93 protein-coding genes and 2 pseudogenes (2 of these 95 running past the window's edge) are annotated in these 115343 nt (G+C 54.8%); 42 read left to right on the top strand and 53 right to left on the bottom strand.

Going from position 1 to position 115343, the window contains the following annotated elements; all coding sequences use genetic code 11:
* Window positions 1-517: the end of a hypothetical protein gene (locus KTE_RS45000; protein ID WP_201393794.1), read on the top strand. It extends 623 nt beyond the left edge of the window; 517 of the gene's 1140 nt are visible here — the last part of the coding sequence; its start codon lies off the left edge, out of view; it ends in the stop codon at window positions 515-517.
* 168 nt (window positions 518-685) lie between these two features.
* Here KTE_RS45000 and KTE_RS44990 read toward each other — a convergent pair whose 3' ends face one another.
* Together KTE_RS44990 and KTE_RS44985 are read right to left on the bottom strand one after the other, a co-directional pair.
* Window positions 686-2542 carry a glycosyl hydrolase family 18 protein gene (locus tag KTE_RS44990; RefSeq protein WP_236601011.1) on the bottom strand — a complete coding sequence of 619 codons (1857 nt, stop codon included), beginning with the start codon at window positions 2540-2542 and terminating at the stop codon, window positions 686-688.
* A 381-nt stretch (window positions 2543-2923) separates the two neighbouring features.
* Window positions 2924-3499 (bottom strand): hypothetical protein, encoded by a 576-nt coding sequence (locus tag KTE_RS44985; RefSeq protein WP_201393793.1) that lies wholly within the window; start codon window positions 3497-3499, stop codon window positions 2924-2926.
* A gap of 605 nt (window positions 3500-4104) precedes the next feature.
* Here KTE_RS44985 and KTE_RS44980 point away from each other — a divergent pair.
* Window positions 4105-5844: an ABC transporter ATP-binding protein gene (locus KTE_RS44980; RefSeq protein ID WP_201393792.1), complete on the top strand. Its 1740-nt coding sequence runs from the start codon at window positions 4105-4107 to the stop codon at window positions 5842-5844.
* On the top strand, window positions 5841-7616 hold the full coding sequence (locus KTE_RS44975) for an ABC transporter ATP-binding protein (protein WP_201393789.1): 1776 nt from the start codon (window positions 5841-5843) through the stop codon (window positions 7614-7616). Before KTE_RS44980 ends, KTE_RS44975 begins: the two co-directional genes overlap by 4 nt.
* 139 nt (window positions 7617-7755) lie before the next feature.
* Here KTE_RS44975 and KTE_RS44970 read toward each other — a convergent pair whose 3' ends face one another.
* Entirely contained in the window at window positions 7756-7941 is a 186-nt protein-coding gene (locus KTE_RS44970; protein ID WP_007920161.1) for a hypothetical protein, read from the bottom strand.
* A 686-nt stretch (window positions 7942-8627) separates the two neighbouring features.
* Between KTE_RS44970 and KTE_RS44965 the strand changes: the two genes are divergently transcribed.
* The 3 genes from KTE_RS44965 to KTE_RS44955 all read left to right on the top strand — a co-directional run bounded on the left by KTE_RS44965 (window position 8628) and on the right by KTE_RS44955 (window position 12079).
* Window positions 8628-9944, top strand: coding sequence for an MFS transporter (locus KTE_RS44965; protein ID WP_201393787.1), 1317 nt, complete (start codon window positions 8628-8630; stop codon window positions 9942-9944).
* Between the two features lie 410 nt (window positions 9945-10354).
* Window positions 10355-11329 carry a PAS domain-containing protein gene (locus tag KTE_RS44960; protein WP_201393786.1) on the top strand — a complete coding sequence of 325 codons (975 nt, stop codon included), beginning with the start codon at window positions 10355-10357 and terminating at the stop codon, window positions 11327-11329.
* Window positions 11330-11500: 171 nt separating this feature from the next.
* Entirely contained in the window at window positions 11501-12079 is a 579-nt protein-coding gene (locus tag KTE_RS44955; RefSeq protein ID WP_201393784.1) for an RraA family protein, read from the top strand.
* Between the two features lie 81 nt (window positions 12080-12160).
* On the opposite strand, the gene KTE_RS44950 is transcribed toward KTE_RS44955, so the two are convergent.
* The 3 genes from KTE_RS44950 to KTE_RS44940 all read right to left on the bottom strand — a co-directional run bounded on the left by KTE_RS44950 (window position 12161) and on the right by KTE_RS44940 (window position 16086).
* Complete coding sequence (locus tag KTE_RS44950; RefSeq protein WP_201393782.1) at window positions 12161-14617, bottom strand: xanthine dehydrogenase family protein molybdopterin-binding subunit; 2457 nt, start codon at window positions 14615-14617, stop codon at window positions 12161-12163.
* A gap of 200 nt (window positions 14618-14817) precedes the next feature.
* The gene (locus KTE_RS44945; protein WP_255553075.1) at window positions 14818-15297 is read right to left on the bottom strand and encodes an ATP-binding protein; all 480 of its coding nucleotides are present in this window, start codon (window positions 15295-15297) and stop codon (window positions 14818-14820) included.
* 150 nt (window positions 15298-15447) lie between these two features.
* Window positions 15448-16086, bottom strand: coding sequence for a uridine kinase (locus tag KTE_RS44940; RefSeq protein WP_201393778.1), 639 nt, complete (start codon window positions 16084-16086; stop codon window positions 15448-15450).
* Window positions 16087-16318: 232 nt separating this feature from the next.
* On the opposite strand from KTE_RS44940, the gene KTE_RS44935 reads away from it, so the two are divergent.
* The 4 genes from KTE_RS44935 to KTE_RS44920 all read left to right on the top strand — a co-directional run bounded on the left by KTE_RS44935 (window position 16319) and on the right by KTE_RS44920 (window position 20566).
* Window positions 16319-16783 (top strand): MarR family winged helix-turn-helix transcriptional regulator, encoded by a 465-nt coding sequence (locus KTE_RS44935; RefSeq protein ID WP_201393776.1) that lies wholly within the window; start codon window positions 16319-16321, stop codon window positions 16781-16783.
* 353 nt (window positions 16784-17136) lie between these two features.
* The gene (locus KTE_RS44930) at window positions 17137-17892 is read left to right on the top strand and encodes a 3-oxoacyl-ACP reductase family protein (RefSeq protein WP_236601010.1); all 756 of its coding nucleotides are present in this window, start codon (window positions 17137-17139) and stop codon (window positions 17890-17892) included.
* 427 nt (window positions 17893-18319) lie between these two features.
* On the top strand, window positions 18320-19636 hold the full coding sequence (locus KTE_RS44925) for an NAD(P)/FAD-dependent oxidoreductase (protein WP_201393772.1): 1317 nt from the start codon (window positions 18320-18322) through the stop codon (window positions 19634-19636).
* Between the two features lie 48 nt (window positions 19637-19684).
* A complete protein-coding gene (locus KTE_RS44920) occupies window positions 19685-20566 on the top strand; it encodes an RNA polymerase sigma-70 factor (protein ID WP_201393770.1) in 882 nt (293 codons plus the stop codon).
* Between the two features lie 238 nt (window positions 20567-20804).
* On the opposite strand, the gene KTE_RS44915 is transcribed toward KTE_RS44920, so the two are convergent.
* The 4 genes from KTE_RS44915 to KTE_RS44900 form a co-directional block, all read right to left on the bottom strand.
* Entirely contained in the window at window positions 20805-21527 is a 723-nt protein-coding gene (locus tag KTE_RS44915) for a hypothetical protein (protein ID WP_201393768.1), read from the bottom strand.
* 169 nt (window positions 21528-21696) lie between these two features.
* Window positions 21697-22626, bottom strand: coding sequence for an SDR family NAD(P)-dependent oxidoreductase (locus KTE_RS44910; protein ID WP_201393766.1), 930 nt, complete (start codon window positions 22624-22626; stop codon window positions 21697-21699).
* A gap of 188 nt (window positions 22627-22814) precedes the next feature.
* Window positions 22815-23816, bottom strand: a complete 1002-nt coding sequence (locus tag KTE_RS44905; protein ID WP_201393764.1) for a nitrilase-related carbon-nitrogen hydrolase — start codon at window positions 23814-23816, stop codon at window positions 22815-22817.
* Between the two features lie 163 nt (window positions 23817-23979).
* Window positions 23980-24450, bottom strand: coding sequence for a MarR family winged helix-turn-helix transcriptional regulator (locus tag KTE_RS44900; protein WP_201393762.1), 471 nt, complete (start codon window positions 24448-24450; stop codon window positions 23980-23982).
* A gap of 368 nt (window positions 24451-24818) precedes the next feature.
* Here KTE_RS44900 and KTE_RS44895 point away from each other — a divergent pair, with 368 nt between their 5' ends.
* Window positions 24819-25436, top strand: coding sequence for a LysE family translocator (locus tag KTE_RS44895; protein ID WP_201393760.1), 618 nt, complete (start codon window positions 24819-24821; stop codon window positions 25434-25436).
* A 61-nt stretch (window positions 25437-25497) separates the two neighbouring features.
* On the opposite strand, the gene KTE_RS44890 is transcribed toward KTE_RS44895, so the two are convergent.
* Together KTE_RS44890 and KTE_RS44885 are read right to left on the bottom strand one after the other, a co-directional pair.
* Complete coding sequence (locus tag KTE_RS44890; RefSeq protein WP_201393758.1) at window positions 25498-26208, bottom strand: hypothetical protein; 711 nt, start codon at window positions 26206-26208, stop codon at window positions 25498-25500.
* A 146-nt stretch (window positions 26209-26354) separates the two neighbouring features.
* The gene (locus KTE_RS44885; RefSeq protein WP_201393756.1) at window positions 26355-26504 is read right to left on the bottom strand and encodes a hypothetical protein; all 150 of its coding nucleotides are present in this window, start codon (window positions 26502-26504) and stop codon (window positions 26355-26357) included.
* A 195-nt stretch (window positions 26505-26699) separates the two neighbouring features.
* On the opposite strand from KTE_RS44885, the gene KTE_RS44880 reads away from it, so the two are divergent.
* The 3 genes from KTE_RS44880 to KTE_RS44870 all read left to right on the top strand — a co-directional run bounded on the left by KTE_RS44880 (window position 26700) and on the right by KTE_RS44870 (window position 31740).
* Entirely contained in the window at window positions 26700-29873 is a 3174-nt protein-coding gene (locus tag KTE_RS44880) for a LuxR C-terminal-related transcriptional regulator (RefSeq protein WP_201393754.1), read from the top strand.
* 114 nt (window positions 29874-29987) lie between these two features.
* Window positions 29988-30314 (top strand): hypothetical protein, encoded by a 327-nt coding sequence (locus KTE_RS49355; RefSeq protein ID WP_307812079.1) that lies wholly within the window; start codon window positions 29988-29990, stop codon window positions 30312-30314.
* Window positions 30315-30366: 52 nt separating this feature from the next.
* Window positions 30367-31740, top strand: coding sequence for a serine hydrolase (locus KTE_RS44870; protein ID WP_201393752.1), 1374 nt, complete (start codon window positions 30367-30369; stop codon window positions 31738-31740).
* Here the strand turns inward: KTE_RS44870 and KTE_RS50360 are convergent.
* Window positions 31724-31894, bottom strand: coding sequence for a Tn3 family transposase (locus tag KTE_RS50360; protein WP_201393750.1), 171 nt, complete (start codon window positions 31892-31894; stop codon window positions 31724-31726). The two genes, KTE_RS44870 and KTE_RS50360, sit on opposite strands and share 17 nt — an antisense overlap.
* Before the next feature lie 2 nt (window positions 31895-31896).
* Here KTE_RS50360 and KTE_RS44860 point away from each other — a divergent pair, with 2 nt between their 5' ends.
* The gene (locus KTE_RS44860; RefSeq protein WP_201393748.1) at window positions 31897-32196 is read left to right on the top strand and encodes a hypothetical protein; all 300 of its coding nucleotides are present in this window, start codon (window positions 31897-31899) and stop codon (window positions 32194-32196) included.
* A gap of 77 nt (window positions 32197-32273) precedes the next feature.
* Here the strand turns inward: KTE_RS44860 and KTE_RS44855 are convergent, their stop codons facing one another.
* Window positions 32274-33263: a pentapeptide repeat-containing protein gene (locus KTE_RS44855; RefSeq protein WP_201393746.1), complete on the bottom strand. Its 990-nt coding sequence runs from the start codon at window positions 33261-33263 to the stop codon at window positions 32274-32276.
* A gap of 112 nt (window positions 33264-33375) precedes the next feature.
* On the opposite strand from KTE_RS44855, the gene KTE_RS48615 reads away from it, so the two are divergent.
* Window positions 33376-33885 (top strand): ATP-binding protein, encoded by a 510-nt coding sequence (locus KTE_RS48615; RefSeq protein ID WP_236601009.1) that lies wholly within the window; start codon window positions 33376-33378, stop codon window positions 33883-33885.
* 174 nt (window positions 33886-34059) lie between these two features.
* Window positions 34060-34224, top strand: coding sequence for a hypothetical protein (locus KTE_RS48610; RefSeq protein ID WP_236601008.1), 165 nt, complete (start codon window positions 34060-34062; stop codon window positions 34222-34224).
* A 105-nt stretch (window positions 34225-34329) separates the two neighbouring features.
* On the opposite strand, the gene KTE_RS44845 is transcribed toward KTE_RS48610, so the two are convergent.
* Window positions 34330-34920 (bottom strand): TetR/AcrR family transcriptional regulator, encoded by a 591-nt coding sequence (locus KTE_RS44845; RefSeq protein WP_201393744.1) that lies wholly within the window; start codon window positions 34918-34920, stop codon window positions 34330-34332.
* Window positions 34921-35118: 198 nt separating this feature from the next.
* On the opposite strand from KTE_RS44845, the gene KTE_RS44840 reads away from it, so the two are divergent.
* The 4 genes and pseudogenes from KTE_RS44840 to KTE_RS44825 all read left to right on the top strand — a co-directional run bounded on the left by KTE_RS44840 (window position 35119) and on the right by KTE_RS44825 (window position 39251).
* Window positions 35119-36093 (top strand): zinc-binding dehydrogenase, encoded by a 975-nt coding sequence (locus KTE_RS44840; protein ID WP_201393742.1) that lies wholly within the window; start codon window positions 35119-35121, stop codon window positions 36091-36093.
* A gap of 345 nt (window positions 36094-36438) precedes the next feature.
* A pseudogene (locus tag KTE_RS48605) lies at window positions 36439-36672 on the top strand (IS5/IS1182 family transposase); the annotation flags it as partial.
* Window positions 36673-37246: 574 nt separating this feature from the next.
* Entirely contained in the window at window positions 37247-38266 is a 1020-nt protein-coding gene (gene gnd, locus KTE_RS44830) for a phosphogluconate dehydrogenase (NAD(+)-dependent, decarboxylating) (protein ID WP_201393738.1), read from the top strand.
* A 220-nt stretch (window positions 38267-38486) separates the two neighbouring features.
* The gene (locus tag KTE_RS44825) at window positions 38487-39251 is read left to right on the top strand and encodes an HAD-IIA family hydrolase (RefSeq protein WP_201393737.1); all 765 of its coding nucleotides are present in this window, start codon (window positions 38487-38489) and stop codon (window positions 39249-39251) included.
* Between the two features lie 208 nt (window positions 39252-39459).
* Here the strand turns inward: KTE_RS44825 and KTE_RS44820 are convergent, their stop codons facing one another.
* Complete coding sequence (locus KTE_RS44820; protein ID WP_201393736.1) at window positions 39460-40734, bottom strand: Bcr/CflA family multidrug efflux MFS transporter; 1275 nt, start codon at window positions 40732-40734, stop codon at window positions 39460-39462.
* 361 nt (window positions 40735-41095) lie between these two features.
* Between KTE_RS44820 and KTE_RS44815 the strand changes: the two genes are divergently transcribed.
* A complete protein-coding gene (locus tag KTE_RS44815; RefSeq protein ID WP_201393735.1) occupies window positions 41096-43078 on the top strand; it encodes an aldo/keto reductase in 1983 nt (660 codons plus the stop codon).
* A gap of 584 nt (window positions 43079-43662) precedes the next feature.
* Here the strand turns inward: KTE_RS44815 and KTE_RS44810 are convergent.
* Window positions 43663-44682 carry a pentapeptide repeat-containing protein gene (locus KTE_RS44810; RefSeq protein WP_201393734.1) on the bottom strand — a complete coding sequence of 340 codons (1020 nt, stop codon included), beginning with the start codon at window positions 44680-44682 and terminating at the stop codon, window positions 43663-43665.
* Window positions 44683-44795: 113 nt separating this feature from the next.
* On the opposite strand from KTE_RS44810, the gene KTE_RS44805 reads away from it, so the two are divergent.
* On the top strand, window positions 44796-46151 hold the full coding sequence (locus tag KTE_RS44805) for a transposase (protein WP_201393733.1): 1356 nt from the start codon (window positions 44796-44798) through the stop codon (window positions 46149-46151).
* Between the two features lie 307 nt (window positions 46152-46458).
* Here the strand turns inward: KTE_RS44805 and KTE_RS44800 are convergent, their stop codons facing one another.
* The 9 genes and pseudogenes from KTE_RS44800 to KTE_RS44760 all read right to left on the bottom strand — a co-directional run bounded on the left by KTE_RS44800 (window position 46459) and on the right by KTE_RS44760 (window position 55522).
* Window positions 46459-47634 (bottom strand): cytochrome P450, encoded by a 1176-nt coding sequence (locus KTE_RS44800; protein ID WP_201393732.1) that lies wholly within the window; start codon window positions 47632-47634, stop codon window positions 46459-46461.
* A 53-nt stretch (window positions 47635-47687) separates the two neighbouring features.
* Window positions 47688-49058 (bottom strand): MFS transporter, encoded by a 1371-nt coding sequence (locus KTE_RS44795; protein WP_201393730.1) that lies wholly within the window; start codon window positions 49056-49058, stop codon window positions 47688-47690.
* Between the two features lie 168 nt (window positions 49059-49226).
* A pseudogene (locus tag KTE_RS50355) lies at window positions 49227-50095 on the bottom strand (pentapeptide repeat-containing protein).
* Between the two features lie 28 nt (window positions 50096-50123).
* A complete protein-coding gene (locus KTE_RS44785; RefSeq protein WP_201393728.1) occupies window positions 50124-50453 on the bottom strand; it encodes a PadR family transcriptional regulator in 330 nt (109 codons plus the stop codon).
* A gap of 378 nt (window positions 50454-50831) precedes the next feature.
* Window positions 50832-51047, bottom strand: a complete 216-nt coding sequence (locus KTE_RS44780) for a hypothetical protein (protein WP_201391282.1) — start codon at window positions 51045-51047, stop codon at window positions 50832-50834.
* 113 nt (window positions 51048-51160) lie between these two features.
* The gene (locus tag KTE_RS44775) at window positions 51161-51673 is read right to left on the bottom strand and encodes a response regulator transcription factor (RefSeq protein ID WP_236601006.1); all 513 of its coding nucleotides are present in this window, start codon (window positions 51671-51673) and stop codon (window positions 51161-51163) included.
* 131 nt (window positions 51674-51804) lie between these two features.
* Window positions 51805-52563, bottom strand: coding sequence for a hypothetical protein (locus KTE_RS44770; protein WP_201393725.1), 759 nt, complete (start codon window positions 52561-52563; stop codon window positions 51805-51807).
* 165 nt (window positions 52564-52728) lie between these two features.
* Entirely contained in the window at window positions 52729-54054 is a 1326-nt protein-coding gene (locus tag KTE_RS44765; protein ID WP_201393723.1) for an alpha-L-fucosidase, read from the bottom strand.
* Between the two features lie 166 nt (window positions 54055-54220).
* A complete protein-coding gene (locus tag KTE_RS44760; RefSeq protein ID WP_201393721.1) occupies window positions 54221-55522 on the bottom strand; it encodes an L-fuconate dehydratase in 1302 nt (433 codons plus the stop codon).
* 405 nt (window positions 55523-55927) lie between these two features.
* Here KTE_RS44760 and KTE_RS44755 point away from each other — a divergent pair, with 405 nt between their 5' ends.
* The 4 genes from KTE_RS44755 to KTE_RS44740 all read left to right on the top strand — a co-directional run bounded on the left by KTE_RS44755 (window position 55928) and on the right by KTE_RS44740 (window position 59311).
* On the top strand, window positions 55928-56674 hold the full coding sequence (locus KTE_RS44755; RefSeq protein WP_201393719.1) for a FadR/GntR family transcriptional regulator: 747 nt from the start codon (window positions 55928-55930) through the stop codon (window positions 56672-56674).
* A gap of 12 nt (window positions 56675-56686) precedes the next feature.
* Entirely contained in the window at window positions 56687-57463 is a 777-nt protein-coding gene (locus KTE_RS44750) for an SDR family NAD(P)-dependent oxidoreductase (RefSeq protein ID WP_201393717.1), read from the top strand.
* Between the two features lie 65 nt (window positions 57464-57528).
* Window positions 57529-58461, top strand: coding sequence for an aldo/keto reductase (locus KTE_RS44745; RefSeq protein WP_201393715.1), 933 nt, complete (start codon window positions 57529-57531; stop codon window positions 58459-58461).
* Window positions 58454-59311, top strand: a complete 858-nt coding sequence (locus tag KTE_RS44740) for an amidohydrolase (RefSeq protein ID WP_201393714.1) — start codon at window positions 58454-58456, stop codon at window positions 59309-59311. Before KTE_RS44745 ends, KTE_RS44740 begins: the two co-directional genes overlap by 8 nt.
* 62 nt (window positions 59312-59373) lie before the next feature.
* Here the strand turns inward: KTE_RS44740 and KTE_RS44735 are convergent, their stop codons facing one another.
* Window positions 59374-59775 carry a VOC family protein gene (locus tag KTE_RS44735; RefSeq protein WP_201393713.1) on the bottom strand — a complete coding sequence of 134 codons (402 nt, stop codon included), beginning with the start codon at window positions 59773-59775 and terminating at the stop codon, window positions 59374-59376.
* 751 nt (window positions 59776-60526) lie between these two features.
* Between KTE_RS44735 and KTE_RS44730 the strand changes: the two genes are divergently transcribed.
* From KTE_RS44730 to KTE_RS44720, 3 genes are all read left to right on the top strand, one after another.
* Window positions 60527-61012, top strand: a complete 486-nt coding sequence (locus tag KTE_RS44730) for an allene oxide cyclase family protein (protein ID WP_201393712.1) — start codon at window positions 60527-60529, stop codon at window positions 61010-61012.
* 32 nt (window positions 61013-61044) lie between these two features.
* Window positions 61045-62703 (top strand): FAD-dependent oxidoreductase, encoded by a 1659-nt coding sequence (locus KTE_RS44725; protein WP_201393711.1) that lies wholly within the window; start codon window positions 61045-61047, stop codon window positions 62701-62703.
* 225 nt (window positions 62704-62928) lie between these two features.
* Complete coding sequence (locus KTE_RS44720) at window positions 62929-63360, top strand: zinc ribbon domain-containing protein (protein WP_201393710.1); 432 nt, start codon at window positions 62929-62931, stop codon at window positions 63358-63360.
* A 37-nt stretch (window positions 63361-63397) separates the two neighbouring features.
* Here KTE_RS44720 and KTE_RS44715 read toward each other — a convergent pair whose 3' ends face one another.
* From KTE_RS44715 to KTE_RS44685, 7 genes are all read right to left on the bottom strand, one after another.
* Window positions 63398-64984 (bottom strand): APC family permease, encoded by a 1587-nt coding sequence (locus KTE_RS44715; RefSeq protein ID WP_201393709.1) that lies wholly within the window; start codon window positions 64982-64984, stop codon window positions 63398-63400.
* Between the two features lie 131 nt (window positions 64985-65115).
* Window positions 65116-66612: a gamma-aminobutyraldehyde dehydrogenase gene (locus KTE_RS44710; RefSeq protein ID WP_201393708.1), complete on the bottom strand. Its 1497-nt coding sequence runs from the start codon at window positions 66610-66612 to the stop codon at window positions 65116-65118.
* 152 nt (window positions 66613-66764) lie between these two features.
* A complete protein-coding gene (locus KTE_RS44705; protein WP_201393707.1) occupies window positions 66765-68273 on the bottom strand; it encodes an amino acid permease in 1509 nt (502 codons plus the stop codon).
* A 183-nt stretch (window positions 68274-68456) separates the two neighbouring features.
* A complete protein-coding gene (gene gabT, locus KTE_RS44700; RefSeq protein ID WP_201393706.1) occupies window positions 68457-69755 on the bottom strand; it encodes a 4-aminobutyrate--2-oxoglutarate transaminase in 1299 nt (432 codons plus the stop codon).
* A gap of 102 nt (window positions 69756-69857) precedes the next feature.
* A complete protein-coding gene (locus tag KTE_RS44695) occupies window positions 69858-71465 on the bottom strand; it encodes a PucR family transcriptional regulator (RefSeq protein WP_201393705.1) in 1608 nt (535 codons plus the stop codon).
* 200 nt (window positions 71466-71665) lie between these two features.
* On the bottom strand, window positions 71666-73615 hold the full coding sequence (locus KTE_RS44690) for a primary-amine oxidase (protein ID WP_201393704.1): 1950 nt from the start codon (window positions 73613-73615) through the stop codon (window positions 71666-71668).
* 165 nt (window positions 73616-73780) lie between these two features.
* Window positions 73781-75004, bottom strand: coding sequence for a macrolide family glycosyltransferase (locus KTE_RS44685; protein ID WP_201393703.1), 1224 nt, complete (start codon window positions 75002-75004; stop codon window positions 73781-73783).
* Between the two features lie 246 nt (window positions 75005-75250).
* Here KTE_RS44685 and KTE_RS44680 point away from each other — a divergent pair, with 246 nt between their 5' ends.
* Window positions 75251-76612 carry a DEAD/DEAH box helicase gene (locus KTE_RS44680; protein WP_201393702.1) on the top strand — a complete coding sequence of 454 codons (1362 nt, stop codon included), beginning with the start codon at window positions 75251-75253 and terminating at the stop codon, window positions 76610-76612.
* 2 nt (window positions 76613-76614) lie between these two features.
* A complete protein-coding gene (locus KTE_RS44675) occupies window positions 76615-77886 on the top strand; it encodes a DUF790 family protein (RefSeq protein WP_201393701.1) in 1272 nt (423 codons plus the stop codon).
* 5 nt (window positions 77887-77891) lie between these two features.
* Here the strand turns inward: KTE_RS44675 and KTE_RS44670 are convergent, their stop codons facing one another.
* Window positions 77892-78869, bottom strand: coding sequence for an NADPH:quinone oxidoreductase family protein (locus tag KTE_RS44670; RefSeq protein ID WP_201393700.1), 978 nt, complete (start codon window positions 78867-78869; stop codon window positions 77892-77894).
* Between the two features lie 141 nt (window positions 78870-79010).
* Between KTE_RS44670 and KTE_RS44665 the strand changes: the two genes are divergently transcribed.
* Window positions 79011-79808, top strand: coding sequence for an NAD(P)-dependent oxidoreductase (locus KTE_RS44665; protein WP_201393699.1), 798 nt, complete (start codon window positions 79011-79013; stop codon window positions 79806-79808).
* Window positions 79809-79901: 93 nt separating this feature from the next.
* Here KTE_RS44665 and KTE_RS44660 read toward each other — a convergent pair whose 3' ends face one another.
* The 4 genes from KTE_RS44660 to KTE_RS44645 form a co-directional block, all read right to left on the bottom strand.
* Window positions 79902-81305, bottom strand: coding sequence for a GH1 family beta-glucosidase (locus KTE_RS44660; RefSeq protein WP_201393698.1), 1404 nt, complete (start codon window positions 81303-81305; stop codon window positions 79902-79904).
* 61 nt (window positions 81306-81366) lie between these two features.
* Window positions 81367-82377 (bottom strand): ABC transporter permease, encoded by a 1011-nt coding sequence (locus KTE_RS44655; protein ID WP_201375808.1) that lies wholly within the window; start codon window positions 82375-82377, stop codon window positions 81367-81369.
* 3 nt (window positions 82378-82380) lie between these two features.
* The gene (locus KTE_RS44650) at window positions 82381-83376 is read right to left on the bottom strand and encodes an ABC transporter permease (protein ID WP_201393696.1); all 996 of its coding nucleotides are present in this window, start codon (window positions 83374-83376) and stop codon (window positions 82381-82383) included.
* Window positions 83377-83527: 151 nt separating this feature from the next.
* Window positions 83528-85249 (bottom strand): ABC transporter substrate-binding protein, encoded by a 1722-nt coding sequence (locus tag KTE_RS44645; protein WP_201393694.1) that lies wholly within the window; start codon window positions 85247-85249, stop codon window positions 83528-83530.
* A 353-nt stretch (window positions 85250-85602) separates the two neighbouring features.
* Between KTE_RS44645 and KTE_RS44640 the strand changes: the two genes are divergently transcribed.
* Both KTE_RS44640 and KTE_RS49290 read left to right on the top strand, forming a co-directional pair.
* Window positions 85603-88815, top strand: coding sequence for a tetratricopeptide repeat protein (locus tag KTE_RS44640; RefSeq protein WP_201393692.1), 3213 nt, complete (start codon window positions 85603-85605; stop codon window positions 88813-88815).
* A gap of 341 nt (window positions 88816-89156) precedes the next feature.
* Window positions 89157-90947: a LuxR family transcriptional regulator gene (locus KTE_RS49290; protein ID WP_305068568.1), complete on the top strand. Its 1791-nt coding sequence runs from the start codon at window positions 89157-89159 to the stop codon at window positions 90945-90947.
* Here KTE_RS49290 and KTE_RS44630 read toward each other — a convergent pair.
* Window positions 90916-91746 (bottom strand): GNAT family N-acetyltransferase, encoded by an 831-nt coding sequence (locus KTE_RS44630; RefSeq protein ID WP_201393690.1) that lies wholly within the window; start codon window positions 91744-91746, stop codon window positions 90916-90918. The two genes, KTE_RS49290 and KTE_RS44630, sit on opposite strands and share 32 nt — an antisense overlap.
* A gap of 207 nt (window positions 91747-91953) precedes the next feature.
* Between KTE_RS44630 and KTE_RS44625 the strand changes: the two genes are divergently transcribed.
* Both KTE_RS44625 and KTE_RS44620 read left to right on the top strand, forming a co-directional pair.
* Window positions 91954-92886: a ZIP family metal transporter gene (locus KTE_RS44625; RefSeq protein ID WP_201393688.1), complete on the top strand. Its 933-nt coding sequence runs from the start codon at window positions 91954-91956 to the stop codon at window positions 92884-92886.
* A 272-nt stretch (window positions 92887-93158) separates the two neighbouring features.
* On the top strand, window positions 93159-94826 hold the full coding sequence (locus KTE_RS44620) for an ATP-binding protein (protein WP_201393679.1): 1668 nt from the start codon (window positions 93159-93161) through the stop codon (window positions 94824-94826).
* Between the two features lie 63 nt (window positions 94827-94889).
* Here the strand turns inward: KTE_RS44620 and KTE_RS44615 are convergent, their stop codons facing one another.
* The 7 genes from KTE_RS44615 to KTE_RS44585 all read right to left on the bottom strand — a co-directional run bounded on the left by KTE_RS44615 (window position 94890) and on the right by KTE_RS44585 (window position 103318).
* Window positions 94890-95720 carry a hypothetical protein gene (locus KTE_RS44615; protein ID WP_201393678.1) on the bottom strand — a complete coding sequence of 277 codons (831 nt, stop codon included), beginning with the start codon at window positions 95718-95720 and terminating at the stop codon, window positions 94890-94892.
* Window positions 95721-95878: 158 nt separating this feature from the next.
* Window positions 95879-97114 (bottom strand): hypothetical protein, encoded by a 1236-nt coding sequence (locus KTE_RS44610; RefSeq protein ID WP_201393676.1) that lies wholly within the window; start codon window positions 97112-97114, stop codon window positions 95879-95881.
* 206 nt (window positions 97115-97320) lie between these two features.
* A complete protein-coding gene (locus KTE_RS44605; protein ID WP_201393674.1) occupies window positions 97321-98556 on the bottom strand; it encodes an RNA-guided endonuclease TnpB family protein in 1236 nt (411 codons plus the stop codon).
* A gap of 265 nt (window positions 98557-98821) precedes the next feature.
* The gene (locus KTE_RS44600) at window positions 98822-99274 is read right to left on the bottom strand and encodes a DUF4383 domain-containing protein (RefSeq protein ID WP_201393672.1); all 453 of its coding nucleotides are present in this window, start codon (window positions 99272-99274) and stop codon (window positions 98822-98824) included.
* A 249-nt stretch (window positions 99275-99523) separates the two neighbouring features.
* Complete coding sequence (locus KTE_RS44595) at window positions 99524-101623, bottom strand: chloride channel protein (protein WP_201393670.1); 2100 nt, start codon at window positions 101621-101623, stop codon at window positions 99524-99526.
* A gap of 117 nt (window positions 101624-101740) precedes the next feature.
* Complete coding sequence (locus KTE_RS44590) at window positions 101741-102343, bottom strand: TetR/AcrR family transcriptional regulator (protein WP_201393668.1); 603 nt, start codon at window positions 102341-102343, stop codon at window positions 101741-101743.
* A 120-nt stretch (window positions 102344-102463) separates the two neighbouring features.
* The gene (locus tag KTE_RS44585; protein WP_201393666.1) at window positions 102464-103318 is read right to left on the bottom strand and encodes an AraC family transcriptional regulator; all 855 of its coding nucleotides are present in this window, start codon (window positions 103316-103318) and stop codon (window positions 102464-102466) included.
* Between the two features lie 76 nt (window positions 103319-103394).
* On the opposite strand from KTE_RS44585, the gene KTE_RS44580 reads away from it, so the two are divergent.
* Both KTE_RS44580 and ribD read left to right on the top strand, forming a co-directional pair.
* Window positions 103395-105173, top strand: coding sequence for a glycoside hydrolase family 2 protein (locus KTE_RS44580; RefSeq protein ID WP_201393664.1), 1779 nt, complete (start codon window positions 103395-103397; stop codon window positions 105171-105173).
* 125 nt (window positions 105174-105298) lie between these two features.
* Complete coding sequence (gene ribD, locus KTE_RS44575) at window positions 105299-106426, top strand: bifunctional diaminohydroxyphosphoribosylaminopyrimidine deaminase/5-amino-6-(5-phosphoribosylamino)uracil reductase RibD (protein ID WP_201393662.1); 1128 nt, start codon at window positions 105299-105301, stop codon at window positions 106424-106426.
* 61 nt (window positions 106427-106487) lie between these two features.
* On the opposite strand, the gene KTE_RS44570 is transcribed toward ribD, so the two are convergent.
* Window positions 106488-107672: a hypothetical protein gene (locus tag KTE_RS44570; RefSeq protein WP_201393660.1), complete on the bottom strand. Its 1185-nt coding sequence runs from the start codon at window positions 107670-107672 to the stop codon at window positions 106488-106490.
* 296 nt (window positions 107673-107968) lie between these two features.
* Entirely contained in the window at window positions 107969-108526 is a 558-nt protein-coding gene (locus KTE_RS44565; protein WP_201393658.1) for a DUF402 domain-containing protein, read from the bottom strand.
* A gap of 125 nt (window positions 108527-108651) precedes the next feature.
* Between KTE_RS44565 and KTE_RS44560 the strand changes: the two genes are divergently transcribed.
* The 3 genes from KTE_RS44560 (at window position 108652) to KTE_RS44550 (ending at window position 110010) form a co-directional block, all read left to right on the top strand.
* The gene (locus KTE_RS44560; protein ID WP_201393656.1) at window positions 108652-108804 is read left to right on the top strand and encodes a hypothetical protein; all 153 of its coding nucleotides are present in this window, start codon (window positions 108652-108654) and stop codon (window positions 108802-108804) included.
* Between the two features lie 47 nt (window positions 108805-108851).
* The gene (locus KTE_RS44555) at window positions 108852-109418 is read left to right on the top strand and encodes a tetratricopeptide repeat protein (protein ID WP_201393654.1); all 567 of its coding nucleotides are present in this window, start codon (window positions 108852-108854) and stop codon (window positions 109416-109418) included.
* 85 nt (window positions 109419-109503) lie between these two features.
* Entirely contained in the window at window positions 109504-110010 is a 507-nt protein-coding gene (locus KTE_RS44550; RefSeq protein WP_201393652.1) for an NUDIX domain-containing protein, read from the top strand.
* Between the two features lie 67 nt (window positions 110011-110077).
* Here KTE_RS44550 and KTE_RS44545 read toward each other — a convergent pair whose 3' ends face one another.
* The 4 genes from KTE_RS44545 to KTE_RS44530 form a co-directional block, all read right to left on the bottom strand.
* Window positions 110078-111025: an aldo/keto reductase family protein gene (locus tag KTE_RS44545; RefSeq protein ID WP_201393650.1), complete on the bottom strand. Its 948-nt coding sequence runs from the start codon at window positions 111023-111025 to the stop codon at window positions 110078-110080.
* Between the two features lie 309 nt (window positions 111026-111334).
* Window positions 111335-112504: a zinc-dependent alcohol dehydrogenase gene (locus tag KTE_RS44540; RefSeq protein WP_201393647.1), complete on the bottom strand. Its 1170-nt coding sequence runs from the start codon at window positions 112502-112504 to the stop codon at window positions 111335-111337.
* A gap of 13 nt (window positions 112505-112517) precedes the next feature.
* Window positions 112518-113219: a YgaP-like transmembrane domain gene (locus KTE_RS44535; RefSeq protein WP_201393645.1), complete on the bottom strand. Its 702-nt coding sequence runs from the start codon at window positions 113217-113219 to the stop codon at window positions 112518-112520.
* Between the two features lie 250 nt (window positions 113220-113469).
* Window positions 113470-115343, bottom strand: the 3' portion of a protein-coding gene (locus KTE_RS44530) for a membrane dipeptidase (RefSeq protein WP_236601062.1). It continues 871 nt past the right edge of the window; 1874 of the gene's 2745 nt are visible here — the last part of the coding sequence; its start codon lies off the right edge, out of view; it ends in the stop codon at window positions 113470-113472.

Raw genomic sequence — 115343 nt, 5'->3', positions numbered from 1 at the left:
GTCCTTCCTACCCTACCTGGCACAATATCCCTTTGTACATATGGCAATTGACCCAGAATGGATGTTTCCTCGCCACGATGGTATTCCGGGCACAAATCTAAGCAATGTGCGGTCCAGCGACCTGAATCCAATTATCGACGCCGTCGCCGCGCTTCCCCTGAAGTATCACATCCCGCGAAAGATCCTCATCATCCACCAGTATCGCGGGGATGGCGAGAGCGCGAGTAATCCCTACGACGCCGGAGAGGCGGAGATCGCCGATAAGCGCAACCTGCACTCCAGCCCTCTAGTTGACATGGTGATTCATGTCGATAGCGTCGGTGGCTTTCCCGGAGACAAAGAGGAGAAGAGGCAACAGTATAACGAGTGGGTCGGCAACGACATGCAGCACTACCATAACTTCCGCTATGGCGGCTTTAAAATCTTCTATAAAATTGAGGCCAAGACAGGCATCATGCCCCCCAAAGATATCCTGTCACTCAACCCACCACCCATGGTCATCACCTATGGAAACTAACTTTGGCGTGACTTCTCGCGCCTGAGGCGCTCGCCAGTAAATGGGTGTGGTGCGTGTGGACGGCTGCAGCCGTCCACACGCACCACACCCATTTTCCGAAGTAACTTACGCAGGGATTAACGCATATATGTAGGGTCCATGCTTGCACGAACCCTACATATATGTAATCTATTGCAATGAGAAATCGTCGGCGTAGACGTTGCCCTGGGCGTACCATCCATGGATATAGATGGTGGCGCTCGTCTGGGAGGCACCAGTCGTAAAGGTCACGCTCAGTTGGGTGTAACTGCTACTACTGGTCCAATTCGAGCTTCCACCCTGAACACCTATGTAGGCATAGGAGCCATTCACATAGGCCGACAGAGTGTACGTATGATTGGGTTGGACCGTGATCGTCTGGTCGCACTCGCCCGTCGTCGAACTGGTTGGCGTCACCTGCAAGGCATGAGTACCACCATGCACAGGCGAGGAGACCACCTTGTCGTTACTATCGCAACTCCAGCCAGAGAGGGTGCCACTCTCGAAACCGGGATTGGTTACCAGATTACCTGGCATTGGCGTTGGCGTTGGCGTTGGCGTGTTCGTCGGTGTTGGAGTAGGTGTATTAGTTGGCGTTGGCGTTGGCGTGTTGGTTGGGCTTGGAGTTGGCGTCTTCGTCGGTGTATTGGTCGGCGTGGGCGTGCTACCGCCGCCAGAGTTCCCCAGGCCACTATAGACGGCATTCACAAAACTCCCCGAGGCATCATCGCCATCCAGCGACCAGGAGAAGGCACCGCCCAGACCCTTGCTATTGATATAATTCGTCTTGGTCGCGACGGTAGTGAGGTCGTCATAGCTCCAGAAGGTTGTGCCATTGTACACCCAGTTAACCTGGGTCACCGGGTTGCGGTAGCTGGTATACCCCGTCAGGTTCTTGAGCACTTTGTAGTCCTCGATACCCGCCTCATAGGTACCTGGAGCCGCCTGCATCGACGAACTGCTCTGGTAGAGGCCGTTGTTGACATTGGGAACATTCGTCCAGCCACGCCCATAGATAGGCATGCCCACCACAAGCTTGCTGGCCGGAACACCTGCCGCGAGATAGTCTGTTACGGCATGATCAATGCTGTACGAGTTGGCGGGCGGAGCCGATGGATCGGCGGAATCAGCATAGAGAGGCGCATTGAAATCGGTTGGACCAGTCGCGTTCCATGCTCCATGCATATCATAGGTCATGAGGTCAACCCAATCCAGATACTGACCAATCTGGTTGAGCTGAATATTCTGATACTTGTCCTGGCCAGCAGGGGCGGCAACTGTCAGCAGGTAATGCTTTCCTGCCTGAGCGCCAGCCTGGTCCAGTTGGGTGCGAAACTCCTTGAGCAGATTGGTATAGTTCTGCGTATCCTGGGGACCATAGGGATTCCCATTCCCTGGATTATTAGGATATTCCCAGTCAATGTCGATACCGTCAAAGATACCCGCCATCGTTCCCGGGCCAGCCTGGTTGCCCAGGATATACTGATCAATGCACGAGTGTACAAACGCAGAGACGTTTTGTGGCGAGGCGGCGGCAGAGAAATTAGTGGACCAGGTCCAGCCACCGATAGAGATAAAGATCTTGATGTTGGGATAGAGTGCCTTGAGCTCCTTGAGCTGATTAAAGTTGCCCGCCAGGGGCTGGTTCCAGGTATCGGCGACCCCATTCACCGCCTGGTCAGCGGTAAAGGTCTTCTGATAATCGGCATAGGTATCGCCTGAATAACATTGATAGCTACTGTTGATGTTCGCAAAGGCATACATCAAGGCATTCAACTTTGAGGCCGTACCACTCGTCACGATATTTTTGACGTTGTAGTTACGCTGGTAGATGCCCCATTGGGTAAAATAGGCGGCATTGATCTTGTTGTTCGAGGCCAGAGTGGCGGCCTGAGCCTTCGTAGGGGAGAACTGGGCCTGGGCAGCGTGTGTGACGACAAAGGACATAACCAGGGTAAACACGATACAGGCCACTGCGAGGAATCGGGTTGGTGCACGACGCTTCATTGGGTTTCCCTCCCGCATAAAAACGCTTTGCCAATATAAAAAGCACTAGCAAAAACTCACCAGGGCACATTCGTACGCGCGGCGCCTGCTTGTAAACCTTACGTCCGATGGTCTAGAAGACCGTATATTATGCTGCATACATCCCTGAAGCATAACGTATAGTGGACGGATTCTTACGGGATATGCGCGTACACCCAAATGAGAAAACCTAATAGTAACTGTATCTGCTTTTCGTTTCATTGTCAAGTCATCTAGACCACTAGACGGCCTTGCTAATTCTCCTCTCATCTTCCATAAGACAAAGCCTTATAAGACTACTCATAGAGAAGAGCACCAGGCTGGAAGGGCGTTGATCTTCCAGCCTGGCGCATCTACTGCGACTTAAGTTAAGGGGATAGTGATATCTCCATCTTTGCCGCAAGCCTTTATCACCATGGCCTGAGATGTACGGTTAATACTGCCACAGCTATAGTTGCCGGTCGTCTTGAGTGGTTGAGGCATTATTGAATGCTGCACCACCTCCGTCACATGGCAAGATCCAGATTGTGTGCCTGGACCCAGAGTAACAGTATGCCTGGTAAGCGTATCTATTCCGGTAAAATTCACTATCAGGATTGCGGCTTGGCACTGTTGATAGGCATGCCAGAAACATTCTTCCGCATCACGGGATTTTGCATCTCCTGAAATCGGCAATGCCGATATCTTGATCGCACCACAATTCAAGATGGCGGTTGTGCCAGGCGTGGTCGGGGTTGCGAGTGCGGTTGGAGTCTTCGAGGCGCTAGTAACAGAGGCAGAGGGCGCTACCGTTTGCGTGACGGCACTGGTGCTAGAAGGGTTACCACTGGTAGATCCTCCGCTGGCACTCCCGCAGCCGCTCATAGCCAGGATAAAGAGCCCAAGCAATGAGGCGATAATGCTAACACGCACTCCCTGCCTAAATGATGGTTTTCTCATTCTCATCTCATGACTCTCCTATTTCCCCACAAGCAAGCACTCTGCATATGGGTGCTTGCGATGCTTTGTCACATGTCGATACGCCATTGTTCCATTCAAGGTGACGGATTGTGCGCGCCAAAAGTTCCCTTTCGTGCCCGCGGTGCTCAAGGGGAAGGGAAGGCCCTATTTGCCGCATCTACAGGCCTTGACTTTGGGGTCTTTCTTGAGGTAAACTTAAAAAGCTTAAATATATTGATAGTTTACTGTAACCGCAGAGGGAGCGTGTTCATGGCTTCTAGGGTATGGCTGCCAGACCTGACAACAACTCGTAATACCGGCAGTTTTAACTTGCCCAAGGCCTCACTCTGCCCTTTTTATGCTGCCTCTACACTTGACGGAAGTACTTCTCCAGGCGCATAGACGCTCTACACAGACCGTGGGCGCAGGATGGTCAACGCCCGCGATTCCTTTCCACTCACATCTTCTCTGTATGCTCCGCGGGATGCTGTCCCATCCTCTAGCTTTGCTGCTGTTTTTTTATGTCCTGTCTTGCGCTCGTTTGTTCTAGTGTTTTACCACTGGACGCTCGCCGGGTACATACATCCACAATAGAAGGGACCATCATGCATTTCAAAGACTATCGCCATCTGCTGGCAACCTACCTTGCTCCACAAGGGCGCCTGGTGGTGTTACTGGCGCTCTTGCTTTGCGGCGATATCGCGCTCCAGCTCGTCAATCCGCAGCTTCTACGTATTTTTATCGACACGATTACTGCGACCACCATTCAGACACCTGTGCTTGGGATCGCCTTGCTCTTTATCGTAGTCGCGCTCCTACAACAGGCAGTGAAGATTGTCGCGACCTACTATAGCGAGCGCGTAGGCTGGACAGCGACCAACGCACTACGCGTTGACCTGGCTCTCCACCTGGTAACACTGGACATGGGTTTCCATAAAAAGCATACGCCGGGTGAACTGATCGAGCGCGTGGATGGCGATGTGACAGCCCTGGCAAATTTCTTCTCTCAGTTTGTCATCAAGGTGCTGGGTAACCTGCTGCTGCTCGTTGGCGTTCTTATCGTAATGCTCTTTCAGGATTGGCGCGCAGGGCTTGCGCTCGCCCTTTTCACTATCGTAGCGCTACTGTTGATTAATAGCGTGCGCAATGTCGCGGTGACGCGTTGGAAGACGTTTCGCCAGGCCAGCGCCGAACTATATGGCTTTCTTGAAGAGCGACTGCATGGAACAGAGGATATTCGCTCCAGCGGCGCGCAGGGTTACGTTTTGCGCCGCCTCTACAGCTATACACGCCAGCGCTTCCGTACCGCGCGTTCAGCCAGGGTTATGTCGGTCGCTGTCTGGACCATGCCTATTCTCACCTCTCTGCTGGGAACCATGGTCGCCTTCCTGGTCATCACCTGGTTCTACCAGCGTGGTGAGATGACGCTGGGTATGGCCTTTCTGATTTTCTACTACACTCAGCTCATCTTTCAACCTATTCAGGCCATAACCGATCAGCTCGATGACTTCCAGAAGGCCAGCGCTGGCTTTGTGCGCATCCGCGAGTTACTTCAAGTGCAGAGCGAGCTTGAGGATGGCCCCGGCGTGGCTTTTCCCAAAGGTGCGCTCGACATCGAGTTTGAGCATGTCTCCTTCGGCTACGGCGAGGAAGACATAGTCGTGCGCGACCTGGACTTCCATATCGAGGCCGGAGAGGTGCTGGGGCTGCTGGGGCGAACGGGCAGCGGCAAAACGACTATTACCCGCCTCCTTTTCCGCCTCTATGACCCGGTCAAGGGAACAATCCGCCTGGGCGGCCAGGAGCTGCGCGCCGCCAGGAGAGCCGACCTGCGCGATATGATCGGCATGGTCACGCAGGATGTACAGCTCTTTCATGCCAGCGTCCGCGACAACCTGACCTTCTTCGACCAGAGTATCGATGACCAGCGCATCCTCCAGGCTCTAGAGACACTCGGACTCCGCGACTGGTATGATGAGCTGGAGGACGGCCTGGACACGATTCTGGCGACAAACGGAGGTGGCCTATCCGCCGGTGAGGCTCAGCTCCTGGCCTTTGCGCGTGTCTTCCTCAAAGATCCCGCCGTCATTATCCTGGACGAAGCCTCCTCGCGCCTCGATCCAGCTACTGAGCGGCTTCTGGAGCGCGCCATTGATACCCTGCTCCAGGGGCGAACGGCGATTATTATCGCGCATCGCCTGAGTACGGTTCAGCGGGCCGATAGCATCATGGTGCTCGACGATGGAGGTATCCGCGAGTATGGCTCCCGTCTTCAGCTCGCCTCCGATTCGGACTCCTACTTCTCACATCTGCTACACGCCGCCCATGAGGAGGTTCTGCAATGAAAGCCTGGCGCTTTTTCTGGCACCTGATTCGCTTCCAGCCCTGGTATTACCTGCTCAACTGTCTTTCTATCGTGCTGGTCTTTATCTTCGAGATGATTCCGGGTCTGATCTCACAGCGCTTCTTTGATAGCTTAACAGTCCATAGCTTAAATGAGCAGCTCCTCTGGTCCATAGCCGCGCTCTTCCTGGTCTCAGGCCTGGGGCGTCTGACCTTTCTCGCAGGCTGTCAATTGACAAACTCGCCCTTCATGTATACCAGCGCGGCCCTGCTCCAGAAAAACATTTTTGCCTGGGTCCTGCAATTGCCAGGTGCTCGGGCGCTGCCCGCATCCTCGGGCGAGGCTATCAGCCGCCTGCGCGATGACGTGGATGAAATTAGTTCCTTCTTGATGGGCTTTAACGACCTGATTGCCCTGATTCTCTTTGTGGGCATAGCCTTTGTTATCATGCTCAAGATCAGCGCCTTTATTACCCTGTTCGTTTACCTACCCTTGATCATCATCGTGGCCTGCGTGAACATCGCAGGTCAGCAGATCAAGAAGCGACGTGGAGATAACCGTAAGGCCACCGGCGATGTAACGGGCTTCCTAGGCGAGCTCTTTGGCGCGGTACAGGCGGTACAGATCGCAAATGCCGAGCAGAAGAGCATTACACACTTTCAGCGCCTCAACCAGGTCCGCCTGACGATGACGGTACGCGACAAGCTGCTTGACCAGGTGCTTCAATCGACCTTCTCCAATACTGTAAGCATAGGTACAGGCGTGATCCTGTTGCTGGCTGGGCAGGTGATGCATAATGGGTCTTTTACCGTGGGCGACTTCGCGCTTTTTGTCTACTACCTGGGCTGGATTACAGAGTTTACCGCGCACTTTGGCCGCATGCTGACAGCATACAAGCAGGCAGATGTTTCTGTCGAACGTCTGCTTACATTGATGCAAGGGGCACCTGCATCCAAACTGGTTGAAGTGAGTCCGTTATATATGCGCGGACCACTTCCAGCCTTGCCCGCGCCGCCTCCCATTGGGAAGGACAAACTCCAGGAATTGAAAGTTGAAGGACTTGGCTACCGCTATCCCGATGCTGAGCATGGTATTCGTGACATCAACTTCTCGCTAACACGGGGATCGTTCACGGTCATTACTGGCGAGATTGGCTCGGGCAAGACGACCCTCTTGCAGGTATTGCTGGGGCTATTGCCGAAAGAGGCAGGCGATATCTATTGGAACACAACACGCGTGGAGCGGCCAGGGTCCTTCTTCGTGCCTCCGCACAGCGCCTATACCTCGCAGGTGCCGCACATGTTTAGCGATAGCCTGCGTGAAAACATCCTGCTTGGTATGGAGGATAGTGAGGCGAACCTGAAGCAAGCGCTTGAGCTGGCAGTACTGGAGCCTGATATTGCGGAGATGGCCGAGGGCCTGGATACGGTGATCGGTCCCAGGGGCGTACGCCTCTCGGGGGGCCAGATCCAGCGCTCCGCCGCGGCACGTATGTTTGTGCGTCCCGCCGAACTCCTGGTGGTGGACGATCTCTCCAGCGCGCTGGACATTGAGACCGAGGCCCTCCTCTGGGAGCGCATCTTCGCACAGCGAGATAAGACGGTCCTGGCAGTCTCTCACCGGCGCTCCGTCCTGCGCCGCGCCGACCATATTCTCGTCCTCAAGGATGGTCAACTCGAGGCCGAGGGCACACTCGAGCACCTCCTGGCGACCAGCACGGAGATGCAGCGCCTCTGGCAGGGCGAGTACAGCCCTCTGGAAACCACCTTCTAGAGTTGGAGGAAAATAGAGAGGAGTAAGGGTGTCAGTAAAGGGCGCGAGCGCTCTTTACTGACACCCTTACTCCTCTCTAACAAAAGAAACGTCGATCATGTGTCATAGCCACATGATCGACGTTTCTTTTGTATCGCTCTTAGCGATGCGAGAGTTGCTCGGGAGCGACAACGACCTGCTTGACGCTACCCTCAACCTTGACGCGGATGACCACGCCATCTGCCTCCTGGCGAATAACCACGGCGGGGGCGGGAACATTTTTCTGGCCCTGACGATAGTGCCACATAACCAGGTCGTGCTCACAGAACTTCTCAAGCGTAGGCATATACAATTTCTCCTTTATTTTCACAAGTTTTGTACTTGTTGACTATCTCTGTTGCTTTGCTCTCTGATCTTATTCCGAAACCCAACCCCCATTCAGGGGCACGCGCTCAGGGTGTTCGGAGAAGAAGTATGCAGACATGTGCCTCTATCTGAAGGATGAGATGAAAGGGACAATAAGGCTGCACCATGTCTCATATATAAGAACACTAAACTGACTGCTTCAATGCCTGAAGGGGGTAGCATTTCCTATGTGGTCTTCGCGAAATAATGCTTGCGATCCTCACTAATTTAGAATATCGACCACAAATTATATCTCTAAAGTCACCCTTCTTTGGAGTGACTTGCCCCTTCGTCAAGATCCTGTAAACAGGCGTATTATACTCCTCCCCCAGCACGTTACAAGAGAGAAAGTACCTTTGTACCAGGTGACTTCAACCGTCTCCCTAAGCAGCCTCCCATTCGTGTTCCGTTACACAACCTTGAGAAAGTAGGAGGCTAGAATTATGAACACCAAAAACACATTCCATTAACTTTGACTTAATTCATTAAGATAGTTCTAACACATTTTGAGAAAAAAGTGATATAGTGTAATTCACCGTTCCTCCCCAATTTATATAGATTTACACATGGCGGCACACGCATATACTATTTGTTAAGGATGAGCTTATAGTAAAGGAGTACTCTACCTTGAGCAGCGTCGCTACCTTCTTAAACAGGAATCAGCGTAACACCTTTATCGCGAGCTTTCTCGGTTGGACCCTTGACGCCTTTGATTTCTTCCTCGTCTCATTGACTGCTACCGAGATTGCCAAAGAGTTTCACCTTGGGGTTACCGCTATCCTGCTGACCGTGACCCTAACTCTGGCGATGCGCCCGCTGGGCGCCCTCATCTTTGGTTTACTGGCTGAACGTTTTGGACGTCGCACTCCACTTATGATCGATATCCTGCTCTATTCAGCCCTGGAGCTCCTCACGGCCTTCTCTCCCAACTATATTACGTTCCTTGTCTTGCGCATTCTCTTTGGCATCGGTATGGGCGGTGAATGGGGTCTCGGCTCCTCGCTGGCTATGGAGTCGCTCCCAACACGCTCACGCGGCCTCTACTCTGGTATTCTCCAGCAAGGCTATGCCTTTGGCTATCTGCTGGCAGCCCTTGCCTATGGGATACTCTTTCCCATTATTGGCTGGCGCGGCCTCTTTATTGTGGGCGCGTTGCCCGCCCTCCTGGTAGTCTATATTCGTCTGAGCGTCACCGAATCCGAGGTCTGGACACAACGCCAGGAGTCGCTACGCTCGCGTGGCATCGGGATGTGGCAAAGCATCTGGAAGGCCATTAAGAGCCATGGGCTCGTCTTCTTGTATGTCATTTTCCTGATGACAGCCTTTAATAGTCTCTCTCATGGCACTCAGGATAACTTGCCAACTTTCTTGAAGGCTCAACTACATTTCAGTCCTGGACAGGCCTCCACCATTACGATTATCTCGAATATTGGGGCGATTATTGGAGGCACGCTGTTTGGGGCCTTCTCTCAATCCTGGGGTCGCAGGCGTGCCATTATCATCGCCAGCATCCTGGGCATCATTATGATCCCGCTCTGGACAGGCCTGATTCAGATACCGCTAGTGGGAACAGCCGTTTCACTGTCAATTGGCGCCTTCTTGCTACAGTTTATGGTCCAGGGTGCCTGGGGTGTTATCCCTGCTCACCTGAATGAGCTCTCGCCCACGGATGTACGTGGCACCTTCCCGGGCTTTGCCTACCAGCTCGGCAATCTCTTCGCCTCCTGGATCGTCTTCATCGAGGGCGTTACGGCCAATGCGTTGGGAACGGAGAAGCTCCCCAACTATCAACTGGCGCTGGCTTACTTCTCATTAGGCGCCTTCCTGGCGGTCATCATCTTTACTGCCGTAGGTCGCGAGGCCCGCGAGGCAGATTTCTTGCGTCACGACGACGAGACGGAGCGCGTCGATCTCGCGGAAACAGGGGAAACCTCTCCCGCCTGACATCCGGTACATAATTCATTCCGAATACAAACGGGCAGGTGGCCGATAGTGACCACCTGCCTGCTTTCACTTTCTGCATTGTATTGCAATGTATCACAGAGGTGTAACAAGGGTTAAAACCATACTCTTCTTATTATCTATATCGCTTTTATACGTTTTTACACTATTGACACCTTTCCACACATCTATGTTATAGTAGTATATGTAAGCTCATGTATTCAAATGTGTTGGTAGACAATTTAAAATGTAGCTAGATGAAATGGTGTGTGAATATGCTTCAGAATAACCAGAGTACCTTTTTCCCCCAAAAGCCTGAGTTTATGTTACCACCAATAGATTCCTTCACGCCGAAAAGTCTCTATAACAACTTTGGCAGAGCAGATTCGGGTGTAGCGAGAGACATGCCTGCTTTGTCAAACTCTTCTGCCGCCACCACAGATACCGCCTTGCCACTCTCGCCTTCTCTCTTGCAGATCATCGAAACGCTGACCGATCTGCTGGCGGTCTTCAATGAGGAGGGCTTTCTCCTCTGGGCCAATATGGCTTTTCATGATCTCTTTTTGATTGAACATCATCCGCGTTTCCTCGCCCTCTCGCACGAAGAACGTTTCGCACTTCTGCAAGTTCGCTCTGTGGAGGGGCAGCACCTGCTAATAGAGCAGACGCCACTGGCACGTATCTTCGCGGGCGAGTCCCTGACAGGGGAGAACACGCTCGACATCTTCATCCATTCGCTGGATGGTCAGGACCACCTCCTTAACGTGAGTGGCACTCCCATTTACGACGAACAGAGGTGTATTCGCTGGGCCGTCCTCGTCTATCGCGATGTGACTCGGCAGCGCGCGCTTGAGCGCCAGACCTATGATCGCCTCAATATGTTTCTGGAGCTTGCGCATGTCATTGCGCTAGAAGCAACCAAGAGGCCTGATACCAGTCAGCTTAGACAACAACGTGAGAGTTTGAAGCAAATCACCGCTCTACAATGTCAACTCTTCCACACCACACTTGCAAGCATTCTTCTTCTAGATGCCAACGTGACGGTCATGGATCTACTCTGTCTGGGGTTGGATGAGCCAGAGGAGCAACGCCTGGCGCATCAGTTCACGGGGAAATCGCTGAAAGACACACCTCTGCTGGCACGTCTCCAGCAAGAGGAAACGTCTCTCTTCCAGACATCACAGCTTCCCGCTCCGCTGCAAGACCTGGCTCCAGGTATGAAACAAACCCTTCTCTTACCGCTCCTGATGGGATCGCGCCTCTTTGGCATTATTGCGCTCCACAGCCGCACGCTCGAAGACTTTCAGGTACAGGAAGATGTAGAGGTCGCCCTGGCGGTCAGCCATGTGATGACCTTGATTGTCGAACGGATGCAGCGAGGCAACTAATTCTCACGCCTGCGGCACTCGCTATGTTATATGATGTAGTCTACCCAGGCGGACGTCTTGGGGCACTCGCAAGTATACTAACGGGTAGGTGGTGTGGTAGGTGCGAGGCGATATGCAGAAGATGCATATCGCATTATTTATGCTACTAGTAGGGAAAGGCAAAGAAAGCATATGAGAGAGTATCCAGAGTGGCTCTCGGCCACACTAGCATCTGACGCAAGCGAAGGAAAGGGCGTCCTTCCCAACTATATTCTTCCGCTGTTACCAGGTTCACGGGTCGTTGGCCCGGCCTATGTCGCGCTGATGAACCAGGATGATAACCTGGCCATTCGCAAAGTGCTGGAGGCGCCACCTGAGCCGGGAACGGTGCTGGTCGTCGCGGGTGGCCATACCTCGCGGACAGCGACTGTGGGCGACCTGCTCGCCCTCGAAATGCAGAACGCAGGACTCGCAGGCCTGATTACGGATGGGCTGGTCCGTGATTCCAGGGAGATTAAAGCGCTTGAAGTATTTCGCGTATGGTGCCGTGGGGTGACCCCTACCGCCTCACGTAAGGACGGTCCAGCGGTCGTGGGCGGCCGCATCACCTTTGAAGAGACTATCGTCCGTGATGGCGACCTGGTCATCGCGGACGACGATGGAGTCGTCATCTGGCCCCATGAGCAGATCGAAACACTGCTTACCCGCGCTGAAGCCAGGCTCCAGCAGGATAACGAACGCCTCGCCAGGCTACGAGCACAACAGCGCTAAGGGTGTCTTACCATGATCATACATGTGGTGTGGTGGGTTGAGTTGCTGCAGGCAACTCAACCCACCACACCACATGTATTTTTACCCGAATTCGGGAGCTTCGTTGGAGGCCTTGACCTCTGCCTGGAAGACTGAGGGGAGTACAGGATCTGTTTCCTGTAAGGCCCCCTGATACGCGGACTGGATCAGGCTCCAGACCCGCTCAGGTTTGATGGGCATATCGATGTTCTGAATACCTAGCGGCTCCAGGGCATCCAGAACGGCGTTGACGACCGCCGGGGGCGCGCCAATGGTGCCGCCTTCTCCAACACCCTTCACACCCAGGGGATTGCGGGGCGAAGGCGTCTCGACAAAGGCGGCTTGTATCTCGGGGATGCCCCGCGCGAAGGGCATGGCGTAGTCCATGAAGGTACTGGTGAGGAACTGTCCCTCCTGGTCATAGAGCGTCTCCTCATAGAGGGCTTGACCGATTCCCTGGGCAACACCGCCATGAACCTGAGCCTCGGCCAGGAATTCGTTGAGCACACGCCCACAGTCGTCGACCGCGACATATGCCTCCAGCTTTACCTCGCCCGTCTCAGTATCGATCTCGACAACCGCCAGGTGCGCGCCAGAGGAGAATGTCGACTCAGGCGAGACAAAGTCACGCCAGGCAGCCAGGCCCTCGATAGGAACGCCATTTACGGGATTAGGGGTCTCATGCTCGATCAGTTCAGGCTGCGCCTCAACCATCCTTGCCAGTTCACCCAGACTCAACACGCGCGCCGGGACGCCTTGTACCATCACCTGTCCATCTTCCAGCACCAGGTCCTGTGGAGAAACCTCCAGCGTCCGCGCCGCCACCTGCAAGGCCTTCTCACGCACAGCCTGGGCAGCGAGCAGCACCGCCGAGCCAGAGGTCTGAGTGGTGCGACTACCAAAGGTGCCGATGCCAAAGGCGGGCAGAGAGGCGTCGTTCATCTGAACTTCAACGTGCGACATAGGCACATTCAGCTCTTTCGCCACGATCTGGGCAAAGGCCGTGAAGTGTCCCTGGCCATTGGAAGCCACGCCGCTCTGCACCAGGATAGTGCCATCAGGCCGAATGCGTACCGTGGCAGCCTCCTGGGGAATACCAGGCCTGATCGGCCCCATGCTCCCGCCAGAGTTTTCGATGAAGGTTGCCAGCCCGATGCCTAATAGGTGCTTGCTCTCACCCTGGGAACGCTGCTCGCGCTGCTTCGTACGCCAACCAGTATAGTCAGCGAGGGTCAGCAAGCGCTCCAGGCCAGCCTGGTAGTTGCCGCTCTCATAGCTCATGCCCATGACTGTCCGATGAGGAAAGTCGTTCGCGGCGATAAAGTTCCGCTGGCGCACCTCGGCGGGATCGAGCTTTAAGATATGTGCGATGCGATCCAGTGTGCGTTCCAGGATATATGCCGCCTCTGGTCGGCCCGCGCCTCGGTAGGGCGCGGTCGCAACCTTATTGGTGTAGACGCCAACCATCTGCACATCAATAGCCTGTACTCTATAGGGGCCACTCAGCAGATAGGCCGTGCCATGCGGAACCATAGCGGTAATCGCGGCGAGAAAAGCCCCCAGGTCTGCTACCGTACGCACACGTAATCCAAGCAAGCAACCATCGCCTTGGAAGGCCGCTTCGATATAATTGATCTGCCCTCGCCCCTGCGTCTGCGCCTGCAAATTCTCGCTGCGGCTCTCGATCCATTTCACTGGCCGTCCATACCTGACGGCGAGCGCGGCAGCAACCAGCTCCTCGCCCACAAAACCCGCCTTGGAGCCAAAGCCCCCACCCACCTCGGCATTATACACATGAATCTTCTCGCGAGCGATGTGCAGGAAATGCGCTAGAGTATCTCTGGCGCGGTAGATGGACTGTGAAGATAACCAGGCCGTTAGCTCGCCCGTTGCGGGATCAAAGTCAAATAGGCATCCACGTGGCTCAAGCGAGTTAGGGGCGATACGCTGGTTCACAACGCGAAAGCGCGTGGTATGCTCAGCCTGGGCAAAGGCGGCCTCGATATCACCCCCGCTGGCGTGCGTCTGCACGGCGATGTTTGAGCCAAATTCTTCATAGAGCAGGGGAGCACCAGGCGCGAGCGCCTCCTCGGGATCGCTTACGACTGGCAGGGGTTCATAGCTGATATCGACCAGGTCGCGCGCATCGGCTGCAAGGGCTGGACTCTCTGCGAGCACGACCGCCACGGGATCACCCACATAGCGCACTCGTTGCAGAGCCATGGGGCGCCGCTGCGGCTTCTTCAGGCCCGGCATGGGCACGGGTTCGAGGATGGGCATATCGCGCACCAACTCCTCACCTGTAAATGCTCCCACGACTCCCGGTAGCGCTCGCGCCGCCTCCACATCTATCTGCCCAAGCTTGGCGTGGGCATAGATGCTGCGCACAACCGCCATATGCAAGGGCGCCGGTCGCCCCTCCGGTAGGCGTATATCATCGACGTAATGGGCGCGCCCGGTAATAAGCGCGACATCTTCTCTACGTCGTCCATCTGCTGCAAGAACTTCCTGTTTTCCCATAAGAAAGACAACCTTCTATTTGGCTCACTAACAGGTACAATCGTTCATCCAACATACTGGATGATTTTTCACTCTCCCATTATGTACGATGCGCATTCCAACGGCAACCAGGTAACCACAGTGCTCTGCAGAGCCTGTAAAGAATATTCCCCAAAACGCATTAATCCGCTAAGCACACCCAACTTCCAAGGTTGGTTCTGCTACCCTGGCAGCTTGATTTTTTCCTCCTCCTGGAAAGCTTTGAGGATTTCATCGATCCTACGACATCGCTCTTGAAATGTCCCATTGAGGAGTTCATATGGAAGAGATGCCTCCTCAAAGAAATGGATAAAAGCGTCGTGGAATTGCTGTCTTGTATCGAGATCTTCCTGCCGAATACCATCCATCACATAGTCCACACCGACTGGATCGAGTAAAAGCAGTTTGGAGTAGGTAGAGGCCCACGTTTGTACTCTCTCAAAGAGCTTGTTTGCGCCCAGTTTATCACCGCAGGCTCTTACATAGACGACTGCGTCAAGCACAGATCTGTCACAAAAGAGAAGATGTGCTCCAGTTGCATACGCCTCCTGCTCGTTTCTAAGGGCCAGAAGCTGAATTTTTCCTTGTGTCTCAACGGAGAATCGATCAGAGGTCGCACAATTTGCGAAAAACATTCTTGCCGCTTCCGCAACGAATGCCACCCCTGGATCATTTTAAATGTCTCTCTGTACCGTTCTAGTAACGTTGTTTTGCCCACACAACTTGTGCCAATAAAGGCGATTTTCATCTGGCGCTTTCTTCCCGGCATCTCTTACTGCAGCCTCCATTAGCGACGAAAACAAGAAGAGGCTTTACAGAAAAAAGCACTCTCGCGTCTCCTCATTTGCCTCCACCACAAAATTGGCCTCCCACATCTGTGAGAGTCCCCAGCGCTGTTCGCCCAGCGAGACAAAATGGTAGCGCTTCTCAAACTCCTCGGGTAGTTTCCCACGCTCAACGACATCACGCACACGGGAACGCGCACGCCGGACCTCTGTTTCTGCCTGAATATACAGCGTCACAAACGAATCCGTCAGCTCACGAAATAAGGACTCAAAACGGATCGCGTACAACCCCTCGACAATCAGAGGCTGCTCCAGGCCCAGGCTCATCTCCTGCTCACCCGCCTTGCGGTTCTCCACGAAACTGTAGTGAGGAATCTTTGCATGACCTGTGCGCAGCAGCTCGCATATATCCTGCTGCATACGCTCTACGTTATAAGCCTCTGGACTCTCCCACTGCGGCACCAGCCCATACTTCTCATCGTACTCTCTCACCACCTGCTCCTCATCCACGTAATAGTGATCCATCGAGAGCAGGGCCGCGCCCAGATAGCGCGCCAGGGCCAGGGAGAAGGTAGTCTTGCCCGAGGCAGCAGGACCAGCAACCAGATACAAACGTTTCGTAGGTAGTTCCGTCACACGCGACAGCAGGGTTGGCATAGACAACATATACAACTCCTTTGCTTACATAGAGGCATAGGCATAATCTTTTATTTAGACAAACTCATAGCCAGGGATCGAGATAGCACCCGGAAAATTTCTGCTCCAAACAAATATAACATTTTAGGGCATACATTCGCACTTGTCTATATGATTAAGTGGTATAGGCGCGAAGGACTAAAGGACTAAGGTAAGATGCAGGAACTTGACACGGTAAAAATAGGGGTATATACTCCTATCCATGGAAAAGGAAAGATATGAACTCGATACAACGGCCTTGAAGGCGTTCGCAGAAGCGTGTGCTTGTTCACAGGTGCGCAAGGCCGCACGGGTGATTACACAATTCTATGATCGCTGCTTGCAACCGACTGGATTACGCATGACTCAACATACCGTGTTGGTGGTGATTGCACTCTCAGAACAAGAAACGGTGATGCGCCTGGCTGAGAAGTTAGCCATGGATCGAAGTGCGCTTGCCCGTGCGTTGAAGCCGCTTGAAAGCCAGGGCCTGGTGACCGTTGAAGCGGGGAGTGATCGACGGACACGAGTGGTACGCCTGACTGAGCAGGGGCGCCAGGCGCTGAGAGAGGCTCATCCCTATTGGCTACAGGCGCAAAAGCAGGTGATGGCCCACTTCGGCGAGCAGCAGACGCAAGCCCTACTTGCTGAACTGAAAAAAGTTGAAGCGTTGGAGCTATTGCTCTAGTTTTTGCCGAAAAGGGGTATATGCACCCTTTAAAAAGGCGAAGATGCCTGCGCTTGCTGATTGGTGTGCTCGTCTTGGTTCCAGAGACAGGAACCCACGATGATGTACGCTGGTGACAGCATACAGATCTATGATCCTGTTCTCAACGGTTCGAAATTTTAGGAGAAAGCGAGCCTATTGTATCGATTTTTCTTTTTTTTCTGATAGGGGCATATGTCCCTTTTTGTGAAGCACTGAGGTCATTTCAGTCCTCTTCCAAGTCTTCAGGACGTGTTCTGACATCTGGAGGGGTGGAAATACATTCTCTCGATGAGAGGCCGAAAAATACAAAGAGCAAAATGGAGCAGAGAACCATGACACAGACATTGAGTGGGAAGGTGGCATTGGTCACCGGCGGATCACGTGGCATTGGAGCGGCAACAGCGCGTGCCCTTGCTGAGCAGGGAGCCGATGTTGCCATTAGCTATACCAGCGCGTCCTCGGCCACGAAGGCGGAGACTCTTCTTCGTCAACTCAAGGAGCTGGGAGTGAGTGCTATCGCTTTTCGCGCGGATCAGGCCGATCCCGTTCAGGTCACTGGCTTGATCGATCAAGTTGTTGCGTATTTTGGACACCTTGATATCCTGGTCAATAACGCCGGGATCCTGGCCTTTGGGGAGATAACCGATCCACAGAGGGATGAGGCTACCTTTGAACGGCTGATGGCGGTCAACCTTGCCAGCGTGGCAACGGGAGTGCGTGCTGCGGCGCGCGTGATGGGTAAGGGAGGACGGATCATCTCGGTGAGTTCCTGGTTTGCCTCTCGGACGGGAATACCGGGCATTGCGGATTATAGCGCAACGAAGGCAGCCATCGCCGGGTACACCCGAGGGTGGGCACGAGACCTTGGACCCAAGGGGATCACCGTCAATGTGGTCCAACCGGGAGCCATAGACACGGATATGAACCCGGCAGGTGGCCCGTTCTCCCCCGGAATTGTCTCAACCATCGCCCTTGGTCGTTATGGTCGGCCTGAGGAGATTGCGGCGGCAATCGTCTTTCTGGCCGGTCCGTCAGCTTCCTACATTACTGGCACATCCCTGACTGTCGATGGGGGGTTGCTGGCGTAGGTAAGACGGCAACGTTGCTAGTACGATACCCAGTCATCACGTCGTCAGCTCTAGAATTGACGACGTGATGGCCCCCGATACGGGTTGGCAATCACCAGACCTCATGAAGAACATCCTGGCTTTCCTATGGAGAACACTAGTGCAAAGTAGGCAGCGTACTCCGTTGAAGGGGATCAAAGGCAATCTGCAGTTAGCGCAGCGTCGCTTAGAGCGGTTGAAGCGCAATCTGGAGCAACAGCCCTAGTGCATCAATGAGCACCTTAACAACATCTCACAGTGGCAACAACAAAATGCATGAAGCTAGCTTCGAGGCAAAAACCGTCAGTGTTGAGATTCTAGCCTGTATTTTGTCACAAATGCCAACTCGGCTTTGTCTAGTGTGCGACAAATCGCTATATTGAATAGTTGCAAAAGGAGCACACAATATATGGAGTCGAATGTTGAAACGCAGGCAAAACAGGCTGATGTCATTATCGTTGGTGGCGGGCTTGCCGGATTGGCCGCGGCGTGCTACCTGGCACGGGCTGGCGTTGACGTGATGGTGTTTGAGAAGTCAGCGAGACTGGGCGGACGGGCGGGCACCCAGATGCATGACGGATATTCGTTTAACCTGGGCATCCATGCTCTGTACTCGGGTGGAGCGGCCTCGGAGGTGCTAGGAGAACTGGGCATTCCCCATAGCGGCCATAGACCAGGGGAGGTGCACGTGCTGCGCGCGGGCAAGCTGCACATAGCTCCGCTTGATACGCTAACGCTGCTGCGAACCGATGCTTTGAGCTTTGTTGACAAACTGGAACTTATGGGCATCTTTGTCAGGATAGCTGGCCAGAAGCCGGAGGAGTGGCGGACAATAAGCGTGCAGGAATGGCTGGAGCGCAATACGAGGCGCCCACGAGTGCGCGAGTTCATGGCAGCAAACGCCTGCACTGGCGTCTATAGCTCGGCACTTGATCTGGTGGGCGCGGATGTGCTGATCAAAAGGACGCAACTCCTGCTCAAGAATCCGATATTCTACATTGACGGCGGCTGGCAAACGCTGGTGGATAAACTGCGCACGGCGGCGGAGCAGGCAGGAGCGCGCATTGTCAGTGGATGTCGCGTCGAGGCTGTAGAGCGGGTAGAGGACCGGGTAGTGGGTGTGCGCTTGCACAGTGATGAGGTCGTGCGTGCCTCGGCAGTTATCGTCGCGACCAGCCCCCGCGACGCGGTAAAGCTGGTGGACGGCGGGAATTATCAGCCATTACGCGAGATTGTCGAGCCCCTTGTTCCAGCACGAGTGGCCTGCCTGGACGTTGCTTTGAGTCGCCTGCCAGATCCGCGCTACACAGTTGTGCAGGACCTGGAGCGTCCACGCTTTATGTCGGCACAATCCGTCTACGCGCGGATCGCGCCCCAGGGAGGAGCGCTGATCCATACGTTCAAGCAGCTCGACCCTCTGCACTTAGGCGACCCGCGCGAAGATGAGCGGGACCTGGAGAACCTGCTGGATACCGTGCAGCCGGGATGGCGTGATGTGCTGGTCAAGCGTGTGTACCTGCCGCACATCGAGGCGATCGGCATGCTTCCCACAGCCCAGAACGGCGGCTATGCCGGGCGACCAGGTTCACGCGTACCGGGCCTGAACAATCTCTACCTGATTGGCGATTGGATCGGTGAGGGCTTCCTGGCTGATCCCAGCTTCGGTAGTGCCCGCCAGGTTGCGCAATTGTTGCTACGCGAGGCAGCAGCGCCAGTTGTTAACTGAAGTGATAGGAGGTAAAATAGGGTAAAAGCTTAGAGGTCAGATAGAGCCGTGAACACATCTGAAACCACCACACAAATATTCGAGCAGTACCGGGTACTGCTCTTTTCCATTGCGTATCGTATGTTAGGCAGCGCTACGGATGCTGAAGATATTGTTCAGGAGGCGTTTTTGCGCTGGATGCAGGAGGCCAGAGAAGAGGTACAATCTTCCAGAGCTTACCTCTCGACTATTGTGGTACGGCTCTGCATCAACCAACTGCGCTCAGCCAGAGCGCAGCGCGAAGTATATGTTGGCCCGTGGCTACCGGAGCCAATCGCCACGGATCTCCGGCCAGAGCTGGTTGATACAACCGTTCTGGCCGAATCGCTCTCGTTCGCTTTTCTGATCATGTTGGAGAAGCTTGGGCCGCTGGAACGAGCGGCGTTCTTGCTGCACGAAGTCTTCGAATATCCATATAGCGAAATTGCCGTTGTTATAGGGAAAAGCGAAGCCAACTGCCGCCAGATCTTTCACCGCGCCCAGCAGCACCTGGGAGAGCGCAGCCCGCGTTTCAACGTTTCCCATGAGCAGCAGGAACGTATTACCGATCAGTTCATGCGTGCCAGCAACGGCGGCGACATGCAGGGATTGCTAAACCTTCTGACCGAAGACATTGTCTTCACCGGCGATAGCGGCGGCAAAGTTCGCCTTGGACACAGAGTTCGCGGGCGCGACAAGGTGGCACACGGCTCTATTGCCGGTCTACGCCCGCTGCTATCAATCATGCAGTCGCGCAGAGAAGAGGTCAATGGCCAGCCCGCCATCGTTGGCTATGTAGATGGCCGTCCCTACGGCGTCCTGCTGCTCGACATTGAAGGCGAGCGCATTCGGAATATCTACGCCGTGGCCAACCCTGATAAATTACGCTGGTTACAAAACAAAACACGGTAATCGCCCATCGCGCTGTCGCTACACATCTTCCTTTGATGCTGCAGGCTGGGGCTCAGTCCGGGAGCCCCAGCAAAACTTTCAGCTTTGAGTGATAGGATTGCATTGTCAGATTGACATGCTCTCTGTCGGCCTGCTCCCTAAGACACTTCATCCCCTTATTGTGCAAATCCGTTCTGTTGTTCCCCAGAGGCCTGTATTCTTTCGTTAAAAATACACCAAAGGGCCTATTGAAAATGCATCAGGTCGTGAGTCGGAAATTACTCAGATCGATCGAGACCATCAGCAGATCGCGAATCGGTTTCAGACCTGGCCCACGCACATATGCACGGCGCTTGGTCGGAAAGCGGAGCCCCTCGGCCTCCACAATATCGTAGACATATTGCGCCGCCGGAAAGCCACCTGCCACATCGACGTGGTAGTCGTGCCGACGCAGGAGAAAATCGTCGCCGAAGTAGAAGTCTTGTTCTTTGCTATGGCTGGCGATCGCGTCTGGAAACCGCGCACGCAACCCGCGCCAGAGCTCCCCACCTTCTTGCCAGGGCGAGATTTCAGCGACCTCGAAGCCGGGCATGGCCAGAAGGAATGGCGTCGTGAGGTAGGTCCACATTGCATAGCCATTGAAGTAGGCACGCTGAAGCGGATCCCATGGAGTGTTCATCACGTGGTCGACGAAAGAGGCCCTTGGATCGAGGCGCTCGCTGACAACGGCACCCGTGGTGGTTTCGATCGCGATCCGATCGGGCGTGAAAGCGGTGTGCCAGTCCGGCTGGCCAAACGGGCTGACGGACGCAGTTTCCTCATGAAGCGTGACCGTCTCCTCACGGGGATTGGGATCCTGCTCAAGACCCTTCATCGGCCACAAGCCCCCACCGGTGACGATGGTAGCCGTCACCCCCTTGAATGTGTTCCAGCGATCAAGGCCGCCATGTGCGGCAATGGCACGTGCGAGAAGGTCGTGCATGTGTTCCTCCTGGAATCGAATTTTAAAAACTCTTTGAAGCGGTTTCGTGCATGGGCGCTAAACTGAAAGCGCGAATATGGCCGATTTCCAACTGTCCGGTCTTTGACTGGAGTCGAGAAGGAGACGATACAGCATTCGCGTCCTCCGGTCCTACACGCTCATTGAACCCTCAAGCCGTGGTTTCATGCCGCGTGAATTCAGCGGTATGGAGCTTCACGAAGTCGTGCACGCTTGTCGGCATCTCGCCGGTAAGCTTGAAAAAGTCGTCAGTCATGCGGTCATAACGCCCCTGCGCGTGTAGGTCGGCCATCACCCCGAGATGGTTGACGACATGCAGAGGCACCCCTGCCTCTCGAAGCTTATCGGTCCATAGAGGGAGCGGCACGTCGCGATAGCGAATCGTCCGGCCGAGTGCCTCGGAAAAGACGCGCGCGTAGTGGTCGAGATCGGACGACTCAAATCCGGTCAAGTTGTACACCTGACCGATGTGCGGGACCGGGTCATCAAGGATGACGGATACGGCGCGCGCCACATCGACAGCCGAGATAGGCGAGGTCTTGCCACTACCCATCGGCAGCGCCAACTCGTCGGCTTCTCGTACGCTCGCAGCGGCGAAAAGCAGGAAGAAGCTTTCGAGGAAGACCGTCGGTCGAACCGTGACAACCGGCAGTCCCGACCATGAAAGTGCCTGCTCCGCCAGCCAGTGCAGCTTTTGCTGCCGGCTGTCTGTAGTCTCGGTGATGCTCATCTGCGAGACCGTCATCTGCGACATGTTCACAAAAGCCTCGACGCCGTGGTGGCGCGCCACCGCAGCAGTGTTGACTGTGGCTTCCAGATACGCCGCAGAGACAGACATGCCGAAATAGATGCGCGCGCACCCTTCGATCGCGCGGTGCATCGAGGCGAGATCCGTCAGGTCGCCCTGCACAACCTCGGCACCGAGCTGGCGCAACGCTTCAGCACGCTCATCCTCCCGCCGGACCAAGGCGCGTACCTTATGCCCCTTGGCGAGCAGCAATGCAGTGAGGTTGCGGCCGATGGCACCGAGATTGCCGGCCGCTCCAGTCACAAGGATCGGGCTGTCATGTGTGAATTTCATCGTCATACTCCTTATTTGTAGTTAGGTTCAGATGGGTTGGGAGGCGTTCGGAGTTCGGTGTGTTCTAGGGTCTGATCGTCACCGGACAGGATACCTCTTGATGGAACCTCGGCGTCTGCCGTGTGTCTGATGTATCCCCGACCATGCTGGATCCGGGGCGGCAGGTGTTTGTGGGGCAAACGGCGGGATTACAGGACCTCGACGATCCTCTCTTTGTTGATAGCCGCGTGTAAGTCCTCAGCCTTCGGGTACGCGGTGCGCTCATGGACGGGCAACGCGGGCGTCCGATCGATCAGCAGACTGAGCAGTTCGGGGCGGCTGTAGTGACCACGCGCGTCCATAAGTCTCTTGCGGTAGTCGATGAGAGCGAAGTCAAGATCGGCAATCACTTCGCCTTCACCAGCTGTGAGAGGCTCGCCGATGATCTGGCCTTCCGGGTTCACAATGGCGGTGAAGCAGCCGCCGGAAATCGGCTCGATAGCACACCCCGTATCCTTCATGAGTCGTGCCTGCTGATCGGCATCGAGCCACGCCGTCGCGTTGACGACAAAGCAAGCGGATTCGAGGGCGTGTTGGCGGATGCTCACTTCCATCTTCTCCGCGAACCGCTGGCCAGCGAACGATCCGGGATACATCGCCGAGTGGATCTGCTCGCCATCGGCAATGAGCGCGTAACGCGCGAGCGGCTGGAAGTGCTCCCAGCAGGCGAGCTGCCCGATGCGCCCAACGGCGCTCTCGACAGCGCGCAGGCCCGAGCCGTCACCCTGGCCCCAGATCATACGCTCCTGATAGGTTGGCGTGATCTTGCGGCGGCGCTGGATCAGCGTCCCATCCGCGTCGAAGAGCAGTTGTGTATTGTAGATCGAGCCACCATCGCGCTCATTGACGCCGATCGAGACGACCATGTTCGCCTCCTTCGCGGCCTCGCCAATCGCATGGGTCTCGGCAGACGGGACCGTGACCGACTCTTCGAGCAGACGCTGATGCTCCTTCCCCAACAGCATGTCGTACGCTGACTGCACGAAGGAGAAATAGGGGTAGTAGGGAATGACGGTCTCGGGGAAGGTCGCGAACTGGACACCCTGTTTGCCCAGCTCACGGATCTTCTTCACGACCTTCTCGACGGTACCCTTCCGGCTGTACAGCACGGGGCTGATCTGAACAGCGGCGGCTTTCACGATGGTGCTCACTATATGTTCCTTTCAAATTGGCGTTACAATATTCGTTATGTTGCATATTGTATATGCAACATAATGGGACACTTACTCCACGAGGTTGATGTGATGGAACTGGCTACACTGTATATTACATATACATTACTCTTTATGTTGCATATACAACTTTATGAGACGCTTACTCCACGAGTTCGTCAAGCGAGATGCTGTCGGCCACGCCGACGATGGCAGTCATGCTTTCCTCGCCGAGCAACTGTTTGGCTCTTACCTGTGCTGCTCGCCACGCAGATGCTGCCGAAACCAGTAATTCTCTGCCGGCCTGCGAGAGGACCAGTGGACGGCTTCGACCGCCTTGGTCAGAAACCATTTCCTCGACCCACCCCTCTGTCAGGAGAAGCGCGAGATTGCGTGTCAGGGTCGAGCACTCCTGGTAGTTGGCACGTCCGATCTCAGCGCGACTTGCTCCTCCAAGCTTCGCAATGAGCACGAGCAATGAGAACTGCGGAGTACTGACGCCGTAAGGCCGAAGTGCCTGATCATACATATTGGTGATGATGCGCGATATGCGGCGCGTGCGTGTGAGCAGGCAATTACGAGTGATCTCGCCAACCACGCCGGCATCGGCTGTCTCAGTCTCTGTACTCATCATAGTCTCTACTTGGTGTATATACAACATTCATCCTGGTCTCCAGTATAGTGTATATACAACATACTGTCAAGGCCTGGCAAGGGCTAAAACGGTAGCAGACTTTTCCCGCCGACTATGCTATACTCAAGCATAATATGGTAAAAGGATCGGCCATTAAAGACATGTCTGTGATGCCACTTCTTAGCACAAACACATATATTCAACAGCAGCAGAGCCAGCGCCTATACAGGTCTGGTTCTCTGGGCATGTCTTCTCCCACAGTTCCATAGAGCACATAGCCGCTAACGGCTAAAACCAACGCCAGACCTGAGATATGAGGTCTGGCGTTTTTTTGTTTCCTTTTTCAACCTCTTGTAAGGAGTATTCAGATGGATATCGCGACCTTCTTCCGCACGCTCTTTATTGGTATCTCTATCGCCGCAGCAGTCGGCCCTATGAGCCTGCTCTGCATTCAGCGCACGTTAACGCGTGGCTATCGCTATGGCCTGGTATCCGGCCTGGGCATCGCCAGCGCCGATGGGCTTTACGCCAGCATCTCCGCCTTTGGCCTGACCACGCTCTCCGACCTGCTCATCAGCCAGAACTGGTGGATTCACCTACTGGGAGGGATCTTCTTAATCTACCTGGGCAGCCGCACGGCGCTCACGCAGCCAGCGCGCAAGGCCGCGCACAGCGCCTCAGCCGTCAACCTGCCCAGAGCCTATGTGACGACGCTCCTACTCACCCTGACCAATCCCTTGACCATACTCTCTTTCGCCCTCATCTTTGCAGGCATCGGCCTGGGTGCGACGAGTAGTCCGCTCTCCGCGCTCGCCATCACGCTGACAATCTTTCTCGGCTCTCTGCTCTGGTGGCTCATCCTCGTCAGCGGCGTCAGCCTGCTACGCGAGCGCTTAACCGCAACCTGGCTTTTATGGATCAACCGCCTCTCCGGCTGTGGCATCGCCCTCTTCGGCCTGCTCATTCTGCTCAACATCAAGTTTTAGCTATCTCTCATAAGATGTCTCCCTTCAGGCAACATCTCAAGGGGGACATCTCGTCAAAGTTTTAGTCATCCAAACCATAGAGCTGACGATATTTCTCATAATCGTCTGTGATGCGCCTGACAATCTCATATGGCTCGTCAAATAGCGGGCGTGGATACCATTCCTCACGTATCCCCTTTTTCAAGTAAATAGTAAACTTAAAATTGCCCATACCCTTACTCGCTGGCAAATGATGGTCTCTATCAGAGTCGTACCTGTTGGTGGTGTCCCAGAGTAATTCTGACGCTAAAAAGGTCACTGTCATCCGCTCAATCTCTGCGTAGTTAAAGACAACAATCTTGCGAATTACATCGTCATTCCAGGGATTATAGTCGATAAAACCCTCAGGCGTGAGAACCAGGACGTCATTGGCGTGCAGTTGCTCTTGCTTTCTCGCCCATCGATTAACACTCAAGGCCATCCATACCACCAACACCTCAACCGCGACAGTCAGCAATAGAAAAGGGAAACACGTGCAGAGGTCCCATGGGCTTTTGATCAAATTGAGATTGTAGAGAAGTAAAGCACCAAACGTCCAATAGAAAAAATTACCCAGCACTATCAGAAGCAGATCAACAGTAGCATAGGTACTCTCTGGTTGCTTCCGCGGGCGTACTACCATCCATGTCTTCTCTACCTGGCCCGCTTGTACAGCATCAAGAACAGCACGCACATCTACGATAGATGCGCCATTCTTACGCGCAGATATGCCTCCCTGTTGCTGCTCCGACATAACATATATGCTTCCTTTACTGTCAACCATAAAAATAGTTCTGCTTATTAATTACATACGTTTCTCCGGCCAAAAATCAAGCAAGCAGGCCCATCTAGTGCAACACCAAACGGGCCTGCTTGCTTAAGCTTGGGGATGTTGATGGGCTAGGGGACGACGGTTATAAGTTGGATCGAGGCGCTGTGGTTACCCATCTTGTCGACGAGGTCAACGCCGTACTGACCGTGCCAGAGTTCCTTGGCGTCTTTGAGGTCATAGGCGATGACCAGGCGATTGGCACCCTGGGTATAGAGCATCTTATCGGCACTGTTTCATTTCTGTTCTGATCCAAAAGATCTCTTCGCACACAAATCATGACAGCGGATGCGAAGAGATGAATGGATGGGCCTGTGATGCGGCTCCTCCGATGGGAGAACACAGTTTGTCTGCTGTGCTAGTTTCTGCTACACTTGTTGGGAAGTTGGGAAGAACCGAGCAAAGGAGCAGAGCGTATGCCAAAACCACCCGGTCATGTCCTCATTTGGTCTCCTGAGAGCAGCATCTATGAACTCCACGCCCCTGACCTCCCACCTGTGCAGTTCGTGTCAGGAGTCGAGGAGCCGTGGTTCTTCTGGTTAACGACGCACACCTCTTTCTCTTTCCAGGGCCAATACGGTCGTCTCAGCGTCTACAAAGAATCGCGCAAACGCGGAGCAGGCTACTGGTATGCCTACCAAACGAGCTCCGTTCAGACCAGGAAGCGCTACCTCAGACGGAGTGAGACCGTGACTTTCGCGCGTTTAGAGGAGGCAGCACAGAACCTTCAGACGTTCAATCAGGAGCCTTCACCTGAATCTCCGCATGCGTCTGCCTCTCTTGCCTCCTTGCAGGCAGCCCAAGCCACTAACGAGATCTTTCCCAGCATTGGGCAAACGGGCCTCGAGTCCGGGGCAACGATGGTGATGACCAGGCTCTCCCCTCCCCGTCTGCCTGCCACCCTCGTCGTCCGGGAGCGTCTCCTCTCGGCCCTGGATACCACTCTGTCCCGCCCGCTGACCTTGCTCTCTGCATCCGCTGGCTGGGGCAAGACCACCCTGCTCTCCGCGTGGGCGTACAGGCATCCCCAGGCCGTCGCCTGGCTGTCTCTGGAGGCGTTGGACAACGACCCAACGCGCTTTTGGGTCTCGCTGATCGCGGCCCTGCGCAGATGTTGGCCAGAGATTGGAGAGCGTGCGTCCGCCCTGCTGCAAGCAACTGGATCTCTTTCTCCTGGCTTGACGATCCTCCTCAATGAGTTGGCCGACAGGAGCGCGGAGACCTCGCTTGTTCTGCTGATCCTGGATGACTATCATGTGATCGACGAGCCGACCATTCACGCCTCCCTGACCTTCTGGATAGAGCATCTGCCATCCCATGTGCATCTGGTGCTGGCCAGTCGCGTTGACCCGGATCTTCCCCTCTCTCGCTTTCGTGCGCGCGGGCAAATGCTCGAGATCCGCGACACTGATCTGCGCTTTACACGGGAAGAAGCGCAGCACTTTCTCACTCAGAGCATGGGCCTTCCCCTCTCAGAGCGCGATATCGAACTGTTGGAAACCCGCACCGAAGGCTGGATTGCCAGCCTGCAGCTGGCAGCTCTCTTCCTCCGGAAACAGACTGATCCTTCTGCTGGTGTGCAAATGCTCAGAGGGAGCCAGCGCTTCTTCCTCGATTACCTGCGTGAAGAGATTCTCGCCAGCCTGTCGAAAGATGTGCAAGTTTTCTTGCTCCAGACGAGCGGGCTCAACCTCTTAAGCGCCTCGCTCTGCAACGCCATCACGGGCAGAGATGATAGTGAGCGCCTGCTCGAACAGGTGGAGCGGGCCAATCTCTTTCTCCAACCCGTGGATGAGAGTGGGCAATGGTATCGCTATCACGCCCTCTGGGCGCAGGCAATGCAGCACGAAGCTCGGCGTCGCCTGGGTCTAGCCACCATGCGTTCATTGAGTAGCAAAGCGAGTCGATGGTATGAGCAACAGAGGCTGTTGCCAGAGGCAATTGAAGCGGCTCTGACGTGCGAAGAATTTTCCCGTGCGGCAATGCTGATCGAACGCTTTGCGGCCCCGAACAGTTTTCGCAATGAGTATCATCTGCTGTGCTCCTGGCTAAAACAGCTGCCGGAGGAGATCATACAAGCTCAACCGGAACTCTGTTCCTGGTATGTGCTCGCCTTGATGTTTACCACAGATCGGCATTCATCTGACTCCTGGGCACGTTCTGAGCAGCTTATCCAGTGGGCAGAGCAGGGCTTTGAGGCAAAGCAACAATGGGACAAACTGGGAGAAGCATTGCAGCTGCACGCCGAGCTTGCCTTCTATCAAGAAGATCTTACGCGTACACTTGCCTTCGCTCGTCAGGCCCAACCATTGCTTTCCGAGCACAGTTTTCTCTATCCCGACACCATTTTAGCCAATGGATTAGAGGCCTTCCTTGCAGGCGATATGGATGTGGCTGGGCGATCCTTTCTGGAAGCCCACAGGAAGGCAAAACAGATTGATTCTCTTGTTGCCATGTTCTGTGCATCCCTTCTGTTGGGAGAAGTATGCCTACAAAAAGGCGAACTGAACAGAGCTTCCCGTTACTACCAGCAAGCTCTGGCCCTCTTCGATGAAGACCAGGAGATCTTCCGCCAGCAGTTTCTGTCAACAGGAGGCAAAGACCCTTTCTTCACCTCATGGGCTTATCATAGCCTTGCTCAGCTTTCCTATGAGCGCAATGATCTCGCAAGCGCGCAGCGCTCTCTGTCTCAAGCGCTGGCACTCCGAGAAAAGCTGGAGGCAGGGGTCCACGTTCTGGCATCGGGCGCACTCATCCAGGCTCGCCTGCTGCATACATCTGGAGAAACAGCTCAGGCCCAGGATGTGCTCTCGAAATGGGAGATGCATACTCGCTTCCCCTGGTCTGTGAGAGCGATACGCGCTTGCCGGGCACGACTGCACCTGATCGATGGAGATCTCTCCATGGTCGAACTATGGATGCAGGAAAAGCAACAGGCTGGTCAGTCCCAAGCACCCGAACAGGAGGAAGAGCTCCCACTCATGCTCCAGCAGGAAGAAGCACTGCTCCTGGCGCGTTTGTGCATTGCCCAAAAGAGGGGGGAAACCGCTTTGAAAGCGTTGGTTTTCTGGAAAGAGAAGGCCCAGGCTCAGGGCCGCAAGCGGAGCGTTCTGGAAATTCAGATTCTCGTCTCCCTGGCCCACTTTGTCCCTCAAGAAGCCACCCAGGCCAGATCCTCTCTGCGAGAGGCGTTAAAACTGGCGCAACCGGAAAACTATCAACGCCTCTTCCTGGATGAAGGTCGGGCAATGGAAACCCTGCTGAAAACGCTGCTGCCAGAGCTCCGCGAGGCGTCCCTGATTTCCTTTGTGCGAACCCTCTTGCGTGCGTTTGCTCAGGAATCCCCTCCTCTGCATGCAAAAGATACCCCATCTGCAGGGAAGAAGCCGTTGCACATGGAACCGCTGAGTTCGCAGGAGCAACGAGTTTTGTGTCTGCTGGTCGCCGGGCGATCCAATCCGGAGATTGCCCGTGAACTGGTGATCTCGCTTAATACCGTGAAAACTCATGTCCAAAGCCTCTATGGCAAGTTGAACGTTCACAACCGTGTCGAAGCCAGTGAGGCGGCACGGCACTTGTCCTTGCTCTAGCTTCCCCTTCTCTCTCCTCTCACCCGCTCACAACCACCCCATTGGGTGATCTCTCCTCACTCGATGGCGCTATATACTTCAACCATCTTGAACGAAGGGAGGAAAGCGCCATAGATGCGATACCGCATTTCCATCAAAGGACATCTGGACCCGTCCTGGCAAGAATGGTTTGAGGATCTTCAGATTCTCCCAGAAGCATCGAACAAAACGGTGCTCTGCGGATCGCTGCTCGATCAAGCGGCGCTCTATCGAGTACTGCTCAAGATCAACAGTCTGGGTTTGATCTTGCTCTCCCTGGAAACATACGAGACTCCGGAAGCGCAAGAGCGTCGCAGACAGGATACGAACCATCCCGCTGCTCCTTCATCGAAACAAGGAGAACCAATTGAACCATCTCAATGCCGCAGCCAGGCAGATGACAGGCCAGAATTGGTAAGGTGATGGAAAGCTTGTTTATTGTCAATTTTAAGTGTGCCAGGAAAAGGAAAGAGAAATGTCGCATATCACATTAACCGATTTTGTCGAGACAACATTCAAGAAGTTCAACATACCAGGCGTTGCCGTTGGGGTGTGGTTGGACGGTAAGGAGATCTATGCCTGCCACGGAGTGACGAGCGTCGATAACCCACTCCCCATCGATCAGAACACCCTGTTTGCTCTGGGTTCGATCACGAAATCCTTTACGGCAACCACGCTCATGTGTCTGGTCGCAGAGGGGAAGGTCGAGCTGAACGCGCCAGTACGCCGCTATATCCCAGAGCTTCAGCTGAAGGATACACAGGCAGCGGACAAAGTCACGGTGCTGAACCTGCTCAACCACACCTCCGGGCTAGACTGGAGAGTCAACGCCGACACCGGTGAAGGGGACGACGCTCTGGAACGCTATGTGGCGAAGATGGCTGAAGTTGATCTGATCGCTCCTCTTGGTAGCCGAGTCTCTTACAGTCAGGCGGGATACAACCTGCTCGGACGCCTCATCGAGAAAATCACGGGCCAGACGTTCGAGCAGGCCGTTGCTTCGCTCGTCTTTGAGCCACTGGGGCTGTCGCACAGTTTCTTCGCGCGCGATGACATCATGACTCGGCGGTTCGCGGTCGGACACGACCGTAGCCAGGACGGAACTCTGTCCATTGCGCGTCCGTGGCGGCATTCGCGCGGCGACAACCCTGGTGGGGGCATCGCATCCTCGACGGCAGACCTGCTGCGCTGGGGCCGGTTCCATCTTGGTGACGGCCACGCAGAAAGCGGCATCCGGGTGCTCCCCACACATGTGCTGCATCAGATGAAGGATTCCACGGCTGAATTGCGAGCGAGTACCCTTGGCGACGCCATTGGTCTCTGCTGGTTCCTGCGCGACGTGGACGGCGTGCGCACCGTCGGACACGGCGGGTCAGCAAACGGCCAGTTCTCCGAACTGCTTCTCGTCCCTGAGCGCAAATTCGCGGTCATATCGCTGACCAACGCTGGCCCGGATGGCATCCCCTTCAATCAGGAAGTCGTCCGCTGGGCGCTTGAGAACTACCTGGGGATCATCGACCGCGACCCGGAGCCAATCTCGTTTGATGCGGCGCGAGCCCAAGAGATTGTCGGTAACTACGAGAACGAGATGATGACGTTTACCATTGACACGGTTGGGGCTGGACTCAGGCTCGAGGTGTTGATAAAACCGGAGATCCGTGCGGCTGCTAACCAGGAACTGCCCCAGGACTACGCGCCGTTCGCTTTCGGTCTGCTGGCAGGCTCCAAAGATGAGTACATCATCACCGACGGCGCTCTCAAGGGGCAACGCGGCTTTTTCACCCGCGACACGAGTGGCGTGGTCGTGGGAGTAGACCTCGCTGGCCGCTTATTCAGTCGTGTCCAATAGTCTGAGTCTGTGAGGAACAAATCCGTTTCTCTTGCTCCTTTGGCGTGTTATCACCAATACGACCCTCACCCCCGAAAAAGAGCCACTTGCTAAATGCATTGAATTGTTCCACCTTGTTAGTGGTAGAGTGAATGACCTCACGCAGTTTCTGCACAGTTGGGTCTACTCGATGAAGATGGGATCACACGTACGGCTGCACGCTTTGGCCTGGGCACCGCTACTAGCCACGTGCATAGCCTCGATGAGCTGATTGCACTGGCACAACAGGGAGAACCAAGCATTGTGAGCTTTCCCCCTCCGGCATTTGGTGGAGAGCATATCGTCGTCCTGGCCGGGGGAGATGCGCAGACTGTCCGCCTCGTCGACTCCTCGCGCCTGAACATCCAGGTTATGGACCGGGCCATATTTCTGAAGGATTGGCAAGGGTTCAGCGCCATCATTCAGAGAAGCACTTAAAGAACACCTGAACCCCTATTAGTAGGGCTACAAGGTGGTATAACCAACCCTTATAGTAGCTGCTATAAGGGTTGATTCTAATGAGCCTTCGCTTTCCCGAACTGTTCCTCCGTGACATTTAATGCTTGGGAAACAATGGTTTCGCTGGGGTTAGCTTCGCTGAGGTCAACTCCGCTGAGGTTGGCTTCGCTGAGTCGGAGGGCTCTGCTAAGGTCGGCTCTGCTAAGGTCGGCTCTGCTAAGGTCGGCTTCGCTGAGATTGGCGAAGCTGAAGTTGGCGAAGCTGAAGTTGGCGAAGCTGAAGTTGGCGAAGCTGAAGTTGGCTTCGATGAGGCTGGCTCTGTTGAGGTTGGCTTCGTTGAGGTTGGCTTCGCTGAGGTTGGCTTCGCTGAGGTCGGCTCTGCTGAGGTCGGCACCGCTGAGGTCCGCCCTGCTGAGGTCAGCTTGGCTAAGGTTGGCTTGGCTGAGACCGGCTTGGCTGAGGTTAGCACCGCTGAGATCGGCTTGGCTGAGGTTAGCTCCGCTGAGGTCTATCTCATAGGCACAACCCCCTTTAAGATCTATGCCTCTCATATCTGCTCCACTGAAAGAAACGACACTTTCTCCTTGCTGAGCTGTCACTAGCTTTGCTTCTCGTAAGAAGGAGAGTACATGGTTAACGCGAGGCGTATCAAGCTGACCTAAGACGGTGATTGTTCGTATTCGTGCCACGTTACGAACCTCAGAATCTGGCTGGGACATTCGTAAGTTTTCTTTTAAGAGCAAATCTGACATATGATCAAGATAGGTTTGAAGCAAATCCGCTCTCTGTTTGTCCTTGGCAATTTTGTGATCATTTTGATACCGTTTTTCAGTTTTTTCTTGTTCAGTTTTACTTGCAGTGCGATTGAGCAAGAAACCACCAATAGCAAGTACGAGAGGTACAATGAGGAGTTGCATCCATTCCCAAAGAGACTTAGGTGTTTGATATTGTGAAAGTGCGACGAAACCTACACATATCATGGCTCCTATGATTGTGACAATTCTCTTTTTTTGCATTGCCCACCAAAATGCGTTTTTTTGTATCACAGTGCTTTTCCTCTTCTCTAGCATATATACCTATTGTAACCGACGACAGAACAAGAACAGTTAATCAGCCCTCTAGCCAGTGTTAAGAGGGCTTTTCTTATGAGGTGAAACAATGGGCATCTCTATCTTGGATGAATACATTGCTGGCCAGCGTCAACCAACACGGGTTGTAGTCTCTGTGAGTGGCGGGAAGGACAGCATAGCTATGCTGCTTCAGGTGCTAGAAACGGTTCCTCATGAACTGGTGATTGCTCACCATCAAATTGTGTTGGAAGACTGGCCTGGAACAGTGGAGTATTGTGAAATGGTTTGCCGACGGTTAGGTGTTCCTCTCTACTGCACACAGGCAAGCTACAGCGGCTATGAGTGTGGGGAGTGTCATCATCGCTACCTCGTTTCAGGTGCTACACTCTCTATCCCCTGGTGTCGGGCGTGTGGCTCTCGTCAAGCAAAGTACTTGCGCCAAGTTGAAAGTGTGCTTGACCTGGTGGAATGGCGGCAAGCATGGCCCTCATTGTCAGTTCGTTTCTGTACATCCTACTTCAAGCGTGACAACTTCAACTCGTGGGCCAGAGCTCATGCTCAACTGCTGAGTGATCATCCAGTGATCTGTGTGGCGTGAGCGTTCTGGTCTGAAGCAGGGATGGATGCATGAATGGCGGCCCGTGCTTTCCTGACGACGGATCGAGGTCTTTCAGAAGATGCGAGCCTACCAGGTTGAGCCTCATTATTGCTATGAGCTTCAAGGTATGACCCAGCAGGATATGTAAGAAACGGATATTGAGGGGGCCCTCGGATGTCGTGCGTGATGTGCTTTCTCAAGAGTCCCGAGCAGCTGCGTACTGGCTACTATACCCAAGAGGATCGAGCTGTGATGGAAGGGACGTTAGCAATTGAAGCCAAGACAGGGCACACCATTCAACATGGACGTGCCCTGGCTGAGATGTTGGCAGAAAGATGAGGGACACGGAGTAAGTGGGCCGTGCCCTTCAAGATACGCTCTTAGAGCGTTGGTCAAGTAATGCGAGAGAAGGAAGCCTGATTCGATGCTCTTGTGAGCAAGCGGTTATTGCCAGGTGCTCGCTTCCTTGAAGAGTGCAGAGGCAAGCAGAGCGCTGCGCGTAGCAATCTCTTGAGGGGTGTAGGGTCTTCCCTGCTCAAGCCACCAGGTGATGGCTTCGACAAACATGGTGGACACCAGGTCTGGCACAAACTCATCTGAGAAGGTGTAGACGGGGTGATCAGAAGTATTCGGCCTGCTGGGAACGCGCCCATGCTCTTTGACCATGTCAGAAAGACGCGCGCGCATCTTCCTCACAAACCAGAGGCTTCCCTTCCTACCGAGCAACGCGCGATAGAAGCGTTCGTAATGTGCGATATGCTCGAAGAACTTCACCCAGACCTGAGGAGGACGTTCCGGCCCCATCTCTCCCACCGCGTTCAGCAAGGCGCTCATCGCTTCCTCAAAGATCTGCTCCGCCAGGTCGTATTTATCCTGATAATAGCGGTAGAATGCAGACCGACTGACCATGGCACGCTCAGCCAACTCTTCCACGGTCAGCGCGTCAAAACCGCGTTCTTCGATCAACTCCAGCAAGGCATCTCGCAGCAGCTTGCGCGTGCGTCTCGCACGCAAGTCGGTGGAGTTCTGAGACATTTTCCGCTCCCTGTCCTATCTAAGACATATCTGCCAGATTGCTTCTTGTTTCCAGCTTGCGGCCAGACTACACTTGAGAAAGAGGACACTCCGTCCTTTCTTGATCATTGTGTCACAAATTGAGGTACTCGTCAAAAATCAGGACACTTTGTCCCAACAAGTGAACATATAAGAGTACTAAACAAAGGAGATACGCGCATGCGTGTTGTACAAGTTCATCAGTTTGGCTCGCCAGAAGTCTTGAGGCTCGAAGAGACAGAAGAGCCTCAAGCAGGACACGGCCAGGTCGTTATTGAAGTCCAGGTGGCTGGAGTCTGCTTTGGAGACACTCTCATCCGCTCTGGAAAGTATCCCTTGCCGCTGCCGTGGGTGCCCGGACTGGAGGTTGCTGGTCGGGTGCGAGAGGTCGGACCAGACGGAGACCGGACGCTCGTAGGAAAGCTCGTTGTGGCACGCACCAAAAACAATCGTGGGGGCTATGCCGAGCTGTCAGTCGTCGATGCAACTGATGTCTTCCCCATTCCGACAGGGCTGGACATACAGCAGGCAGTCGGTGTGTTTCTGTCGGGGCAGACGGCTGTTGGCCTGATTAAGGCGATCAACATCACCCCAGGTGAAGTGGTATTGATCACTGCGGCGGCGGGCAGCCTGGGTTCGCAGTTAATCCAACAGGCCAGAGCCGCTGGCGCGGGAACCGTGATTGGCGCGGCGTACGGCAAGAAGAAGCTCGACATGATCACGCAGCTTGGAGCTGACGTCGCTATCGATTACAGCAAAGACGACTGGGTGGAGCAGGTACGCAAAGCTACGAACGGCAAAGGGGCCGATCTTGTGCTCGACGGGGTTGGAGGAACCATTGGACACCAGGCATTCGAGGCCACGACCAGAGGGAGCGGGAGGCTCGGGGTCTATGGGTTCTCTTCTGGAGCCTGGGCCAAGATCGAGACCCGAGAACTGGCTGCACGGAGCATCACCATCATCGCGCCTCTTGCTATCGCGTTTGCCAAGCCTGCGCAAGAGACGCACATCAACGCTGAGACCGCGCTAGCTGAGGCAGCCACCGGGAAACTAAGAGCCGTCATTGGCCCGACCTACCCGCTTTCGCGTGCCGCCGACGCTCACACAGCCATTGAAGCCCGCCAGACCACTGGCAAAGTTCTACTCATCCCTTGATGAGTGTGTCACCAGACCCGCGCGGAGTTGCGGGTCTGGTGACAGATTTCGCACGTGAGTCGTTCCAGCCCGTCTGTTGGGTATGCGAAAACACCACCATTTTCTTTGCCTGACATCTGGCACGTCTTTCCCGCTGCTCCGAGAGAAACTCCCGATCCTCACGAAAACGATTATTTTTCGGCAGACATTCGAGGAGGCAAGCGCAGAATGCCGGGCGAACAGAGAACCATCAGATGGGTAGCGCGAACGTTGCTGTCAGACTCTCAAAAACACGTCTTTCTATTCTTGAGCTTCAATGGCTCAAGCTCTGTTTGTCAGACATTCAGAAGAGTAAAGGAGCATCACATGCGCCCTCTCCCCTGGCATCCTCCAGTTGAACCATCGTGCGCGGAGCAAACCATCATCGAACGGATCAAACGAGCGAAATTATTTGTTTTTCTCCGCTATCACCGCCACGAGGTATTTGATGACGCCTTTCAGGAAGAACTCGCGACACTCTATGCACTTGGTTCCCGAGGTCAACCGCCCATTGCTCCGGCACAACTAGCCCTGGCGACGATTTTACAAGCCTATATGGGATCAGCTTGGGCAGCGAGAAGAGGCATTGAGTCTGGTCTTGAGCATGTTGCAAGCGGTGGAAAGCTGGGTGCAAACGTTGCAGCAAGAAGAGGCGTAACTGGCAGAACCGTCCCTCTCCCTGCACCCTAATGAAACACATGTACTCACCCTCAATTCACATGGTCTCAGACCAGAAATGCAGGAGCAGACAAGCAACGAGATCGATAGAATTTGGGGAGAATAACCGCCAAAAATAGCTCATTTTGGGGCTAACTGCTGTCAACACTGTCGTCAAATAGTTTTGTAGTGTTGACAGCTCCTCTTGAGAAGTGCGTTTATTATGGTGAGGTCTTAGAGGACATCCTTATGCTATTTGAGATCTCGCCTATAATAATCGCATGGGACTAGAAAACATAACAGATTCTGTTACTCAGGTTATAAGGGTAGTCTGAGCTTGACTTTAGCATGCACATTTTTCCCAGCATGAAACAGGAAAAATGGCTATTGCGTGTAGAGCAAAGAGTTATAAAGAGATATAATGTCTTTGCAACCTGCATACAAACACATAAATCCGTGCAGTTGAAAGGAGATCTCGATGGAGATCGGAATGATTGGAATTGGGCGCATGGGAGCCAATATGGCTAAGCGCCTCTTGAGGGCTGGACACAAGTGTGTCGGCTATGCCAGACGCCAGGAAACAGTCCAGGCTCGTATTCAGGATGGTTCAATCAGCGATGGTGCAACTTCGCTACAAGACCTGGTGGGCAAGCTTCAGCCAAGGCGCGTCATATGGATTATGGTACCCGCGGCCTCAGTCGACGCTACACTGGAGACACTCGTCCCCTTGCTAGATAAAGGTGATATCATCGTCGATGGCGGCAACTCCTACTATCGCGATGATATTCGCAGAGCCGAAATGCTTGAGAAGCATGGTATCCATTATGTGGATAGCGGTACCAGCGGCGGTGTCTGGGGCCTCGAGCGTGGCTACTGCCAGATGATTGGCGGCGAGGATGAAACGGTTGCCTACCTTGATCCCATATTTAAGGCTCTGGCACCTGGCAAAGAGTCCGCGCCACCTACACCGGAACGCGGTCAGAAGGGTGGCACCGCTGAGGAGGGCTATCTCCACTGTGGTCCCCATGGCGCCGGTCACTTTGTCAAGATGGTCCATAACGGTATCGAATATGGCATCATGGCCGCATACGCCGAGGGTTTCGGTATTCTGGAGAAGGCTAACATCGGCAAGAATACACACGAGATCGATGCCGAGACCGCTCCTATAGACCCTCGCTTCTACCAGTACAACATCGACGTTCCGGAAGTCGCCGAGCTCTGGCGACGTGGTAGCGTGGTTGGCTCCTGGCTGCTGGACCTGACAGCCCACGCTCTACTCAAAGATCCCAACCTCTCACAGTTCGGGGGACGCGTCTCCGACTCAGGCGAGGGTCGCTGGACGGTGCAGGCCGCTATCGACGAGGGCATGCCCGCGCACGTTCTCAGCGCCGCGCTCTTCGAGCGCTTCAGCTCCCGCGGTGAGGGCGACTATAGCAACAAGATCCTCTCCGCCATGCGCTTCGAGTTTGGTGGTCACCACGAGAAGGAATCTAAATAAAGATTGTTTTGTAGAAAAGGGGTGTGGGGCGGCCGGATGGCCGCCCCACACCCCTTTTCTACAAAACAATCTTTATTTTATCGCGACAAAAAGCTGATGCACATTCTCTACATAGATATGGTAGCATGTAAGAAAGAGAACAGAAGCGGAGCCAGGCATACACGGTCCTTATCTTAATCTCATGCATTAATCCCTGGCTCGCGCGAAAGGCAGAAAGCACATGGAAGGCGTCAAGAATTATCTATCAGATATGGATGGGGTGCTCGTGCGTGGCTCCACGATTGTTCCCGGCGCAGCGGAGTTTGTGAAGCGCCTGCGTGACCAGGAAATTCCCTTTCTGATTCTAACCAATAACTCACAATATACCCCTCGCGACCTCCAGGTACGCCTGGCTTATATCGGCCTGGATGTACCTAAAGAATCTATCTTCACATCCGCGCTTGCCACGGCGCAGTTCTTGCACTCTCAGCGCCCCAGCGGACGCGCCTATGTCATCGGCGAGTCCGGCTTGACGACGGCCCTGCACGATATCGACTATATCATCACCGACCAGGACCCCGAGTATGTCGTGCTTGGCGAGACCACGACCTATAGCTTCCAACGCATCACCCAGGCCATCCGCTTCATCATGAAGGGCGCACGCTTTATCGCGACCAATCCCGATCCCATGGGACCAGGCGAGGGCGGGACCGTCCCCGCTACCGGTGCCGTGGCGGCCCTCATCAGCGCCGCTACCGGCATCAAGCCCTACTACATCGGTAAACCCAACCCACTGATGATGCGCACCGCTCTGCGCAAGCTCAACGCCCATTCCGAGGAGACCGTCATGATTGGCGACCGCATGGATACAGATATGATCTCAGGCATTGAGAGTGGTCTGCGTACCATTTTAGTCCTCACCGGCGTCACCTCCCGCGAGCAGGTCGAGCGCTTCCCCTACCGCCCCACCTGGATCCGCGACTCCGTCGCGGACATCGAAATTTAATAATGGAAGGGTTTGTGGCACTTCAAGTGCCACAAACCCTTCCATTATTACGGGCGAGATCTATGATTGAGGAACAACTAACTCATTTGCGGCCTGGAGGTAGGCGCGAATGAGAAAGAATACACCGCCCAGAAGGACGATGTATTCGTGTGCTATCCCTGGTATACTAAAAGACCCGGCCCGCTACTAGTATACGCGACTACTTGGCTCAGGTGAGGTGCTGGCGGGTGCGGCAGAGCAGGAGAAAGACGCTGAGCGAGGCCACACCACAGAAGGCAATAACCAGGGACATGGGCAAAGCCGTCTTGCCGCCGCCCAGGCCGACCAGCGGCGCGACCAGCGCCCCAATCGCGTATTGCAACATCCCCAGCAAGGCCGACGCGCTACCCGCGATACGTGGATGATCGGCCAGGCCCAGCGCAGCCGAGTTGGGCATAACCAGGCCCTGGCTGGCTACGATGATAAAGAACGCTGGGAGAATGCCAACCAGTCCTACACCACTCACGGCCACGAGCAACAGAGCGAGGCCGCCAAAGGCCACCGAACTCAAGCCGCATGTAAGCAACCCTCGCGCCGAGACGCGACCTACGAGCCTGCCATTGACCTGCCCGGCTACGACGATGCCCAGGGCATTGATACCAAAGAGCACCCCAAAGAGTTGGGGCGAGACTCCATAGATATCCTGCAAGACAAAGGATGAGCCAGAGATATAGGCAAACATAGCGGCGAAGGAGAGGCCACCCGCCAGGGCATAACCGATAAAGAGGCGATCAAAGCACAAAACGCGGAAGGCGGAGAGTGTTGCCGCAAGCCCACCCGTCTGGCGTCGCTCCACGGAATGCGTCTCCTTGAGACCAAAGGCGGAGAGCAAGAAGAGGATCACGCCAATAATCGCCAGGGTCACAAACACGCCCCGCCAGGAGGTAAAGCGCAACAACTGACTACCAATGATCGGGGCAAGAATGGGCGCCAGGCCATTCACCAACATGAGCAGCGAGAAGAAACGCGCCGCCGCCACCCCTGAATACAGGTCACGCACCACAGCACGTGAGATAACAATACCAGCCGCGCCCGCAAGACCCTGCACAAAGCGCAGCACTGCCAGCGTAAATACCGAGGGGGCGACAACGCACAGGAGAGAGGCGACCGCGTACAGCGCAACACCAATAAGGAGCGGGCGTCGACGTCCAGCTGCGTCACTAATAGGGCCAGCGATAAGCTGACCAGACGCCAGTCCCAGCAGGCAGGTACTCAGGGTAATCTGTACCTGGGAGGTACTGGCACTAAAGTCATGTGCCAGGGCAGGTAGCGAGGGCAAATACATATCCATCGAGAGCGGTCCAAACGCGCTCAAGGCCCCTAAAATAATGACGACCAGCGCCCCACTGGGCACATATGGTAGCTCTTTATCCTCCTGCAGTGCTTTAGATATCTCCTGCTTTCCACCCTCCTCTCCACGCGCAGAGGAAAACTGTGTATCCATATCGGACATCCTACCTCCAACCTGGGGATTATCAATAATAAATGCATATATTTGAGAGGGCGGCTCGACGCTGCTAAAGCACGCGTCTACATATCATGTCCCATATGTAGACGCGTGCTTTAGCAGCGTCGGCTAACCCATTGAAGCTGATAAATAAAGTCTATCATCCCCTTTCCCCACTCGCAAGCTCGCCTCAGGAGGGAATAGATGAGCGTATGCTAGCGCCACACGCTCATCTATTCCCTCCTGAGCACTGTAGGCGCGAAAGGTCAACTCAAGAAAGGCGTATCCAGCCCTGGCAGAAAGCAGCCTGAGATTGTAGACTATAGTATAGACAGGAATAAATAAGGAGGAACCTATTTTGAGTAGCAAACTAGCCTGGGGTATTTTGGGTACTGGCAGGATCGCTGGTGTCTTCGCCAAAGGTCTGGCCAATTCAGAGACGGGAACACTGGTCGCCGTTGGCAGTCGTAGTCAGGAAGCAGCCGATGCCTTTGGCGCGCAATGGAGCGTAGGGCGCTGCTACAGCGGCTACGAGGAGCTGCTGGCCGACGAGCAGGTTCAGGCGGTCTACATCGCCACGCCGCATCCTCAGCATGCGCAATGGGCCATCCGCGCCGCGGAGGCCGGAAAGCATATTTTATGTGAGAAGCCCATCGCACTCAACCATGCCGAGGCGATGGCTATCGTGGAGGCGGCCCAGCGCCACCAGGTCTTCCTGATGGAGGCCTTTATGTATCGCTGCCACCCACAAACACAGAAGCTGCGCGAACTGTTACAGGAGGGAACGATCGGCGATATTCGCGTGATACAGGCCACCTTTAGCTTTAATGCGGGCTTTAATCCCGAGAGCCGACTCTACAACAATGCGCTGGGAGGCGGCGGCATCCTCGACGTTGGCTGCTACTGCGTCTCGATGGCACGCATGGTCGCGGGCATCGCCAACGGCAAAGACTTCGTCGAACCCACACAGGTGAGCGCCGTGGGCCAGGTTGGATCCACAGGCATTGATGAATATACCGTGGCCTCACTCAGCTTCCCAGGTGGCGTGCTGGCACAGCTCTTCACTGGCATCCAGGTAAATGGAGACAACAACGTACGCATCTTTGGCAGCAAGGGATCAATCACCATCCAGTCGCCATGGCTTCCCGAGCGCGGCCAGGCATATCTGCTCGTAGAGAAAAATGGGCAGAGCGAGAGAATCGACGTTGAGAGCGAGGTAGACTTGTATGGCAACGAAGCCGATACCGTTGCCGCCTACCTGGAGCAGTTGCAAGCGCCTGCCATGAGCTGGGAGGACACACTTGGTAATATGCAGACGCTTGACCGCTGGCGCAAGGCCATCGGTGTCGTCTATGAGGCGGAGAAACCTGAGGGTAAGACCCTGACGGTAAGCCAGCGTCCCCTGCGTGTCCGCTCGGATGCTAGCATGAAGTATGGGAGTCTGCCCGGCGTGGAGAAACCCGTCTCCCGCCTGGTCATGGGTGTGGACAACCAGACCGAGTGGCCGCATGCCTCAGTTATGCTGGACGACTACTTCGAGCGCGGCGGCAACTGCTTCGATACCGCCTTCATCTATGGCGGCGGCGCCTGCGAGAAGCTACTGGGGCAGTGGATCGCCAATCGCGGCATTCGCGAGCAGGTGGTCATCCTCGGCAAGGGCGCACACACGCCATACTGCACGCCTGAATGGATCGTCAAGCAGCTTGATATCAGCCTGGAACGCCTGCACACAGACTACATCGACATTTATATGATGCATCGCGACAATCCCGAGATTCCTGTAGGCGATTTTATCACTGTCCTCAACGAGCAGAAGAAGGCTGGGCGTATACGTGCCTTTGGCGCATCCAACTGGTCGATTGAGCGCCTGCAAGAGGCCAACCAGTGGGCCGCGGAACATGGACTGACCGGCTTTTCCGCTCTCAGCAATAACTTTAGCCTGGCGCGCATGATCGATCCCGTGTGGGCAGGCTGCATCTCGGCCTCAGATGCAAGTTCTCGTGCCTGGCTCACGGAGCACAATATGACCTTGATGCCCTGGTCCAGCCAGGCTCGCGGCTTCTTCACCGGGCGCGCAAAACCGGAGGATCACTCCGATCCTGAGCTCGTGCGCTGCTGGTATAGCGAGGATAACTTCCAACGCCTGGAGCGCGTCAACCAGATGGCCCGTGAGCGCGGCATTCAGCCAATCACCCTGGCCCTGGCCTACGTGCTGAACCAGCCCTTCCCAACCTTCCCCCTGATCGGGCCACGTGCCCTCTCGGAGACACGCACCTCGTTCGAGGCCGTGAACATCACCCTCACACCTGAGGAGGTTCGCTGGCTCAACCTTGAGGCGTAATAGAGTCTAGAGCATGAAGCGGACATTGTGGCAATCAGCCACAATGTCCGCTTCATGCTCTAGATGGTAGTAAAAGCAAAGAGTTGACAGATTTTTGGGTGAAGAGTGAACAACCGGCGCGAAGAGTGAACAATCATACAGATGTCCCTGGAAAAACCGCCTCTCATCTGGTATCCTGCTTTTGAAGACTGTAAATTGCGTCCTTTAGATCACTTTTGTCGGAAGGATACGGATGGTTATACTGGCTGTCGCTTGAGTAAAAAGAAGCAACAAGTAGAGCGTCATTCTGCGACCACAGCGCTCGAAGATCAGCGCCTTTTGTACCGAGCTGACCACCTTGACGCAAGAACAAGTCGAGGCTGAGGGGAATAGCAGAGTAGCAAAAACCTTGGTTTGTTGCGACTCGTGTCCCTTCAATGGTGAGAGCAGCCAATCTCAAGAAGAAGGACCGAGCCGTTGAGGCTCGGTCCGATTGGTGGGGGTCGATGGAGTTTTCACAGAGTCAGGACGTGGCTACTCCATTTGGTCTAGGTGTCACCCTGGTCGTTGGGCTCACGATTGGGGTGACATCTTTTTTGTGTTTTCTAGCCCTCTCTCTTCATGTTCTTGCCAGTACTGATCGCCTGCAATTGCTCATCAGTCACTCTGGCGTTCCGCAGATCAGCATCGTCGAGCAGTGCGTAGGTGAGAGTCGCACCAGTGAGATCGGCACCCTGTAAATTTGCTCCGATGAAAGTCACCTCAGTGAGGGTAGCGTCAGTGAGATCGGCGCCCTGCAAATTTGCTCCGCTGAGCGTCGCTTTCGTGAGATCAGCGCTCCGCAAGTTGGCGCCACTGAGATCAGCGTCTATGAGACTGGCTCCTCGTAACTTCGCATGAGTGAGAATGGCATGTGTCAGGTTTGCGTTATGAGGAGTTTTCTCCTGGTCTGCAAGCAGGGCAGATCCGCTGAGATCAGCTTCAGTGAGATTGGCACCCTGCAAATCTATACCTCTCATGTCAGACGCTCTCATGCTCGCCTGGCGTAAATTAGCCCCGGAGAGGTTAGCACGATACAACGCCACACCACTGAGATTGGCATCGCTGAGATTGGCACCGCTGAGATTCACAGAACTCAGATCCGTATCGTTCAGTTGCACGCTCGGCAGTTCCATCTTATGCAGATCCGCTCCTACAAGGGCTCTGCTCCCTCTCAGCGCATCGCCTATAAATGTAACAGGAAGGCCATTGTGGCTGAAAAAATGTAATATACTTAGCTGCTGCTCGGCATCTAAAGATTTCAAGACCTGACCCAATCGTTGCTGGGCAATCTGCGATACCTCCGGCTTCTCGGTGAGAAGCGTGAGGAAGTAGGTCTGGAAGACCATCTCCTGCATCATCGCCATCCATTGCTTCCCGCTCTGATCCTGCGTGTACATTTGCCAGGCTGCGAGACACAGACTGAGCAACATTGCGAAGACCAGCGCGGTGACAATTTGACCTGAAGTATTTCCTCCGCTGAGAAGATTGATGAGGAAGGCAATGATCGCAGCAAACAAACCAGAGAAAATAGCCAGTGCCGAGGGATGAGACACGACCTGACCCACATGAAAAAGACGTTTCATAATCAGAATTAGCCTCCGAGGTTTTCTCTCAGGTAGACTTTATCCAAACGCTAGACAAAAAACGAAAGGCAGGGTAAGCTTCTCTCAAAATTCTTACCAAGGAAAAAAGAGAGATGCAAACGCTGCCTACAAGGATTATACACGTGTTGCGCCACTTTGAAACCGTTTTTAGCGAACGGATGTGGGAATGGGCCAAGGTATTGCTGATTGGGGCCATCCTGGCTCCAGGTGAGCGAACCGTCACAGCCATCTTGCGTGTGATGGGATGTGCTGATGAGAAGCACTTTCAGAACTACCATCGTGTGCTCAGTCGTGCGACCTGGTCGTCGCGGGAGCTGAGCCGCCGCCTGCTGGTGGTGTTGGTGCATCTGTTTGTTGCCGCAACTGGGCCAGTGATCCTGGGGATCGACGAAACCATTGAGCGCCGACGCGGTCGCAAGATTGCGGCACGAGGCGTCTATCGTGATCCAGTTCGTTCGAGCAAAGAATTCTTTGTGAAAACGAATGGACTGCGTTGGATCTCCATGATGCTCTTGACCCCCATCCCGTGGGCGCAACGGATTTGGGCCTTGCCCTTTTTGAGCGTGCTGGCTCCCTCCGAGCGCTACCATGAAGGACGCCAGATGCGCCACAAAACCATCACGGATTGGGCGTGGCAAATGATCGTGCAGGTGAGGCGTTGGTTGCCTGGAAGAAAGCTGGTTGTCGTGGCCGATGGGACCTATGCGGTGCTGGCGTTTTTGCGCAACATCTGCCGCCTGCCTAACACCTGCCTCGTGACGCGTTTGCGCCTCGATGCCTGTTTGTACGAACCTGCTCCAGAGCGCAAAGCAGGCAAAAAAGGCCGTCGTGCCGTCAAAGGGGAACGACAACCCAAGCTGGCAGAGCGCTTGCATGACCCAAAAAACGTTTGGCAGAAATGCACGCTCCCCTGGTATGGGGGGATGACACGTGAGATGGAGATCGCCACAGGGACGGCTCTGTGGTATCAGTCTCCCATTCCTCCTGTCGCCATTCGCTGGGTGCTCATTCGCGACCCCAAAGGGCAATACGAACCCATGGCTTTGCTGTGCACGGATCAGCAGGTGGATCCGGCTCAGATTGTCTCCTGGTTTGTCTTGCGCTGGACAGTCGAGGTCACCTTTCACGAGGTTCGTACGCATTTGGGCGTGGAGACACAACGCCAGTGGTCGGATCTGGCCATCTTGCGCACGACGCCTGCGTTGTTGGGCTTGTTCTCGCTTGTCACCGTCTTTGCACAGCAATTGCTGGAGGAGCAAGTCTTTCCCGTTCGGCAGGCAGCTTGGTACAGGAAATCGTTGCCAACCTTTTCGGACACGCTGGCTTTGGTTCGTCAGCATCTGTGGCCCTCCGCCTATTTTTCGGTGTCGCCTTCAAACTCCGACACTGTACAAATTCCACGAGCCCTTTTCGACCGTTTCGTGGAGACGCTTGCTTTTGTTGCTTAATCCGTGCCATTTGTTTGAAACATTTGGATAAAGTCTAGCTCAGTATATCCTCTCTCAGCTCAGAAAAAAGCACTCTGCCTCGGGATGAGACTTGCTTGGCGACTCGTCCGGGAGACAAGGAGCTCGGGCTGCCTCTTCAGGGTTGGCATTGAATTGCCAACCATCGAGCGCCACACACCGTCGACAGAACACAACAACGGCAGTCAAACACATTGGCTGACCCCGCCGATGGCTGTGGAGAAGCGTTTAGGAAGGCTCCTCTCATCGCTCATCGGAGAGGAGTCTGCTCGCCGGGACTCACGTGCTCTTACTTCTCCCAGATCAAGGGCAGCTTCTTCACGCCAAAAGTGGACATGCTCGTGATCGGAGACAGTGGCACATCGGGCACCTGCCAGGAGCCGGGCAGGCGGTCGAGCATCGTGTTGAGCGCAATCTTGGCCTCCAAACGCGCCAGGGGAGCGCCCAGACAGAAATGTATGCCACGCCCGAAGCCCAGGTGTCGATTGGGCTCACGCTCGATCAGGAACTGATCGGCATTGGGAAACTGAGCCTCATCACGATTGGCTGAGGGGATCCAGGCAAAGAGTAATTGACCTGCTTCGATGCGCTGATCGCCAATGGTCGTCTCGGTCGCGGCCCAGCGCGGTTGCAGTTTGATCGGCGAGTAGTAGCGCAGGGCCTCTTCAAGCGCACCCGGCACCAGGTCGCGATTGGCGCGCAGACGTTCGACACTTCCGGGATGCTCATCGAGGCAGAGGATAGTATTGCCAATCAGATTGGTCGTGGTCTCGTTGCCCGCGACCAGCAGCAGCACGCAGAACCCAATCAATTCCTCGTTGCTTAGGTACTCCCCATCTACTTCCGCCATGAGCAACGCGCTCACCAGGTCATCCTGGGGATGCGCTCGTCGCTCCTCAAAGATCTGGCCGAAGTAATCGACCATGCTGGCAGCAGCCTGCTTGCCTGCCTGCTGATCCTCTTCGGTTGCTTCACTGTCTCCCGAATTGAAGGCATCAGACCACTGCTTAAACTCCTCACGCCGCTCCGCAGGAACCCCCAACATCTCCGCGATGACCGTGATTGGCAGAGGATAGGCCAGATCCCTGATGACATCCATCTTACCTGCTGCCTGCACCTGGTCGAGCAGTTCGTTGGTAATTTCCTGGATGCGCGCCTCCATGTGAGCCACCATGCGGGGCGTGAACGCCTGGGAGACGAGACGGCGCAACTGGTGATGGCGCGGCGGGTCCAGGCGGACAATGCTCGAACTGATCGGACTCACATCGCGGTACTCGGCTGGCACAAAGCGGTTCTGCTCGGAAGAAAAGGTCGCGTGCTCACTGAGCAAGCGAGCTACATCGTCGTAGCGGAAGATGTGCCATATGCCTGAGTTCGGGTCGTGGTAAATAGGCTGGGTCTCACGCATCTGGCGATACCAGTCATACGAGGCAGTGAATTCTGCTCTCTTGGAATTTGTCTGCATATTCTTCTTCTTTCTCTTTTTCGTATCTTGTACTCAAACAGATTTGCTCAGCGTTAGAGCTCTCGCATCACTTTTTGCGTCATCCCAAACAGCATCACCACAGCCAGCACAAGCCCAGAGAATGGGAAGAGGATGGCTGGACCGAAATGGTTGGCGAGGACACCAGCCAGGGCCGTCGAGACAGGATAGAGCCCAGATGAACTGAACATCAACAAGCCCATGACACGCCCCATCAGATGGCCCGGAATGTTCATTTGAACCGCGGTGAAGAACAGGACGGCGAAGCCACTGCTGGCGATGCCGCCAATGAGCATACAGGCCACGGCTCCGAGCACCCCTCCAACCGGAAGCAGCGCAAACATGGTGGCTATGATCATTCCCCCCAGGAGGATAATCAGCCCTTTGTGTTTGTATTTGCCCACCATGCCAGTGAGGATGGACCCGATGAGCGCGCCCGCGCCCCAACCCGCCAGGATGAAACCAAACCCGCTCGCGCTCCCATGCATGGGACCCTGAACCAGCGCGGGCAGCGCCACCTCGATCAACCCACCTGTCACCAGGCTGCTCACGATGAACATGAGCAGGGCGATCTGAATCAAGCGTGAGGTGCTGAGATACCCCCAGAAACTGATCTGTGCCCCCGCTGCCTGCGCGCTGGCTTGTGGATGGTCCTGACTGGCTTCGGTCTGGCTTCCATCATGTGTGGCGTGTTTTGTCCCCCGCATCAGCGCGAGCGAGCCCGCCGAGACGAGAAAGGTGACCGCGTCGATAGTTAGAGCCACTGCCGACGTAAGCCCGGAGACGATCACGCCAGCAACCGAGGAACCGATCAAGTTCGCGCCCTGCATCGAGGCCATCATCAGTCCATTGCCAGCTTGCAGATCGTCTTTGTCCAGGATATCTGGCACCATGGACATGGAAGCGGGTGTGAATGCGCCTCCCAGGGCTCCCAGCGGCACCGCGATGGCGCAGAGTTGCCAGAGGAGAGGATGACCACCAAAGGCCAGCACCGCCAGGACTCCCATCAACAGCAGGCGCAGCGTATCAGCAAGCAACATGAACCGGCGTGGGCGCAGGCGATCCGAGAGCCAGCCGCCCGCCAGCATGCACACCGCGCGGGGAATGCCGTACGCGGACAGCACAATGCCTAGCTCCTGCACGCTGCCGCCCGTGGTCAGGATCAGCCACGGCAGCGCCACCATGTAGAGCGCGTCGCCGAAGGTCGAGATGGTCTGACCGCCGAAGAGCAACATAAAATTGGGCACTTTGAAGAGCCGCATCATCCCTCCAGCAGCCGGTTTGGCTGTGTCTGGCTGCGTTGCGCTTTCCATCGAACCATTGTGTGTGCTCGTTTCGCCTGTCTGCTTCACTATTTCCGGCGTTCTAGCCGGTGCGAATTCCTCTGGATTCAAAGTAGTTGGCATGATAATTCCTTATTCTTGCTTCTCTGCTCGTTCTTCCTGGAAAAACTCAGATACATCGCTTATAGTTCGCTTTCCACGGTGAAATGTACGCCTTGTAAGACATCGAGCTTCTTGTATGATTTGTGGAGATCGTTTCCCTGGATGGAAATGTTGTGCATCGTCTTCTTCTCATGAGAGAACAGTGACCTTGGAGAGATCAACCTCCAGGCCTTTGAGGGCGGCATAGGTGAGCTTATCCATCATCGCGCCGTCAAAGGAAATGGTTTTGAGGGCCCGGTAATATTTCTTCGACCACAGAGACGCCGAGCGGAACGACACCTTTTTGAGGGTCGCGCCCCGAAACGACGTGTCCTTGAGTCCCGCCTCGTCAAACCTGACACCCTGAAAGGTCTGCCCATCAAAGCGCAGTCCGCTCAGATCCGAAGAGGTGAAGTCCACACCGAGAAAGGTACAGCGTTCAAAGGTCGTTTTTCTCAGGTCGGTCTTCGCGAAGTTGATATCCGTGAGCGTGACGCCGATGAATTGTGCTCCGACCAGCCACGATGTGCTGAAGTTGGTGCGCACAAGGATGGCGTCACGGAAGTTCGCCTCCGCCAGATCAAGGGTGGAGAAGTCGCAATCGGTCAGATTGGCGCCCGCAAAATTGGCTTCACGGACGTCACTCCCCGGAACGAGCTCCCAGTGAGGTCGGCGCCCGTAAAGTCAGAGCCGCGTAACGCGCTACTTTTAAAATTGCCTTGATGCGCGGTCACGCCCGCGAAGTCGCTCTGAGGCAGATGGCTCGCACTCAAGTTGATGGACACCTGCCGCTGCAGCGAGCGGGAGAGGTTGGCGACCTCCCGGACGGTGTGCTCAATGTCGCCGATACTCTCAATGGTCAAGTCAAAGGCGGTGTCATCATCCTTGCCCTCGGCTTTGAGCTCACGGAAGCGCTCCTGTAAATCGGAGAGCAGATCAGCCTTCAATTCGGTCGCGCTTTTGACCCCATCGTAGGGAGCAAACACGCTGTTGACATAGTTGGCCAATTTCTCACTCATAACAATACCTTTCCTTTACAAGAAGTTCTTACAAGAAGTTCTCAAGCACGCTCTTGGCGTACTCCCAGTTGCGTTTGTTGCGATCGTAGGTTGCTTTCCCTTTTTCCGTAATTCGGAAGTATTTCCTCCTTCCGCCCTGAGATTCATCGCCCCAATACCATTCGATATCACCGTCCATCTCAAGCCGCCGGACGCTGGAGTACATCGTGGCTTCCTTTAATTCATAGTCCCCACCCGAGCGCTCAGCAATCAGCTTGACAATCTCGTAGCCGTAGCGGTCAGCTTCCGATACGAGCCGTACAATCATCGTATCGGTATGTCCGCGCAGCAGGTCGGAAGTCAGTTTGTTTTCACTCATATCATCACCTCGTAGTTGGATTATACAGCATAGTACTATGTTTGTCAATATACTATTTCAATGATGATACTTTGTTGAATAAACCAGATCTCCGTTCTTTGTTGACCTCCCTGGATGCGGATGGCAGAGGGCAAGGGCAAAGACCTATTGGGAAAACGAGCGCCACTTTGCGGCTTCCAGTTCTGGCAAGACCTCCGCAACTTTTGCCTCGTAGACAACGAGGAAGCCTGGTTCCCATGACGCTGGGACTCTCCTCTGGCTCATCATCGCTGATCGTGGAGCATGACTCATCCTAGAGAGAAACACCAGCCCATTTTTGAGCAGAAAGAGTGATAGATGCTTGTCTTGCCCGCTACGCTGCCCCTGGATACACTAGCGCTACCCCTGGACCGAAGGTAGCTCATCTGTATCCAGGGAAACCAGGACTAAGCCGAGACTGCGAATTTTGAGCAGAACCCGATAGAGTGCCGCTTGATCGACCAGGGATCCACACAGCACCGTTCTGCCAGATACTTCGGGGAGAATCTCCAGATTCTCGAACCATTCTTGCCAGGATGGGTCCAGGTGTCCTTTGATCCAGATGCGGCATCGCATATTTAGCGCCTTCCTCCCTTCGTTCAGGATATTTGGAGTATAGAACGCCACTGGGTGAGTTGCCTTCACCCAGGAAGGTGATTACAAGTGGGTGAGTGGAAAAGAGGAACACATCAGAGGAATGCCAGACGTCGCGCTACCTCACTGGCTTCAATACGATTGTGAACGTTGAGTTTTCGGTAGAGACCCTGGATATGGGTTTCCACGGTATTGACTGAGATCACCAGTTCACGCGCAATCTCCGGGTTCGAACGCCCCACGATCAGCAGACGCAGGACCCCTTGCTCCTGCTCGCTGAGTAGCTCCAGGAGCAGGGCTTCTTCCTGCTGGAACAGGAGTAGAGATGCTTCCTTCTGCTCGGGAGTTGGGGAGCTGAATGCCTGATCCTGTTCCTGCGCCCATTGCTCGACCGCTGACAGATCCCCAGCGGCCAGTTGGAGTCGTGCCCGGCAGACGCGTATTACTCTCACAGACCAGGGGATGTGCGTATGCATCTCCCATTCTGAGAGCACATCCTGAGCCTGAGCGGTCTCTCCACCGGCATGAATGTCATCCCCAACTCCCCAACAGGGTGAGTATAGCGAAGGGGAGGCGAGCCAGCAACAAAATGTTGCTGGAAAAAGCAAGATGGGGAGCAGCTTCTCAAGCAGTCAATGGTTGAGAGGCTGCTCACTCTTCGCGTCGATTGATCACTCGTCGTCCTAAAATCTGACCACTCTTCGCGCTTACTACCACTAGACTCTATTACTCAGTAACATCAGTTAAAGGTCAGTGTTTCAACCAGGTAAGTTGCGTTCTTTGCGACTGGCTCACACGAGGGCGAGACTTTGAGCAGGTAGGATGTACCAGACTTTGGCACCAGGGACACCGTTGTGTCTCGCTCCTGCGTCTGACCAGCATCGAGTGAGAGGCCATGCTGCGTCAATGTTCCTGGAGGACCTCCTGACAACTTCTGACCCGCTCCGTCCTGAATAATCATGCTCGCATACATACTACTACAGGCGGTGGCCCCATTATTGGCTACTGTAAAATACCAGGTAGTATTCTGTTGAGCCAGATCCACAACGACCTTTATTAGCGTCAAAGCCAATTGTGACTGGCAAGAGGTGAGGCAGGTCAGCGAGCGGTTAAAGCTGTAGGTTTTGGGTATATCATCACTCCCCGCCGTTGGCGATGTAGTAGGCGTCACTGTGACCATGGAGGTTTCGGCGAACTTATTTTCCTGGATCACAGTTACTACAGGCGAAGGAGTATGTCCTGGCAAGCCTGGAAGTGCGATAGATGCCCGGTTGTTCACCGTCACCTGAGGGTGCAGAAATAAGGCATAGACCGCGACCCCACTCATCACAAAGGCAACTGTCAGCATAGCCGTAAACACACAATGCATGATCAGGCTCTTACGCTGCTGCAAGCCCTTATTCCGGCTATTGTTTACCAGAAACTGTGTGACGCCAGCGGCGGCCGAGACAATAGATATGACCCCCGCCAGGGTCGCGATAAGATCAGTAATTCTCATGAAATATTCCCTTCCAACATTTTCCCACAACCAGAATCGGTATGTATATTTCAACACTTGTAGAAACGAAAGAGAAACAAAAAATAACACCATCTATAAAACTCATTAAAAAATGTATGGAGCGACCAGTGTATGTCGGTCGCTCCATGCATTTTTTAATGAGTTTTATTCTTCGCGCAGATATAGCTCAATCACGGGAATGAGCACATCGGGGCGCTGGCTAGGAAGCTCCAGCGTCAACACATCGGACGTCACGCCAGAAGGGGTGGTATGACTACCGGCGAGTGTTCCATCGTGAAAACGGATGCGCGATCCATCGTGCAGGAAGCGGGCGAAGCGGACTTTGCCTGCCAGACCTTCTAAAAAGAGGTGGGTCATGGGCCAGGAGAAGAGATGCACATACAGGCGGTCGCCACGTTGGGTCAGGCGACAATCGGGAGGTGCGGCAAACGAACTGGCGCTCGCGCCATAGATCGCTGGTCCATGGCGCTTCATCCATGCTCCCAGCTCTCCTAGAATCACCTGGGAGCGTGGATCAATCTCGCCACGAGCCGTGGGACCGGTGTTCAAGAGCATATTGCCGCCCTTCGAAACGGCGTCGATAAGCAGACGTATAAGCAAGTCAGGCGACTTCCAGTCCAGATTGTCGCGGTCATAGCCCCAGCTACTGGTGATCGTCTGGCAGGCTTCCCAGGTGACGCGGCGCCCATCGACCTCGATCCAGCCTCGCGGCTGCACCTGTTCAGGGGTGACAAAATCAGCCGCCGCGGGCAGGTCGAGGCGATTGTTCAGCAGGATATCGGGCCTTAGCTGGCGCACCAGTTCCAGCAGTTGCTCAGATTGCCAGTCATCGCGCCCCTTGCCTTTAGCCCAACCCCAATCACTCTCGGGATAGGAGAAGTCAAACCACATAACATCAATTGGGCCATAGTTCGTCAACAACTCGCGCACCTGACCCCTGAGATACTCCAGATAGATACTTATATCCCTTGATTCCGCCCTCACTGCCTGGTCTTCGCGCCTGGGGTGAAAACCGTCCAGGGGAAAGTGAGGATGATGCCAGTCGATAAGCGAATAATAGAAACCCACGCGCAGGCCCTCAGCACGAAAAGCCTCTACCCACTCACGGATTAAATCGCGACCGGCTGGTGTGTTGGTAGCCTTATAATCCGTCAGTTGCGTATCCCACAGGCAGAAGCCATCGTGATGCTTGGTCGTGATGACGGCGTACTTCATGCCCGCCGCCTTCGCGATCTTTGCCCACGTGACAGGATTGTAGAGATCAGGATCGAAGGTCTCGAAATAGGTCTGGTATTCCTCCTCGCTGATCTGGTCCATGCTCTTAGACCACTCTGCCAGTCCCCCACGCCCATAGCGTGCAATCGCTGAGTAGATGCCCCAGTGAATAAAGAGGCCAAAACGGTCATGCGTAAACCAGCGTGCGCGCTCCGGTACGACTGCCTGATTGATATTCGCATCTATGGTAGTCATCGATTCCCTCCACTCAATTGATATGTAGGGTCCATGCTTGCATGGACTTATTAAGCGCAGCAATTTCCCGCGATTGAGTCTCAATGTGAGGACGGTGGAGTCCATGCAAGCATGGACCCTACAGTCACTTTCTTCGAGATGCGCCACTTCAAAGGTTATCCACCTGTTACCTGGCCCAGGCAGGACCAGATGGATAACGATACTCTTGTAATGACTCTGGGCGCATCTCGATGCTGTAGCCCGGCTCAGTGGGGACGAGATAGTGTCCACCTTGCAGGCGAACGGGGTACAAAAAGTGCTCATGCAGGTGCGCGGCATATTCCAGCATTCGCTGCTCTACAGTGCCGCTGATAGCGATATAATCAAGCATGGCTAGGTGCTGCACATATTCACACAACCCTACGCCGCCCGCGTGTGGACAGACCGCGACTCCACATTTGGCCGCCATCAAGAGCACAGCCAGTACTTCATTGACCCCACCGAGCCGACAGGCATCAATCTGGCAGACGCCAATCGCGCCAGCCTGTAGCAGTTGCTTGAAAACGATGCGATTCTGTACATGCTCGCCTGTCGCGACATGGATGGGTGCGAGCGCCTGGGCGATCCTGGCATGCCCTAGAATATCGTCCGGGCTGGTCGGCTCCTCGATCCACCAGGGTTGGAATTGTGCCAGGTCCCGCATATGCTCTATAGCTTCGTCTACCTCCCAGACCTGATTCGCATCCATCATTAGAAGGTTCTGCGGGCCAATCTCTTCGCGCATGATGCGCGCCCGCCGAGCGTCGTCCTCGGGACTTACGCCAACCTTGAGCTTAAAGCGTGTCCAGCCCTCCGCCAGAGCGGTGCGGCATAGATTGCGCATATGCTCATCGCTATATCCTGACCAGCCTGCAGAGGTGGTGTAGGCGGGATAGCCCTTACGCAGCAACTCGGCCTCGCGCTCCGCCTTCCCTGGGGCCTGGTGCTGCAACAATTCAAGCGCCTCTTCAGGCGTTAAAAGATCGGTAATATAGCGAAAATCAATGCAGCGTACCAGTTCTTCGGGCGTCATATCCGCGACCAGCTTCCAGAGCGGTTTTCCCTCGACCTTGGCCCACAAATCCCAGACCGCATTGACCAGCGCGGCGGTCGCCAGGTGAATAACCCCCTTCTCTGGCCCGATCCAACGCAACTGGCTGTCACCCGTAATAGAGCGCCAGAAGGCCCCCATATCGGCAGTGAACTCTTCCAGTGCATGCCCTTCTACCAGGTAAGCAAGGGCCTGGATCGCGGCCACCACGACCTCGGTACCTCGGCCAATGGTGAAGGTCATCCCATGGCCCTCCAGACCTGTGGGTTCATCGGTGCGCAACACAACATAAGCAGCCGAGTAGTCGGGATCTTTGTTCATTGCATCTGAGCCATCCAGGCTCCGCGAAGTGGGAAAACGCACATCGTGAACCTGAATAGCTGTGATCTTTACTGCCAAAGCGCACACTCCTTATAAACGCGAAATCTAACAGATAGTATGTTACAGACAAGAAGCCAAAAGTAAGTATGATATATTTCTACTAGTTTCTACACACAAAGCGTACTTGCTTACTAGAGCCAGGCCAGGGTAAAACCCTGGTTTTTGTATCTCACGGCCTTATGCTCCTTTTTTAGGGCACATAAAAGGGTATACCATGCTCATTCTGGACTGTCAAGTGCGCAAAATGGCACAGAGGGTATTCATTATCCACTTAGCAAATCTCGCCATGTATGTTATACTTATTTCAATATATCTGTCATTACCAATACTATAAGTCAGACTTAGCGATGGCTGTATGGAGCATACATTGCATCGAGACTGAACTGACATAGCTGTTTGCTATAGCGGGTGAGGAGCAGCGACGTGCTAGCAGAAGAGAATGCTGGAGGGCCAGGGCTGGAGACAGCCTATCGCCCCCAATATCAACAGGTTGCGGAGCATATCATTGATTTTATTGTGGCCTCCAGGCTCAAACCTGGCGAGCGCCTACCTACGGAGCAGGCCCTGGGCGAGCGCTTCGGTGTGAGCCGTAGCGTGGTCCGTGAGGCGGTCAAATATCTCACAGCCACAGGCCTGGTCGGGGTACGCAAGGGCTTTGGTGTGTATGTCGCGGGCCAGACCCCTGGTACCCTGCACCTCTCACTCGCTGTCGAACCAGACCAGGTACAGGCGCTTTTCGAGTTTCGCGGCCAACAAGAGATGCTTACTACGCGCCTGGCTGCTACACATATTACCCTGGCTGAACTCCGCGAACTGGAGCGCCTGATCGCCGCGAACTGGCGGGCCGCTGAAGGAGAGCAACTCGATGCGTTTATTCTCAGCGATAACCAGTTCCACCAGGCCATCGCCCAGGCCACACATAATCCCTTCTTCATCGAAACGATCAAGAATGTTATTAGCTTACAGCGCTGGGCCGTCAAACTGGCGGTAGGCGGCTATCCTGGCTCTTTACGCGAGTCTGCACAGCAGCATATAGCGGTCTTTGAGGCCTTACGTAACGGCCAGGGAGAAGAGGCAGCTCACGCCATGCAGCAGCACATTGATTCCGTCTACCAGGCCTATCGCCAGGAGGTCAAACGCCGCCTGCTGAATGACCAGCATGCGAACTAAGAGGAGGCAAGGATGTTTTCGCTACACAATAAAGTCGCCTTTATTACAGGGGCAGGTTCTGGCATTGGCGAGGCCATTGCGCGCTTGTTCGCCAAACAGGGCGCGCAGGTCATCATCGCTGATCTCCGCCTGGATGCTGCTGAGCGGGTCGCGGCGGAGATTAAGGCCGAGGGCGGGCAGGCTCAGCCACAGGAGCTAGATGTGGCCAACACTTCCCAGGTACAGGAGGCATTCGCGGCTATTGCCAGGCAGTATGGTCGTATCGATATCGCCGTTAATAACGCGGGCATCAGTCATGTGGGTACGATTCTGGAGACTAGCGACGAGGATTGGGAGCGCGTGATGAATGTCAACGCGGGGGGCGTCTTCCGCTGTGCGCGTGAGGCGGTGCGCCAGATGCTCAAGCAGGAGCCAAAGGGCGGCACGATCATTAATATCTCCTCGGTCGCGGCCCAGATAGGCGTTGAACAGCGCCTTCCCTACTCGGCAAGCAAGGGCGCGGTGCTTTCTCTGACCCGCAGTATCGCCGTTGACTTCGTGCAACAAGGCATTCGTTGTAACGCTATTTGTCCCGGCACCGTCCATTCGCCCTTCGTAGAAGGCTATCTCCAACGCAACTTCCCCGGACGCGAGGATGAGGTACGCCAGTCGCTCCACGCGCGCCAACCAATTGGACGCATGGGACGCCCAGATGAAATCGCCTCCGCCGCGCTCTACCTGGCCTCAGAGGAGGCAGCCTTCGTCACCGGAAGCGCCCTGGTCATTGATGGCGGCTGGACTGCCAAGTAGTTACTATATATTTATGCCATCAAATGGCTAATATTGTTTTGCACGCTGCATTCATAGGAGGCACCATGGGAAACGCGCTTACACTACGTCCACTGGGAAAAACAGGTTTACAGGTACCCGCGCTCTGCATTGGCTGCGCCGAACTGGGTAATATGCCCGAAACCTTCGACTATTCCGTAAGCGAGGAACAGGCCCTCACCACTATTCGCGCCATCTTCGCCGGCCCCATTCCATTTGTCGATACCGCCGCTTCATATGGTGATGGCGAGAGCGAGCGCCGCATTGGCCTCGTCCTGCGCGAGCTTGGCGGCTTGCCTGCTGGTTTTGTGCTCGCCAGTAAGTCTGATCGTGACCTGACCACAGGTGATTTCAGCGGAGCACAGATACGCCGTAGCGTGGAGCGTAGCCTACGTCTGCTTGGCGTGGAGCGCCTACAACTCTGCTATCTACATGATCCAGAACATATCGGCTTTGAAAAGTCCATGGCCCCTGGCGGCCCCGTCGAGGTTATGCGCCAGCTTCAGGCCGAGGGGGTAATCGAACATATTGGTATCGCGGGCGGCCCCATCGACATGATGACCCGCTTTGTGGAGACCGACCTCTTCAGCGTCGCGATCTCGCACAACCGCTACACCCTGCTGGAGCGAGAGGCCTCACCCTTCTGGGACGTCTGCCAGGCACATGGAGTCGCCGCCGTCAATGCCGCCCCCTATGGCTCAGGTATCCTGGCCAAAGGACCTTCAGCCTACCCACGCTATATGTATGGGCAGGCATCAGAAGACATGCTCAAGCAGGCATTCGCCCTCGAAAAACTCTGCCAGGAATATGAGGTGCCGCTGGCGGCGCTGGCACTCCAGTTCTCCCTGCGCGACCCACGCATTACCTCCACTATCGTCGGTATCTCTAAACCCGAACGCCTGGAGCAGACGTTGGCCCTGGCCCTGTATTCCATTCCAGAAGAACTCTGGCTGAAGGTAAAGGATGTCACCCATGCCTGATTTCGCCCTCATAGACACCCATGTCCACCTCTGGCAACGTGACCAGTTTGAACGTTCCTGGCTGGCAGGGGACGCCACGCTTGACCAGGACTATGGCCTCGCTGAATTTACCCAGGCTACCAGCATACAAGCGGTAGAGGCCTTTGTCTTCGTCGAGACAGGGGTTGAGCCAGCCCAGGCACTCGCCGAGGCCTCCTGGATAGTAGAGCTGGCACAACAGGATAAGCGGCTGCAAGGAATTGTAGCCGCTGCTCCCCTCGAACTTGGAGCAGGAACCACGCAACACTTACAGGCCCTTACCACGCTTGGCCCCTTGATCAAGGGTGTGCGGCGCAACGTTCAGGGCGAAGCCCTCGGCTTCTGCCTCTCGCCGAGCTTTCTCGAAGGGGTTCAGCTCCTGGCAGACTATAACTTCTCATTCGACCTCTGCATTCGTCATGAGCAGCTTCCAGAGGTCATCCAGCTGGTGGAGCGCTGTCCCCAGGTGCGCTTTATCCTCGACCACCTGGGGAAGCCCGCCATTGCCAGAGGAGAACGCGAACCATGGTGTAAGCAACTAAACGAGCTTGCGCGGCACCCCAACGTGGCCTGCAAGATCAGCGGCGTGGTAACCGAGGCCAACCACAGCACCTGGAAGCCCGATGATATCAAACCCTACATACACGATGCCCTCAACGCATTTGGTGAAGAGCGCGTCTTATTTGGCAGCGACTGGCCAGTCATGCTCCTGGCAAGCTCCTATAAGCGCTGGGTCGAGACCCTCGATGCCCTGACAAGCGAGCTCTCGACCATGGCCCGCGAGAAGCTCTGGCGCGCCAACGCCCGCCACTGGTATCGCCTGGAGGCCTGAACCCCGCTGGTAAATAGGATGCAATGTGAGCAATTGGCGCGATAGCCACAGAATGGCTTGGCCTACCCCTCTACCTTTGCTTCTATGGGTTGATTGATCTCCCAGAGATTGCCTTCTGGATCGGCAAAGTGTGCCGTGCGCAGCCCCCAGGACTGGTCAGTTGGGGGTCTGAGGAACGTGACTCCCGCTGCCTTGAGCACCTCATATGCGGCGTCAACATCCTCAACACTGGCGGCCAGAACAACGCGAGGAGCTCCATCAATCTTGAACGTATTGGGATCTGCACTCAGCAGGTCTGCGGCACCTGAGAGCGAGAGCAGGATCAGGTGCCGCTCTTGCAGAAGGAAAGTGGAAGAATTGGCATCGCTCCCCATATACGGAAGTTTGAACGTATCTCGATAAAACGTCGTACAGCTGGCCAGGTCTCGGACGAACACTACCGTCGCGATTATTCCGTTAATCATGTTTTCTACCTTTTTTACTTTCTTCTCTGTCGAGTCACAACGGAAGTCCATGAGTGTGCGTCATGCCCCTCTCCCGAGTAGAGAGTGGCAGGCACGTCTGTGCTCGACAAAGAACAGTCTAGCAGAGAAGAAGGCGCAAAACTTCTCCAACCTTGCTCTTTTTTATTTCCACCTCTTACCGGTAACTTTGTTGTTTTGGGATTTTGCTCCTTTTGCTCGAGCATATTCACCTGTTCAGGTATCTTTATGCAGTTGTGAATGTTAACTCCAGGCAACACGTCGACGAATAAAGCGTGCCAACGGCTCGTGAAAGGTCTCCCAGACCTGTTCCGTCCTCAATAACATACACAACGACATCCCTTCGCTCTAAAATAACTTGCCCTTTGTTTAGAGAGATGCGACAGCGACTAAAAGGACGCACATCGATCTTGTAGGGTCCATGCAAGCATGGACCCTACAAAGGACTGATTTCAATCCTTATTGCAGATAATGCTATCTCACCTAGATAAAAAGTCCATTACGAATTTATCGCTTGTACCACTGTTTTTCTTCGATTTTCTTCTCTATACTGTTCTATAGAGGCAGGTTTATCTGGAAAGTCCGATGGGTATGGCTCTGTCTCTATACTCTTGCTCGCGCTATGACCACGCGCCCGGTTCTCAGGCTCATCCCTTCACGTGCTCAAGTAAAGAGCTTTTATCACAGATAGGTACAGTGCCGTCCTATCTATTATCGTCCAAGGAGATGCAACATGAGAAAGTTTTTTATCCCCATTTCTATCGCCACACTTCTAGCTCTTGTTATTGCCGCTGTTAGCTTAACATCACTACACACGGATGTTCAGGCAGCACCAGTTGAGCATGGCAGAGTTGTACACGTCGTTGAACATGCCATCACGGATACTGTTGTGGATGTCGGTCCTAAGGGTGACTCGGTGGGCGACCTGCTTCCCTTCGCTAATCCTGTCTTTGATGCCGCCAATAAACATAAAGTCGGTAGTGATAATGGCAACTGCGTACGCACAGTCGTGGGAACAGCCTATGAATGCACCTGGACAACCCTGCTCGCCGGAGGACAAATCACGGTCGAGGGGCCTTATTACGATAGTGGCGCCGACTCTATGCTCGCTATCACTGGCGGGACCGGTATCTACAAAAATGTGCATGGCGAGATGCGGTTGCACGCACGTGGAAATCCCGTGGGTTCAGAGTACGACTTTATTTTCAACCTCGATTAATTGTCACGGCCACTACAGAAAGGATTCTATGTATGGCTCGAACTCCCCTTATACGTGCGCTACAAAGGCTTGCTAGTGAACATGCAGAGGCCTCAGACAGAGGAGTCTCTGTCGAGGAGGTACGTCAGCGGCGACGAGCAGGCCTGAACCGCCGCCAATTTCTCAAAGGCTCAGGCGCCGTCGTTGCGGGACTGGCACTCGCCGACCTCGCCGTTCCCAGGGCGCACGCGACCAGTACCCCGAGCTCCCATATCGTAGGTTCGCCACGCATTGCCATCATTGGTGGTGGCATCGCTGGCTTGAACGCCGCTCTGACGCTCCAGGATGCTGGTTATGCCTCTACTGTATATGAAGCTTCTTCCCGCGTCGGTGGACGCATGCACTCCAACACCACAACCTGGGCAAATGGACAGACCAGCGAATGGTGCGCTGAGCTAATCGATAGCTCACACAAGACCATCCTGCAACTCACGCAACGCTTTAACCTACAAACGGCTGATCTGTTGTCAGCTCAGCCTAATGGTTCAGAAGATACCTATTATTTCTTTGGCAAGTATTATCCCCAATCACAGGCGGATAGTGACTTCCAGCAGGTTCATAATGTCTTGCAAGAACAGATCCAGCAGGCGCCCTTTCCCACGCTCTACAATAGCTATACCGCCTTTGGGCAACAGCTCGACAATACCAGTGTCTACGACTGGATTGAGCAATATGTGACTGGCGGCCACGCCTCCAATATGGGGCAGCTACTGGATGTGGCCTACAACATAGAGTATGGGCGCGAGACCAGAGATCAAAGCTCTCTCAACCTGGTGTATCTACTCGGCTACCAGGCCACACCGGGTAATTTCAGCATCTTTGGCAAATCCAATGAGCGCTATCACATTGTAGGAGGGAATGAGCAACTTCCAGCGGCTATAGCCAACGCGCTTCCCACCAGTTCAGTGAAGCTCAACACGCGTATGAAAGCGATCACGACCAACGCCGATGAGAGCATTACGTTGACGCTCTCATCCCCCACGGGTACTCAAACGGCCACCTACGACCGCGTGATCCTGACCCTGCCGTTCAGCGTCCTACGTACGCTAAACTACAGCCAGGCCGGTTTTGACAGCCTCAAGAAAACGGCCATTACCCAGCTTGGCTATGGCACGAACTCCAAGCTCCAGTTGCAGTTTGATACGCGCTACTGGAACAGTGCCGGGGCTTGGCCGGGGATCAGCAATGGCAATATCTATACGGACGTAGGCTTCCAGAATACCTGGGATGTGACGCGTGCTCAGCCTGGTGCGACGGGCATCATTGTTGATTACACGGGCGGTAATATCGGCGCCGCGTATAACCCGGCCTCGCCCTACTCTACCAGCAGCAACCCCAAGATTCAGGATTATGCTCAGACCTTTCTGGCGCAACTGGAGACAGTATGGCCCGGCATCAGTCCTCACTATACCGGCAAGGCGACCTTGAGCTATCCTACCGGCGATCCCAATCTACTCGGCAGCTACTCCTGCTGGCGCGTCGGCCAGTACACCCTCTTTAGCGGATACGAGAAGGCGCGCCAGGGCAAGATCCACTTCGGCGGCGAACACTGCTCCATCAATTATCAGGGCTTCATGGAAGGAGGGGCTCAGGAGGGTGCACGAGCGGCCAACGAGATCCTGAGCGATTACAAACAGGCCATCTTCCCCTAAATAAACATCCCTACTTGTAGGGTCCAAGCTAGCTTGGACCCTACCAAGGCTTCTGATTGGACATTCAAGGCATGTGCGGCGCATTGCTTCCGTGTTTTTTCTCGAGATCTCATAGTTGTGTTAAGTGTCAGTCATTTTCACATTGGCTCGCAAGGGCAGCGCATCCAGTAGCAGAGGTCACCCGTACTATTTATATGCATACTACTTTTCAAGGAGGACACGGGTATGTACTGTAATGCTTGCGGTAAAAAGGTGAAGGATGGCGCGCACTTCTGCGAAAACTGCGGAGCATCGCTTCGGGAGCCTAATGCTATCGCTTCCTACGCATCTCAAGCACCCGGAAGGCGCAGTAGCGGGAACACGGCAGATCCCTACAAGGATCAGATCGCCGCGCTCAAGCTTGAGATCAAGCAGCTCAAACTTGAGATGAAACACGTAACCAGTGGCATGTCTAATACGCGCTCACAATACTATCAGACCGCCGCGTTTGTGCCTCATGGCCTGCTCAGGCTTGGCTATAAATGGTTCGAGGATCTCCGCCTGCTGGGTCCACAGCAGCAGAAACAGCGCCTACAGCAAGAGGTTATGCGCCTGGAACAGGAGCTGATCGACCTGCAACAGGCTCAGATGGAATGGAAAACAGGGAGACGAGGCTAGCCTCATCTCCCTGTTTTTTTCATGCTCAAACAAAATGTTAGGCCTGAGATGGCTCGCTCAAAACATCAGCCGGGGCCTCTTCGACAGAGTTCAAGTTGAGTTCAACCACTACGTCTTTGTTGCGCTTCTCGCTCTGCCCCCATATAAAGAAGACAATAGCGAGCAGCAGAATCACCACCAGCGGCGTAAACTGCGTCAACTCATAAGTCAGACGCGTCAGCCCCTTATAGTTTGCCACAGTATCGTCGGTGGGAATCAAGATGAAGTAGGTCGCAACTCCCGCGTACAAGAAGGTCAGGATTGTAACAACCCATGCCCCAACCATACCTCCAGGAACCTTGTACACACGCTTCACCTGGGGATACTTGTAGCGCAAGATGAGGAAGGCCGGGAAGACGAAGAGATAGGCCATCGTCGCCGTTGAGATAGAGAAACCAAGCACCAGGGTAAAGAGCGTCGCGATATTGGGATCGCTCGAGAATGAGTTGACAGCAATCGCGGCGGCCATGGCGATCGTGGCAACAATGCCCGACATAGTATTGACAACTATAGGCGTGCCAAACCTGCTGCTGAAGCGTCCCAGGAAGACAGGCGCAGTGCGATCAAGTGAGGCAATCGCGTACGTGCGATCGGCACCAATCAGCCAGGTACCACCACTGGAGGCCAGGCCGATAACCAGTGCCAGGGCCACCAGGAGTCCCAGGCCAGTAGCTACCGGAGCAGGAAGCACGCCAGAAACCACTTTAAAGGCACTCAAGAAACCTGTCGCGTTTGAGAGCTGTGATTTTGGCAGGGTAAAGAGAATGATGGCGACAGGAATGGCATAGGCCAGCGCCACACAGATGCCTGCACGAATGATAGAACGAGGAATGTCTCGCTGCGGATTATGCATCTCCTCGCCTGCGCCGTTCTGCGTCTCAAAACCAGCCCAGTTAAAGATCAGCACAGGAAGAATAACACTAAAGATCACACCTAAGTTGCCCGTAGGTACGAGATCGCCCAGCCCCAGATGCTCACCCGAGGAATGACCGCCAAAGAAGAAGACCAGTGCCAGAATACTAAAAACGGCGAAGAGCGCCAGTTTGGCGTAGGAGCCAAGAAGCGCCAACCACTTGCCCACGTGCAACGAGGTGATGGCGCACCAGGTCGTACCCCAGATAAAGACGAGGGCTACACCCATCTCCAGAAGCGCGTCGCTCAACGCACTCCCACCCCAGAGAACATCGGGATTGCCGAACCAGAAGGTCTTAATAGCGGCGATAGAGGTGACTGCCAGGGTACCACCAACCCACAGCGGATTAGAGATCCAGTATAGAATTGATGCGATGGCACCATAGAAGCGCCCACCTGCCAGTTTACACCACTCATAGACTCCTCCCTCTTGCGGGAAGGTGCTGCCCATTTCAGCGGTCAGCAGGCCATAGGGAATGAGGAAGGTGACTGCGGAGATCAAGAGCCAGGTTAAGGCCTGGCCACCATTGGAAGAGACCGCGCCAAGTGTATCTACATTGATAATGGCGGCGATGGTGTAAAAGACCAGGTCGAAAAGACGAAGTTCTTTACGTAGCTTCTTCTTTTCCTGTAGAGTTGCCTCGGTGGTGACTTCGCGGATACTCGTGTCCATACGAATGGTCTCCTTTTTTGGTCAGTGTAAACATGACATCTTCCCATGCAGACATACACTTGTACGTAACTAGTGGTAAGGATATGGTGGTGGGCTGGCTCCGCCAGCCCACCACCATATCCTTACCACTTTTAGACGGGGTCGCCGAAGATGGTGTAGTGCCAGCCTTTGCGTGCCTCGCCTGAGAGTTCGATCATGACGTGTTTGATCTGGGTGTACTCCTCGAAGGAGTAGAGCGACATGTCCTTGCCAATTCCGCTCTCCTTGTATCCTCCATGCGGCATCTCGGAGGCCAGGGGGAGATGGTCATTGACCCACACGGTGCCAAATTGCAGGGCCTTGCTGGCACGCATGGCTTTGTAGATGTCTTTCGTCCAGACCGAGGCGGCCAGGCCATACACCACCCCGTTCGCCTTGCGCAAGACCTCCTCCTCAGACGAGAAGCGACTCACGACCACCACGGGACCAAAGACTTCAGACTGTACAATCTCGGCGTCCTGCCGATCTTCCGCGATCACGGTTGGCTCGAAGAAGAAGCCCTTCTCAAAGCCAGGGATAGAGGCGCGTTTCCCGCCAGTCAGGATGTTCGCGCCCGCACGCAGAGCGCGCTCGACATAGCCTTCAACGGCATCGCGCTGCCTGGCAGAGATGAGCGATCCCATGTCAGTGCTCTCCTGGGTTGGATCACCAACACGAATCTGCTTGACCTTGCCCAAGAAGGACTCCATAAAGCGATCATAGATGCTTTCGTGGACATAGATGCGTGTCGCGGCGGTACAATCCTGGCCGCAGTTGACATAGCCGCCGACCACTGCGCCATATGCGCTGGCCTCAATATCCGCATCCTCATAGACGATAAAGGGGGCCTTGCCACCCAGCTCCAGGTGAACACGCTTGACCGTTTCGGCAGCGGCGCGCATGACATATTTACCGCTACGCGTGCTACCTGTGATCGAGACCATATTGACGCCTGGATGGCTCGCCAGGCTGGGAGCAACCTCAGGACCATCCGTGATGATATTGAGTACGCCATCAGGGATGCCTGCCTCCAGAGCCAGTTCACCCAGCTTCAAGGCGGTGAGGGGCGTCTCCGGCGAGGGCTTGAAGACGACACTATTGCCTGCCGCCAGGGCGGGTCCAATCTTCCAGGCTAGCATCATAAAGGGGTAGTTCCAGGGCGCCACAGAGGCCACGACGCCCACCGGCTCGCGCCGGATCACGCTGGTATGTCCTCCCGAGTATTCGCTGGCGGCAACGCCCGCGAGATGGCGAGCCGCGCCCGCGAAGAAGCGCAAGTTATCGATGGCAAAGGGAATATCACTATCGCGCGCCAGCTTGATGGGCTTACCAGTGTCAAGAGACTCAAGTTCGGCCAGTTCTCCCGCATGAGCCTCCACCAATGAGGCCAATTTCTCAAGCGTAGCGGCACGCGCACCGTGAGGCAGATTCGACCAGCGACCATCATTGAACGCTTCGCGGGCAGCCGCAACCGCATGCTGCATATCCTCAAGCGAACTCTCAGGAACCTGGGCGATGACTTCACCACTGGCTGGATTGAGGTCATCAACCACCTTGCCCGTGCTGCTTTTGACAAACTGCCCATTGATCAGCATATTGTATTCAGTCATAGCTGCTACCCTTTCAAATGACAGAAATACCTCTACGGGAGGCATCAGAGCTCCAGGGAGAATGCTAGCATGCCACTCTCTTAACATGACTGGCATGCTGGCATTGTTCCTCTCGCGCCAGGCAAGAGGAATGGACTCTATCAATATTAAGCTTAATCCGCCTGAGAAGGGGCGATTCCAGGACCCTCTTCAACCGACGTTCCCTCCAGCGGCAACGTCTTCAATACCTGCGGACGCCTCACCAGCATGTAAACAAAGTAGATCAAACCAAGCGCAAACATGACCAGAGAATAGAGCCAGGGCGTCTGAAACGAGGCATCGCGGAAGATGGACAGTTCAAAGACTAGCCAGACCAGCGCCAGGATCATCACTGGCCACTCAAACGCGCCCAGGCTGAAGCCTTGCGCTTTCGGCAGTTTGCGCCTGGTGCTGATATAGAGGATGACGGTCGCCAGATAGACAATCGCAGGCAGTAGCGAGGAGGCGCTGAACAGGTTCGTCAGGGTATTGGTCTGCGTGGCGAAGATTGCCAGGACAATCTCGATCACGATGCCACACAGAATCGTAGCGGCCAGGGGAGTGCTGGTATGGTTATCAACGCGCTGGAAGACGCGGTAGGCTGGGAAGCGCTCATCGCGCGACATGGCCCATACCAGGCGTGTCGCGGTAATGAAAATCACCAGGCCACAGGCAAAGATCGAGAAGGTCACCAGGATCAAGAAGATATCACCGACGACCGTACCCAGAGTCTGAGTTACAATATCGGCGACCGGAGTAGCCGAACCAGCCAGGGCCTTGAGATCGCCCGAAGCCAGATTCAGAGCAATCAGGAAAAACATACCGACGATGCCGCTTAAGACCACGGCGGTCCACATCGAGAATGGAACGACTTTGTGCGCATTCTCCGTCTCTTCGGCCAGGTTAGCGGCGGCCTCAAAGCCTACTATGGTATAAGAACCTAGCAAGAAGGAGAAAATAAACGGCCCGACGCTTGTCAGCGTGCCAAAGTTAAAGTAACCAGTTGCGGGGACAGCTCCCATGCTAAAGAGGTGATCTGGATGCAGACCACCACGCACCAGTCCAACGATCAACAAGAGCAAGGTCAGACCCACGATGCCAATCACTTCAGTACCAACGGCCGTGTTATTGATGCGCGTAGACCAGGCTGTGGAGAAGAGAATGAGAAGCATCTGCACCAGGACAATTGCAGCCGTCACAATCCATGCGTTGACCGGCGTCTCAGTATAGTGGAAGAGGCTCGGAAAAATCGTCTGTGCAATACCGTAGTCTACCGAAACAACAACGACGATCAGATAGGTGAACGAGAGCCAACCAATAAGCCAGCCAATTTTGGGGTTCGCCAGGCGCGACATCCATTGATAGGAGTAGCCTGCGATAGGAATGCGTGAGGCCAGGGCCGCGAAGACGAGGGCGACAAACAATTGACCAACCGCGACAAAGGGCCAGGTCCAGATTCCCAGGGGACCACCCCAGTTTAAAACGCCGCCATAGGTGGAGAAGATACCAGTGGTAATGGAGATAAACGAGAAGCCAACCGCGAATGAAGCGAAGCGTTTGAGGTCGCGACGAAACTCTTGCTTATAACCGTATTTTTGCAGGTTTGCCTCGGATTGACCCGAGGCGTTATCTACCAGTGACATGGTCTGTTCCTTTCGGTGTAAAGAATAGAAGATAATCAGGCCTGTCAGAAGCGCGAATATATGAAACGACGTTGTTTACTCTATGCGCTTTACCACAGGCTCCGACAACGCTGGGAGCCTGTGGTAGGGTATATACCTATACCAAGCTGGTAAGAAAACTTTTCCCTCCCTTCCCCAAGAGGTTTATTTCTGCTGCACGACTCCTTTTACCACGGCACGCAGGATCTCCAGCGAACGGGAGATAAGCGGCTCTTCAATCACCAGAGGCACCAGGATGCGTACGACATTCCCATAGAGACCAGCCTTGAGCAGCAATAATCCTTGCTCGCGTGCCTGCTTTACAATCTGGTCGACAAGCTCAGGGGCTGGCTCTTTGCTCTCGCGATCGCGCACGAACTCGAGAGCAAGCATCATACCCAGGCCGCGTACATCGCCGATCTCTGTGACCTCCTGCTGCAGTGCCTGGCACTGGCTTGAAAAGCGCTCCGCCAGTTGTTGCGAGCGCCCAAGCAGATTCTCCTGCTCGAAGACGTCTAGCACGGCCAGACCCGCCGCACAGGCCAGGGGATTGCCTGCGTATGTGCCACCCAGGCCACCTGGTTCGGGGGCGTCCATGATCTCGGCGCGACCAACCACAGCCGAGAGTGGGAGGCCGCCAGCCAGGCTCTTGGCCAGCACGACCAGATCAGGCTCTATGCCGCTATGCTCGATGGCGAACATCTTGCCCGTGCGCCCAAAGCCCGTCTGCACCTCGTCGGCGATCAGCAAGATACCGTGCTCCTGCGTAATGCGCCTCAGATCACGTAAGAACTCCACTGGCGCGGGTACAAAACCGCCCTCGCCAAGCACCGGCTCAATAATCACCGCCGCGATTCGCTCCGGCGTTACTTCGGTCAGCAGCATCTCCCGGAAGGCGTCCAGCGCTCGCTCGCTATTCCATCCACGATAATCGTAAGGATATGGCGCATGGTAGACTTCGGGAGCGAAGGGGCCAAAATTCTGCTTATAGGCCGTGGCCTTGCCTGTCAGGCTCATACCCATCAAGGTGCGACCGTGGAAGCTATGCGTGAAGGCGATGACTGCGGGTCGCTTTGTCGCGGCCCGCGCGATCTTGATCGCGTTTTCGACCGCCTCGGCACCCGTGGTCAAGAGAATCGTCTTTTTCGCTCCAGCCCCAGGAACCAGGGCATTCAAGCGCTCCGCCAGGCGCACATAGGACTCATACATGGCAACTTGAAAGCAGCTATGCGTCAAACGCTCTAGCTGGGCCTGCACGGCCTGGATCACTTTAGGATGACTATGACCGACATTGAGTACACCAATACCGCCCACAAAGTCGATGTACTCATTGCCGTCTATATCCCAGAGTTGGGCGCCCTGTGCGCGCGCGGCAAAAATAGGATGCGTGTTGGCCACTCCCCGTGGCACCTGGTCCCTACGGAGTTGCAACAGGGTCTCCGTACGAGATTGTTCTTTGAGCATGAGACCTCCCTCGCTCTCACAGCAGGTTTTTCTTTTAGATAGACGTATATTGAGAATATAGATGGAAATACGTAGAAAAACTAGTGCTTTGAGCGATAAAGTTTAAAGCGTCTTTTTATCTTGTAAAGATAAAAGATGAACGGCAAGCTGTAAACGGAAACGCGTCTCGGGGTCCGCGAGATCGAGCCTGGTAATATCGGAGGCCCGCGACAGGCGGTATTGCAGGGTTTTAGGATGCACCCCCATACGCTCGGCTACCATTGTAGAGTGAAAGCCTGTCTGCGCCCAGGTCAGCAAGGTTTCGCACAATACGTCGCCATTGCGCTGCTCCTTGAGCCGACCTAGAAGCATGTCAAGAAAAGCCTGCTTCGCATCCTGGTCCCCCACCAGGACGCGGGGCAGAAGCAGTGTCTCATAGTAACAGAACTTTTCGGCCGGTATATATGGCAGCAGGGAAAGTACCTCGCGATAACTACGCCGCACCCCCTCAATTCCAGCATAAGGCAGGCCAAAAGCCAGCGAGATTCCCTTCCCTTTTAAGACATCCCAGATGCGCTGACCAGCATGGCGCTCCGGCAGGAGGAAAATAATCTGGTTGAGCGTGACTGTCAGGAGGGGAGCAGTATCGAGAACGCGCAGGCGCTGCCTGAGTTGTACGACCAGCCGCTCGCGCCTGAGAAAGCCTTCGCGCGATAACGGGGTCGGCTCATCCAGCACGACCAGGCCAACCCGGTACTTGCTATCGGGCGAGAAACCTAACAGTTGGGCTCGCTCAAGTGCCTGAGGGGTTGCTTCAAAGCGACCCTCCAGCAGAGAGTCCAGGAAGGTATAGCCAAAGCGCGTCTCCAGCGAGACCAGTTCGCGTTGATGGGTAATATGCAGGGCCGCTACCATAGCCGCATGTTCCGCTGCCCGTACATCAAGCTCGCTCAGCTCCTGCTCGCCCTCGGTGATCCAGACGAAGCCCACTAGTTCGCCTTTGGGGCGAATGGGACAGATAATACAAGAGACCAGGCCAACCTCTGGAGCGGCAGGGATATGGAGCGATTCATTGCGCGTGCGCAGTTTCTGGAGATACCCCTGCTTCTCCAGATAGCCTATATACCCAGGCAGGCTCTGTTCAAGCGCGGGTAGAGTCTTCACAACACCCGGCTCTTGCGACTCATAAGCGGCAGTCGCCAGAACACAGGCGCTTTCATCCACGAAGGCAATCGTACGTTGAATCAGGCTGCTGAGCGTCCTGGCGAGATCCTGTAAACTGCCCGCCTGGAGCGCTGCGCGTGTAAGAGCGCGGTGAATAGCTTCAGAGTGTTCTATAACCCGGTATTGTTCGGCGAGGATAGCGCGATGTACATCTTCCGTAATGCGCGCGAAGGGGATATCCCAGGGAATTTCGAGGAGGGGCAATTGGGCCGCGTCGGCCTCCTCACGCGCCGCCTCGGAGAAGTGCTCAAAGAAATGAGGGACCGCCAGGCAGACACCGGCAAGGCCATGCTCGGCAAGCGCGCGTACAATAGCTCGCTCATCCGCTTCTTCCCGTGGCCAGGCATAGCCCGTGGTCAGCAGCAACTGTCCCGGGCGCACCCAGGGCAGAAAATCTGGCAAATCGGTAATATGCACCCAGCGCACATCGCGTTCCAACCCGCTTTCGCCTGCTACGACACGGGTACCTTCCAGCACAGGCAGTGAGAGGACATCAACAAGTTTCACAGGCTCAGCCTCCTCTTGAAGCCACTCTGCTACGGATGTAGGGGAACTGCTTTCATTATGCCATGCGGCTCTTCAATATACAATGCCTTCGCGCCTGCGGTGCTCAGGGGTAAGGTGTGTGCGTGGGAAAACGAGCAATGCCCGTTTTCCCACGCACACACCTTACCCGAGGCCCGTGTAGCAAGCTGTATGAAGGGCAATTAGTGCTCGCAGCAGTGATCATGGCTGCTGGTGGGCGGGGGCACGTCCAACGAGGGGTTGCGATCAAAGAAGCCGACTGGCTTGAGCATAAAGCCAATGTAGGTCGCGGGCATCACGGGCCAGTCCTCGGGGCGTGTTACATGGTGCGCATTCATGACATACCAGAGAACCACATCCGTATTCTCCAGGGAGCGATTGGCCTGGGTCCAGGCTGGCAGACCCTCGCCTCCCGCGTGCTGGTTAGGATAATCGCCCGCGGGATAGAGTTCCTTTTCATGGTATGGCGTGACCCAGAGATTTTTCTTGATAAAGCCAGCACGCTTCATGATGCTTGACTCTGGATGCAGGAAAGGCAGAGCATTATCGCCCGGCATCAGCTTATAGGCCACGGATTCACCCAGGCGATTCTGCACATTGGGGTTGGCGACCTTCCAGTAGCGTGCGGAGAAAGGGTCAATCGTCTGCTGAGCTTCGATCTCGGTCGCCAGCAGAGTCGACCTGGCGAAGAAGGCGTTCCCATAAGGATTCTCTGGCCCCAGCGGCTCGGCCTCGGTATGGACCTCGTACACAGAGTTGTTAATGCCATCGATCATCATATCCATACGGAGACAGAAGATATGCTGGTGAATAGGAGCATTGACCTGGGGCGCAACCAGTTGACCATACTTTGGCTTCACACCAGGAGGGACCGCACCCGTGCTCACGATACCAGTCAATTTGGCCTCGAACTCGATATTGCCATCCTGATAGAGATACCAGAAGAAACCATACTCATAGTTATCAATGGTAGCAATAAAGGAGATGACCAGGCGACGCGAGCGGCGCACCTCAGTCCGATCCACGCGCCAATCGGCATGCTTCCACAGGATACCGAAATCTTCTTCATGCATACAAATAGCGTTGGGTAAGCGTACAGGATTGCCGAAACCGTCTGTAACGAACGCGTCAAAATAGTGGATATAGCCCAGGCAGTCGCAGCCCAGTTCAAGCGCATTAGCCAGGATACCCACACCATATTCGCCGACATCAAAGGCTGTCTTGCGATAATGGCTGACGCCTGGATCACCATAGGGTACAACCATTTCAGCCAGGGATGCCCGGTACATGATAGGGCGTACCCGGCCCTGGTCCTCGTAGCCCAGCGTATGTAGCACCAGCCCTTCACGCGTGGTAAAGCCAATGCGGAAGCGCCACTTTTGCCAGCGTACCTCGTGTCCATGCACGCTAAAGCTCGGCCCCTCGGGCTGGGTAATCTGAATAGGCTTTAGATCGGTACGCATCTCTCCCACAGCCTCAGGTGTATACTCACCCGCCTCGGGCGGCACGGGAACAATGCCGTGGTCTTCGACTCGGATAACCACCATCTGGTTAACATCGATAAAGGCGATAATGCCTTCAATGGGACGGGCATAGCCATTATCCGTAGGATTGTGGCGCAAATACGCCAGAGAGCGCAGGATACGCCGTGTCCGCTCCTCCTCGTGGCCATAGTTGCCCACGGTCCAGGTATCGACCATCACCAGGCCCAGGTCGGTGATGCCACGCCTGCGCAGGGCCTCTTGAAACTCGGGATGCGCCTTGAGTACCTTCTCGCACTCCACGACCTCTTCAAAGAGCACGGCTGGCTGGACGCCGGGGATATGCTTCCAGCTCTTCACGCGCTTCTCCGTCACCGAGACCACGGCCTCATAGGTTGCCCCCGATGCTTTATCGAGTAGCACTATAAACGCCTCGCGCGCGATCTCGTCGCCCTCCTTAAAGTTCAGGACAATCTCTTTGGCTGGCTCATGCAGGTTCACCGAGACGAAACGCACATCCTCACTGAGTTGCTGCTCAGCACGCACTATGTCGACTGCGGCAGTAATCTCTTCAAGAGTAAGCGGCTCCAGAGGATGCAAGATTATCTCAGATGGAGAAAGGGCATCAGTGGCCTGGTGAATATCTGTCATAAGGACTTCCACCTCTTCTTTAATTAGTGAATCAAATATGGGGCTTCTACTAATATAGATGGAAATCAAAGAGAAAGCCATAGATAGCATAGATAAATTTAACGCCACTTCCTTATCTGAAAGAGATAAAAAAGTGGCGCTCTTTGCTTCTATTCCGCTCTAAAGCTATGCCCTTTGCGAGGTTTTCTGAGTGTGGCCCATAATAGCGTCAGCAGCCTCGCGATAGCCGCCCGTCTGCTGGATGGCGTGTTGCATCTCTTGCGCGCGTGCGCGGAAGCTGACATCCTGGCGGATATGCTCGACGGCCTCGCGTAGCTTCTGGGCGGAGTCAGGGCTAGACTCTAGCATAACACCCAGGCCCAGTTCCGAGACGCGGCGCGCCGTCATCTGCTGCTCAACCATCTGTGGAAGAACCACCATCGGCACACCATAATAGAGGCTCTCCATGGTACTGTTCATGCCACCATGCGTAACAAAGACGTCGGTATGCGCCAGGACCTCTAGCTGAGGAGTGTAGGCCGCGGCAATAAAGTTGGCAGGCAGTGGACCCAACTCGGCTGGCTGAACGCGTTTGCCATAGGAGAGCACCACCTTCTGCTCAGTTCCTCCAAAGGCTTCGATACAGCTCTTAAAGAACTCAAGCTGATTGTTAAAGACCGTTCCCATAGAGATGTAGAGCACCGGCGCGCCCTCAAGCTTCTCCAACGGGAAAGAGCTCTTCTCATGCCGTGGGCGAATTGAGGGACCGACAAAGACAAAACGCTCATCGAAGGTCTCGCCCGCGGGCTGAAAGGCTCTGGGTAGAAAAACGATATTGAGCGGCTCGGCATGGCCAAAGATCTCCTGAAGATCAAAGGGCGGAAGCTTATACTGCTCGCATAACGTGGCAATATCCTCACGGACCTGCTGCATAAATGGAGGCGGCACTGGGCCACGCGCTCCATTTCCCGGCCCCATCGGAAAGAGCTTTACATGCTCATTAACAGCATAGGATGGGCGCAACTGAATAGCTGGAATCTGCAATACCTGGGCCGCGATCCGCGCCCAGAGGCACATAGGATCATACAGAATTGCGTCTGGACGTTCCTGCCGCAGTTGCTCCAGGACCTGAGGGAGGATACGCTGGCTCTCCTTGATCATCCGAAATGGCAGGGCATTCTGGATCTGGAAGCCTGGTATCTGCCCTTCCCGGCCCATAGCCGGAGGCGCCATATTACTTAGATCTAGCTCATAGGGCCGGAACGTCGCGCCAACGGCCTCTACCGCGTCCTTAAACCCCTCCGGTACATAATAGATGACCTCTTCGCCCCGCGCCACCAACTCCTCCACCACCGGCAAGGTTGGATTGACATGCCCAAAACCTGGCACATTCGCAAGTATATATTTCATACTGTTTTGTAATACTCTCTTTCAAGCTGAAAGCTCTGACTATCTCCTCAGAAAACAACCACCTTTACCCTGCTCAAAGTATATAACATTACAATATATCGTATTGATAAGTGATGAGGTGTCTGATCTGGCTGCGGCGAATGCCACACCAGGATCACCTCATCACTTATTATCCTGAGCGCCGCAGGCGCGAGAGAGAAATTTCCCCTCTGGACGAAGCGCGTTCATGCTGCTATGCTAGGCAGCATGAACGCGTCAATCTTCTTTCAGGGCGGAACGCTAGTGCTGCGACATGTAGAGGCTAACGCATCCATTCCCCCACCATTTCAATTCATTAAAGGCCAGTGGCGCTGCGAAGCCTATCACTATTCCAGCATCCGCCCGTGGCTACAGGAGAACCAGGTGCGCGATGATGTTCCTCGCTGGAAACGCCTGGCGCTCAAGCTGCATGAGACACGAGAGCCGCATGACTACCAGCTAGCCGCCCTGGAGGCCTGGAAGCAGCATGAGCGACGCGGCAGCATCGTCCTACCCACGGGCGCGGGCAAGACCTTCCTGGCAATCCACGCCATCTACGAGATCAAGGCTTCGACGGTCATTATCGTGCCTACTATCTCCCTGGTTCACCAGTGGTATGCGCGCCTCGTCAATGCCTTCCAGGCGGAGATCGGCGTCTACTACAGCGGCGAGAAGCTAATTCAGCCCATTACCGTCACCACCTATCACTCCGCGGGCGACCTGATCGCTGCATCTGGAAATACCTTTCGCTTACTTATTTTTGATGAGGTGCATCACCTGCCTGCACGTACCTGGGGTGAGGCCGCTTTGATGGCGCCAGCCCCCTGCCGCCTGGGCTTGACCGCGACCTATCCCGAGGAGGAGGAACAGACCAATGGCCGCTGGCGCGTCGATGAACTGCTTGGACCCACCGTCTATAACCTTCCCTTGCGCGATCTAGTAGGCCAGCAGCTTGCAGACTACCGGACGGAGCGCATTCGCGTTAACCTGACGGAGGAGGAGCGCGCGGACTATGACGCCGCCTACGCCACCTATACCGACTTCATCCGCGAGCGTCGCTTACGCCGCAGTCATGGCCCACACTGGTTACGCGAACTCATGCGCCTCTCGGCCTTCGATACCCAGGCACGCCAGGCGCTCCTGGCGCGTCAACGCTTGCTTGAGATCACATGGAACTGCGAGGGCAAGTTTGTAGTCCTTGATGAGTTGCTACGCGAACACGCAGGCGAACGCATCCTGATCTTTACCGAGAGCAATGCCGTGGCCTATATGATCTCGCAGCAATGGCTCATTCCCGTGATCTCGCACGAGACCGGGGTCGCCGAGCGCAAACATATTCTGGATGCCTTCCAAAATGGCACCTACCAGGTGCTTGTGACCTCTAAAGTCCTGAATGAGGGTATAGATTTGCCTGCGGCCAAAATCGCCATCGTCCTGGGCGGCGGATCGAATAAGCGTGAGTACATCCAGCGCCTGGGGAGAATCCTGCGCAAGCAAGAGGAGCGGGAAGCCGTGCTTTTTGAGGTGCTTGTGCGTAAGACGATTGACGAGGGCAAGGCCCAGCGTCGTCATGTGCGGAAGGGAGATTAAGCATGCTCACCAGTGAGCTGATCCGGCCTCGCCTGCGCCACTCCGAGACCACGCTCTCGGTCGAGATGGTCGATCCAGAAGATCCCAAACTGCAACAGACGGCGCAAGAGCTAATCGATATCCTGCACAAACATGTGGGCCGCACACAGGAGGCCCTGGAGAAGGCCTTCGCTCTCTATGAGGGCGCACGGGTTGACTATGTCTTCCTGCGTGGCCTGGCCAAGGTGCTTATGGATGGCGCGACCTTTACTCCACGCACGACTCCCCTGCCACCCGCGAGCATTCGCGAACAGGCCTTCGCCTATGGCCCCGTCTTCAAACAACCCGATGTGTTCAGCCCCCGCAACCGCGAACAGGTACTTACAGAACTAGCGCAAACGCTCGCCATTGAACCAGGGCAGTTCGATTCTATGCTCTTCGCCGACCGCAATGCCTTCTATCTACTCACCGATGCTGGGCCTGCCTGGACACCTGCCAGCCTCCTCGCACGCTATAATCTTGAGCTGGCGCGCGGCGTCCTCTACTGGGCCTCGCACATTACCATCGAGGCCTTTAGCAACTACAAAGACTTATGGCATTTTATCAAGTTTTTCCAGCTCATGTTCTGGGCCGAGGCGCTGCCCGAGGGGGGATACCGCATTGAGCTAGATGGGCCGATCTCGCCCTTTGTCTCTTCGACGCTACGCTACGGGCGGCAGATGGCCGCCTTCCTACCCGCGCTCCTCTTATGCGACCAATGGCGACTACGTGCCTCTGTCCACCCGCCACAGGCACGCCAGGAGCTGCGTTACCACCTGGACTACACCTCGGAGCTCCGCTCACATTTCAAAGCCTCCGGTCCCTTTGATAGCCGCCTGGAGGCCGACTTCGCCCACGACTTTGAGCAAAAAATTGGCCAGAAACGCAAGCACTGGCGTCTTGAGCGCGAGAGCGAGGTGCTGCTCCTGGGCGATACCGTGATGATACCAGACTTCACCTTTATTGACGAGCAGGATGAGACGCGCCGCGTCCTTGTGGAGTTGGTTGGCTTCTGGCACCCCACCTACCTGCGGCGCAAAATCGAGAAGGTGAAAGCTGCACAGTGCAAGCACCTGCTCTTACTGGTGTATAAGGGCCTGAACGTCACCGAAGAGGATTTTCAGGAAACGGAGAGCGAGGTCCTCTTCTTCCAGCAGAAGCCCGTACTCAAAGATGTCATGGAGCTTGTCGAGACCATGGCTGAGCGCGTGTATGGTCCCCGACAAGCGCAAACACGTAAACGTAAACGTAAGTAGAGTTGCTACTCTACGACTAGCACAACCTTGCCCTTCACCTTACGCTCCATCATATCTCGTAGTGCCTCGGGGGCACGCTCAAGTGGATACTTTGCCGAGATCAGAGGCTTGACCTTGCCAGCTTGCAACCAGGCAAAGAGTTCGCTTAAATACTCCTGGTTGCGCTGTGGCTCGCGGGCCGTGAACGAACCCCAGAAGACCCCAACAATCGAGCAGCCTTTGAGGAGCGTGAGATTGAGTGGGATGCGTGGAATCTCGCCCGTGGTAAAGCCCACGACCAGATAGCGCCCGCCCCAGGCCATGCCGCGCAGCGCGGGTTCCGCGTAAGCCCCACCCACCGGATCGTAGACCACGTCCACGCCCTCGCCATTCGTCAGGGTTTTGATACGCTCACGCAGGTCCTCGCTGATATAGTTAATGACCTCGTCCGCGCCATATTGCCTGCATATTTCCAGTTTGTCCGCGCTGGAGGCGGCGGCGATGACGCGCGCTCCCATGGCTTTTCCAAGCTCTACCGCAGCCAGGCCCACGCCTCCCGCAGCTCCCAGTACAAGCAGGGTCTCGCCTGGCTGAAGCTGCGCTCGCCCTTTGAGGGCGTAATGCGAGGTGCCATACGCGAGCACAAAAGAGGCCGCCAGGGGAAAATCTACTTGCGGCGGCATGGGAATAAGCTGCGAGGCCTCAGCCACAACCTCCTCGGCGAAGCCACCATGCCCCGTGAAGACGATAACCGGGTCGCCTACCTTCACTGACGCTACGCCCGGTCCAACCTCTTTCACAATACCCGCGATCTCGCTGCCCGGTGAAAATGGCAGGGGTGGCTTGAACTGATACTTCCCTTGAATGATCAGGGTATCAGGAAAATTCACGCCACATGCCTTGACTGAGACGACGACCTGGCCCGCGCCCGCCTGCAATGGCTCAAGCTCCTCAACGACCAGGCTTTCAGGCGGACCATATGTCTTACATATAACGGCCTTCATAAACATACTCCTTCTCAACATCGAGAAATAAGCATCTATCTTTATCTATTGGCATTGTACCATGAGGCTAGATTTATCACCGCTTGCCACATACGTATGCTCCTGATATGATACGAACTAAAATGGAAGGTTTCAAGCGGCATGGACAGTCATCAAACCTCGCCACGTGCAAGAATTTTGTTAACTGGTGCTGCCGGGGGGATTGGCTCAGCCTTTTTCGCTGCCACCTCCTCGCGGTATATGTTTCGCCTGGCAGATAAAGCACCGCTTACTCTGCCTGAAGAACTAGTAAAGGAGCACGAAGTCATCACGCTGGATATCGCCGATCCCCTGGCATGCCAGGAGGCATGCCGCGATATCGATATCGTGGTCCACCTGGCGGCTGACCCTAGTCCCGAGGCTGATTTTTACTCGTCACTCCTCCCCAACAATATCCAGGGCGTCTACAACATCTTTCGTGCCGCTAAAGACCAGGGATGCCAGCGCGTGGTTTTAGCCAGTAGCGTGCATGTTTTCTCAGGCTATGCGGAGGATATACAGGGGCACATCGAGACTCCTGTCCGGCCTGGCAATATGTATGGGGTGAGTAAATGCTTTGGTGAGGCTGTGGCCACCTATTTCGCGCATAGTGAGGGCCTCTCAAGTATCGCAATCCGTATTGGCGCCTATACGAGAAACGGCGTTGTTCCTGAGTGGATGCATAAATACCCAGATCCACGTGGATTGAGCGTATATCTTAGTGAACGTGACTTTAACCAGCTCCTCATTGGTTGCATTGAGACCCCCAATATCCCCTTTGCCATCGTTCACGGTATCTCCGATAATCACCTGAAACGCCTGAATATCAACAGCACTCGCGAACTCGTCGGCTACGCTCCCCAGGATGACGCCTTTGACCTCTTTGAAGAGATCCTCCAGGCCTGGTTACAGAACAAATAAACCATAAGCAAAAAGCGGTGCTTGCTCACATAGCATATGTGGCTATATGGGCAAGCACCGCCGCTCAGGAGGCTGGTTGTGACGATAGGCAGCTTATGAAACCGTATTAGCGCGCCAGGCTTCAAGCAGTGCGCTGTACCAGAGGCCACTATCCTTGATAATCCGGCGCTGCGTCTGGTAGTCCACATAGACGATGCCAAAACGCTTGGCATAGCCCTCGGCCCACTCAAAATTGTCCATCAGGGACCAGACGAAATAGCCGCGCACGGGCGCTCCCTGCTCAAGCGCGCTAGCAAGCGCGCCAATATACTCCTGCATGTAGGCAACGCGCCGGGGATCATGTACCTGGTCGCCGCTATCCCAGTTATCCTTAAAGGCAGCGCCATTCTCCGTAACATAGAGGGCTTGCATGCCATACTCGCGGTGCAGGCGGATCAACAAGTCAGCCAGGGCCTGGGGATAGATCTCCCAGCCCATCTCGGTATAGCACGCTCCGGGAACGGGCCCTACCTTGATCGACTCATCAGCGCGCGCGGGCGTAGTCCCCCCACGCACGACATCGCGCGTGTAGTTGTTCACACCCAAGAAGTCTATAGGTGCCCCAATGAGTTCAAGATCTCCAGCCTGGACAGGAGGAGGCTCAACTTCCAGGGCAGCAAAGAGGCCATCAGGATACTGTCCCCGGGCAAGCGGCTCGATAAACCAGCGATTGACGAAGAGGTCCGCACGCTCGGCATCGCGCAGAGTCTCAGCACGCTCATCGGCAGGATAAATGGGGGTGAAATTGAGTGAGATGCCTACTGGAACGTTGGGCGCACTATTAGCGCGCAGGCGCGGCAGGGCCAGGCCATGCGCAAGCAAGAGATGATGGCCTGCATCTATGGCCTGTTGCAGGTCCTGCGCCCCTGGCGCGTGAATCCCGATACCATAGCCTAGATAGGCCGAACACCACGGCTCGTTGAGGGTCATCCAGCCAGCCACGCGGTCTCCCAGGCGTCGGGCGACGATCTCAGCGTACTCGGCATAGGCGTAGGCCGTAGCGCGATTCGTCCAGCCTCCCTCCTGGTGTAGCGCCAGGGGCAGGTCCCAGTGATAGAGCGTGGCGAAAGGGGTAATGCCCTTGGTAAGCAATGTATCTACCAGGCGATCATAAAAATCCAACCCGGCGGCATTGACGGCGCCTCGCCCCTGGGGAATAACACGCGGCCAGGCGATAGAGAAACGATAGCCGCCCAGGCCCAGTTGCGCCATTAGTTCTACATCTTCTTGCACCAGGTGATAGTGGTTATTCGCGATAGCGCCATTATCACCTTGATGCACCTTGCCCGGGATAGCCGCAAACATATCCCAGATGGAGGGTTCGCGGCCATCTTCCTGGGCCGCGCCTTCAATCTGATAGGCCGCCGTCGCCGCACCCCAGACAAAGTTCTTTGGAAAGGCCCTTGCTAAGGCCAGGTCGGCGGATGATAACGTCTGGATCTGTTCTGTGCTACTCATGTATGCTCCTGTCTCTCCATATGTGGGCATAGGAGTTCAATGCCACACATGGGTAGAGTATTTATGCGACAACCTTCATCCTCTTTGTGAGCCTCAACAACTTGCGCAGACCGCGTTCTGTACGCAACGCTGGATTCGCGAACTCGTCGATCCCAAAGTTGATAAAGGCCAGGCCCGCACATAGTACAGCGACACAGAGACCCGGTGGCACAAATTGCCACCAGCCACCAGAGAGCAGCGCATTCTCAGACTGTGCCCAATACAGAATTACACCCCAGGTGGGAGTCGTGGCATCGCCCAGACCCAGGAACTCCAACGCGACCTCTGTCAGAGCAGCATAAATGAAGGTGCCCACAAAGCCGGATGAGACAATGGCGATCTCATTAGGCAGGATTTCGGAGAAGATGATCCGCCAGGGTCTCTCGCCCATGAGTCGGGAGGCACCCACGAACTCGCGCTGGCTGATCGAGAGCGTCTGCGCGCGCAGGACACGCGCCCCCCAGGGCCAGCTCGTCAACAGGAGCACCGCGATGATCGTCCATGTTCCCTTCACGGCAAAGGCCGCGATGACGATGGCCAGGGGCAGCCCTGGCAACACCAGGAAAATGTTGGTCAGGAAGGAGAGCACATCATCGACCCAGCCGCCAAAGTAGCCTGCGGTCAAGCCTATTACCATAGAGAGCAAGGTTGAGCCAATCGCCGCAACAAAACTGATCAACAGCGAGGAGCGCGTACCATAAGCCAGTTGTGCGAAGATATCTTCACCGCGTGGCGTTGTACCCAGCCAATGTTTAGCTGAAGGACCTTGAAACAGATCATTTGAAAGCCCGGTCGGATTATAATGGGCAAGGAAGGGACCGACCAAGCCTAACAAAACAAAGAAGCCCAGAATACAGAAACCAGTCGTCATACGTGGATTGACAGTTACAACCGAGACGAACGTCTTCCAGAGGCTCTGCTTCTTCGCGGGCACAATCACGGTTTCGGGACTCGCTGTTGTTAAAATGCCTGGTGCAACAGGTTCATTGAGCACGCCCTGTGTGTTGGGCGGCGTTCCTCGATCTATCCCCATCAGTTAGCCCCTCTCATTCCGCACGCGTGGATCTAGAAGCATATATACGATCTCAGATATGAAGTTTGCCGCCAGCATCGCAAGCGCGATAAACAGGAAGATGCCCTGGATAAGGCTATAATCGAGATGATGGATGGCATTAAAGAGGTCGAAGCCGACCCCCGGATATGAGAAGACCATCTCCGTAAGCAAGGAACCACCCACAACATAACCCAGCGACATACTAAAGCCGGTGATGCTGGGGAGAATAGCGTTACGCGAGGCATAGGCCATCATGACGCGACGGTCAGAGAGTCCTTTGGCACGCGCCATGTGCACATAATCTTCCGAAAGCGTGGTAATCATTGAGTTACGCATACTCAGCATCCAGCCCGCGATCGAACTAATGACAATCGTGGCGGCGGGTAAGATTGCATGTTGAATCACACCAGCAATAAAGACCGGGTCCCAACTAGGACCAATGTCGCTCGTCGTGTCATAACCCGAGTCAAGCGGGAAAAAGCTGTTGCGGAAGGCAAGCAGGTAGATTAGTCCAAGCGCCAGCCAGAAGTAAGGAATAGCGGAGAAAAAGGTCAACAAAGGGGCGGCAACGGTATCAAGCCAGGAGCCACGGCGCCAGGAGACAAGCACACCTAGGAGTGTGCCCAGAAGAAAACTAATCACCGACGCCGTACCAACCAGGCCCAGCGTCCATGGGATATCGGAGGCAATCACCGAGAGCACGGGTGAGGGAAAATGCGAGATCGAGATGCCCATTTTCCCCTGGAGCAGGTTTGTTAGATACTGGAAATACTGAACAGGCAAAGGCGCATCACTTAAACCAAACTGGACGCGCAACGCCTGGAGCGTGGCCTCGGTAATATTTCCTTGCCCACGCAAGTTAGCGACGTATGCCTGGATCGGATCGCCTGGCATCAACCTGGGCAGGATAAAATTAATCGTAACCGAGGCCCACAATGCGGCCACATAGAAGATTACGCGGCGGAGCAAATGACGCATTGGGGTTCCTTTTTCTAGTCCATGCAAGCATGGACCCTACGTGTTCTAGTAAGCATGGACTCTACAAGTTCAGTCACCAACATGGACCCTACAAGGTATGTAGGGTCCATGCTTGCATGGACTGCAAACCGGACCCTACAGGTTGTATTACCTAGCTATTTGCTGGTGACAGGTGGAGAACGATGTTCTCGTTGTCGGGTGCATCGAACGGCGAGCCATACGCGTATGGGTTGTTCTGGTCGGGCCAGCCCACAGCGTTCTTCGTCGTATACTCGAACCAGCCAACATTGTAGTCCAGCGGGATAACCGGCAACTGATCAACCATGATCTTCTCGATGCCCTGAATGGCCTGTTTCTGCGCATTCGGGTCGGCCGAAGCCAGGTACTGATTCAGCAGTTTGTCGGTGGCAGAATCCTGCCAGTGTTCCCAGTTGGTCGAGCCGCCAGCAATCGCCTTGCCATTACTCCAGGTCTTGTCGCTGCGCAGCAGGTCGACAAAGGTGAAGTACGGAGATGGACCTTTATCTGTCCAGGAGATGGCGGCATCATAGTCGCCCTTATTCAAAGCTGCCGTGTAAACATCGGGTGTAGCCAGGGAATTAGGCTTCGCGTCAATACCAATCGCCTTCAGGTTATCTGAGATAACCGCGAGCGTGGCCTCCCAGTCAGCCCAGCCGCTAGGCACAATCATCTGGAAGGAGATTTTCTTGCCATTCTTCTGATAGATGCCATCGCTTCCCTTGGTGTAGCCAGCCTCTTTTAACAGAGACTCAGCCCTGGCGGCGTCAGGCGAGAACTTCGCGTTCTGATAATCAGAAGAGAGGAAGGCCTTGTGAGAGGGCAGCACAGCCGTCGGGTTGGCGGGATCGGCGTAGAGTGCGGCCTTCGCATGAATGTCATCGCGGTTGATCGCAAGGCTGATGGCCTGGCGAACCTTGAGATCATTAAAGGGAGCGCGTGTCAGGTTCAGGTACAGCATGACGGTGTTATTGCCAGGGAACCAGTGATGATAGTGCTGGGGATCAACCTGGGTAAAGCTGGCATCATACTTGGGATCCCAGCCCACACCGGCCCAGTCAATCTCACCCTTAGAGATCTTCAACTGCGCAGCCGTATTATCGCTTGTGGCCAGGTAACGCAGTTGGTCAATCTTTGGCAAGCCCGACTGCCAATAGCTGGAATTCTTCTGCAAGGTATAAGCCTGTGGACCAAAGGACTTCAGAGTGTAGGGACCGGTGCCAACTGGCTTATCATTGGTGTATGTTGCCGGGTCAGACACCGAGGACCAGGTATGCTTAGGAACGATGTAGAGCTGGGAGAAGTTCCAGAGTGCGGTGGAATTGGGACTCTTGAAATCAACCTTGACGGTATTAGAGTCAGGGTTTGTAACATCTTTAATGACAGCCGTCCAGAGGCCCTGCTGATCGAGAGCGGGGTATTGCTTCAAGAGATTAAGCGTGAAAGTGACATCATCGGCGGAAAAAGCCTGGCCATCATTCCACTTGACACCATTACGAATCGTGAAGGTCACACTACTGGCGTCGTCAGCAAGTTTGTGGTCAGACGCAAGCATGTTGGTGACGCCGCCATCATAGCGATTCATGTAGATGAGTGTCTCGTAGATCATGCCCTGCGCGCCATACATCGCGCCATTACTGGGGTCGATAAACGGATTGAAGTTACTGGCCTTAAAGTTTCCATTGGGCGAGGCCAGAACATTCAGGGTCGTCGTCTTCGAGCCTGGATTGCTGGCATTGCCACCACCACATGCTGAGAGCAGCATGGCAAAGATAGCGACCAGCGAGAACAGGACCATCCTGCCTTTGCCGTGGCCCCCTTTACGAGGGCTTCGCGACGATACATTGGGAGTCATACAACCTCCTCAGTCAAAATATCAACGTTGATTTGGTAAGAAAATCTCTGCTGCGATGAATTTGTAGCCATAGTGTATCTGGAGACCAGCCAGTAAGGCAGGCAACAAAAGTAGTATTTGTGGGTTTATTTTTTTAAGTAGGCGTAGTGGCATGGACTACGGGCCAACCCATAGTCCATGCCACTACGCCTACTTAAAATATGCTTAACCCCTGTTGAGAAGCGGAAAATAATGTAACTAGACATATTTATGGATGTGTATTATAGTATACATACCGTTAGGTAACCCTGGGAACCAGAAAAGCATCTGACATCGATGAACACACATGGCTATCTCCCTATAGGCACACACTCATGCCCGACTTACCAACACCCTTAACCACAAATACAAATATGCCGCGACCTGAACCAGAGAGCAGAGATATCTTCCTGGTTCACTTAACGCCCCTTATTGGGCGCGAGCGAGAAATAGCCTCGGCAGTTACGTTGCTGCGCGAGCCGGCTATGCGTTTACTTACTATTACTGGTCCCGGGGGAGTGGGTAAGACGTGCCTGGCTCTACAAGTCGTGGCAGAGCTTGAGCCTGCATTCTCCGATGGTGTACGCCGCATCGCCCTGGCCTCAACCTCTTCCTCCGAGTTATTTATACCCACCCTGGCGCAATCGCTGGGTCTCGTAGAATTCGATGAGATGCCGCTCCTGGAGCGCATCAAACGTTATCTGCGCGAGAAGCATGTCCTGCTCCTCCTCGATAACTTTGAGCAGGTCATCGCTGCGGCGCCGCTTATTACGGAGCTGCTCGCGACCTGCCCGGCTCTGAAAATTCTCGTAACCAGCCGGGAGGTACTGCACCTGCGGGCGGAACACGAGTTTGCCTTGCCTCCACTAGCCTTACCAGATTTAAAACTTGCGACCGACCTTGAGGCCCTCGCGCAAAACGCGGCAGTCGCGCTTTTCGTCCAGCGTGCGCGCTCCGTCAAAACCGATTTTCAACTCACGGCTGAGAATGCGCAGACGATAGCTGAAATTTGCACGCGTGTCGATGGCTTGCCTCTGGGTATTGAGCTAGCTGCGGCCCGCATCAAAATTCTACCGCCAGGAAAGCTACTCGCTCGCCTGGAACACCGCCTGCAAGTTCTTACGCATGGAGCGCGTGACCTCCCTCGCCGCCAGCAAACGCTGCGCGCCACCCTGACCTGGAGCTATGAGCTTCTCGATCCGCAAGAGCAAAAGCTCTTTCGCAGCCTCTCCGCCTTCGTGGGCGGTTGCACGCTGGAGGCCGTCGAGCATCTCTGCCAGGCCATCGATGCCGATGAGGGTGATCCGCTCACGCCTATCACCTCGCTCATCGATAAGAATCTGTTGCGCATGGTTGAGCGCACCAACGAAGAGGCGCGCCTGGTCATGCTGGAAACCATTCGCGAATATGGTGAGGAGACGCTCCGAGCCAGTGCAGAGGCCCAGGCGGCTTATGATGCCCATGCAATGTACTATCTCGCCCTGGCGGAGGAGGCCGAGCCACACCTGCGCCAGGCCCAGCAGGTTCAATGGCTTGAGCGTCTCGAACAAGAGCATGATAATCTGCGCGCCGCCCTCCAGCGCCTCCTGACCCAACCCCAAAGCGAGTTGGCACTACGCTTAGGGAGCGCGCTCTGGCGCTTCTGGCTCATTCGCAACCATCAGAGCGAAGGCCTTCAATGGTTAGAAAGGGCCTTGCAGAGCATGAAGCCCGCCCGGGTCGCAAAGCATATCCTGGCACGTGCCTGCTATGCCGCTGGCGTCCTGGCGGACAGCCAGGGTCTCTACCAGCGCGGAACCGAGTTGCTAGAAGAGGCCCTGGGTTATTATCGCGAGTTACAGGATCAAAGAGGCATTGCCACAACACTGCATCAACTCGGCTGTTCCTATGCCCGCACCTCACCTTTTCAGGGTCATGCTCTGTTCGAAGAGAGCCTGGCTATCGCGCGCACCCAGGAGGATCTCTATACCATCGCCGATGTCCTGGCATCTCTGGCCGATGAGGCCGTCGCGCTGGGTTATCATCTAGAAAAAGCCCGGACCTACTACGAGGAGAGCCTGGCCATCGCCAGGCGCTTGCAAGATAAACGTAGTATCGCCTACCGCCTGAGTAAGCTAGGCCAGGTTTTAACGCACCTGGGTAGCTATGCTCCTGCTTACCAATTGCTCACCGAGAGCCTGAAGATCCATCGCGAGGTCGGCGATCGCGTTGGTATCGCCTTCGTCCTCGTTCCCCTGGGCATGCTGACGTTCTATATGGGAGATTACTCAGCAGCCCAAACATGGTTCGCGGAGAGCTCAGCGGTCTCTAGAGAACTGGGCAATGAGAATAAGATTGCTCAGTATCTTGGGACATTGGGCGAGGTTGCCCTCCACCAGAAGGGCGAGGATCAGGCCGCGTGGACGCTTTTGGAGCAGAGCCTGGCGATCTTTCGCGAGACAGAGAACGAAGAGAGCATCGCCTCCCAGCTCTTTACTCTCGGCAGCGTCGAGTTTAATCAGGGTAACCTGCAACTCGCCATAACCTTACTCAACGAAAGCCTGGCAAGCATGCGTCGCCTGGAAAACCATGCCATGACCGCTGCCTCGCTCAATATGCTAGGTCACGTTGAGGCTCATCGCGGCAACTATGACGCGGCACACACCTACATGGAGGAGAGCCTGGCGATCTCACGCGCCATTAACGACCGCGAAGTTATCTCGCCCCGCCTGATCCAGCTTGGCCTTGTCGTCCTCAACGAGGGCCAGAACACGCAGGCCCGCCAGCTCTTTACCGAGGGACTCAATATTGCACGCGAAGTCAGCGATAGACGTCAGATCGCCGATGCCCTGGGTGTCATGGCCCTGCTCTACATGATCGAAGGCGACTACGAGACCGCGCAGAGGCTCCTGGAAGAGAGCTATAGCGAAAACGATATCCAGACCAATTACTATCGCCTGGCCGACCTCGGCATGCTCGCCCTTCTTCGAGGCGACATGGCGAAAGCCCGAACCCTAATCGTAAAAAGTCTGGAGATCTCCATCCAGATTCGCAATCGCTGGTTCATCGCCTCCTGCCTGGAGCGCCTGGGCGAAATCTGCGTGGCCCAGGGACAGCCCGAGCAAGCGGCACGCCTCTGGGGGGCCGCAGCTACCCTGCGTAGCGCTATGAGCGCCCCTATTCCGCCCATCGAACTCGCTTACTATCAGCTTGCCCTGGCACAGGCCCAGACCCAGCTGGGAGAGACACGCTTTCAAGCCGCCTGGCTCGAAGGCCAGCACATGACTCCAGAACAGGTGTTTACGCAAGAGAAGCAACCCGCAGTTGACACTCAGGTATCTCAGGCGCAACCAACCACATCGACTCTCACCCACCTTAATGACCTAACCGAACGTGAGGTCGAGGTCCTGCGTTCCGTCGCCACTGGCCTTACCAACGCCCAGATCGCCGAGCAACTGGTAATCAGCCCGCGTACCGTTCAGGCCCACCTCAGCTCTATTTATAACAAAATTGGCGTCTCCTCCCGCAGCGCCGCCACCCGTTATGCTCTCGAACACCACCTGACCTGAGAAACCTCATGTGGTATATAGTGATGTGGACCGTGGGCGAAAGATATGTGGTATGGTGACGTATCGTGTATCCTCTCATACGTAGTGTATGCTGACGTGGACCATGGGCTTTTGCCCATGGTCCACGTCAGCATACACTACACAAAAGCGAGCTTGCGAGCGTAAAAGAGAGTATGGAGTGAGTACGCATATAAGCTTATATGCGTACTCACTCCATTTTTTTCGCTACCATTAAATTAGGCATATATGCGGATGTGCCAGGCACCCTTGATCAGGTACAGTTGAGGTTGTTAGAGAGGCTCTTTATTGCATAATTCTTCATAGATGAGGAGTTGCGGGCTATGCTGCGACAACCTATACCACAGGTCTTTGACGACCACTTATACTTACAAGACTACTTACAAGACCATCCACGGGGCTATACACAACACACAACACCGAGAGTCACAGTCGGATCACATCAGTGGTATACCTGGCTCGCCGATGCTCAGAACAAGTCCTTCACCTTCAAGAGCCACTTTGGCTCCTTCACTGCTCGCCACGAGCGCCAGCGTAATAGCTGGTACTGGTATGCCTATCGCAAGCAACAGGGCAGAATTCGCAAGATGTACCTGGGGAGGCCACAGGAACTTACTGCCGAACGCCTCAACTCTATCGCGATTAATCTCTGTACCTACTCTTCCTGCCAGCACAACTACCAACTCTTCGAGGCCAAGTTGCGTACGCCATCCCTGGCCAGGGACGTTTTGCCTCGCCCCCGTCTGCTCGCAAAGCTACAAAACAGTCTGGAGACAGGCCTGACCGTTATTTCCGCCCCTGCCGGTTGGGGCAAGACGACCCTCTTACGTCAGTGGCATAACGAGGTAGTCTCGCAGGGTTGCGCATGTAGCTGGCTCTCGCTAGACAAAGAGGACAACCAGGCTATCAGGTTCTGGTCACACTTTATCGCGGCCCTCGAACAAGTTATGCCTGGCCTCAGTGACCTGGTATCCATTGAGCTTTTTTGCGCACATGCGACTCTGACGCAGGGTCTACACACTCTCCTACATGCACTTGACAGACTTTCTACGCCTGCTACGCTGGTACTCGATAACTATCATGTGCTCTATGCACAGGAGATCCACCAGGCACTCACAACACTTATTGAGCTGATGCCGCTCCAGCTTCACCTCGTGATCGTCTCGCGCACACGTCCAGAGTTACCCCTGGCCCGGCTACGCGCGCAGCGGCTCCTGAATGAGTTGCATATGGATGATTTGCGCTTCTCGCAACAGGAGATGCTTCAACTCCTGCCGCGACTGCTCGCGCAGCCTCTCACCACGGAACAATACGTCACCCTGGCAACCCGCGCCAATGGCTGGATTACGGCCCTGCACCTGCTGGTAGCTTCTATCCATGAGGGGGGAACTATAGAGGAGGTATGCGCACTTCCCCAACGCCATCTCAACGATTATATGGTGGAAGAGGTACTGCTACAACAGCCCGAGGAGGTACAGCGCTTCTTACTGGCAACCGCGCCTCTAGATAGCTTCGATATCTCGCTCGCCAGCGCGGTCTCACTCCAGGCCAATAGCGAGGCTATGCTCGACTATTTATCACGACATAATATCTTCATTGAAGCGCAAGATTCCCAGAGAGGCTGGTTCCGCTATCAGCCTTTGTTCGCAGAGGTCTTACGTGGCTACCTGCGCCAGCATAGCGCCTCCCTGCTCCCTGAGCTTTACCTGCGCGCCTGCACCTGGTATCAACAAAATGGCCTGCTCAACAACGCGCTCTACTACGCCACACAAGCCACCGGAAACGCAATGATTGCCCTACCCCAGGCGGATAACCAGCTCGGCAATCTGACAAACTATTATCCTATGGTCCAGACTATACCAACCCTGAAGCACGCAAGGCGCAAGCTATTTACGCAACGCGAAAACGAGGTCATTGATCTGCTATGGCAAGGAGCTTCCAATCGCGAAATAGCCGCGAAGTTAATTATCAGTGAGGGGACAGTGAAGAAGCATGTGGCCAATATCTGCGGTAAGCTTGAGGTAAAAAGTCGGACGCAGGCGCTCGCTAAACTTATGCCTCAGCTCACGCCTGCATTAAACTCTAGAGACGTACCAGCATCTCGTGCTGGCTAAAGAACTCGGTGAAGCCAAGCCTGAGACAGCGTGCATATAGAGCGCTACTCGCGGGTTCATTGTAGATCTGAATCTTCGCATGCTCGCCCGCGGCCTCGCGCAACAGGCTCGCCAGCTCCGTGTCAGTCAGTTCGCTCTGTAGCACGGCGGCCTGCACACGGATGACGCCTTGAGAGCGCTGTATGACCAGGCCATTCATACCACGACCAGGGCCGGGCGCGACAATCGTCTCAGTGCTCAGCGCCAGCAGGCTCGCCAGTTCACGTCCCCAGCAGGGAAGCTCCGCGTCCTGACTCAGCCAGGGTACTAGTGCCTCAAGCGGCACACGCTCAACATGCAGTGACTCAGCCTCTGGTAGCGTCGCGGTCGCGACTTCGAGTCCCAGTAGCCGACGACGAGCGACAAAGCCAGCCTTCTTGTAAGTCTTGATCGCGCGCTCATTCTGGGTTAAGACTTCCAGTTGCAGCGTCTCAAAGTTAGCCTCGCGAGCTACATGCACCATCTGCTCTGCCAGGAGATGACTTACGCCCCTCCCACGAAAGGCGGGCGCAATCCCAAATCCTCCACACCAGGCACGCGTCCCACGTACTCCCAGGCGTGCCAGGCCTACAAATTCGCCTTCAGTGCTATACATGGCAATAGAGTGATTGGCATCGATATGATTGATGCGCCAGAAATCTGCAAGCATCTGCGGCGTCATATGCATAGGAAAGAAATAATCGGTAAAGCTACTATTATGCATCTCGCTCAACTGGGCGAATGTGTAGTCCGTCACATCCATAAAAAGATATTCGCTCATACGTTTGGTCTATTCCTTCCTCACCTCTTGATTTTTTTTGGGATAAAGTGCTAAAATCCCAAGCATAGCAGTCGGATATTAGCGTACCCTAATGTCAATATTTGCTGGCACTATTTGCCGACGCAGAAAAACAAAAATACATATACATGTCGTGTCAATCCTGCCCTCTTTAAGGGATACAGATACTCACGACGAAAGGATTCAGTTGTGCCTACAGGAACCATTGTCCTTCTAGGGGCTTTCGCCGGATTTACTATTTACCTCGGTCTCCCTCTGGCCTTTCTCAAAAAAGCTCCGCAGTCGTTCAAGACTTTTGCCAGCATGCTGGCGGCGGGCGTACTGGTTTTTCTCTTCTATGACGTGATCAGCAAGGGTTCAGAGCCCATCAATAGCGCTATAGAAACCTTGAGCCAGAAGCATACTGGTGCCAGCACTGTCTTCCTCGAAGCTTTCTTGATGATCGTAGGTTTTCTAGTTGGCCTGTTAGGCCTCGTGTATTTTAATAAATATATCATCGCGCGCTACAAGCCTGGCAAACGCGTAATTATCGAGGCTGATAGCGCTGAGGCATCGCCTGCGCTTGTTGGGGCTGCCGCGAGCAAAGCCGCCATGTCAGCGCAGACGGAGCAAGCCCAGACCGTGGCGACAGGTGGTGCTGTGGCGACAGCGATCAAGTCAGCCAGGACACCATCTCCCAAACTGCTAGCGCTCATGATCGCTATCGGTATCGGCCTGCACAACTTTTCTGAGGGCCTGGCTATTGGTCAGTCAGCGGCCACAGGGGCGCTCTCGCTCGCGGCCATCCTCATCATTGGCTTTGGCCTGCATAATATGACGGAGGGCTTTGGCATCGCTGGTCCTCTCATGAACGAGACCGTCTCCTGGAAGTTTATCACCCTGGTTGGGCTCATTGGTGGTGGCCCAACCTTCCTGGGTACCGTTGTCGGCATGGCCTTCCAGTCCGACTTACTCTTTATCCTCTTCCTGGCCCTGGCGGCTGGCTCGATTCTCTATGTAATCGTAGAACTGCTCGCCGTCGCCAAACGCATGGCCTCCAATGAAATTATTATGTGGGGCCTCTTCGTCGGCTTTATACTCGGCTATATCACTGACCTCATCGTTACCTACGCAGGAGCGTAATACCCTCACCCAACATCAAAAAACTGCTTAAAGGCTTTCTGGCTTGTAGAGACCCAGAAAGCCTTTTCTCTTGCTAAAATTACTGGCTGACCTTAAGTTTTAGCAATTGTGTTCGATATGTATAAGAGAAGGGCATTACCAGCTCAAACACAAACTCCTATGAGAGTCTCTTCCTTATTAAGGGCTATACACATATACTGCATGGTGCTTGCAGTTACGAGCCTCACATAAAGTGATGTGCTCCAGCGGCTAAAACCTCGAAGGAGGCTTATATGCACACAATCAAGCACAAAAAATCAACCTCAACGCTCCAAGAACGGGTTTCGCAGCACCCTGCATCTTCTATTGAGCAGAACACTTGGCGCATAAATCCAGACAATCAGGGTTTCTGGAAACGCCTGTATGCGTTCTGGGGAGCCTCAGCCTTTACACCGTCATATCTGCCAGCCCCTCTACGCCGACCTTTAGCTGGCTATATGTTGGCTCTACTGCTGCCTTTCCTGACCGTTCTGGGCATCTTTTACCTCAAAGACATCGCCCCTGAATTAAGCTTTGTTAGCGCGCCCGTAGTGCTAGGCATTCTCATCGTCTCTCTGGGCTGGGGGGCGCTTCCAGGCCTGCTTGCGACACTCTGGGGTACGTTCCTGCTAGGCTTCCTGGTCCTGCCGCCGCATATCTCGTTGGCACTTGAGCAGATTGAGTCTTTCTATAGCCTGCTTATGCTTGCCCTGGTTGGCCTGGGCATAACCCTGCTAAGCACACAGGTACAGCGTGCGCACCACCAGACCATCAAAGCCCGCGCCGATGCAGAGGCTGCACGCGCGAATCTCTCGCGCATACTTATGCAAGCCCCTATTCCCATTATCGTCCTGAGCAAAGATGAGCAGCGCGTTGAACTTGTTAATCCCAATGCCTGGCAGGCTTTTGGTCAGCGCCCGATTCTAGGTAAAACCTTACAAGAAGCCCTGCCTGAGTATGCCTCTCAAGTCACGCCCGTGATTCAACAAGTACGTACAACTGGCAAAGAGCATTCGATTGTCGAACATCGTGTTCTTGTCGATCAGCACAACGACGGCTCCCTGGTTGAACAGTACTATAACGTAGCGTATCAGCCTTTGCTTGCTTCTGATGGGAACGTCGATGGTGTGATTATCATCGGCTCCAATGTTACCGAGCAAGTGCAGGCACGCTATAAGGTAGAGCACCTATTGGCTGAGCTAGATAACTTCATCAGTGTTGTAGCACACGAGTTACGTACGCCAATTACCGCAGCAAAGATGTGTGTTCAGATCTCTGAACGCAAGGTACAGCGCGTGCTTGGCAGCCAGCCACAGGCGGAGGAGAAGAGCGACCTGCTGTCTCTGCTACGGAAGAATCTCCAGCGCATCGAGCATCAGCTTGATCTGCAAAACCGCCTGGTTCATGATCTCCTCGATGCCTCGCGTGTGCGCGCCGACCGCATGGAACTGCGCCCGCGTCTATACAATCTCGTCGAGAGCCTTCAGGATTGTGTCGAGGATCAACGCACACTGCATCCTGATCGTAGGATACAGCTCATAATGCCTGAGGAGGCTGAAATACGGATCAAGGCCGATCCCGAACGTGTGCAACAGGTCATCAACAACTACCTGACCAACGCGCTGAAATACTCTGACACCGATAAGCCCGTCGCCGTCGAGGTTGTCCTGAAGTCAAACGCGGTCTCTGTTTCTGTACGTGACGAGGGACCTGGACTGAATGAGGAACAGCAGAAACGAATCTGGGAACGCTTCTATCGCGCCCCCGGCATTCATGTACGCAACGGTTCCGGGGTCAGTCTGGGCCTGGGCCTCTTCATCTGCCGCTCAATTATCGAGCGCCAGGGTGGACGCGTCGGTGTTACCAGCACCCCGGGCCTGGGCTCAACCTTCTGGTTTACCCTCCCCTTAAGCAACTCATAATCTTAATAGTGCGAGGCCAGTCGGCAGCCTGTGGCTGTCAACTGGCCTCGCACTATTTTTACGCTAGTTATCAAGTCCCTTGGGGGCATGGCGCTTAATGACGCGTTCATTGGCTACCATGACCTTCTCCACTTCGTCAGCCTCCGCGACTACTTCGTACCCACCATACAGGAATGGCTGCACAAAGAAGTCCTGCGCCAGGATATGGTGAATACCATAGTGGGGATGGCGGTGATGGACATCACACAACACCATCATATTCGCCTCGGAATCAACAAAATCCTCAAGAGATTCGTAATCCTTGACCTGGGGAAAGATGTGATGCACCTTCTTTGGATCGCAGGCGTTCAGCAGGCTCCTCTCGATTGGATAGTGGTGCGTCTCAATATCCTGCGCGCCAAAAGGATTCTCTTTGGCATCTTGCAGGGTTGAATTACGCACACCGCAGATCGCGCAGGGTGTGTCCAGAACATGCACCAGGTGATGATGCGTGCGTTGGTAGATTGGCGTCTCCTCACGCGGGGGATGAGGCGGCGTCATCTCAATATGCGTGACATCTTCGATAGTCGTATGCACATGCATCAACGTTTCGCTCGGCGCACCATCACGCTCAACCTTCTTGACCTTAATGTCCTCGGTAATGCGCTCATGAACCTCGGTCGTCGTCTCGCCCTTCCTCCGCTCGACCTTCACGTCTTTCTGGATATTTTCACGTATACGCGTCTCTTTGAGACCCTTGGGGGTCACCTGAACCTGATCTATCTCCACTTGCTCATCCACATGCGCGCGCGCATGCTTCTTCGCATTATGCGCCGCGTGAGGAGTCAGGCGCAGATGGGCCAGCCCTGGAATAGCCTTGAGAATGGGATCAAAACGGAGCGGCTTAAACATCATGTTTCTCCAAAGACGTTCTTAAAATTATGTTCTCAAAAATTAATATAAATAGCAACCAAACAGGCTCATCTATCTTAAAATCGATGGATGAGCCTGTCAAGAATATATGGCCTCTGTAGGCGAAAACAACTATTAGCTGTAGCGACATTGCTCCTCTGCTACAATTGATCAAAACGTACTTCAGGATACGCCGAGTCCGGGCCGCGCAATAAAGGCGAAGGCTTCCGGTTGAGATAGGTGTCAAAGAAGGCCCGTACATAAGCACTGGTAATACTTAATCCTCGTGCTCCATCAATGGGACCAAGTATACCCATAAGCTTAAAGGGCGAAAACATGACCGAGAAGTCAGAGAAATTCATGTGTTTCATGCCTTCTACGCCAAGTATGTATTTCTCGCCCGTGGGTACCCTTCTCAGCACAGAGCGAGCTTGCGTAAACAGGTCCTTGCAGTCGTTACAATCGTCTGTAGTACCATGATGCATAAAGAGGAATGGCTTTGTAAGCCCTTGCTGCACAACATCGCCAAAGAGGTTTCCATCCAGGTCGATGCCAGCCTTGCAACGCTCGTCCAGGTGACAGACCTCCGCGGCGGTCGCTCCACCGAAAGAGTGCCCAAAGAGGCCCAGGCGCTCCAGATCTAACCTGCCAGCAAACAGGCTCTGCCCGGAACTATTCAAGCGCTCTAGTTGATTCATAACGAAAATTGTATCCGCGGCCCAGACCTTCTCAATCTGCTGGAGATGCGCATTGATAACGTCTGCCGGGTCGGAGTCGCTGCCGCCTTTTCCCTCGTCAGTCGCCTGGACCACACGGCCATCGGAGAAGGCCACGACGGAGGCGCTATAGGTTGGCGCGATGCCTACGACAATATAGCCATGGCTTACCAGGTCCTCAATCAGGGTAGTATAGTCTGTAGGCAAGAGGCCCATGCCAGGCGAGAAAATCAGCACTGGGTAGCGAGCCTGGTTCGTGGCAAATGGCACATTCTCAAATGCATGTGCGCGAATAGTCTCAGCCCGCGAAATAAGCCAGTCTCCAAAGAGAGAACCGCCATGATACTGGTCCCAGGCCTGCGCCCACGTAGAGGGAAGATAACTTGCTGCCTCTTTGCTCGCGCCTGACTGCTCGGGATACCAGACCCAGACCATCAGTTCTCGCTTGATCCCAGGCTTATGGGCAAAAGTCTCGGTCCGCGTCTGATCGACCCAGTCAAATACGGTTCGCCCAATCGTATACGGGCCGCCTGGCTTTGGCAATTCGCGCGCCGTGTGGCTCATGATGCCACAATAGATCAATCCACCTCCCCCAAGCACTATGCCTCCAAGAATAAGACCCCCAGCCACCTTTAACAGCAGCCCTCCCCGCTTCCGCAAAAGCTTTCTTAAAAAGGTCATACAGCCTCCTCCATGAGGTACACCGTTCAGCTCTGGCCCGTTTCGTGGGCCTTGTAGGTAGGAATGTGGCGTGTTTTTGCGGGCTGAGCCCGCAAAAACACGCCACATTCCTACCTTATTAACAGAATAGAGGAAAGCAATTCGACCAGGCAATGTTCTGCTACAGTATCTTAAAATGAAGACACATATGCCTATGTGCCATCCGTTCAGACGGCCAGCCGTCTGGGGAGAACTGCCGCTCCCGCTACTCCTCGCCCCACTTGCAAAGGGTCGGAGCTACTTTTGCGTAAAATGTTGTAGGATCCGTTGATATCGGCATGAATGAGGCGCCCATCCCTGGCGCGATACCAACTGCGAGCCACACGCTTGCCTGAAAACACCGGCTTCTCAGCAGCGTTTGCCTCATAGGTTGGGATGGAGTCGCCGTCCAGAAAACTGGCCTTGCTGGTGTAGCTTTCTTCCTGAAGGATAACCCTGATCCCAACCAGGTGCGCTTTGTAGGTCAACTGCTCAATGAAACGGGCATGGGGAAGCTGCACAAACTGCTGATTGTTCTTGCGCCCCATGCTCACCTCTTGTTTCCACAAGGGGTTCTTGCCAATCACCAGCGTCCCGATGCCTTCGCTCACCAACAGATCAATGATCCGACGGCTGGCCGTGTGCAGGTACGCATCCACACGGCGATTGCGCTTCGTCGTCACACGATCCAGGTGACGGGAGGTGTATCGGTTCTCATGCGCGAGGCGTTGCTGCTGCTTGGCGCGCTCTTTGTTGTAGCACTGATTGAGGCTTTTGAGGGGTTTGCCACTCACCAGACGAGGCACAAAACCAGGTTTGTCGCTGGTGATGGCTGCCAGCACATTGACGCCCACATCCACGGCTGCTCGAAGCTGGGGGTTGACCGCAGCTGGTTGGATGTCCCGCTCATAGACGACCTCGACCATGTAGCCATCGGCGCGCGGAACGATGCGAACCTGCCTGATGGCTTCCCAGGTGATCTGGGTCGCGATCTCGATGGGCAATCCTGATGGGACGAGCTTGCCCGTGCGCTTGAAGGCCCTCTTGCCCAAGGCTTTTTTCTCGTAGATGAGCAGGAAACGGCCCTTGGTTTTGTCTTTATAGCCAGGGATCTTGGGGCGTCCCGTGAAGGCAGAGGGGTCTTCGCGGTAAGCCTCCATCCCTTCAAAAAAGCCGCTCCAATTGTGGTGGAGCTGAATCAGGATGGCGTTACTGACTTTGCGAGGCAGGGCACAATAGGCCTCATGCTGTTTCAAGCGATGAAAGATGGCAGGGTAGGGCAGATAGGTTCCCTCATGAATGAAGGCCTGCCGAACGTGGTAATTGGCCTGGTTATAGAGGTTTTTGGAGGCAAAGGCCACCTGGTCAATGGCGGCAAAGCGTGCATCCTGATGACGAATGAGATGTCGTTCAACCAACTGCATCAGGTGGCCTCCTGCCTTTCCAACACCACGTCCTTCGAGTCGATGTGCCAATCTTTTGTCGCTTCATACAAGAACATTCTTTCCAACTGAACTCTACCAGAGACGTCTCCAGTTGTCAACATCTGGCATCATTGCTTGGAAACGTTTTTAACACCTTCTTTCAGGCTCTGGGTGCTTAAAATTCAGCACTTAGAGTAGCAGTAGACAAAAAGAGCGCTGGAAAGCACTTGTATGCTTCTCCAGCGCGTCTATCAAACAGGGATGGTTAGTAGGTTCTCCTCTGGCTCTCCCTGGCATAAGGCTCCTCGACCCGACTATAGTCATGCACAAAGTAGCCCACATAGGCAGCAATTACGCCGACGACCAGGTGAAACACATGACCCACGGCATTAACATGCATTACGCCAAAGAGCATACCATGTGAGTAAAATGCTGGATAGACCAGCCCCGCCAGGCCAATCACCAGGTACACCACGCCGAAGATCTGATTAAACAGGCGTGGCCAGCCGGTAAAGGCCGCGATAAGCCCCAGGAGTCCAGTTACCAGGTGCACAATATTGTGCACACGATCTACGTCTAAACCAAGCAAGCTGCGTTGCGCCATACCGGGAGCAATAAAGAAGCCCACGAGTCCAATTACCGTAAACACAATACCAATGATCAGGGCGACCCGGCGATTAGCGGTCCAGGTCGATCTCTGCTGTAATGGTGCTGCCATGTGTGCTCCTCTCTTTCACGATGAAAGCTCGCCAAAACATATTTTACCGAGGGCACACGCCTGACCAGGACAAAAGGTAACTGAACTATTTATCTACCCCTCTATGCTGATGACTATGATGGTAAGTTGCATACGCTATCCTCATTCTCAAGACAACTCGCCACTACGTGGCTCGCAAGGGTATGAGGGATGTGGTGAAGAAATGCCTGCGGCCTTGCTTCACCACATCCCTCATACCCCATAAGAATCTTAATCCCCTGCAAGTAGGACTGGAGCTTCGCGCTGGGCAAGGTAGCGATGTAATTGTTCTTCAGCTTTGATGCTCACCATGAAGGTCACGACATCTCCCGCCTCAATAACACTGCTTCCACGGGGGAAAAGTAGTTCACCTGAGCGGCGAATTGAGACCACCAGGGATTCAGGCGGTAGCTGCGCCTCGCGGAGCGCGACCCCTGCCAGGCGCATGCCCGGCTCAATCGTCGTCTCAATCATGACCGTACCCTCTACCAGGCCACGCATGCGCCGCACATCCTTAGCGACAGTCTCGCGATAGAGATGCACAATATCTGCGACCGAGATCAAACCCAGCACGCTGCGGTCGCCGGTCAGCCCCTCGGCATCTATCACAGGCGCCCAACTTACACGACGCGTACTGAGCCCCTCCAGCGCCTCATCAAGTGTGCCATCTGGATAGAAGGTCAGAACGTCGTTATGCATCACCTCATTAATAAAGCGTTGCGCGCGCTCCTCGCGCGGGATACGCTCGATATCCGCCATCGTTAATACACCCACCAGGTTCCCAGCCTGGTCTATAACTGGCGCGCCACTTGCCTTACGCTGCCCAAGCAGTTCCTCAGCCTGCGAGAGGAACTGTCCAGGTATGAATCGTAGCATGAGCGGTTGCATCGCCTTCTGGACAGAGAGGGTCGAGAGCAGCGGGAAGGAGAGTTGCAGACGGTGCGCGGGCGAGTCGGCCCGTGTTGGTACCTGGCTGGTATACATCGTGGTGCCACCCACCAGGATAGTGGCGATGCCAACCGCGATCATCGCGGGCGCCAGCATCGAGAGGTTTCCGGTCATCTCGGCGACCATCAGCATGACCGCCAGCGGGGCATGCGCGATTCCACCAAAGAGAGCCATCATACCCACAATCACAAAAGGCGCGGGCGTCGCGGGCAGGCCAGGAAAGACATGGTAACAGAGCCGCCAGAAGCAGGCACCCACCATACCACCAATCACCATGCCCGGACCAAAGATGCCACCTGAGCCACCCGAGCCAATCGAAAGACCCGTGGTGAGAATCTTGGCAAAAGGGAGAAGCAAGATCACCCACAATGGGAGTGAGAGCAGGCCCGGCCCCATACTGACCTGAACCCAGCCATAGCCCATGCCCAGCGCCTGCGGCATCACCAGCCCGATCAGGCCCACAAACAAACCGCCGATCCCTGGCTTAAACCAGTTGGGCAGCTTCAGGCGATGGAAGATATGCGTGATGCCATAGAAACCACGCGCATAGAGCAAACCCAGCAGACCACAAAGCACACCCAGGACAACATAGTAGAGCAACTGAGGCGGCGAGGTAAAGGCCAGATTGGGTGGAGTGGCAAAGATGGGCTGCCAACCAGACCAGGCACCAAAGACGCTATAGCCAATGATGGAGGCCATCAGGGCGGGAATAATCGCCTCTACCTCCAGATCATCCTTATAAAGGATCTCAGCCGCCAGGATTGCTCCCCCCAGGGGCGCACGAAAAATAGCACCAATGCCGGCCCCAATACCGGTTGCAAGCGCGATACGCCGATCCTGGACATCCAGGCGCAACACATTAGCAAGGATCGAACCAAAGCCCGCACTGATCTGCGCCGCAGGCCCCTCGCGTCCCGCCGAACCACCCGTACCAATCGTAATCGCCGAGGCCACCAGTTTGACCAGGGGGATACGCGCTCTAATGGCTTTACCCTCGTGGAAAGCGGCGATGGCCGCATCCGTTCCATGCCCCTCTGCCTCAGGCGCCAGGTTAAAGACGATAATACCTGAGATCAAGGCACCAACGGTCGTCACAACGGGCAGGAGCCAGGGACGCGTCGCCGACCAGAAGGACATCACGGTCGTCTGTTCGCCCTCGCCAGCGGGGCCGGGCGGAAGATAGCCGATAAGACGCCCCAGGAAGAGGTCAGTCGCAAAGTGAATGGCCGCGTAAAAAGCGATGGCCCCCACGCCCGCCACCAGGCCAATCAAAGTGCTGATGAGCAACCACTTCAGCAGATAGCGTGGACTTTCAAAACTGCGCCGGCCTCGCCTGATATAAAAGAGGCGCCGCAAAAACGTCACAATAGCGGGTGCATTCATAGACCAGGGATAACCTCCTGTAAAAATTCTTGCCCCCTCATTACAATTCTTCTACCAACAATTATGAGTGGGCGGTCGTTCAATAAAAAGTAAAAAAAAAAGCATGGTATTGTACCCTTATGCAGAGGCAATACCGTGTAGCACCATTTCAGCGACCTTGCTGGCCTGCTGGAGAATAACCTGCTCGGATTGTCCGAGCACATTGGCTGAGAGCACAAAGGACTCCATAAGCGAGAGAATCATAAGCGCGGTCGATTCTATGTTTGCGCAGCGAATTTCGCCTCGTGCCTGGCTCTGCTCCAGCATAAAAGCAATGGTCGCCAGGTAATCCCGCATCAGTTTGGTCGCCTCAGCCTGGAAGGCCCGATTGACGCCGTAGAGGGCGCTCATATAGACGTTGAAGTTATCCCGCTCCTCCTGGGCGAGCTGCACAAAAGCGCAGAAAAGACGCTCCAGGCGCTGTTGAATACTCCCATCGGTCGCGAGGGCCGCGCGAATCGCCATCAGGTGATCTTGCGCGATATAACGCAGCATGGAGAGAAAGAGCTCACGCTTATTCTCGAAGTAGAGGTAAATGGTCCCTTTGCCAATGCCCGCCTGCTCGGCTATCATGTTGATGTTGGCCTGATCGAAGCCCAGGCGCGCAAACTCGCTCGCCGCCTGGCGGATAATATGGCGACGCGTGGCCTCGCGCATCTGCTCATCAACAACTTTTGGCATAGGCTTTCTTCCCCTTCAACAAGGCTTCGTCGCATACAGCTATCTTATAAAAAATGGGCTACTGGTCATTTATTTCTCTTTTAGTATAGATGACCGCCAAACCACTGTCAAGTGAACAAGCTAGTGACTCGCTGATCTGCGTATCTGCTCGCGGTAGGTGGAGGGGGAGACACCGACATAGCGTTTGAAGGCGGTGCTAAAAGCAAAAGCGTTGTTATAGCCTATACGCCAGGCTACCTGCTCGACGCTATAGGAGTCACTGGAGAGCAGGGCCATGGCGCGGCGCATGCGTAAGAGGGCCAGGTACTTCATTGGGCTCTGGCCCAGTTGTTGCTGACAGAGACGGCGCAGTTGCTCGCCGCTGATCCCCAGTCGCGCCGCCAGCTCCTCACCAGTCCAGTCGTTGCTGATGTCGTTATTCACGGTCTCCCAGAGCTGCTGCAAACGCCGCTCCTGGCGCTCCGGACCAACAATGCGTTGGGCATACAGGGCGATAAGCTCGGTCCAGTGTTGCATGGCCACCTGCTCCGCCTGGTCCATATACTCCCGGTAGAGGCCCGCGATGACGGTGGCCAGGGGCTGCGGGTCAACCTGGATCTGGCGTGGACTCTCACCTGTAACGCTTGCCTGCTCAAGGCTGTCATCATAGGCAACCCAGCAGACGGTCCAGGGTACCTCTTCGGCAGCGTAGTAGGCATGTAAGGCTCCTGGCGGCGTGAGATAGGCTGTGCCAGGTGTACAGCGCCGCCATTCGTTCTCTACCAGGATCATGCCCCAGCCCTCCAGACAGAGTAGCACCTGGCTGGTTGCCGGTCGCTGGCGCACAAAGCGGAATGGTGCCTGTGCTTGCGATATGCCTACCAGGCCGATTCTATGCAAAGCAAAGGCCTGGCATGCCTGCTTGCCTACCATTTGCTCATGTGTATGTGACCCAATGATGTGGGTTTCACAAAGGTCTATTTGGAATTCACTCATGGACTCGTCTCTCATTTCGCTGTATTCTACCATAAAGAAGAAACACTGTAGTTCGATTTCACAAAGGAGAGATCCTATGAGCATACCTCGTCCAGAATACCCTCGCCCTCAATTTGTCCGTTCTGAGTGGCTTAACCTCAATGGTGAATGGCAGTTTGAGATCGACGCCGGTGATAGCGGCCTTGAGCGCGGATTGGTGCAGCGTGAACTACAAGATCGTATCCTCGTTCCCTTCTGCCCTGAGTCCGAACTCTCTGGCATCGGCAACACCGATTTCATGCCCGCAGTCTGGTATCGCCGTACCCTGACCATTCCCAGTTCCTGGGGTGAGCAACGCGTGTTACTCCACTTCCAGGCCGTTGATTACGATACCACCGTCTGGGTCAATGGTACTGAGGTAGCTCGTCATCGCGGCGGCTTCACGCCCTTTAGTTGTGAGATCCCCTCTGGCCTGGCTGGTAGTGATGTGACTATTGTTGTGCGTGCGCGTGATACCGCGCAGCCTCCCCAGCCACGCGGCAAGCAGTCCCAACGCTATGAAAACTACTCCTGCCTCTACACGCGCACAACCGGCATCTGGCAGACGGTCTGGCTGGAGCCAGTCCCCTCCGTCTCGCTCAAGCGCCCACGCATTACGCCCGATGTGGCGCATGGCTGCTTCCACCTGACCCAGCCTCTGAGCGCCCTGGGCACGGGTTTAACCCTGCGCGTACGCCTGAAAGATGACGCGGGCGAGGTCTGCACCGTGAGCGCGCCCGCCGACTGTGATTTCTCTCCCAAGGTGACGCTGCCTATTCCCGAGGAGCGCCGCCACTACTGGTCCACGCAGTCTCCCTATCTCTATGACCTGGAGATCGAACTTCTCAACGGAGAGACGACCGTTGATTCCGCAACCAGCTACGCAGGTCTGCGCAGCGTGACCATAGATGGCAAGGCCATCAAGATCAATGGCCAGACAGTTTTCCAGCGCCTGGTGCTCGACCAGGGCTACTATCCCGATGGTATCATGACCGCGCCCAGCGATGAGGCCCTGGTCCATGACATCAAGCTTGGCCTGCAGGCTGGCTTTAATGGAGCGCGCCTCCACCAGAAGGTCTTTGAGGAGCGCTTCCTTTACCATGCGGATCGCCTGGGCTACCTGGTCTGGGGCGAGTTCCCCGATTGGGGTTGCGGTGGGTATGGACGCGAGGATAATCACCAGCAGCCTGGCGCGACCTATGTCACTCAGTGGCTAGAAGCGATTGAACGCGACTACTCTCACCCCTCGATCGTGGGTTGGTGTCCTCTGAATGAGACCTGGCAGATCCTCACTGACCGCACCACCGTGCTCGATGACGTTACCCGCGCAATGTTCCTGGCTACCAAGGCCCTGGATAGCACACGCCCAGTCCTCGACACGTCTGGCTACAGCCACCGCGTTCCCGAGACCGACATCTACGATAGCCATGACTACGAGCAGGACCCAGCCAAATTCGCGGCCAATCACGCCGGAACCGGGGAGAATAAACCCTTCATTAACCGCCACCGCGAGCAAGAGATCTCCGTCCCATACCGCAACCAGCCGTACTTTGTCAGCGAGTTCGGTGGCATCTGGTGGAACCCTGAGGTTGAGCCAGGCAAAGATAGCTGGGGCTATGGTGCCGCACCCAGGTCCCTCGACGAGTTCTATGACCGCTTCAAGGGCCTCTGCGACATCCTTCTGGATGATGCCGCGATGTTCGGTTACTGCTACACTCAGCTCACCGACGTCTACCTGGAGCAAAACGGCATCTATACCTTTGACCGTAAAGAGAAGTTCGATATGGAGCGCATTCGCGACGTCCAGACGCGCATCGCTGCCATCGAGAAAATCTAATGAGGGAAACAAGCGACAGGGGAGGTTGCGGGCAGCGCCCGCAACCTCCCCTGTCGCTTATTTCCCTCATTGTAACTTATAATTATAAGTAGCGGCAACAGGCTTAATATTCATAGGAGGAAGACATGGACGATCAGGAAGCGATGCGCCTGGCCATTGCTCACGCGCACTCGGTTGAGGGGCGTACAGCACCACGCCCACCCGTAGGGGCCGTTGTAGTGCGAGATGGCGTCATCGTAGGGCAAGGAGCAACCTCGCCCCCTTACGGACCCCACGCCGAGGTACACGCTCTCAACGAAGCGGGCGAACTGGCACGAGGGGCCGACCTCTACGTCACACTTGAGCCATGCTGCGTCACGATTCACACGCCACCCTGTACCAGGGCCATCCTGGCCGCTGGCATTCGGCGCGTCATCGTCAGCTCGCTTGATCCAAACCCCCTGGTCAGCGGACAGGGTCTGGCTCTGTTGCGCGAGGCTGGGGTCGAGGTGGCAGTAGGCGTCGGGGCCGAGGAGACAAATGAGATCATTCGCCCTTTCGCCACCTTTATACGCCAGCAGCGCCCCTATGTGACCGCCAAGTGGGCCATGACCCTCGATGGCAAGATTGCAACCCACAGTAGCGATGCCTACTGGATCAGTGGACCAGAGGCCCGGTGTTGGGTTCATAACCTGCGTGACCGCGTGGACGCTATCCTGGTCGGCTCTGGCACGGTCCGCGCCGACGATCCTCTGCTAACAGTACGCCTCACGGACGAGGAGCGCCTCTATGCGCGCGCTCCCCGCCAGGGGCCTTTGCGCGTCGTCCTGGCCTCACAGGGGGCGCTATCAGCGCAGAGCAAGCTGCTCCAGCCTGACCTGGCGAGCGGTACATGCATTATCGTGGAAGAAGACTGCCCAGTAGAGCAACAAAAACGGCTACGCGACACTGGCGTCGAGGTCATTCAGGTAGCCAGCAACAAAACTGGCCAGTTGGATCTCACATCGACCCTCTCCGCCCTGGCCCAGAAGGGCGTGATGCATGTGCTCATCGAGGGTGGCAACAGCACATTGGGGAGCGCCTTCGACCAGCAGCGTATTGACCATGTCGCGGCCTTCATTGCCCCCAAGCTTGTTGGAGGCGAGGCCGCACTCTCGCCCCTTGGAGGAAAAGGACTCGCCGTCATGCGCGAGGCTCTACAACTCCAGCAAGTACATATACAGACCATCGGCAAAGACGTTCTGATCGAAGGCGAACTCTCCTACGGAATATAATAATGCGGCTAATGCGGCCCTGGTCGTCTCCAACGATCAGGGCCGCATTACTACAAAACTCCTACGGAAACTTCTGCACAAAAAGCGAAGCGTTCACAAAGGAAGGCTGCTGCCCATCCTGAGGAAATTGCAGGTATACCTGGCTATCCGCGCGGTTTTGCAGCGTAAGGAAGCTATTGGCTGGCAGAACCACAAGCGCCAGGCCAGTATTCTGCTGATACTGATCGCCGGAAACGTAGGTCGCTCCCACAATCTCGCTCGTCCCATTGAGGAAGACACTAAACTGGTTGGGACCAAAGCCGGATACCGAGAACTGAATCAGGTAGAGTCCAGTGCTCGCAATAGCAATCTTCTCCGGGCTGGTCGTCGTACTATGTGCAATACCCGCCGTCAACAGGCCAGTGTTGTTGAAGACAATCGCGCCCCGCGCAGCAACAATCTGTGGTCCCGTATTAAAGACATAGCCCGCGGCGCCACTCACGGTCGGTGGAGGAGGCGGAGGTGGAGTCGTCTGGGGCACGGGTGGTGGCGATGAGGGGGTCTGGGGCAAAGGCGCTGCCAGGTGTTGGCTCTGTGGTTTTGTCTGTGAACCAGGATATCCACCCGGCCCCGGTTGCGGAGAACCAGGATGGCCATTGGGACCTGGCTGTTGTCCAGGGTTGCCATTCGGATACTGCTGGCCAGGTCCCGGTTGTTGACCAGGGTATCCACTCTGGCCTGGCTGCCCGGGATATCCATTCGGACCTGGCTGTCCAGGGTACCCTCCCGGTTGCGGAGAACCAGGATACTGCTGTTGCCCGGGATAGCCGGGATACCCATTGGGGCCTGGCTGGTCAGGGTATCCTCCTGGTCCTGGCTGTGGATAGCCAGGATAACCTCCTGGTCCCTGAGGACCTGGATAACCCCAGGGGCCTGGATACTGCCCTGGATACCAACCAGGTCCTTGCGGCCTGGGATAGCCCCAGGGGCCACGGTAGGGTCCTGGATACCCTCCCGGCCCCGGTCTTGGGCCAGGATATCTGCCGGGTCCCTGCTGTCCTGGATACCCATTATGACCTGGAAAATTAGGATAGCCGGGATAGCCATTAGGGGCTGGAGAATTGGGCTGAGTGTTCGTATTTTGCGGACTATACCCATTGCCAGGCGACTGCCCCGGCTCAGGATGACCACCCGATGCCTGGGGGAAAATGGTCATGATAAAATCTTCTTCATTTGTGGTTTCGTCCTGGTCAAATGATTCGTTCAAGGCATCTTCCACTCTTCCACCACCTTCATCCAGAAGAAGAAAGTCGCAATGCACAGAAACGATGGTTAAACTGAATTGTGACCCTCTTCTCACAATAAGTACTCTTTTATATGAAAAGAAGTATTACAACTTCTATTTATAGTATGTACTTCCTCTTACCAAATTGCAAGCTTTAGTAACAATATTTGTGTAAATGGATATGGAGTGGTGTGATACAGGTTGGTGGCCGAAGGTCATCAACCTGCATCACACCACTCAGACGAGCGCCGCAGGCGCGAGAAGTTATGTGGCAACCCTCAAGCCCCTGCAAGAGGCATCTGCGCCAGCAAACTAACTCTATACTGCTCAGCCAGTGGCACCAGGGGAAAGCGCTCCTCTTTAATCTGGGTCAAAAGCGCGCTGGCCTCATTCCAGGCCAGGTTATACTCATCGTCCGAAATAACGCCCTGCTCCAGCGCCTCATCCAGTTCATCGACATCTATCAATTCGATCTTGTCACCTGGGAGAAAGATGATATCCAGGTACAGATCTTCGTACCACAATACTCCCTGCTCATCTATAAATGTACGTTTGCAGATGTCAACATACCACTGCACGGCCTCACCTTGCGCATTAAACATGGCCGTGGCAGCATGCCTGGCACCCTGTGGAAAGATCTGTAACCAGGAGTATCCATCATCTACTATGCAGATACTCTGTCCAGCATAGGGTACCCATAGTGGCTCCCGCACCTCATCAAAATAGATCAGGCTCACATGCCCCTGGAAAGCCTCTGTCTCGCTTGCTTGTAACGCAAATCGATGCTTGCGGATACGCTTCCAGCCATCGCCTCTATCTGCGCGCTTCCGTTTCACTGCTTTCCTCCCGCTTGTTTTTTAAAGCACAGCATATCACAATTTCCTGTGTAGTCGTGCGCACGCATCTAACAGGCAGAGGCTCTGGACTAGAATTATCAACGTTTACGTGATATTGTTACACTATGCGCAAATTTTTACTCATTCGTCACGTCCAGCCCGAGATCACTCTGAGTACGCCTGCACGGATCTGGCCGCTTTCCCCTGAGGGACACGCAAGCACCTTGCCACTCACTCCATGCATCGGCGATCATTATCTACCAATCGAGCAGGCATAATATCGAGACAGGTAAATAAAATTTTTCAAAAAAGCAGGTGGGCCACGATGGAGACCAGCACGCAAATAGGCCAGATAATAGGGAACTATCGAATTACGGAAAGGATCAGTGGCGGTTCCTTTGGGAGCGTCTATAGAGCAGAGCATATCCATCTCAAAAGAAGAATAGTAGCCATCAAACTCCTACATACACATCTAGAATCTTCTACTGAACAAAAATACTTTACGCAAGAGGCCCACTTTCTTGCTCAGCTTGAGCATCCACATATTTTGCCCTTGCTCGACTTTGGCTTTAGCGAGAGCCAGCCATATCTGATCACGCGTTATGCTCCTGGCGGTTCCTTTGGCAAGGCTATCGCGCTCGATCCTGATGCCGCTATTGTTTATGCCAACAAAGGGGTGGCATTGGAATGTCTTCAAAGGTATGAAGAGGCTTTGAATAATTACAGTCAGGCTATTACCCTCGATCCTACCTACGCCATTGCTTATATCAATAAAGGGGATGCCTTAAGCAATTTTCAGCGCTATGAAGAGGCTCTAGTGGCTTATAACCAGGCCATTGCCCTCGATCCAAATGATCCTGCTGCTTATACAGGCAAGGGGCTTGCGCTATAACAACTCCAACGCACAAAGAGGCTGTAGTCATCTAGAAGCGATTCTTGCCATCTTATCAACATACAAACAAGGAGTATCTACCTGTATGCCTCACCTTACATTTATCTATTGCCCACACTGTGCAACAGCCCTTATCGAGAAAGAGATACATGATGTTCGCCGCCTCTTCTGCCCAGAGTGCCAGTATGTTCACTACCCACAGCCAAAGTTAGTCGCGTTAGTGGTAATCGAATACGAGGAAAAGCTATTGCTTCTCAAGCGAAATATAGAGCCAGCGAGAGGGCTATGGAACTTTTGTGGAGGTTATATAGAGCTTGGTGAGACAGTTCAGGAGGCGGTCATTCGAGAAGCGAAGGAAGAAGCCAATATTGATATTCAGTTAGACAAGTTGATCGGTATTTATGGCGGAGAGGAAGGCTCGAACGTCGTGGCTGCATTTCACGCGCAACTGCCTGGTAATCAGATCAGCCATTTAGTCATCCAGGCTGAAGAGGTAAGCGAATTTGCTTTCTTTGCCTGGGAAGAGCTCCCACCTCTCGCCTTTCCCGTTCACTACCAGATCCTGCGCGATTGGAAAGCAATGAAATTATAGAGATGCGCTACTGACGTATGCGCCTACGCTGAGGGCGTAAGCGCATACGTCAGTAGCGCATCTCCGCCTACGCGAGGATGGCGTCGATGCGCTGGAGCACCTCATCGCCGAGTTTCTCAACGAAGTCGATGGCCTGAACATTGTCCTCGACCTGCTCGGGACGGGTGGCGCCGATAATGGCACTACTTACGCCGGAGTTGCGCAACACCCAGGCCAGTGCCAGTTGCGCGCGGCTGGCGCCAAGCTCGTCAGCAATCTCTTTGAGCTTGCGTACACGAGACACGTTGGCGTCGTTGAAGAAGCTATCGCGCGCCCATGTCTCGCGGTGGAAGCGTGTACCTTCATCAATACCATTATCATACTTACCTGTCAGCATGCCCTGACCCAGGGGCGAGAAGGCAACCAGGCCAATTCCACGCGGCTCAATAATTGGCAGAATCTCGCGCTCAACGCGCTCGCGCTCGAGCATGGAATACTGTGGCTGCTCGACAACTGGTGCATAGAGGTTGTAGCGTTCGCAAAGTTGATAGACCTCGGCGATCTGTGAACCCTCCCACATAGAGGTTCCCCAGTAGAGCACCTTACCCTGGTGAATCAGGTCGTCCATGGCACGCGCCGTCTCCAGTAGCGGAGTCTCTGGATCTGGGCGATGGCAGAAGTAAATATCGATGTAGTCCGTGCCAACGCGCTTCAGGCTCTTTTCCACACTTTCCATGATATGTTTGCGCGAGAGCCCCCGATCATTCACATCATCGCTCATGGGCCAGAAAACCTTCGAGGCAATTACCAGGGTATGACGTGGGAAATCACGCAGAACCGCTCCCATCTCCTTCTCTGCCTCACCACGACCATAAACATCCGCGATATCAAAATAGTTGATGCCCTTCTCATACGCCATGCGGATAACCTGCTGCGCCGCCTCCTGGGCTGTTTTCCCCTCACCGTAGTTGATCCAACCACCCAATGCCACGCTGCTCACTTTTGTACCCGTGTTACCAAGACGACGATACTGCATATATCTAAGCTCCTTCTGGTTTTTTTCATGGCTATACAAATAGTTCCACCATGAAAAAAACACGTTGGTAGCTCAGATTTATTCCCGAGAGGAGCCATTAATCAACGCGGAGCTGCTTAAGCGCCTAGCATTGCTGGTGTTTATCACGCAGAAAGCGCAAGGCATAGGCAAAGAGTACCACAAAAAACAGGCACAGAACTCGGCTCAAGCCTGAGTAAGAGAAGAGATAGACGCTGCTAAAGCACGCGTCTACATATGATCCAGATGTAGACGCGTGCTTTAGCAGCGTCGGTCTCCCACAGTTTAATGCTAGGGCTTAAAGACGGCCCGTACGCAACCATCCTCCTTATGCTTGAATATAGCGTACCCAACTGGTGCCTCTTCCAGCGGGAAATGGTGCGTTGCCAGGTAGGAAGGATCGAGCTGGCCCTTCTGTACATAGTCCAGCAAGCGTGGCACATACTTTTGTCCGTGCTGTTGCGCGCTACGCACCGTCAGTCCCTTATTCATAATGACCCCAATAGGAAACTTATCCATCAGGCCATACACGCCAAGGATTGAGAGCGTTCCGCCCTTGCGACAAGCCATGATTGCCTGGCGTAGCGACTCACCCCGGTCCGTATGAAAACGCAGCGCCTGCTTGGCACGATCGTACATATAATCTACCCCGGTTCCATGCGCCTCCATGCCCACAGCATCAATGCAGCCATCAGGACCACGCCCCCCGGTCATCTCCTTGAGCGCTTCAAGAACGCTATCTACCTCGGTATAGTTGATCGTTTCAGCGCCAGCCTTTTCCTTCGCCATCTGCAATCTCTCGGGGAAGCGGTCGATGGCGATGACGCGCTCTGCCCCCAGGAGGTAGGCGCTCTGTATCGCCATGAGACCTACACCACCACAGCCCCAGACCGCAATCGTATCTCCAGGCTGAATATTGCAGAAGTCCGCCCCCATAAAACCGGTTGGCACGGCGTCCGAGAGGAAGATGACCTGCTCATCACGCAATCCCTCGGGCACACGGAAGCAGTCGTTGTCGGCATATGGCACGCGTACATACTGGGCGTGCGCGCCAGCATAGCCGCCAAAGGCGTGAGTATAACCGTAAATGCCAGCGGTTGGATAGCCCAGGACGGGTTCTTGAAGCTCGGCGTTGGGATTCGTATTATCGCAGAGCGAGTAGAGGCCGTGCTGGCAATACCAGCAGGCGCCACAGACAATAAAGGAGGGTACAACCACGCGGTCGCCCTTCTTTACTTTCTTCACCTCATGACCAATCTCCACCACCTCGCCCATAAACTCATGCCCGATGACATCACCCTTACGCATTGTCGGAATGTAGCCATCAATGAAGTGCAAATCTGAGCCGCAGGTGGTCGACATAGTGACCCTTAAAATGGCGTCGTGCGGATTAATAATCTCGGGATCGGGCACGGTCTCCACCTGGAGATCATTGACCCCATTCCAGCAGAGTGCTCGCATAGCTTTCTTCTCCTTAATGCGCGTAAGCGGTTGCGCGGGCCGCTGGATTGTGTTCAAGCGTTGGAATCTCGCCCGTTTCGGCCAGGCTCTTAAAGCGCCTTAACGCTTTCTCCACTATCATATCTGGCATGATACCCAGGGTATGTATCACGCCACTCCCAATTGAGCCACCCGGCGTGTCAAAGCGGAAACGCAGGGTCGCGACCGTTCCCCAGTCTGCGGGAGCAGGATAAAAACTAATCATTCCATCATTTGAGATTGGTGCGTCCTCAAGTGATTGCCAGCGTAAAAGCCGTCCCGGCTGGCTCTCCACGGTATGCGTCTCCCATTCCAGGTGGCGCTCCAGGGGCAAACTCACGCGCCAGTGTATATGATCGCCCATCCCCCTGGTAACCTCCACGCTATCTCCCATGATCTTTGAAAGCGTAGATGGATCGCTCCAGAGCCGGTGCAACTCTTCAGCGGGTCGTTGAATGGTAATCGAACGCTCAAGCTCAGTGAGCCTGGCTTCTGGCTCTTTGAGCCTGTTCGCCGTATTGATCCCGAGTAGCTCATAGAGGTAGCTATGCCCGCTAAGCCCCCGGTAGAGCAGAGCCAGGCCTAGCACCCCTCCAACCCAGGAGCGGCGTACTATGCCACCCAAAACGAATGCCCCACCTAACCCTACAGATACTCTCCGCTCCCATAGTTCTACGTTTACTTCACCCAGATCCATAATGTCTCCTTCTGTAACATACACACTTATGCTCTGTCTTCAGAAGAGACACGTATCATCATCACAGAATGATTACCTTTGCGAATGTTTGAAGCACCTCGCCACTTTGTGGCGAGCAGAGGGAGGGGATGTTGCTGGTGGGCTGGCGAAGCCAGCCCACCAGCAACATCCCCTCCCTCTGCTCGTACCCAGCATCTTTTTCACACCATCGCCTGGAGACATGACTATACTATAGGCAGATAGCAATTCATCATTTGTCTTTGCTCTCAACCATGGCCCGACTTCGGCGCTCACACTTCTCCCATGTTCGTATGTAATCCTCAGCCGAGCGGAAGAGGGGGACCAGGTCTTCATGCGTCAGGCCAACGTTCTTCAGGTCCTGGAGCAGATCGGGCAGCAGACCATAGTGCGCAACGCCATCCAGATTAATATCAAAGTCGCGCTCGCCCGTATAACAGCGCTTGAGAGGAGGATTATCTCCCTCCATCTGCTCCCAGCGCCGCCAGATAGCCATTACCCTGGGATACATCTCGTGGACTGGCTGTGGATCACGCTCCGTCGTCCCCGGTTCCAGGCCCGTTTTCACTAAGAAGGCAACGCGTTGCTCCCACGGCTCATTCCCGGTAAGGAGGCCTGGCCGCTCCAATTGCGCATCATCCAGGGCGAAGAAACCCTTCGCAAAGTGTACCGCTCGATTAAAATAATTTAGAATATTCGGACTTTTCCAGGGATCACAGCCCGCCTTGTACAGCCCAATAGCCTGCCAGACATCACGCTGTAAGCCATCATAGACATCGCCCTCAAGTACGCCTTCAAAGCGGTAGTGATGAGTATCAGCTAGAGACTCATCATAGCGCACGCCGTTCTCCTGCGCCTCGACCTGCTCTCTCCTCAAGGATCTGCGCCTGGAATCGCGCCCCATGCCCGGCACATCATAGTCCAGGAAGTAGCTCGCGTTCAGACCAAAGCGCGGAGCGTTAAACTTGGCGAACCCATTAGTATCGGTACCAAAGCCAACGCCACGTCCGCCCATTTTCTCGACGGCGTAGAGATACGCCTGCGCCCAGGACTTGGACGAGCCTGCACAGTCTCCGCGCACCTTCCCCTGTAAACTGGGAATGACCTCGCCGACTTCGCGCACATCGGCCTGGCAGGCAAGTGGCCCTATGATACCTCCAAGTTTGGCGATACGCTCTATCTGCAAGGCGGTCTTCAGACCTTCGCTAGCACACTTCTGATTACAGGCGGTCTCTTCATTGCGCTTCAGAGCCAGTTCGCGAAAGCCTGTATGTCCAGCGACCACGGGATAGTCATACTGCTCCACCAGGTCCAGTGTCGCTTCAACAGCTTTATGAGACATATGGTCAACCTCTATGAGCATCCCCAGGCTCATCATCTGGCACAATAAGAAGTGTCCCAGTTCGGTCAAGCCCTTACCATTCATATGGCCCCCGTTCACCTGGCGATAAGGCGGGTTGTAGCCCTGCGTCACACGCGCAATATCGATGGCCAGGCCCGGATCTTCCTGCAAGCGATACTCTATGCCATAGGCGCTGCCATCCTCAACCGCGAAATAGTCCTTATGCAGATAATGATTGACCAGGCTAAAGAGGTCATAATAGATCGCCGAACCTGAGAAGATATTATCCGCCATATGCACAGGAAAGAGGTGGCGTACGCCGAGATCATGATAAAGGTGCGCAAGATAGGTGCTGATCTCCTCTTCCGTGGGCAGTTGCGGCTGCTTCCAGTTCCCCAGCGAGTCAACTTCTACACCAAGCACGATAGCCAGTTTGTTCTGGTGAATAATCCGCCGCGCCTCGGCGGGCGTATAGGCTATCTCCATCCAGTCATGATGCCGGGCCGCAAGTTCTTTCATGGCCGCAATCTGGCACTCAACTACGCTTTTATCATCGTATGGATCCTGCCCATTGTAGTTGCTCGCCAGCATCTCGTTATTGACCGCGTGCGCAACCAGCAAGCGTAGGCCACCATCAAAAGCGCGCCGTATCCAGTCGATATACATTTGTTGGTGTACAAGCGTGGTAAAGCGTGGCCAACCATCAAACTGGGGATAGCCACCAACCAGGTGCCCTACATTTATGCCATAACCAATCTGCTCAA

Origin of the sequence: Ktedonobacter sp. SOSP1-85, assembly GCF_016587415.1 — a bacterium.
In the GTDB taxonomy this organism is placed as follows: Bacteria; Chloroflexota; Ktedonobacteria; order Ktedonobacterales; family Ktedonobacteraceae; genus Ktedonobacter.
This window is presented reverse-complemented; position numbering and strand designations above follow the sequence as displayed.

Bases quoted from the DNA above. Each gene is read 5' to 3' on its own strand.
- KTE_RS44545 (WP_201393650.1), bottom strand. From the start codon at position 111,025: ATGCAGTATCGTCGTCTTGGTAACACGGGTACAAAAGTGAGCAGCGTG.
- KTE_RS44950 (WP_201393782.1), bottom strand. From the start codon at position 14,617: ATGGGAAAACAGGAAGTTCTTGCAGCAGATGGACGACGTAGAGAAGAT.
- KTE_RS44605 (WP_201393674.1), bottom strand. From the start codon at position 98,556: ATGCAGTTGGTTGAACGACATCTCATTCGTCATCAGGATGCACGCTTT.
- KTE_RS44660 (WP_201393698.1), bottom strand. From the start codon at position 81,305: ATGAGTAGCACAGAACAGATCCAGACGTTATCATCCGCCGACCTGGCC.
- KTE_RS44925 (WP_201393772.1), top strand. From the start codon at position 18,320: ATGGAGTCGAATGTTGAAACGCAGGCAAAACAGGCTGATGTCATTATC.
- gnd (WP_201393738.1), top strand. From the start codon at position 37,247: ATGGAGATCGGAATGATTGGAATTGGGCGCATGGGAGCCAATATGGCT.
- KTE_RS49355 (WP_307812079.1), top strand. From the start codon at position 29,988: ATGCGATACCGCATTTCCATCAAAGGACATCTGGACCCGTCCTGGCAA.
- KTE_RS44730 (WP_201393712.1), top strand. From the start codon at position 60,527: ATGAGAAAGTTTTTTATCCCCATTTCTATCGCCACACTTCTAGCTCTT.
- KTE_RS48615 (WP_236601009.1), top strand. From the start codon at position 33,376: ATGGGCATCTCTATCTTGGATGAATACATTGCTGGCCAGCGTCAACCA.
- KTE_RS44665 (WP_201393699.1), top strand. From the start codon at position 79,011: ATGGACAGTCATCAAACCTCGCCACGTGCAAGAATTTTGTTAACTGGT.
- KTE_RS44655 (WP_201375808.1), bottom strand. From the start codon at position 82,377: ATGGGGATAGATCGAGGAACGCCGCCCAACACACAGGGCGTGCTCAAT.
- KTE_RS44800 (WP_201393732.1), bottom strand. From the start codon at position 47,634: ATGCAGACAAATTCCAAGAGAGCAGAATTCACTGCCTCGTATGACTGG.
- KTE_RS44765 (WP_201393723.1), bottom strand. From the start codon at position 54,054: ATGACTACCATAGATGCGAATATCAATCAGGCAGTCGTACCGGAGCGC.
- KTE_RS44550 (WP_201393652.1), top strand. From the start codon at position 109,504: ATGCCTCACCTTACATTTATCTATTGCCCACACTGTGCAACAGCCCTT.
- KTE_RS44935 (WP_201393776.1), top strand. From the start codon at position 16,319: ATGGAAAAGGAAAGATATGAACTCGATACAACGGCCTTGAAGGCGTTC.
- KTE_RS44750 (WP_201393717.1), top strand. From the start codon at position 56,687: ATGTTTTCGCTACACAATAAAGTCGCCTTTATTACAGGGGCAGGTTCT.
- KTE_RS44540 (WP_201393647.1), bottom strand. From the start codon at position 112,504: ATGCGAGCACTCTGCTGGAATGGGGTCAATGATCTCCAGGTGGAGACC.
- KTE_RS44610 (WP_201393676.1), bottom strand. From the start codon at position 97,114: ATGACCTTTTTAAGAAAGCTTTTGCGGAAGCGGGGAGGGCTGCTGTTA.
- KTE_RS44690 (WP_201393704.1), bottom strand. From the start codon at position 73,615: ATGACAGATATTCACCAGGCCACTGATGCCCTTTCTCCATCTGAGATA.
- KTE_RS44785 (WP_201393728.1), bottom strand. From the start codon at position 50,453: ATGAGTGAAAACAAACTGACTTCCGACCTGCTGCGCGGACATACCGAT.
- KTE_RS44975 (WP_201393789.1), top strand. From the start codon at position 5,841: ATGAAAGCCTGGCGCTTTTTCTGGCACCTGATTCGCTTCCAGCCCTGG.
- KTE_RS44630 (WP_201393690.1), bottom strand. From the start codon at position 91,746: ATGAGCGAATATCTTTTTATGGATGTGACGGACTACACATTCGCCCAG.
- KTE_RS44805 (WP_201393733.1), top strand. From the start codon at position 44,796: ATGCAAACGCTGCCTACAAGGATTATACACGTGTTGCGCCACTTTGAA.
- KTE_RS44820 (WP_201393736.1), bottom strand. From the start codon at position 40,734: ATGGATACACAGTTTTCCTCTGCGCGTGGAGAGGAGGGTGGAAAGCAG.
- gabT (WP_201393706.1), bottom strand. From the start codon at position 69,755: ATGCTCAAAGAACAATCTCGTACGGAGACCCTGTTGCAACTCCGTAGG.
- KTE_RS44825 (WP_201393737.1), top strand. From the start codon at position 38,487: ATGGAAGGCGTCAAGAATTATCTATCAGATATGGATGGGGTGCTCGTG.
- KTE_RS44555 (WP_201393654.1), top strand. From the start codon at position 108,852: ATGGAGACCAGCACGCAAATAGGCCAGATAATAGGGAACTATCGAATT.
- KTE_RS44735 (WP_201393713.1), bottom strand. From the start codon at position 59,775: ATGATTAACGGAATAATCGCGACGGTAGTGTTCGTCCGAGACCTGGCC.
- KTE_RS44685 (WP_201393703.1), bottom strand. From the start codon at position 75,004: ATGAAATATATACTTGCGAATGTGCCAGGTTTTGGGCATGTCAATCCA.
- KTE_RS44615 (WP_201393678.1), bottom strand. From the start codon at position 95,720: ATGATGTTTAAGCCGCTCCGTTTTGATCCCATTCTCAAGGCTATTCCA.
- KTE_RS44870 (WP_201393752.1), top strand. From the start codon at position 30,367: ATGTCGCATATCACATTAACCGATTTTGTCGAGACAACATTCAAGAAG.
- KTE_RS44645 (WP_201393694.1), bottom strand. From the start codon at position 85,249: ATGACTCCCAATGTATCGTCGCGAAGCCCTCGTAAAGGGGGCCACGGC.
- KTE_RS44670 (WP_201393700.1), bottom strand. From the start codon at position 78,869: ATGAAGGCCGTTATATGTAAGACATATGGTCCGCCTGAAAGCCTGGTC.
- KTE_RS44650 (WP_201393696.1), bottom strand. From the start codon at position 83,376: ATGCGTCATTTGCTCCGCCGCGTAATCTTCTATGTGGCCGCATTGTGG.
- KTE_RS44560 (WP_201393656.1), top strand. From the start codon at position 108,652: ATGCGCAAATTTTTACTCATTCGTCACGTCCAGCCCGAGATCACTCTG.
- KTE_RS44970 (WP_007920161.1), bottom strand. From the start codon at position 7,941: ATGCCTACGCTTGAGAAGTTCTGTGAGCACGACCTGGTTATGTGGCAC.
- KTE_RS44795 (WP_201393730.1), bottom strand. From the start codon at position 49,058: ATGCCAACTACTTTGAATCCAGAGGAATTCGCACCGGCTAGAACGCCG.
- KTE_RS44810 (WP_201393734.1), bottom strand. From the start codon at position 44,682: ATGAAACGTCTTTTTCATGTGGGTCAGGTCGTGTCTCATCCCTCGGCA.
- KTE_RS44680 (WP_201393702.1), top strand. From the start codon at position 75,251: ATGAACGCGTCAATCTTCTTTCAGGGCGGAACGCTAGTGCTGCGACAT.
- KTE_RS44845 (WP_201393744.1), bottom strand. From the start codon at position 34,920: ATGTCTCAGAACTCCACCGACTTGCGTGCGAGACGCACGCGCAAGCTG.
- KTE_RS44930 (WP_236601010.1), top strand. From the start codon at position 17,137: ATGACACAGACATTGAGTGGGAAGGTGGCATTGGTCACCGGCGGATCA.
- KTE_RS44720 (WP_201393710.1), top strand. From the start codon at position 62,929: ATGTACTGTAATGCTTGCGGTAAAAAGGTGAAGGATGGCGCGCACTTC.
- KTE_RS44900 (WP_201393762.1), bottom strand. From the start codon at position 24,450: ATGATGAGTACAGAGACTGAGACAGCCGATGCCGGCGTGGTTGGCGAG.
- KTE_RS49290 (WP_305068568.1), top strand. From the start codon at position 89,157: ATGCTGCGACAACCTATACCACAGGTCTTTGACGACCACTTATACTTA.
- KTE_RS44585 (WP_201393666.1), bottom strand. From the start codon at position 103,318: ATGAGTGAATTCCAAATAGACCTTTGTGAAACCCACATCATTGGGTCA.
- KTE_RS48610 (WP_236601008.1), top strand. From the start codon at position 34,060: ATGTCGTGCGTGATGTGCTTTCTCAAGAGTCCCGAGCAGCTGCGTACT.
- KTE_RS44895 (WP_201393760.1), top strand. From the start codon at position 24,819: ATGGATATCGCGACCTTCTTCCGCACGCTCTTTATTGGTATCTCTATC.
- KTE_RS44980 (WP_201393792.1), top strand. From the start codon at position 4,105: ATGCATTTCAAAGACTATCGCCATCTGCTGGCAACCTACCTTGCTCCA.
- KTE_RS44955 (WP_201393784.1), top strand. From the start codon at position 11,501: ATGAGAGAGTATCCAGAGTGGCTCTCGGCCACACTAGCATCTGACGCA.
- KTE_RS44840 (WP_201393742.1), top strand. From the start codon at position 35,119: ATGCGTGTTGTACAAGTTCATCAGTTTGGCTCGCCAGAAGTCTTGAGG.
- KTE_RS44595 (WP_201393670.1), bottom strand. From the start codon at position 101,623: ATGAATGCACCCGCTATTGTGACGTTTTTGCGGCGCCTCTTTTATATC.
- KTE_RS44910 (WP_201393766.1), bottom strand. From the start codon at position 22,626: ATGAAATTCACACATGACAGCCCGATCCTTGTGACTGGAGCGGCCGGC.
- KTE_RS44940 (WP_201393778.1), bottom strand. From the start codon at position 16,086: ATGTTGTCTATGCCAACCCTGCTGTCGCGTGTGACGGAACTACCTACG.
- KTE_RS44535 (WP_201393645.1), bottom strand. From the start codon at position 113,219: ATGGATCTGGGTGAAGTAAACGTAGAACTATGGGAGCGGAGAGTATCT.
- KTE_RS44640 (WP_201393692.1), top strand. From the start codon at position 85,603: ATGCCCGACTTACCAACACCCTTAACCACAAATACAAATATGCCGCGA.
- KTE_RS44745 (WP_201393715.1), top strand. From the start codon at position 57,529: ATGGGAAACGCGCTTACACTACGTCCACTGGGAAAAACAGGTTTACAG.
- KTE_RS44715 (WP_201393709.1), bottom strand. From the start codon at position 64,984: ATGGACACGAGTATCCGCGAAGTCACCACCGAGGCAACTCTACAGGAA.
- KTE_RS44880 (WP_201393754.1), top strand. From the start codon at position 26,700: ATGCCAAAACCACCCGGTCATGTCCTCATTTGGTCTCCTGAGAGCAGC.
- KTE_RS44710 (WP_201393708.1), bottom strand. From the start codon at position 66,612: ATGACTGAATACAATATGCTGATCAATGGGCAGTTTGTCAAAAGCAGC.
- KTE_RS44770 (WP_201393725.1), bottom strand. From the start codon at position 52,563: ATGAGAATTACTGATCTTATCGCGACCCTGGCGGGGGTCATATCTATT.
- KTE_RS44740 (WP_201393714.1), top strand. From the start codon at position 58,454: ATGCCTGATTTCGCCCTCATAGACACCCATGTCCACCTCTGGCAACGT.
- KTE_RS44620 (WP_201393679.1), top strand. From the start codon at position 93,159: ATGCACACAATCAAGCACAAAAAATCAACCTCAACGCTCCAAGAACGG.
- KTE_RS44600 (WP_201393672.1), bottom strand. From the start codon at position 99,274: ATGGCAGCACCATTACAGCAGAGATCGACCTGGACCGCTAATCGCCGG.
- KTE_RS44675 (WP_201393701.1), top strand. From the start codon at position 76,615: ATGCTCACCAGTGAGCTGATCCGGCCTCGCCTGCGCCACTCCGAGACC.
- KTE_RS44890 (WP_201393758.1), bottom strand. From the start codon at position 26,208: ATGTCGGAGCAGCAACAGGGAGGCATATCTGCGCGTAAGAATGGCGCA.
- KTE_RS44780 (WP_201391282.1), bottom strand. From the start codon at position 51,047: ATGCGATGCCGCATCTGGATCAAAGGACACCTGGACCCATCCTGGCAA.
- KTE_RS44705 (WP_201393707.1), bottom strand. From the start codon at position 68,273: ATGTCACTGGTAGATAACGCCTCGGGTCAATCCGAGGCAAACCTGCAA.
- KTE_RS44590 (WP_201393668.1), bottom strand. From the start codon at position 102,343: ATGCCAAAAGTTGTTGATGAGCAGATGCGCGAGGCCACGCGTCGCCAT.
- KTE_RS44990 (WP_236601011.1), bottom strand. From the start codon at position 2,542: ATGAAGCGTCGTGCACCAACCCGATTCCTCGCAGTGGCCTGTATCGTG.
- KTE_RS44885 (WP_201393756.1), bottom strand. From the start codon at position 26,504: ATGCTCTATACCCAGGGTGCCAATCGCCTGGTCATCGCCTATGACCTC.
- KTE_RS44915 (WP_201393768.1), bottom strand. From the start codon at position 21,527: ATGCACGACCTTCTCGCACGTGCCATTGCCGCACATGGCGGCCTTGAT.
- KTE_RS44580 (WP_201393664.1), top strand. From the start codon at position 103,395: ATGAGCATACCTCGTCCAGAATACCCTCGCCCTCAATTTGTCCGTTCT.
- KTE_RS44725 (WP_201393711.1), top strand. From the start codon at position 61,045: ATGGCTCGAACTCCCCTTATACGTGCGCTACAAAGGCTTGCTAGTGAA.
- ribD (WP_201393662.1), top strand. From the start codon at position 105,299: ATGGACGATCAGGAAGCGATGCGCCTGGCCATTGCTCACGCGCACTCG.
- KTE_RS44985 (WP_201393793.1), bottom strand. From the start codon at position 3,499: ATGAGAAAACCATCATTTAGGCAGGGAGTGCGTGTTAGCATTATCGCC.